This window comes from Erythrobacter sp. NAP1 (genome assembly GCF_000152865.1).
GTDB lineage: Bacteria > Pseudomonadota > Alphaproteobacteria > Sphingomonadales > Sphingomonadaceae > Erythrobacter.
In genome coordinates this window covers 113,272-228,614 of sequence record NZ_CH672390.1, presented here as the reverse complement: position 1 = coordinate 228,614, position 115,343 = coordinate 113,272, and the positions used below count along the sequence as shown (strand labels likewise).

General features: G+C 61.6%; 101 protein-coding genes, 1 pseudogene and 1 riboswitch (2 of these 103 only partly in view). Of the genes and pseudogenes, 40 read left to right on the top strand and 62 right to left on the bottom strand.

What is annotated here, in order from left to right; genetic code table 11:
- From obgE to NAP1_RS00895, 27 genes are all read right to left on the bottom strand, one after another.
- A protein-coding gene (gene obgE / locus NAP1_RS01025) for a GTPase ObgE (protein WP_007163346.1) crosses the window boundary here: on the bottom strand, positions 1-358 show its beginning. Its footprint begins 713 nt before the window's first position; only the first 358 of its 1,071 coding nucleotides appear in the window; the start codon lies at positions 356-358; its stop codon lies off the left edge, out of view.
- A gap of 40 nt (positions 359-398) precedes the next feature.
- Positions 399-2,351: a TonB-dependent siderophore receptor gene (locus tag NAP1_RS01020; protein ID WP_007163345.1), complete on the bottom strand. Its 1,953-nt coding sequence runs from the start codon at positions 2,349-2,351 to the stop codon at positions 399-401.
- 118 nt (positions 2,352-2,469) lie between these two features.
- Positions 2,470-2,702, bottom strand: a riboswitch (cobalamin riboswitch).
- A gap of 6 nt (positions 2,703-2,708) precedes the next feature.
- Positions 2,709-3,650, bottom strand: a complete 942-nt coding sequence (locus NAP1_RS01015) for a hypothetical protein (protein ID WP_156777163.1) — start codon at positions 3,648-3,650, stop codon at positions 2,709-2,711.
- 197 nt (positions 3,651-3,847) lie between these two features.
- Positions 3,848-4,606 (bottom strand): Bax inhibitor-1/YccA family protein, encoded by a 759-nt coding sequence (locus NAP1_RS01010; RefSeq protein WP_007163343.1) that lies wholly within the window; start codon positions 4,604-4,606, stop codon positions 3,848-3,850.
- Positions 4,607-4,755: 149 nt separating this feature from the next.
- Positions 4,756-5,565, bottom strand: coding sequence for a pyrroline-5-carboxylate reductase (locus NAP1_RS01005; protein ID WP_007163342.1), 810 nt, complete (start codon positions 5,563-5,565; stop codon positions 4,756-4,758).
- Positions 5,566-5,594: 29 nt separating this feature from the next.
- A complete protein-coding gene (locus NAP1_RS01000; protein ID WP_007163341.1) occupies positions 5,595-6,101 on the bottom strand; it encodes a YbjN domain-containing protein in 507 nt (168 codons plus the stop codon).
- Positions 6,102-6,257: 156 nt separating this feature from the next.
- On the bottom strand, positions 6,258-7,595 hold the full coding sequence (locus NAP1_RS00995) for a tetratricopeptide repeat protein (RefSeq protein ID WP_156777162.1): 1,338 nt from the start codon (positions 7,593-7,595) through the stop codon (positions 6,258-6,260).
- A gap of 102 nt (positions 7,596-7,697) precedes the next feature.
- Positions 7,698-9,296: a cell division protein FtsZ gene (gene ftsZ, locus NAP1_RS00990; protein ID WP_007163339.1), complete on the bottom strand. Its 1,599-nt coding sequence runs from the start codon at positions 9,294-9,296 to the stop codon at positions 7,698-7,700.
- Between the two features lie 225 nt (positions 9,297-9,521).
- A complete protein-coding gene (gene ftsA, locus NAP1_RS00985) occupies positions 9,522-10,844 on the bottom strand; it encodes a cell division protein FtsA (RefSeq protein ID WP_007163338.1) in 1,323 nt (440 codons plus the stop codon).
- Positions 10,844-11,767 carry a cell division protein FtsQ/DivIB gene (locus tag NAP1_RS00980; RefSeq protein WP_007163337.1) on the bottom strand — a complete coding sequence of 308 codons (924 nt, stop codon included), beginning with the start codon at positions 11,765-11,767 and terminating at the stop codon, positions 10,844-10,846. The genes ftsA and NAP1_RS00980 overlap by 1 nt, the downstream gene beginning before the upstream one ends.
- Positions 11,760-12,758: a D-alanine--D-alanine ligase gene (locus NAP1_RS00975; RefSeq protein WP_007163336.1), complete on the bottom strand. Its 999-nt coding sequence runs from the start codon at positions 12,756-12,758 to the stop codon at positions 11,760-11,762. The genes NAP1_RS00980 and NAP1_RS00975 overlap by 8 nt, the downstream gene beginning before the upstream one ends.
- Positions 12,728-13,702, bottom strand: a complete 975-nt coding sequence (gene murB / locus NAP1_RS00970; protein WP_007163335.1) for a UDP-N-acetylmuramate dehydrogenase — start codon at positions 13,700-13,702, stop codon at positions 12,728-12,730. The genes NAP1_RS00975 and murB overlap by 31 nt, the downstream gene beginning before the upstream one ends.
- Positions 13,699-15,135, bottom strand: a complete 1,437-nt coding sequence (gene murC / locus NAP1_RS00965) for a UDP-N-acetylmuramate--L-alanine ligase (RefSeq protein ID WP_007163334.1) — start codon at positions 15,133-15,135, stop codon at positions 13,699-13,701. The genes murB and murC overlap by 4 nt, the downstream gene beginning before the upstream one ends.
- On the bottom strand, positions 15,132-16,343 hold the full coding sequence (gene murG, locus NAP1_RS00960) for an undecaprenyldiphospho-muramoylpentapeptide beta-N-acetylglucosaminyltransferase (protein ID WP_007163333.1): 1,212 nt from the start codon (positions 16,341-16,343) through the stop codon (positions 15,132-15,134). Before murG ends, murC begins: the two co-directional genes overlap by 4 nt.
- On the bottom strand, positions 16,340-17,548 hold the full coding sequence (locus NAP1_RS00955) for an FtsW/RodA/SpoVE family cell cycle protein (RefSeq protein ID WP_007163332.1): 1,209 nt from the start codon (positions 17,546-17,548) through the stop codon (positions 16,340-16,342). The genes murG and NAP1_RS00955 overlap by 4 nt, the downstream gene beginning before the upstream one ends.
- On the bottom strand, positions 17,545-18,927 hold the full coding sequence (gene murD, locus NAP1_RS00950) for a UDP-N-acetylmuramoyl-L-alanine--D-glutamate ligase (protein WP_007163331.1): 1,383 nt from the start codon (positions 18,925-18,927) through the stop codon (positions 17,545-17,547). The genes NAP1_RS00955 and murD overlap by 4 nt, the downstream gene beginning before the upstream one ends.
- 10 nt (positions 18,928-18,937) lie before the next feature.
- Positions 18,938-20,008, bottom strand: coding sequence for a phospho-N-acetylmuramoyl-pentapeptide-transferase (mraY, locus tag NAP1_RS00945; RefSeq protein WP_007163330.1), 1,071 nt, complete (start codon positions 20,006-20,008; stop codon positions 18,938-18,940).
- A gap of 20 nt (positions 20,009-20,028) precedes the next feature.
- Positions 20,029-21,489, bottom strand: a complete 1,461-nt coding sequence (murF, locus tag NAP1_RS00940; RefSeq protein WP_007163329.1) for a UDP-N-acetylmuramoyl-tripeptide--D-alanyl-D-alanine ligase — start codon at positions 21,487-21,489, stop codon at positions 20,029-20,031.
- Entirely contained in the window at positions 21,486-22,988 is a 1,503-nt protein-coding gene (locus tag NAP1_RS00935) for a UDP-N-acetylmuramoyl-L-alanyl-D-glutamate--2,6-diaminopimelate ligase (RefSeq protein WP_007163328.1), read from the bottom strand. Before NAP1_RS00935 ends, murF begins: the two co-directional genes overlap by 4 nt.
- Positions 22,985-24,817, bottom strand: a complete 1,833-nt coding sequence (locus tag NAP1_RS00930) for a penicillin-binding protein 2 (RefSeq protein WP_007163327.1) — start codon at positions 24,815-24,817, stop codon at positions 22,985-22,987. The genes NAP1_RS00935 and NAP1_RS00930 overlap by 4 nt, the downstream gene beginning before the upstream one ends.
- Positions 24,814-25,380 (bottom strand): hypothetical protein, encoded by a 567-nt coding sequence (locus NAP1_RS00925; protein ID WP_007163326.1) that lies wholly within the window; start codon positions 25,378-25,380, stop codon positions 24,814-24,816. The genes NAP1_RS00930 and NAP1_RS00925 overlap by 4 nt, the downstream gene beginning before the upstream one ends.
- Positions 25,377-26,318, bottom strand: coding sequence for a 16S rRNA (cytosine(1402)-N(4))-methyltransferase RsmH (rsmH, locus tag NAP1_RS00920; RefSeq protein ID WP_007163325.1), 942 nt, complete (start codon positions 26,316-26,318; stop codon positions 25,377-25,379). The genes NAP1_RS00925 and rsmH overlap by 4 nt, the downstream gene beginning before the upstream one ends.
- Positions 26,315-26,821 (bottom strand): division/cell wall cluster transcriptional repressor MraZ, encoded by a 507-nt coding sequence (locus NAP1_RS00915; RefSeq protein ID WP_007163324.1) that lies wholly within the window; start codon positions 26,819-26,821, stop codon positions 26,315-26,317. Before NAP1_RS00915 ends, rsmH begins: the two co-directional genes overlap by 4 nt.
- Positions 26,822-27,263: 442 nt before the next feature.
- On the bottom strand, positions 27,264-28,085 hold the full coding sequence (locus NAP1_RS00910) for a hypothetical protein (protein ID WP_007163323.1): 822 nt from the start codon (positions 28,083-28,085) through the stop codon (positions 27,264-27,266).
- Between the two features lie 7 nt (positions 28,086-28,092).
- Positions 28,093-28,479 (bottom strand): hypothetical protein, encoded by a 387-nt coding sequence (locus NAP1_RS16550; RefSeq protein WP_007163322.1) that lies wholly within the window; start codon positions 28,477-28,479, stop codon positions 28,093-28,095.
- Positions 28,480-28,515: 36 nt separating this feature from the next.
- On the bottom strand, positions 28,516-29,538 hold the full coding sequence (locus NAP1_RS00900; RefSeq protein ID WP_007163321.1) for a cysteine synthase A: 1,023 nt from the start codon (positions 29,536-29,538) through the stop codon (positions 28,516-28,518).
- Between the two features lie 42 nt (positions 29,539-29,580).
- Positions 29,581-29,895 (bottom strand): 2Fe-2S iron-sulfur cluster-binding protein, encoded by a 315-nt coding sequence (locus NAP1_RS00895; RefSeq protein ID WP_007163320.1) that lies wholly within the window; start codon positions 29,893-29,895, stop codon positions 29,581-29,583.
- Between the two features lie 107 nt (positions 29,896-30,002).
- Here NAP1_RS00895 and NAP1_RS00890 point away from each other — a divergent pair, with 107 nt between their 5' ends.
- Complete coding sequence (locus tag NAP1_RS00890; protein ID WP_007163319.1) at positions 30,003-30,620, top strand: DNA-3-methyladenine glycosylase; 618 nt, start codon at positions 30,003-30,005, stop codon at positions 30,618-30,620.
- Here the strand turns inward: NAP1_RS00890 and NAP1_RS00885 are convergent.
- From NAP1_RS00885 to NAP1_RS16750, 4 genes and pseudogenes are all read right to left on the bottom strand, one after another.
- The gene (locus NAP1_RS00885) at positions 30,617-31,540 is read right to left on the bottom strand and encodes a M23 family metallopeptidase (RefSeq protein ID WP_007163318.1); all 924 of its coding nucleotides are present in this window, start codon (positions 31,538-31,540) and stop codon (positions 30,617-30,619) included. The genes NAP1_RS00890 and NAP1_RS00885 overlap by 4 nt on opposite strands.
- A 122-nt stretch (positions 31,541-31,662) precedes the next feature.
- Positions 31,663-33,342 (bottom strand): alpha/beta fold hydrolase, encoded by a 1,680-nt coding sequence (locus NAP1_RS15745; protein WP_007163317.1) that lies wholly within the window; start codon positions 33,340-33,342, stop codon positions 31,663-31,665.
- Positions 33,343-33,476: 134 nt separating this feature from the next.
- Positions 33,477-33,788 carry a hypothetical protein gene (locus tag NAP1_RS00875; protein ID WP_007163316.1) on the bottom strand — a complete coding sequence of 104 codons (312 nt, stop codon included), beginning with the start codon at positions 33,786-33,788 and terminating at the stop codon, positions 33,477-33,479.
- 108 nt (positions 33,789-33,896) lie between these two features.
- A pseudogene (locus NAP1_RS16750) lies at positions 33,897-34,163 on the bottom strand (hypothetical protein); the annotation flags it as partial.
- An 875-nt stretch (positions 34,164-35,038) separates the two neighbouring features.
- Between NAP1_RS16750 and NAP1_RS00865 the strand changes: the two are divergent.
- Positions 35,039-36,985: a S9 family peptidase gene (locus tag NAP1_RS00865; protein ID WP_050750445.1), complete on the top strand. Its 1,947-nt coding sequence runs from the start codon at positions 35,039-35,041 to the stop codon at positions 36,983-36,985.
- 55 nt (positions 36,986-37,040) lie between these two features.
- On the top strand, positions 37,041-37,847 hold the full coding sequence (locus tag NAP1_RS00860; RefSeq protein ID WP_007163313.1) for an SDR family oxidoreductase: 807 nt from the start codon (positions 37,041-37,043) through the stop codon (positions 37,845-37,847).
- Here the strand turns inward: NAP1_RS00860 and NAP1_RS00855 are convergent.
- Positions 37,844-38,146 carry a 4a-hydroxytetrahydrobiopterin dehydratase gene (locus tag NAP1_RS00855; protein ID WP_007163312.1) on the bottom strand — a complete coding sequence of 101 codons (303 nt, stop codon included), beginning with the start codon at positions 38,144-38,146 and terminating at the stop codon, positions 37,844-37,846. The two genes, NAP1_RS00860 and NAP1_RS00855, sit on opposite strands and share 4 nt — an antisense overlap.
- A 61-nt stretch (positions 38,147-38,207) precedes the next feature.
- Here NAP1_RS00855 and ccmA point away from each other — a divergent pair, with 61 nt between their 5' ends.
- On the top strand, positions 38,208-38,804 hold the full coding sequence (gene ccmA, locus NAP1_RS00850; protein WP_007163311.1) for a heme ABC exporter ATP-binding protein CcmA: 597 nt from the start codon (positions 38,208-38,210) through the stop codon (positions 38,802-38,804).
- A complete protein-coding gene (locus NAP1_RS00845; RefSeq protein ID WP_007163310.1) occupies positions 38,801-39,451 on the top strand; it encodes a heme exporter protein CcmB in 651 nt (216 codons plus the stop codon). The genes ccmA and NAP1_RS00845 overlap by 4 nt, the downstream gene beginning before the upstream one ends.
- Here NAP1_RS00845 and NAP1_RS00840 read toward each other — a convergent pair.
- Complete coding sequence (locus NAP1_RS00840) at positions 39,448-39,720, bottom strand: hypothetical protein (protein WP_156777161.1); 273 nt, start codon at positions 39,718-39,720, stop codon at positions 39,448-39,450. The two genes, NAP1_RS00845 and NAP1_RS00840, sit on opposite strands and share 4 nt — an antisense overlap.
- A 148-nt stretch (positions 39,721-39,868) precedes the next feature.
- Between NAP1_RS00840 and NAP1_RS00835 the strand changes: the two genes are divergently transcribed.
- Positions 39,869-40,564: a hypothetical protein gene (locus tag NAP1_RS00835; RefSeq protein WP_007163308.1), complete on the top strand. Its 696-nt coding sequence runs from the start codon at positions 39,869-39,871 to the stop codon at positions 40,562-40,564.
- A gap of 120 nt (positions 40,565-40,684) precedes the next feature.
- On the opposite strand, the gene map is transcribed toward NAP1_RS00835, so the two are convergent.
- Both map and NAP1_RS00825 read right to left on the bottom strand, forming a co-directional pair.
- A complete protein-coding gene (map, locus tag NAP1_RS00830; protein ID WP_007163307.1) occupies positions 40,685-41,509 on the bottom strand; it encodes a type I methionyl aminopeptidase in 825 nt (274 codons plus the stop codon).
- 52 nt (positions 41,510-41,561) lie between these two features.
- The gene (locus NAP1_RS00825) at positions 41,562-42,377 is read right to left on the bottom strand and encodes a PdaC/SigV domain-containing protein (RefSeq protein ID WP_083776237.1); all 816 of its coding nucleotides are present in this window, start codon (positions 42,375-42,377) and stop codon (positions 41,562-41,564) included.
- 64 nt (positions 42,378-42,441) lie between these two features.
- Between NAP1_RS00825 and NAP1_RS00820 the strand changes: the two genes are divergently transcribed.
- The 5 genes from NAP1_RS00820 to glnA all read left to right on the top strand — a co-directional run bounded on the left by NAP1_RS00820 (position 42,442) and on the right by glnA (position 47,313).
- Positions 42,442-43,839, top strand: a complete 1,398-nt coding sequence (locus NAP1_RS00820; RefSeq protein ID WP_007163305.1) for a M17 family metallopeptidase — start codon at positions 42,442-42,444, stop codon at positions 43,837-43,839.
- A gap of 90 nt (positions 43,840-43,929) precedes the next feature.
- Positions 43,930-44,283, top strand: a complete 354-nt coding sequence (locus NAP1_RS00815; protein ID WP_007163304.1) for a hypothetical protein — start codon at positions 43,930-43,932, stop codon at positions 44,281-44,283.
- A 20-nt stretch (positions 44,284-44,303) separates the two neighbouring features.
- Positions 44,304-45,230 carry an N-acetyl-gamma-glutamyl-phosphate reductase gene (gene argC / locus NAP1_RS00810; RefSeq protein ID WP_007163303.1) on the top strand — a complete coding sequence of 309 codons (927 nt, stop codon included), beginning with the start codon at positions 44,304-44,306 and terminating at the stop codon, positions 45,228-45,230.
- Positions 45,231-45,452: 222 nt separating this feature from the next.
- Positions 45,453-45,791, top strand: coding sequence for a P-II family nitrogen regulator (locus NAP1_RS00805; RefSeq protein ID WP_007163302.1), 339 nt, complete (start codon positions 45,453-45,455; stop codon positions 45,789-45,791).
- Positions 45,792-45,894: 103 nt separating this feature from the next.
- Positions 45,895-47,313: a type I glutamate--ammonia ligase gene (glnA, locus tag NAP1_RS00800; RefSeq protein ID WP_007163301.1), complete on the top strand. Its 1,419-nt coding sequence runs from the start codon at positions 45,895-45,897 to the stop codon at positions 47,311-47,313.
- Positions 47,314-47,417: 104 nt separating this feature from the next.
- Here the strand turns inward: glnA and NAP1_RS00795 are convergent, their stop codons facing one another.
- Genes NAP1_RS00795 through NAP1_RS00785 form a run of 3 tightly spaced genes read right to left on the bottom strand, consistent with a single transcriptional unit; the run spans position 47,418 to position 48,987 of the window.
- Positions 47,418-48,077, bottom strand: a complete 660-nt coding sequence (locus NAP1_RS00795; RefSeq protein ID WP_040464130.1) for a hypothetical protein — start codon at positions 48,075-48,077, stop codon at positions 47,418-47,420.
- Positions 48,078-48,109: 32 nt separating this feature from the next.
- Positions 48,110-48,766, bottom strand: a complete 657-nt coding sequence (locus NAP1_RS00790; protein ID WP_156777160.1) for a hypothetical protein — start codon at positions 48,764-48,766, stop codon at positions 48,110-48,112.
- A gap of 14 nt (positions 48,767-48,780) precedes the next feature.
- Positions 48,781-48,987 (bottom strand): helix-turn-helix transcriptional regulator, encoded by a 207-nt coding sequence (locus tag NAP1_RS00785; protein ID WP_007163298.1) that lies wholly within the window; start codon positions 48,985-48,987, stop codon positions 48,781-48,783.
- Between the two features lie 126 nt (positions 48,988-49,113).
- On the opposite strand from NAP1_RS00785, the gene NAP1_RS00780 reads away from it, so the two are divergent.
- From NAP1_RS00780 to NAP1_RS16185, 3 genes are all read left to right on the top strand, one after another.
- On the top strand, positions 49,114-50,451 hold the full coding sequence (locus NAP1_RS00780; RefSeq protein ID WP_241761157.1) for a TrkH family potassium uptake protein: 1,338 nt from the start codon (positions 49,114-49,116) through the stop codon (positions 50,449-50,451).
- On the top strand, positions 50,441-51,109 hold the full coding sequence (locus NAP1_RS00775) for a TrkA family potassium uptake protein (RefSeq protein WP_007163296.1): 669 nt from the start codon (positions 50,441-50,443) through the stop codon (positions 51,107-51,109). Before NAP1_RS00780 ends, NAP1_RS00775 begins: the two co-directional genes overlap by 11 nt.
- A 109-nt stretch (positions 51,110-51,218) precedes the next feature.
- Positions 51,219-52,016 carry a lysozyme gene (locus tag NAP1_RS16185; protein WP_007163295.1) on the top strand — a complete coding sequence of 266 codons (798 nt, stop codon included), beginning with the start codon at positions 51,219-51,221 and terminating at the stop codon, positions 52,014-52,016.
- A 9-nt stretch (positions 52,017-52,025) separates the two neighbouring features.
- Here the strand turns inward: NAP1_RS16185 and NAP1_RS00765 are convergent, their stop codons facing one another.
- The 4 genes from NAP1_RS00765 to NAP1_RS00750 all read right to left on the bottom strand — a co-directional run bounded on the left by NAP1_RS00765 (position 52,026) and on the right by NAP1_RS00750 (position 60,888).
- Positions 52,026-56,249 (bottom strand): translocation/assembly module TamB domain-containing protein, encoded by a 4,224-nt coding sequence (locus NAP1_RS00765; RefSeq protein ID WP_007163294.1) that lies wholly within the window; start codon positions 56,247-56,249, stop codon positions 52,026-52,028.
- Positions 56,249-58,537, bottom strand: a complete 2,289-nt coding sequence (locus NAP1_RS00760; protein ID WP_007163293.1) for an autotransporter assembly complex family protein — start codon at positions 58,535-58,537, stop codon at positions 56,249-56,251. The genes NAP1_RS00765 and NAP1_RS00760 overlap by 1 nt, the downstream gene beginning before the upstream one ends.
- A gap of 4 nt (positions 58,538-58,541) precedes the next feature.
- Entirely contained in the window at positions 58,542-59,387 is an 846-nt protein-coding gene (locus NAP1_RS00755; protein ID WP_007163292.1) for an arginyltransferase, read from the bottom strand.
- Positions 59,388-59,634: 247 nt separating this feature from the next.
- Positions 59,635-60,888, bottom strand: coding sequence for a threonine ammonia-lyase (locus tag NAP1_RS00750; RefSeq protein WP_007163291.1), 1,254 nt, complete (start codon positions 60,886-60,888; stop codon positions 59,635-59,637).
- Positions 60,889-61,035: 147 nt separating this feature from the next.
- Between NAP1_RS00750 and NAP1_RS00745 the strand changes: the two genes are divergently transcribed.
- The 3 genes from NAP1_RS00745 to NAP1_RS00735 all read left to right on the top strand — a co-directional run bounded on the left by NAP1_RS00745 (position 61,036) and on the right by NAP1_RS00735 (position 64,060).
- The gene (locus tag NAP1_RS00745) at positions 61,036-61,941 is read left to right on the top strand and encodes an NAD(P)-dependent oxidoreductase (protein ID WP_007163290.1); all 906 of its coding nucleotides are present in this window, start codon (positions 61,036-61,038) and stop codon (positions 61,939-61,941) included.
- 8 nt (positions 61,942-61,949) lie between these two features.
- On the top strand, positions 61,950-63,593 hold the full coding sequence (locus NAP1_RS00740; RefSeq protein ID WP_007163289.1) for an amidohydrolase: 1,644 nt from the start codon (positions 61,950-61,952) through the stop codon (positions 63,591-63,593).
- Positions 63,594-63,838: 245 nt separating this feature from the next.
- Positions 63,839-64,060: a hypothetical protein gene (locus NAP1_RS00735; protein WP_040464584.1), complete on the top strand. Its 222-nt coding sequence runs from the start codon at positions 63,839-63,841 to the stop codon at positions 64,058-64,060.
- 104 nt (positions 64,061-64,164) lie between these two features.
- On the opposite strand, the gene tatC is transcribed toward NAP1_RS00735, so the two are convergent.
- The 9 genes from tatC to NAP1_RS00690 form a co-directional block, all read right to left on the bottom strand.
- On the bottom strand, positions 64,165-65,013 hold the full coding sequence (tatC, locus tag NAP1_RS00730; protein ID WP_007163287.1) for a twin-arginine translocase subunit TatC: 849 nt from the start codon (positions 65,011-65,013) through the stop codon (positions 64,165-64,167).
- Between the two features lie 9 nt (positions 65,014-65,022).
- Positions 65,023-65,424, bottom strand: coding sequence for a Sec-independent protein translocase protein TatB (tatB, locus tag NAP1_RS00725; RefSeq protein ID WP_007163286.1), 402 nt, complete (start codon positions 65,422-65,424; stop codon positions 65,023-65,025).
- Positions 65,425-65,467: 43 nt separating this feature from the next.
- Entirely contained in the window at positions 65,468-65,707 is a 240-nt protein-coding gene (locus NAP1_RS00720) for a twin-arginine translocase TatA/TatE family subunit (protein WP_007163285.1), read from the bottom strand.
- 89 nt (positions 65,708-65,796) lie between these two features.
- Positions 65,797-66,474: an SMC-Scp complex subunit ScpB gene (gene scpB, locus NAP1_RS00715; RefSeq protein ID WP_007163284.1), complete on the bottom strand. Its 678-nt coding sequence runs from the start codon at positions 66,472-66,474 to the stop codon at positions 65,797-65,799.
- Positions 66,471-67,256, bottom strand: a complete 786-nt coding sequence (locus tag NAP1_RS00710; RefSeq protein ID WP_040464582.1) for a ScpA family protein — start codon at positions 67,254-67,256, stop codon at positions 66,471-66,473. The genes scpB and NAP1_RS00710 overlap by 4 nt, the downstream gene beginning before the upstream one ends.
- 68 nt (positions 67,257-67,324) lie before the next feature.
- Positions 67,325-68,347 (bottom strand): beta-N-acetylhexosaminidase, encoded by a 1,023-nt coding sequence (gene nagZ, locus NAP1_RS00705; RefSeq protein ID WP_007163282.1) that lies wholly within the window; start codon positions 68,345-68,347, stop codon positions 67,325-67,327.
- Positions 68,348-68,476: 129 nt separating this feature from the next.
- Positions 68,477-69,136, bottom strand: coding sequence for an SPOR domain-containing protein (locus NAP1_RS00700; RefSeq protein ID WP_007163281.1), 660 nt, complete (start codon positions 69,134-69,136; stop codon positions 68,477-68,479).
- Between the two features lie 20 nt (positions 69,137-69,156).
- The gene (argS, locus tag NAP1_RS00695) at positions 69,157-70,908 is read right to left on the bottom strand and encodes an arginine--tRNA ligase (protein ID WP_007163280.1); all 1,752 of its coding nucleotides are present in this window, start codon (positions 70,906-70,908) and stop codon (positions 69,157-69,159) included.
- 165 nt (positions 70,909-71,073) lie between these two features.
- Positions 71,074-71,721 carry a hypothetical protein gene (locus NAP1_RS00690; RefSeq protein ID WP_007163279.1) on the bottom strand — a complete coding sequence of 216 codons (648 nt, stop codon included), beginning with the start codon at positions 71,719-71,721 and terminating at the stop codon, positions 71,074-71,076.
- Between the two features lie 128 nt (positions 71,722-71,849).
- On the opposite strand from NAP1_RS00690, the gene ispH reads away from it, so the two are divergent.
- From ispH to rnhA, 3 genes are read left to right on the top strand one after another with little or no spacing between them, the layout of a single operon-like run.
- The gene (ispH, locus tag NAP1_RS00685; protein WP_007163278.1) at positions 71,850-72,833 is read left to right on the top strand and encodes a 4-hydroxy-3-methylbut-2-enyl diphosphate reductase; all 984 of its coding nucleotides are present in this window, start codon (positions 71,850-71,852) and stop codon (positions 72,831-72,833) included.
- A gap of 24 nt (positions 72,834-72,857) precedes the next feature.
- Positions 72,858-73,841 carry a homoserine kinase gene (gene thrB / locus NAP1_RS00680; RefSeq protein WP_007163277.1) on the top strand — a complete coding sequence of 328 codons (984 nt, stop codon included), beginning with the start codon at positions 72,858-72,860 and terminating at the stop codon, positions 73,839-73,841.
- Between the two features lie 17 nt (positions 73,842-73,858).
- Positions 73,859-74,302 (top strand): ribonuclease HI, encoded by a 444-nt coding sequence (rnhA, locus tag NAP1_RS00675; protein WP_040464581.1) that lies wholly within the window; start codon positions 73,859-73,861, stop codon positions 74,300-74,302.
- A gap of 71 nt (positions 74,303-74,373) precedes the next feature.
- Here the strand turns inward: rnhA and NAP1_RS16180 are convergent, their stop codons facing one another.
- From NAP1_RS16180 to NAP1_RS00665, 3 genes are all read right to left on the bottom strand, one after another.
- Positions 74,374-74,550 carry a YegP family protein gene (locus tag NAP1_RS16180; RefSeq protein ID WP_007163275.1) on the bottom strand — a complete coding sequence of 59 codons (177 nt, stop codon included), beginning with the start codon at positions 74,548-74,550 and terminating at the stop codon, positions 74,374-74,376.
- A gap of 68 nt (positions 74,551-74,618) precedes the next feature.
- The gene (locus tag NAP1_RS00670; protein WP_007163274.1) at positions 74,619-75,743 is read right to left on the bottom strand and encodes an FAD-binding oxidoreductase; all 1,125 of its coding nucleotides are present in this window, start codon (positions 75,741-75,743) and stop codon (positions 74,619-74,621) included.
- Complete coding sequence (locus NAP1_RS00665) at positions 75,740-76,753, bottom strand: alpha/beta hydrolase (RefSeq protein ID WP_007163273.1); 1,014 nt, start codon at positions 76,751-76,753, stop codon at positions 75,740-75,742. The genes NAP1_RS00670 and NAP1_RS00665 overlap by 4 nt, the downstream gene beginning before the upstream one ends.
- Positions 76,754-76,904: 151 nt before the next feature.
- Here NAP1_RS00665 and NAP1_RS00660 point away from each other — a divergent pair, with 151 nt between their 5' ends.
- The 7 genes from NAP1_RS00660 to NAP1_RS00630 all read left to right on the top strand — a co-directional run bounded on the left by NAP1_RS00660 (position 76,905) and on the right by NAP1_RS00630 (position 84,425).
- The gene (locus NAP1_RS00660; RefSeq protein WP_241761156.1) at positions 76,905-77,396 is read left to right on the top strand and encodes a prepilin peptidase; all 492 of its coding nucleotides are present in this window, start codon (positions 76,905-76,907) and stop codon (positions 77,394-77,396) included.
- A gap of 98 nt (positions 77,397-77,494) precedes the next feature.
- Positions 77,495-78,592: a Flp pilus assembly protein CpaB gene (gene cpaB / locus NAP1_RS00655; RefSeq protein WP_007163270.1), complete on the top strand. Its 1,098-nt coding sequence runs from the start codon at positions 77,495-77,497 to the stop codon at positions 78,590-78,592.
- 92 nt (positions 78,593-78,684) lie between these two features.
- Positions 78,685-80,328, top strand: coding sequence for a type II and III secretion system protein family protein (locus NAP1_RS00650; RefSeq protein ID WP_040464579.1), 1,644 nt, complete (start codon positions 78,685-78,687; stop codon positions 80,326-80,328).
- Positions 80,329-80,351: 23 nt separating this feature from the next.
- Positions 80,352-80,996 (top strand): CpaD family pilus assembly protein, encoded by a 645-nt coding sequence (locus NAP1_RS00645; RefSeq protein ID WP_007163268.1) that lies wholly within the window; start codon positions 80,352-80,354, stop codon positions 80,994-80,996.
- Positions 80,997-80,998: 2 nt separating this feature from the next.
- Positions 80,999-82,282, top strand: a complete 1,284-nt coding sequence (locus NAP1_RS00640) for a pilus assembly protein CpaE (RefSeq protein ID WP_007163267.1) — start codon at positions 80,999-81,001, stop codon at positions 82,280-82,282.
- 150 nt (positions 82,283-82,432) lie between these two features.
- Positions 82,433-83,404 (top strand): type II secretion system F family protein, encoded by a 972-nt coding sequence (locus NAP1_RS00635; protein ID WP_007163266.1) that lies wholly within the window; start codon positions 82,433-82,435, stop codon positions 83,402-83,404.
- Between the two features lie 19 nt (positions 83,405-83,423).
- Complete coding sequence (locus tag NAP1_RS00630; RefSeq protein ID WP_007163265.1) at positions 83,424-84,425, top strand: type II secretion system F family protein; 1,002 nt, start codon at positions 83,424-83,426, stop codon at positions 84,423-84,425.
- Between the two features lie 128 nt (positions 84,426-84,553).
- Here the strand turns inward: NAP1_RS00630 and NAP1_RS00625 are convergent, their stop codons facing one another.
- Positions 84,554-85,054, bottom strand: a complete 501-nt coding sequence (locus tag NAP1_RS00625) for a MarR family winged helix-turn-helix transcriptional regulator (protein WP_007163264.1) — start codon at positions 85,052-85,054, stop codon at positions 84,554-84,556.
- A 70-nt stretch (positions 85,055-85,124) separates the two neighbouring features.
- Complete coding sequence (locus NAP1_RS00620) at positions 85,125-85,994, bottom strand: crotonase/enoyl-CoA hydratase family protein (RefSeq protein ID WP_007163263.1); 870 nt, start codon at positions 85,992-85,994, stop codon at positions 85,125-85,127.
- A 464-nt stretch (positions 85,995-86,458) separates the two neighbouring features.
- On the opposite strand from NAP1_RS00620, the gene NAP1_RS16175 reads away from it, so the two are divergent.
- The 4 genes from NAP1_RS16175 (at position 86,459) to NAP1_RS15740 (ending at position 87,818) form a co-directional block, all read left to right on the top strand.
- On the top strand, positions 86,459-86,572 hold the full coding sequence (locus tag NAP1_RS16175) for a hypothetical protein (RefSeq protein WP_007163262.1): 114 nt from the start codon (positions 86,459-86,461) through the stop codon (positions 86,570-86,572).
- Positions 86,573-86,601: 29 nt separating this feature from the next.
- A complete protein-coding gene (locus NAP1_RS16170) occupies positions 86,602-86,715 on the top strand; it encodes a hypothetical protein (RefSeq protein WP_007163261.1) in 114 nt (37 codons plus the stop codon).
- Between the two features lie 32 nt (positions 86,716-86,747).
- On the top strand, positions 86,748-86,861 hold the full coding sequence (locus NAP1_RS16165; RefSeq protein WP_007163260.1) for a hypothetical protein: 114 nt from the start codon (positions 86,748-86,750) through the stop codon (positions 86,859-86,861).
- Between the two features lie 138 nt (positions 86,862-86,999).
- Positions 87,000-87,818, top strand: coding sequence for a M23 family metallopeptidase (locus tag NAP1_RS15740; RefSeq protein WP_156777159.1), 819 nt, complete (start codon positions 87,000-87,002; stop codon positions 87,816-87,818).
- 107 nt (positions 87,819-87,925) lie between these two features.
- Here NAP1_RS15740 and NAP1_RS00610 read toward each other — a convergent pair whose 3' ends face one another.
- Positions 87,926-88,711: an SDR family NAD(P)-dependent oxidoreductase gene (locus NAP1_RS00610; RefSeq protein WP_007163258.1), complete on the bottom strand. Its 786-nt coding sequence runs from the start codon at positions 88,709-88,711 to the stop codon at positions 87,926-87,928.
- Between the two features lie 30 nt (positions 88,712-88,741).
- Positions 88,742-89,911, bottom strand: a complete 1,170-nt coding sequence (locus tag NAP1_RS00605; protein ID WP_007163257.1) for an acetyl-CoA C-acetyltransferase — start codon at positions 89,909-89,911, stop codon at positions 88,742-88,744.
- Positions 89,912-90,063: 152 nt separating this feature from the next.
- Here NAP1_RS00605 and NAP1_RS00600 point away from each other — a divergent pair, with 152 nt between their 5' ends.
- The 3 genes from NAP1_RS00600 to NAP1_RS15735 are packed head-to-tail and all read left to right on the top strand — an operon-like array spanning position 90,064 to position 93,397.
- Positions 90,064-90,795: a 2OG-Fe(II) oxygenase family protein gene (locus NAP1_RS00600; protein WP_007163256.1), complete on the top strand. Its 732-nt coding sequence runs from the start codon at positions 90,064-90,066 to the stop codon at positions 90,793-90,795.
- Positions 90,777-92,498, top strand: coding sequence for a putative 2OG-Fe(II) oxygenase (locus tag NAP1_RS00595; RefSeq protein WP_007163255.1), 1,722 nt, complete (start codon positions 90,777-90,779; stop codon positions 92,496-92,498). The genes NAP1_RS00600 and NAP1_RS00595 overlap by 19 nt, the downstream gene beginning before the upstream one ends.
- 2 nt (positions 92,499-92,500) lie before the next feature.
- Positions 92,501-93,397 (top strand): class I SAM-dependent methyltransferase, encoded by an 897-nt coding sequence (locus NAP1_RS15735; RefSeq protein WP_007163254.1) that lies wholly within the window; start codon positions 92,501-92,503, stop codon positions 93,395-93,397.
- Between the two features lie 149 nt (positions 93,398-93,546).
- On the opposite strand, the gene NAP1_RS00585 is transcribed toward NAP1_RS15735, so the two are convergent.
- Entirely contained in the window at positions 93,547-96,492 is a 2,946-nt protein-coding gene (locus tag NAP1_RS00585) for a TonB-dependent receptor domain-containing protein (protein WP_007163253.1), read from the bottom strand.
- Positions 96,493-96,764: 272 nt separating this feature from the next.
- On the opposite strand from NAP1_RS00585, the gene NAP1_RS00580 reads away from it, so the two are divergent.
- The gene (locus tag NAP1_RS00580; RefSeq protein WP_007163252.1) at positions 96,765-97,322 is read left to right on the top strand and encodes a hypothetical protein; all 558 of its coding nucleotides are present in this window, start codon (positions 96,765-96,767) and stop codon (positions 97,320-97,322) included.
- A gap of 145 nt (positions 97,323-97,467) precedes the next feature.
- Here NAP1_RS00580 and NAP1_RS00575 read toward each other — a convergent pair whose 3' ends face one another.
- The 3 genes from NAP1_RS00575 to clpB all read right to left on the bottom strand — a co-directional run bounded on the left by NAP1_RS00575 (position 97,468) and on the right by clpB (position 106,134).
- Positions 97,468-99,468, bottom strand: coding sequence for a S9 family peptidase (locus NAP1_RS00575; protein ID WP_007163251.1), 2,001 nt, complete (start codon positions 99,466-99,468; stop codon positions 97,468-97,470).
- Positions 99,469-99,630: 162 nt separating this feature from the next.
- Positions 99,631-103,113 carry a TonB-dependent receptor domain-containing protein gene (locus NAP1_RS00570; protein WP_007163250.1) on the bottom strand — a complete coding sequence of 1,161 codons (3,483 nt, stop codon included), beginning with the start codon at positions 103,111-103,113 and terminating at the stop codon, positions 99,631-99,633.
- 444 nt (positions 103,114-103,557) lie between these two features.
- The gene (gene clpB / locus NAP1_RS00565) at positions 103,558-106,134 is read right to left on the bottom strand and encodes an ATP-dependent chaperone ClpB (RefSeq protein ID WP_007163249.1); all 2,577 of its coding nucleotides are present in this window, start codon (positions 106,132-106,134) and stop codon (positions 103,558-103,560) included.
- Between the two features lie 221 nt (positions 106,135-106,355).
- Here clpB and NAP1_RS00560 point away from each other — a divergent pair, with 221 nt between their 5' ends.
- The 5 genes from NAP1_RS00560 to NAP1_RS00540 form a co-directional block, all read left to right on the top strand.
- Positions 106,356-108,578 carry an acylase gene (locus NAP1_RS00560; protein WP_007163248.1) on the top strand — a complete coding sequence of 741 codons (2,223 nt, stop codon included), beginning with the start codon at positions 106,356-106,358 and terminating at the stop codon, positions 108,576-108,578.
- A 153-nt stretch (positions 108,579-108,731) separates the two neighbouring features.
- Entirely contained in the window at positions 108,732-111,581 is a 2,850-nt protein-coding gene (locus NAP1_RS00555; RefSeq protein WP_007163247.1) for a pitrilysin family protein, read from the top strand.
- 177 nt (positions 111,582-111,758) lie between these two features.
- Positions 111,759-112,061 (top strand): hypothetical protein, encoded by a 303-nt coding sequence (locus NAP1_RS00550; protein ID WP_007163246.1) that lies wholly within the window; start codon positions 111,759-111,761, stop codon positions 112,059-112,061.
- A 167-nt stretch (positions 112,062-112,228) separates the two neighbouring features.
- Entirely contained in the window at positions 112,229-113,608 is a 1,380-nt protein-coding gene (locus NAP1_RS00545; protein ID WP_007163245.1) for an NAD-dependent succinate-semialdehyde dehydrogenase, read from the top strand.
- Positions 113,609-113,723: 115 nt separating this feature from the next.
- On the top strand, positions 113,724-115,343 hold the 5' portion of the coding sequence (locus NAP1_RS00540; protein ID WP_007163244.1) for a CocE/NonD family hydrolase. It continues 153 nt past the right edge of the window; 1,620 of the gene's 1,773 nt are visible here — the first part of the coding sequence; it begins with the start codon at positions 113,724-113,726; its stop codon lies beyond the right edge, outside the window.

Here is a 115,343-nt window from a genome sequence, read left to right as displayed (position 1 = left end):
CTTCGAGGAAAGTCACGCGCTGGCCAACCTCGGTGAAGTCAGCCAGAACCTCTTCCCTGTCTTCGGAAAGAACCTGCGTGCCTACCGGAACCTTGATGACGAGATCATCGGCGCCTGCTCCGGTCCTGTCCCTGCCTTGGCCGTGATTGCCGCGCTTTGCCTTGAAATGCTGGGAATAACGGAAATCGATGAGCGTGTTGAGGCCAGGGACGGCTTCGAAGATTATATCCCCGCCCTTGCCGCCATTGCCGCCGTCGGGTCCGCCATATTCGACATACTTCTCGCGCCGGAACGAAACCGCTCCGGGCCCGCCGGCGCCCGACTTGAGATAGATTTTTGCCTGATCGAGGAAATGCATGATCGCGCATCTATGCATTTCCTCATCAGATTGCGAGCGTTTAGAAAGCCGCGCTGAAACCTGCGATCACCGTTCGCCCCGGAGAGACGAAGGAGAACACCTGCTCATATTCCTCGTTCAACAGGTTCTCAGCCCTTGCAAAGATGTCGATGCCCTCAGCAATCTCGACCCGCGCATTGAGATTGACGAGCGTGTAATCGTCGAGCGTGGTCAGCGGCGCAGGGAATGTTCCGGCTGAGAAGTCGTTGTCGAAGGCGTCGCCATTGTGGCGCAACACTAGTGTTGCAGATGCCATGTCGCGTGGTGCGGTCCATGTCAGCGCAGCACTCGCGATGCTTTCAGGACGGCGAACCTCGATCACTCCGTCTTCGTCTGCATCCAGATAGGTGTAGGCCGCATTGAGGGTCCATTGGGGGCCAATTTGCGCAGCCAAGGCCACTTCAACGCCCTGTTGCTCACTTTCGGTGGCCCGGTTTCCCGGTGTCGCGACAAAGGTCGGCGGAGAGAAAGTGGTGAAGATCTCGCTTTCAAGCTCGGCATTGAAATAGGTCACCGAAAGGACAGCATCGCCATTCGCGAAGGTCTGGTCGAGGCCTATTTCCCAACTGGTCGATTCCTCGGGCTCAAGGTCGGGATTGCCGACAAAGGTGCCATCGAAAAAGCCGAACAGCTCGAAAAAGGTGGGGTTCTTGACCCCGGTGCCCACGGCAGCTCGCACGCGGGTCGTCTCGGTCAGTTCGTAGCCGGCACCGATGCGGAACGTCGTCGTGTCCTGAAACCGATCGTTGAAATCGTGACGAATGGCTGCCGAGAAATCGAACCGATCGCCTGAATGCCGATATTCGCCGACAAGGCCGACATTCTCGGTTTCCTTACGGTCATCAAATGTCGCGACGTTATTGAAGCCTTCCTGCTCGTAATCGACTGCAAATGTGATGCCGCCCTCATCGTTGATCTGGAAAGCCGAGACATAGGACGCCTTGAAGCGGTCGCTTTCGGTTTCGCTGGTCAGGCCAAAAGGTGCGAAGGTCTCGCGCGCAACATCGGCCAATTGCAAAGACACGTCATGCGTCCAATCGCCACCCAGGGTCTCCAAGCGCCCGCCGACAAGCGCGTAGATCGCCTTGTTTTCAAAGCCTACGCCCGGACTGTCGATCACAAGGCCGAATGTCGGGCTGCCGAATGCGAAATCCTGGTCATTGGTCTCGCCTTCGGTTTCGACATAGCGGGCGGTTGCGCGCAGTTCGAAGTTCTCGGACACGTCTGCTGAGAGCTTGCCAGAGAACGTATAGCTGTCGCGCCCGATATCGCGCAGGCCATTACCGGCGATTGCGCGCGCATTGGGTTCGCCATCGGTGCTGACCACAGTGGCTGAAAGCGAGGCTGCGAGAGTCCCATCATCGACGCCCCAGCGCGCCGCGCCGTTGATCGTGTTGTTCTCGCCGCCTTCAAGGCGCACGCCAAAGCCGTCGAAGCGGCCGCTATCGTAAGCGATCACACCGCCGATCGCGTCATTGCCGTAAAGCGCCGATTGCGGACCGCGGAGCACTTCGACGCGGCTGCCAAGCTCGGCCTGTAAGGTGCCGATATCGAACTCTCCGCTCCCCGGATCGGAAACCTCGATGCCATCGACAAGCAAGAGAACCTGGTTCGCCTCGGTCCCGCGCAAACGCACCTGCGTCTGACCGGCAACCGAACTTACCGCTACACCCGGCACATCGCGCAGCACATCGGCGATGTCGCGAGTCTGGCGCTGTTCCAGCTCCTCTTCGTCGATCACGGTGAATGAGCCGGTGTATTCGTTTTCCAGGAGGTCCGTGTCGCGGCTCGCGGAGACGAGAATCTCCCGGCGGCTCGCAGCGATCGACATGTTCGAGGCATTTGCGCTGACCGGCTCGTTTGCCCGATCTGTCGCCTTGTCCTCGGCCACCGCGGGCACGGACCAGAGCAGCGCGGCGCCCGACGCGCCGCACATCAATTTCAGCATTTTCATCGTTCGGTATCCCTTCCGAATAAGCAACAACGTACCGCGAAAGGCGAACCTTGCGCGGCACTCAAAGGTCGTCGCTCGAAACGAAGGTTATCCGCGCCTCTCCAATCCCTGAGAGGGGCAACAAGCGACACGCTCCGGTCGGTCTCCTGGCTTGCGGGTCGCTGCTTGTCGCACACCTTCCCAAGCGTTGTCCGCTCAGTGGTTGCTTCCAGAAGAGGAAGCGCGCGCGAAAAGCTCGCCGCTTACAGTTGCAGGGACAGCTGCGGAATTGCCCAATAAGGGGCGCACCGCATTCCCGTTACCGATGCGTGATGGTCGATTTAGCCGGGTGCCGAATGCTCGGCAAGCCGCTTAATCTCACACGGATGGACCGCCATCCTGAGAGGGCGGCTCTGTTGCGACCGGCTCGACCACCGGCTGCGATATGACGTTTTCTTCGACAGGCACCACAGGCACCGCGACGCCCGTTTCAGGGTCAGTGACCGATCCCGCTGCAGCCGTAGGATTGGCGACCACTTGCGTGGGATCGCTGGTCGGTCCGGGAACCGGCACGCCATTGGCCTTGGCAGCCTGTACCGCGACCCAGCCGGGCTGCGAAGGGCCGAACAGGTCGCCATACTTCACATCCCATTCGTAGGACGCTCGTTGGTACTGCTCATATTCGTCGAAGAACTGGTCGAAAGGCGCTTCGAGCAGGGTGAAATTGTCCATCGCAAAGGCCACTGGATCGCTTGGCGGGGCAGCGTTGTAGCGGTTCGAGATGTCGAGTGCCGCGCGGCAGAAGCGGGCGCGTGCTGGGGGCAGGGCGAAGAAGTTGTAGACCGCAGTCATTTGTTCTTCGCGGGCGAGAATGCCTGCTCGCCTTGCGCCCATTTCCTGGCGGTAGGTGCGATCAATCCGATCGTTCACCTGGCGCAAGGGCCGGGAATAATCATCGATAAAGGCGCTGTAAGCCGTCAGGATTGGCTCGTATTGCGCCGATGTACAATTGAGCGCCGCAACGTTCCACGCAGAGCGGAAGTGCCACACCTTCTCATCATCGGTGATCCCGCGATTGATGGTTTCGCGCAAGCCTAACGCATTCCTCACCGGAATTTCCATCACATAGGCTGCCCCGCCCGGCGGAAGAGGACGATACGGCGTGCGTTCTACGACCGGGGGAGGCGGCGGTGGCGGTGGTGGTGGCGGGGGAGGAGGCGGCGGTGTGGCACAGGCGGAGAGCAATGCGACCATCGTCGCCACCGCCGTGATCTTTAGCGGTGCGCGTGTCTTGCCGCGCGTCGCATTTCCAGTGCTCATACCAATGTCGCCTCTCATAATCTGCCCCCAACGCCTCGAGTAACATGCTGAAGTGCGCCTGACTGCGCGCTGAAGCATGCGTACCGAATACGGACACGCCGTGCGTTAGGTGCGCTGTATGACAAAGCAAATGCCCGAAGCCTACGTTTAGGCTCCGGGCATCCACTTGTATCAACAGTTTAGTGCGAGCTTGGCGCTTATTCGCGGCTGCCCAGGAACTGAAGCAAGAACATGAACATGTTGACGAAATCGAGGTAGAGGCTGGTCGCCCCCATGATAACCGCCTTGCCCATGAATTCGGTACCGCGCAGATACTGGTAGTCGTTCTTCAGGCGCTGCGTGTCGTAAGCCGTGAGGCCTGCGAAGATCAGCACGCCGAGGCCGCTGATGACGAAAGCCATCGCTTCCGACTGCAGGAACCAGTTGACGATCATCGCGACGATCAGGCCGATCACGCCCATGATCAAGAAGCTGCCGAAGCCCGACAGGTCTTTCTTCGTGGTGTAACCGAACAGCGACAGACCCGCGAAGGCCGCAGCCGTTGCGAAGAAGGTCGTTGCGATCGATTCACCCGTGTAGACGAGGAAGATCGTCGACATCGACATGCCCATCACGGTCGCGAAGGCCCAGAACACGATCTGGAGCGTGGTCTGGCTCATCTTGTGAAGGCCAAAACTCATCGCGAGGATGAAGCCGAGCGGTGCGAGCTTGATGATCCACAGCAGCGGGCCGCCATTCATGTACAGCCACGCGACAGCGGATTCGTTACCGCCCCACGAGAACAGGATCGCGACAATGCCGGTCAGCAGCACGCCCGATGCCATGTAGTTGTAGATCGAGAGCATGTACGAACGCAGGCCCTCGTCATAAGACGCGCGGCTGGCAACATCGCCGCCTGCGCGCGGCACCGAGCCGAAGCCCTGAGTGGTGCGCTGTGTGTCTTTCCAATCAGCCATTATGGATCCCTTGTGTCCAAAAGCCGGCGCGAAAATACGCGCCTCTGGCGAAGAATATCGGTGTTTTCGGGTGGCTTTTCAAGCGAAACCGGACCCAATTCGACGAAAGTCGTTCATTTTACCGCGTGGTATGATTAACGGAAACTTGCCTATCCGCCTGCCGAAAGCTCCGCGCCACGGTCTCGCGTTGCGATCAGGGTGTCAGTAAGCAGCTTGACCAACGCTTTGTCTGCATCGAGCACGTTCATGCCTTCGCGGGTCATTCCGCCGGGACTGGCGACGCGGTCGGCCAGCTCACCGGGCGAAATGTCCGAGCCCGCCGCAAGCGAGGAAGCCCCATCCACCATTGCGAGCGCGAGACTGGTGGCCTGCTCGTCCTCCAGTCCGAGATTGCGCGCCGCTTCTGCAAGCGCGTCGATGAACCGGTAGACAAAGCCCGGCCCTGAGCCTGCAAGCGCGGTAACGAGGTCGAACTTGCCTTCTTCCTCGAGCCACACTGCAGTCCCGAGCAGATCGAACAGCGCAAACGCAGCGTCGCGCTCGCTTCCATCAAGACCATCTTCGAGCAGAATGATCGGCGACTTGTTTATGCGCGAGGCGAGGTTTGGCATGACGCGCACATGGGCCGCAGCACCCGGAAACGCCTTCTTCAGCTGGGCCAGCGTCAGTCCGGCGAGCAGCGAATAGATCGTCACTCCTTCGCCGGTCAGCTTTTGCAGCCCTGGTGCAAGATTGCCGAGTTGCTGTGGCTTGAAGCCCAGCATCACCGCGTCATGCGCGCCCGCCGCCTCGGCCTCGGCGGGATCTCGGTAAAGCGTCACGCCTTCAGGCGCGGCTTCCATTCCCGGATCGAGGATCGCAAAGCGCGAGGGATCGACACCGGCAGCAAGCCAACCGGCGAGCATTGCTCCGCCCATATTGCCGCAGCCGATGATGAGTAGTTGGTTGATTTCTGACACTGGTAAGTCCCCTTTGGGGCCTCACATGGTTATGCCTCCCCCTCCGCGTCAACCATTGCGGCTTCAAGAGCGCCTTGCGGGGTCTTGTCGCCCCACAGGACGAACTGAAATGCGGGATAAAAGCGGTCGCATTCGTCGATTGCGTTTTCGACCAGCGCCTGTGCTTGAGCAATCGAGAGCATGCCATCGTCGCCCAACAACACGCCGTGGCGGTAGATGAGAACATCGCCCTGAGACCAGATATCGAAGTGGCCAAGCCAGACCTGCTCGTTGACAAGGCTCAAAAGCTCAAAGGCGCTGTGTTTCTTTTCCTTGCTTACGCGGATGTCGGGCAGGCAAAGGAATTGCAGGACATTATCTGCGCTGCGCCAGATGGCGCGCAATTGATACTTGGCCCAACTTCCCTGGACCTCTCCAACCATCTCGTCATCAGAGACGACTTCGCAGTCCCAGCCTCGCGCTTCGAAAAGCGCAGCCAGCATCTCGACCGGCGCAGCATCGTCCTCGGCGCTGTATTCTGGTTCGCGGGGTCTCATGGCTGAGCGCTCGTGAAGGGTGTGGTCATGTGCATCGATGGCACGAATGCACGTTAACCTTGGGATTTGGCAATTCAGGCCTGGCGCAGCGCTGGGGAGAACCAATCTGGCTTGTTCAAAGCTTGTGCAAAGAAAGCCGGGGATGGCTCCGTTTGATCAATCAAGCTCTTGAATTTCAGTGCCTTCGGGGCTGGTGTAAGCGAAAGTGTCGAGGCCCTTGGCCGAGAGCGCGTTAACCAATTCGCGAGCAGCCGCGCGATCCGCAACCGGTCCGGCGAGCAGCCGATTGGCCTGCCCCCAGGGCGTCGTATGCGGCTCGAAATCGCCAAGCAGTTCCGGTGCACGCCGGGCAAAACGGCGCCAGTCGAACTTCAACGCATTAAGATCGCGGCCCGTTGCCAGCTGCACCCAAATCCGGCGAGGATGCTCGGGTTCGACCGGCGCAGGCGGAGCTTCGCGAGGCACCGCGATAGCAGCGATATCGACCGCATTGCCTGAACCCACATCAACCGGAAGCTCACCCTCGCCGATATCCGCAAAAGCGTTCGCGACGTCCTCAGTCGCAGTGGACGGGTCAGCCTCGACAACATCAGCAACCGGCTGTGTGACCGGGTTGCTGGTCGTCTCGACCGGAGCGCCGAGCGGCTCGCCCGTCGGCTCCAACAGCGATCCGACTTCGCCTTCAGCGGCAAACCGAGCGATACGCGGATCCTCGCGGCCAATATCAGCCGCGCGAGGGAAGATGCCGAGGTTTGCCGCCGCAGCCTGCTGGGAAGCGGTGAGACGCGGCATGTAGGACAGATAGGGATTGATCCGTCCGGCAAGGTCGCGTGGCATTGTCGCGTTGACGATTCCCTCGGCGCGCTCCTGCTCACCCAGGATAGCGAGCCCGAAAGCGCGCGCTCTGAAAGATGCTGGATCACGTTCCTCAAGCAGTGGTGACAGCGTCGACTGGAAACTGTCCGCATCACCAGAAATGGCATAGCTCAGCGCAAGCCTGCGACGTGCCTCGTTGTTCTGCGGTGCAAGTTCGAGCGAACGCAGATATGCCGCCTGTGCAGCTTGTTGGTCGCCCACCATATCGAAAGCGAGCGCTTGGTCTGGGAGCAAGTCTCGAGCGTTCGCTCCAGCCGAATTGGCGGCGTTGAAAAGCTGGATCGCTTCCAGCGGGCGCCCCGAACGCAGATACACCCTTCCAAGGCCAAGCTTCACCCGCGCATCATTGGGCTCAAGATCGGCTGCGCGGCCATAGAAACCGGCAGCCGCGTCATAATCGCCAACTTCCAGCGAGGCCTCTCCCGCCTCGAGCAGGCTGAGAAGATTTCGCGGGCGGCGGGCGAGTTCCATCAGCGCACGGTTCAGTCGCTGCACTTCAGGCGAAGGTAGCGGCTGGACAACAGCACGCGAAGTCGCATCCTGTGCGCTCAAAGCCGACGGCAGGGCAATTGCAGCAGCGATCAGCGAAAGGCTGAGAGATTTGGTCAATGGTGTCACTTGGGGGTCGCTAGCGTATTCTCACAAGCACGCTAGCCATCCCTCGCTGAATGCGAGGCGAACGGCTCGCCTTGTTCGGCAAGCCGTTCAGCCGGGATAAGCTTACTGGTTGTTCTGACGCCCGAGGAAGCGAGGGATCGAAAGCGCAGGCGCATCGTCATCATCGCCTTCGCTGCCCTCGGAGGATTCGCCTTCCATGTCTTCGCCCTCTTCATCCTCGTCGTCGAGATCGTCGTCAGATCCGGACGAGCGCGAGAGGTTCGCCATACGCTCGAAAAGAGTGCTTCCACCTGCAGGGCCGCCGCCACCGCCTCCAGCGCCGCCGCCGAAACCGCCACCCTCGCCAGTGCGGCCAAAGCCGGGTTGGACGGGTTGGTTTTCCTCAGCGAGCCTGTCTGCGCTTTCGAGCAAATCATCCTGCTCGTCTTCTTCGGCACCGCGAAGCCCGGCAAGCGGATCGACGATCTCATCGACGTCGTCGCCTTCATCGCCCATGTCGTCTCCGGCCTGCATGCCGGTGAGGTCGAATGGTTCGCTCTCGTCAGCTTCCGCTTCGCAAGTCTCGTTCGTTTCGTCGGACATGCCTTCGGGGATAGCCAGCGCTTCGTCGTCTGCTTCTTCCTCGGCAATGTCATCCTCGACGTCGGTTTCTTCCGACAGTTCGAGCACGGGACGCTTGGGAGCGCGCGATTCCATCAGCGCTGCGGGGCGCGGCATCGGCGCCTCACCGCTAGCCCCGGCCTCGATCCCGGTTGCCACAACCGAGATACGGATCTTGTTCGACAGGTCCGGGTTGAATGCGCTGCCCCAGATGATGTTGGCATCTTCGTCGACGAGGTCACGAATGTAATTTGCTGCTTCGTCGAGTTCCATCAGCGTCATGTCTTCGCCGCCGATGATCGAGATGATGACGCCCTTCGCGCCCTGCATCGACACACCGTCGAGCAGAGGGTTAGCGATGGCCTGTTCGGCTGCGTTGAGAGCGCGGTTCTCGCCCTCGCCTTCGCCGGTTCCCATCATGGCCTTGCCCATTTCGCTCATCACTGCACGAATATCGGCAAAGTCGAGGTTGATAAGGCCAGGATTGACGATCAGGTCAGTGATCGAGCGAACGCCCTGCTGAAGCACTTCGTCGGCCAGCTGGAACGCTTCCTTGAAGGTGGTTTCAGGTTTCGCGACGAGGAACAGGTTCTGGTTCGGAATGACGATCAGCGTATCGACATGGGCCTGAAGCTCGTTGATGCCTGCTTCGGCAGCGCGCATGCGGCGGGTGCCTTCGAACAGGAACGGCTTGGTCACTACGCCAACGGTGAGTACGCCCTTGCGACGGGCGGCTTCGGCGATGACGGGGGCTGCACCCGTTCCGGTGCCGCCGCCCATGCCGGCCGCGATGAACACCATGTTCACGCCTTCGAGCGCCTCTTCGATCTCGGATACGGTCTCTTCGGCAGCGGCCTTACCCACTTCCGGGCGCGCACCTGCGCCTAGGCCACCGGTAATGTCCGGCCCAAGCTGGATGCGCTTTTCGGCGGGCGACTGGCTCAGCGCCTGCGCGTCGGTGTTCGCGACGATGAAGTCGACGCCGTCGATCTCGGTCGAGATCATGTTTGCGATCGCGTTGCCGCCTGCTCCGCCGATCCCCACGACCATGATGCGGGGACGCAGATCTTCAGTGGCTGCCGGTCCGATATTGATGCTCATCGCTTATATTCCTCCAGACGCCCCGTCGGATATCACGTTAGGGGGCCCGTTTTCGGTTCTATTCTGCCCAGTTTCCGCGGCGTCATACTGTCTGTGACATATTAGTCATGCGCTCGTTATACCGCACAATTCCTTATCCACAGGCGGTTAATAACGTTTCTATACCAACTCGCCCGAGTATTGAATCTCGCTTGGCCGCTATTCGAGGCCTACAAACCGCACAATTCAGAAATTCTCACGCAAAGCTCTCCACAAACGGGCGATACCCATGAACGGGTCGAGTGCCCCGCCAAAGTCGCGTGTCTTGGTGTAGCGCGCCCCGATCGCGCGGATATCGACCGGGTCTTCCGCTGCATATAGGCACAGTCCTGCGAGCCCAGCAAAGCCCGGTGTCGCATGCGCTTCCGGGAGGCCCGTCAATGTGGGAGCACGACCGATACGCACCGGCATGGCGAGTGCGCTCTGTGTAAACTCGGCAAGTCCTGCAAGCTCTGCGCCGCCGCCAGTTATAACAACCTGCCCGGCGCGTGGGCCTGAAAAGCCCATCTGTTTCAGCGCCTTTCCAATCTCGGTGGTCAACTGTGACTGGCTCTGGGTGATGACGGAGATAAGCTCAGCGCGCGCTATGCGGTTCTTGTCGTCGGCGCCGCGAGCCTGCGGCGCGCTCGCTTCGCCGGGCCCCTCGTTCGGGCCGTGAACCGGGATCATTTCGCGGTGGTCGGACGGCGAGGCGATCGCCGAACCCGATACGCATTTGAGCCGTTCAGCCTGAAAGCGGCGAATGCCGAATGCGCTCGCAACCGCATCCGTGATATCGCCCGAACCCATGGGAATAGCCCTGAGGCCAAGCAGCATTCCGGCAGCAAAAACCGAGACATTGGTGACGTCCGCGCCAATTTCGACGAGCGCGACGCCCAGTTCGCGCTCTTCCTCGGTCAGGCACGCATATCCGCAGGCAAGCGGGGTCGCGACGACGGCCTCGACTTCGAGATGCGCGTTCTGAACCGCTTCCATCAGGTTTCGAACCGGCGCGCCGTCGGCAAGCATCACGTGGATATCGACACCGAGACGTTCTGCATGGAGGCCCCTTGGGTTGGCAACGCCGTGCGCTCCATCCAGCGTGTAGTGGGCAGGGATCGCGTGAAGCACGCTGCGTCCGTCCGGCTCGATCATGCCCTGCGCTTCGATCAGCAGGTGCTCAATGTCCTCTTCCTCGATCCGGCGACCGCCGATTTCGATCTCGACCTTGCTGACCGAGCTCTTGAGACCTGCCCCGGCGCAGGCGATCCACACGCTCTGGATGCTGGTGCCCGCGTTCTTTTCAGCGCGCTCAACCGCGTCGCGGATTGCGTAGGTCGCCGCTTTCATGTCCGTGACATAGCCGCGCTTGACCCCTGCGCTGGCGCGGTGGCCTGATCCCAGCACGACAAGATCGCCGGTCTCGGTTTCGCCCATGATCATCGCTGAAATGCGGAACGAGCCCACATTGACCGCACCAAATATCTTGGCGAGACGACCGGAAGACTTGAGGGCGGGCTTGGACGCCATCACTTCGTCTCCGCTGCCGAGTTGGCAGCGAGTTCAATCGCATCGGCGCGGCCTGGCACACGCATGTAGATGCGCGGCGGTGAGCGCATGTCGAACGTCGCCACTTCGCCACCGATCAAGCGGTTCTGGCCATCCATACGGGCAAACTTGACGAGCGCCTTTGCGGAAGTCTCAGCGCCCTCGGGAAGTGCGAGCACCTGACCGCTCTTGAAAGTCAGGTTCCAGCGACGGTTGCCGACCCATTCGGCGGCCTCGACTTGCGGCTGAAGCGCGGGGGCTGCAGCCAAAAGCTGACCGAGAGGCGCGACCTGCTGCGAAGCGCCGGGGCCCGAGATTTGCAGCATTCCGCCGGCATCTTCGCGTGCGATCGGTTCAAGCTCCGCGCCCTCAAGGTCGATAAGCATCAGTCGATCGGGTTTTTGCAGCACCGCGTGAGGCGTGCGCTCGACAATATCGATAGCGAGCGTCGAAGGCAGCTGGAGCGACACCCGCGCATCCTTGACCCATGGAAGCTGCGTTTTGAGCTGCTCTCTCAGCGACTCCAGCTCAACCTCCGGCATGGGGCGATCACGCTGGGCTAAGGCGATTGCGTAGACCGCTTGCTCGTCCATATGGCTCGTACCGGTGACGCGCACGCGCTTTACCTCAAAGCCAGCATCGGATGCCATTGCCGAGACTTGCGCCTGGGCCATGGCGGGAACGCCTGCGAGGTTCGCAATTACGAAAGCAATGCCGACCGCGCCGCCGATGATGATCGTCAGCCAGATCGTGCTCCATTGCTCTTCGGTGAAAGGTAGAACGCCCATGGCGCTATCCACGAAACCGCTCGTCTTGGCCTTGGCGCGGCGTGCACCTGCGGCGCGGCTCTGCGACTTGGCGGCGCGGCGAACGCCCTTGCCGCTCGAACGTTTGATCTTAGCCATCTGCGCCTCCCTTCGCAGCGTGAACCCTGAGGGCTTCGCGAACGATCAGTTCGACGAGTTCGGGGTAGCTGATACCGGCATGCTTGGCCTGCTCGGGGACGAGGCTGAGCGGCGTCATGCCCGGCTGCGTGTTGGTTTCGAGGACGAAAAGGCCATCCTCGCCTGCCTCGTCGTCCCAGCGGAAATCCGTGCGGCTGGTACCGTGACAGCCGAGCACCTTGTGCGCGCGGATCGCGTAGTCTTCGCACAGGGCAGCGATCTCGGCCGGTATGTCGGCCGGGCAGACATGCTGGGTGCGCCCCTCGGTGTATTTGTGCTCGTAATCGTAGAAACCGTGCTCGATGATGAGCTCGGTCACGCCAAGCGCGCGGGGGCCATCCGCACCGTCGATGACGGCAGTCGTAAGCTCGCGCCCTTTGATGAACGGTTCGGCAAGAAGCTGGTCGAATTGCTGCCACGGACCCGGAGCGTCCCGGTTGATTGGATTGCCGACGTTGGAGTCCTCGGTGACAATGGCGACACCGACGCTCGACCCTTCATTGACGGGCTTGAGCACATAAGGACGCGGAAGCGGATCGCGTTCGAAGATGTCCTTGGTTGCGACGATCCGGCCTCCGGGAAAAGGGACGCCATGCGGGATCAGCGCCTGCTTGGTCAGTTGCTTGTCGATGGCAATGACCGAGGTCGCCATGCCCGAATGGGTGTAAGCCACGCCCATGAGGTCGAGCATGCCCTGCACGCTGCCATCTTCGCCCGGCACTCCGTGTAGCGCGTTGAAGACCACATCCGGCTTCGCCTCGGTAATCCGCTGCGCCACGTCGCGATCCATGTCGATCTGCGTGACGCGGTGGCCATTCATCTCGAGCGCATCGGACACGCCCGCACCTGACATGAGCGAAACTTCACGCTCATTCGCCCAGCCGCCCATCAGGACGGCGACGTGGAGAGGCGCGGCGTCGCTCACGGCCTGCCAACTCGCTTGATTTCCCATTCGAGCTGGATGCCCGAATTGGCGTAAACTTTCTCGCGCACGAGTTCGCCCAGCCCCTCGATATCGGAGCTGGTCGCATCGCCGGTGTTGATCAGGAAGTTGCAGTGCTTCTCTGACACCTGTGCGCCGCCATGCTTGAAGCCGCGAAGGCCGGCATCATCGATCAGCTTCCAGCTAGAATGGCCATCGGGGTTCTTGAAGGTCGAGCCGCCGGTGCGCGAGCCGATCGGCTGCGAATCCTTCCGCTGCGAGGAGATGCGGTCCATCTCCTCCTTGATTGTGTCGGGATCGCCGGGAAACCCTTCGAAGCGCACTTCGACCACGACCGCGCCATCGGGTAACGCGGAATGGCGATAGCTATATTGCAGGTCGGCATTGGAAAGCGTCACCAGCTCACCGTTTGGCATCAGCACGTCGCAATCGGTCAGCACCTGGCAGGTCTCGCGACCATAACAGCCGCCGTTCATCCGCGTAACGCCGCCGACCGATCCAGGGATGCCAACATAGAAGGAAAGGCCGTCGATACCGGCCTTGGCCGCGCGCCGTGCAACCATGCTCACCGGCACAGCTGCCCCCGCCTTGAGCGTGGTGTCGCCCGTGATCTCGATGTCCATGAAGGGCTTGCCAAGCTTGATCACTACGCCCGGAACACCGCCGTCCCGGATGATCATGTTGGAGCCGACACCAAGCGCCATCACTGGCATGCGGCCGTCGAGGCGGTCGAGGAATGTTCGCAGGTCTTCTAGGTCGGCTGGCTCGAACAGCCAGTCGGCATTGCCCCCGCTCTGAAACCAGACATGCTTAGCGAGCGGCGCATTCTGGGTCAGCTCTCCGCGAATGCCATCGGTCGGGATCAGCCCATCAGCCGATCCTTCGACCGAGCTCGTCGGAGCCGACCCATCGTCCATGTCGTACCAGTCGCCCGGTTGCACCATTTCGTTCATGCGCTCCGTTGTGATTCAATCGCTTCGGCAAGGGTAGCTGCCCAGCGGGTGATATCCCCCGCGCCGAGGCACACGACCATGTCGCCTTCGCGCAATTCTTCGGCGAGTGTTGCTGCAAGGTCATCATGGTCAGGGGTTGTTTGCGCCGAGCGATGCCCGCGCGACTTGAGGCCGGTGACCAGGCTTTCCGAATTGACGCCCTCGATCGGGTCTTCGCCTGCCTCGTAGACCGGGGTGATGAACACCATATCAGCCTCGTTGAAGCAGTTCTGGAAATCGTCCATCAGGTCGTTGAGGCGCGTGTATCGGTGTGGCTGCATGACCGCAATTACGCGCCCTTCGACGCCTGCGGCCTCGGTCGCTTCGCGCGCTGCGCCAAGTACGGCGCGGATTTCGACCGGGTGATGCGCGTAATCGTCAATGATGGTCGCGTGGCCGGTCGGAAACGGGACAGTGCCAACTTTGGTAAAACGCCGCCGGACCCCGCTAAAGCTGCCAAAGCCGTTACAGATCGTCTCGTCAGAACAGCCCATCTCGATCGCGACCGCGATGGCGGCGAGCGCGTTCTGCACGTTGTGGCGGCCTGGCATGGGCAGATGCACGCCTTCGATCCGGCGATCTTCTTCGCCGCGTTGGCGGACGATTACGTCGAACGTGTTGCCGCTTTCAGTCGGGCGCACATTGACGCCGCAAATGTCAGCCTGAAGCGAGAAGCCGTATGTCACGACCTTGCGGTCACGCACATCGCCGATAACCGCCTGAACTTCGGGGTGATCGACGCAAAGGATCGCAGCGCCATAGAACGGCACGTTGTGAATGAACTCGACGAAGGCTTTCTTCACTCCGTCAAAATCGCCGTAATGGTCGAGGTGTTCGGGATCGATATTGGTGACGACCGCGATGGTACCGTCGAGCCGCAGGAAGCTGCCGTCGCTCTCATCGGCTTCGACAACCATCCAGTCGCTATCGCCCATGCGCGCGTTGGAGCCGTATTGCTCGATGATGCCGCCATTGATGACCGTGGGATCGATCTCTCCGCAGTCGAGCAGGCTTGCGATCATGCTGGTCGTCGTGGTCTTTCCGTGCGTGCCAGCGACCGCGACCGTCGATTTGAGGCGCATGAGCTCTGCGAGCATCTCGGCGCGGCGAACCACCGGGGTGCGGTTTTCGAGGGCGTGCGCAACCTCGGGATTGGTCCGGCGCACCGCGCTTGAGGTGACAACGACGGCAGCGCCTTCGACGTTCTCCTTCTCGTGCCCGATGCGTACCGAGATGCCCTGTTCGCGCAGGCGCTCGACCACCGGGCCTTCTTTGATGTCAGAGCCCTGCACCGTGTAGCCGAGATTGTGCATGACTTCGGCAATGCCGGACATGCCGATCCCGCCGATGCCGACAAAGTGAATAACACCAATGTCGGTGCCGACGCCCTTCATGCTGCGCGGTCCTTGGTTGCGGGCTTTGCGACGGTGGCTTCCTGCGATGCGCCGCGCGTGTTGTGTTCGCCCACGCGGATCACGTCCATCAGGTCCACGCCGCCAAAGCTTTCAACGAGGTCGGCAAGATCCCTCGCAGCCTTGGGCCGACCGCAATTCCACGCGCCATGTGCAGCGTTCGAAAGGCTGTCGGGCTTCTGAGCCAGCGCCTGAATCTGTTTCGCCAGTTCCTTGGGCGTGAAGCTCGACTGGCGGATCATGCGCGCGCCGCCTGCCTTCACGATTTCGCGCGTGTTCGCGGCCTGGTGGTCATCAGTCGCAATAGGCAGCGGCACGAGGATTGCCGGGCGGCCCACTGCGGTCAGCTCGGCAATGGTCGACGCGCCTGCGCGGCCGATAAACAGGTGGGTTCCAGCAAGGCGTTCATGCATGTCTTCAAAATAAGTGCCGAGTTCAGCCGGGATGTCGTGGCTCGCATAGCGTTCGCGCACCGCATCGACGTCCTCCGGGCGACATTGCTGCGTTACCTGCAAGCGTTGGCAAAGCGCCGGGGGCAGCATCGCAAGACCATCGGGAACAACTTCGGAAAGTACGCTGGCCCCCTGGCTGCCGCCGGTGATGAGGACGCGCAGAAGACCCTCTTCGGTGAAAGCCGGGAAATCTTCGTCGCGCAGCGCCAGCACCTCTTCGCGCACCGGATTGCCGACAAGGTGCACCTTGCCCGAATGCTTTGGCTTCAGGCGAGCGACTTCGGGATACGAGGTCGCAATCGCCTCGACCCGACCAGCCAGCAGGCGATTGACGCGGCCCAACACCGCGTTCTGCTCGTGAACGACGCTCGGAATCTCGGCGGAAGTTGCAGCCAGCAGCGCGGGCAATGCGGGATAGCCGCCGAAGCCCACCACGGCGGACGGCTCGAAACTCTCGAACAGGCGCAGGGCCATGTTGCGCCCTTCGAGCACGGCGCGAATACCACCGATCCACTTGAGCGGGTTCTTGCCGAAACGGCCTGCAGGAAGGACATGAGCGGTCAGATATTCGGGCTTGCCCGGAATGTTGGCCCCGCGCTCATCGGTGATGAGAGCAACGTGGTGGCCGCGCTGGTGCAGTTCCTCGGCAAGCGCAAAGGCGGGGATCAGGTGGCCGCCCGTTCCCCCTGCGGCGAGGACGAAATGGCGTGACGCGCCTGTCGCTGTTTCGCTGTTCATGCGCGGCCCTCCTTTTTCTCAAACAGGTTCTTCAGTCCCGGCTTCTCACGTTCGAGGAACGGGTTGCGGCGGGTGATGGCGAGCAATAGCCCAAGAGTGAAACACACGGCGAGCGTAGATGATCCCCCGTAGCTTACGAGTGGGAGCGTCATGCCCTTGGATGGGAACAGCTGAAGGTTCACCGCCATGTTGATGAAAGCCTGCCCGCCGATGAGCGAAACCAGCCCGGCGCCTGCGAGCAGCGCAAACAGATTGTCTTCGTCCACCAGCCTTACCAGCACCCGGGCGACGATCGCGACATACAAAAGCAGGATGAGCGCGCACATGAGGAGCCCGAACTCCTCGCCGATGACCGAGAAGATGTAATCGGTGTGCGCTTCGGGAAGGCTCATCTTGCGCCTACCCAGCCAAAGGCCGGTGCCGGTCCAGCCGCCATTGAGGATCGTACGCTGGGCCAGATCAACTTGGTCGAATGCAACGCCGCCTCCGAAGAAGCTGTCTATGCGGTAGCGCGCGTTGTCATAGAGGAAGTATGCCGCGGTCAGCCCGCTCACTCCCACCGCGATCAGGGCGCCGAGACGTTGCAGCGAGACGCCCGATAGCAACACCAGAACGAACCAGACCCCGCCGAACAGGATCGTCGCGCCAAGGTTGGGTTGAAGCATCAGAAGCGCAGCGACGAGCGCCATGGTGAGCGTGGCATAGGCCACCACCGGCAAGCTTGGATCGCGCAGGCGCCATGACAGCATCCATGCGAGCAGCACGGCAAAGCCGGGCTTCAGGAACTCGCTCGGTTGCAGGCGCATGCCAAGGTTGATCCATCGCCTTGCGCCGTTCACCTCTACCCCGATCACGGGGACAAGCAGCATCAGCCCCAGCATGGCCACCGCCATCACGATGCCCATGCGCCGGGCATTGTCGCGGCTGGCGAGCGATACGAACAGCATGACGCCAATGCCCAGAAGCTGGAAGATCACGTGCTTCTGGAAAAAGACGAATTCGGAGACCTGATATTGACGCCCCGCTGCAGGCGAAGCCGCAGCGACCGCGACCGTGCCGAGCGCCATAAGCAAGAGCACCATGCCGAGCAGCCACTTGTCGATTTCGCGCCACCAGATGCGGACGCGATCGGCAAAGCCGCGGTTCTGCGGTACGGGTGCGTGGAACTTCGCATCGCTTCGGGTGGGGATGAAGGCGCCGTTCATGCTGCACTGTCCTTTGCAGACGAGGCGGCAGAGCAATCGATGTCGCAATCAGCGATCACGCCAACCAACTGCCGGAAATGCTCGCCGCGCTTTTCGTAGTCTCGGAACTGGTCGAAGCTCGCGCAGGCGGGTGAGAAGAGAACGACATCTCCGGCGACTGCGGCGTCTTTCGCGCGGCGAACAGCTTCGCTTACCAGTTCGCAACGTTCGACCTTGGGAACCTCGCCTTCGAGAAGCTCTGCGAACCGTGGCCCTGCTTCGCCCACGGTATAGGCGACGGCTATGTCTCCCAAGTGCTCGGCACACTTGCCAAGCCCATCTTCCTTGGCGAGGCCGCCCACGATCCAGTGGATACGCGGCCTGTCCGCTTCGCCGCGCGGGTAAGCGGCAAGCGCGGGCGCGCTGGCGTCGGTGTTGGTGGCCTTGCTGTCGTTGATGAAGAGCACGCCCTCTTCTTCGCACACGATTTCCATCCGGTGCGGCAGGCCTCGAAATCGCGGAATAGCGTGTGACCACTGCGCCTCGGTCACGCCAAGCTCTTCGACGATCGCGACGGCCACGGCTACGTTCTCAAGATTGTGCGGCCCCTGCAGGCTGGGCCAATTGGCCTGCCGATCGCGCAGGGCATCGAGGTCTGCTGCTTGAGCACGGCCCTCGCCTCGGAACTCGATCTGGCGGCGGTAGATTGCGCCGACCGGCTCCTCAAGCGAACCGAAGACGGCCAGATTGCGCGGCGACTGCATTTTGAACAGTCGCTCTTTCGCTGCGGCATAGGCGGCAAAGCCGTCGTAGCGGTCGAGGTGATCGGGCGTGATGTTGGTGAGCGCGGCCACCTCGCAATCGAGGCTGGTGGTGAGGTCGATCTGGTAGCTCGATAGCTCCAGCACATAAACGCCCTCGCCGCCCTCTCCGGGGGCAAGCGGCTCCTGCGCCATGATAGGTTCGCCGATATTCCCGCCCAGCAGCGACGGGATACCGGCCATCTGAAGAATGTGGTGGACGAGCGCGACCGTGGTCGATTTCCCGTTGGTCCCGGTGATCCCGACGACCTTGTGCGGAAGCAGGTCGGCGCGGGCGCGGGCAAATAGTTCGATATCGCCGATGACCGGCACGCTGAATTGCGCGGCGTGGCCCGCGATGGGGTGCGTGTTAAGTGGAACGCCGGGGGAAACGACGACCCCGTCGAAGCCCGTCAGCTCAGTCTCCAGCGGATCAGCGATGTCGCAGCGCCCCTCGAACGGAGCGCGCGCAACGTCCTGCCTGTCCCACACGGTCAGCTTCGCCCCGCTCGCCAGCAACGCCTCAGCCGCCGCCGCCCCGGAGCGCGCAAGGCCCAAGATCGCAAAGCGTTTGTCAGCAAAGGCGGAAGAGGTGATCACGGGTGCGCGCTTACCTCAGCTTGAGAGTGGAAAGACCGACCAGCGCCAGCACGATGGCGATGATCCAGAAGCGGATCACGACCTTGCTCTCAGACCAGCCAAGCTGCTCGAAATGGTGGTGGATCGGCGCCATGCGGAAGACCCGCTTGCCGGTGCGCTTGAACCAGAAGACCTGGATGATGACGCTGGCGGTCTCGACCACGAAGAGACCGCCCACGATGAGCAGCACGACCTCGTGGTGAGCCGCAACCGCAATCGCACCGAGAGCCCCGCCCAGTGCCAGGCTGCCGGTATCGCCCATAAAGACCGCAGCAGGCGGCGCGTTGAACCACAGGAAGGCAAGTCCTGCTCCCATGATGGCCGCGCAGAAGATCGCAAGCTCACCCGCCCCTTCGACATAGGGAATACCGAGATATTGCGTGAAATCGGTGCGCCCGACGAGATAGGCGATGATCGCAAAGGTACCCGCCGCGATGATGACCGGCATAATCGCGAGGCCATCGAGCCCATCGGTGAGGTTAACCGCATTGCCGAAGCCGACGATGAAGACGGCGGCAAATACGTAGTAGGCAGGCCCAAGCGGGATCTGCACATCAGAGAAAAACGGGATGTAAAGATCGGTGCTGATCTGGCTGACGATGATGTAGCTCGCGATGCCCGCGACGATGAACTCCATCAAAAGCCGCACCTTGCCTGAGAGGCCCGCGTGGCTCGCCTTGGTCACCTTGTCGTAGTCGTCGAGGAAACCAATGATCCCGAAGCCCATGGTCACAGCGAGACAGGCCCATACAAACGGGCTGCGCGGGTCCATCCACAATAGCAGCGACAGCGTCAGCGCCACCAGCACCATCAGCCCGCCCATTGTGGGCGTGCCGCGCTTGGCGAGGTGCGATTGCGGGCCGTCTTCGCGGATCGGCTGACCCTTGCCCTGACGAACGCGCAGCATGTTGATGAAACGCGGGCCGATGATCATCCCGATAATCAGCGCCGTCATCAATGTCGCCCCGAAACGGAAGGTCTGGTAGCGAACCAGGTTCAGCGGGCCTTCGAACCCCAGCCATTCGGCAAGCAGGTAGAGCATCTAGATCCCAATGAGGCGCTTCATCCACGCGCCTTCGTAAAGTGTTGTACCAATCTGCCGAGACCAACCGAATTGGAGCCCTTGACCAGCACAGCGTCCCCGTGTGTCAGCCCATATTCCTCGAGCGCCGCAATCGCTTCGGCAGGGCTATCGCATTGGGCGAAGCTGGGGGCAAAGCCAAGCGAATTGGCAGGCATTCTCCCCAATTCCCCGGCAAGAGCGCGCATCTCGTCGCCGACAAGTATCACGTGGTCGATTTTGGCTTCGGTCAGCGGCTCTGCGATCTGTGCGTGGAAGCGCGGAGCGAAGTCGCCCAGTTCCTTCATTGAGCCGAGCACAGCCACTCTGCGATGCGCCGGTGTCTGTCCAAGCGCGCGCAAGGTGGCGCGCATCGAAGCAGGATTGGCGTTGTAGCTTTCATCGACGAGCAGAGCCTTACCGCCTGCTGCAGGGATATCGAAGCGTGCCCCGCGCCCTTTGAGCCCGCCCATTTCGGCAAGCGCTAGGCCCGCGCTGGCAAGATCGCCGCCAGCGGCGCGAACTGCAGCGATTACGCCGAGTGAGTTTGCAATCCAGTGCTCGCCAGGCTCGGCAATCGTGTAGCAAAGCCGCGCATCGCCAAGGTCAGCCGTGACCATAGAGCCGCCGGTCGCACTCGGGATGGCATCAAGCAGACGGACATCAGCATGCTCGCTGCGCCCGAAGGTCACGACATTGACGCCGAGAGCCTTGGCGTGACCGATCATGCGACCCGCATATTCGCTGTCCGCCGGAATGATCGCCGTGCCGCCTGTGACGAGACCGGTGAAGATTTGCGCCTTTTCATCGGCGATTGCCTCCATGCTGCCCAAGTTCTCGATATGAGCGGGCGCGATGGTGGTGATCAGTGCGACATGCGGGCGCACATGGTCCGACAGCGGCGCAATCTCGCCAGCATGGTTCATGCCCATCTCGAACACGCCGAACTTGGCGCGCGCAGGCATGCGAGCAAGGCTAAGCGGCACACCGACATGGTTGTTATAGCTGCGTACACTGCGATGCGCTGCCCCTCGGCTGGCCCGGTCGAGCGAGGCGAAGATCGCTTCCTTCACGCCTGTCTTGCCGACCGATCCTGTGACCGCGATACGCTTGGCAAAGCCGCGCTCGCGCGCTGCATGAGCGAGGTCGTGCAGAGCCTTGGTCGTATCCTTGACCAGCACATGCGGAAAATCGACCGGGCGATCGGTGATGGCAGCAACAGCACCTTTGGCAAAAGCTGCAGCGATGAACTTGTGGCCGTCCATCGCCTCGCCCTTCAATGCGACGAAGACATCGCCGGGCCGGACATCACGACTGTCCATCTCAACGCCCGATGCCTGGAAAGCGTGGCTGGCGGTCCCACCCGTCGCGGAAGCGATGCTCTGCGCATCCCACAAGGCAAGCGGCAAGGCGTCGCGCGGGTTCGCGGGCCAGGCTTTGAGAAAGGCGTGTGCGGCGCTCATTGAGATGCTTCCTTGGCGACAAGCGCCGCGCATTCGCGCGCGACCTCGACATCGTCGAACGGCATAACTCGCATTGTCTCTCCCGACCCGATTATCTGTCCTTGCTCGTGGCCCTTCCCAGCCACGAGGATAATGTCATGTGCGCCGACCTGGCCGATGGCAGCCGCGATGGCTTCGCGGCGTCCGCCGATGGCCCGGACATGATCCGCTCCGCCTGCACCTTCAAGCACGGCTGCGCGGATTTCACCGGGATCCTCGCCGCGAGGATTGTCGTCGGTGATAATTACGAGATCCGCGCTATCGGCTGCGACTTTGCCCATCGGTGCGCGCTTGCCCGTGTCACGGTCTCCGCCTGCGCCGAATACAACGATGAGTTTGCCGCCCTTCTCGCCGTCAACATGCGGACGCAGCGCGGCAATCGCGGCTTCGAGTGCGTCGGGCGTGTGTGCGTAATCGATGTAAACGGGTGCACCGCTGGCGGTAAGGCAAGCGCGTTCAAGCCGACCGCGAACCGGCTGCAACCGTCCGATCGCGTCGAAGACCTGCGCGGGTGCAGCGCCCGTGGCAATCGCGAGACCTGCCGAAACGAGAGCATTCGCCGCCTGATAAGCGCCGATCAGCGGCAGCTTCACCTTGCGGCTCTCACCGTCATATTCAACGTCGAGCACTTGCCCCAACTGCGTCGCCTCGCGGGCGGCAAGGCGCAGGAAATCGCCTCGCTCGCCCACTGTGAGCACGTGCAACTTACGGGACAGCGCGTGCTCGATGGCGCGGCGGGTCCACTCGCATTCTTCCCCGCCGTCCCAAATGATTGCCTTGCCGTCTTCCTCAACCACCTCGTCGAACAGCCGCATCTTAGCTTCGAAATAGGCGTCCATGGTCTCGTGATAATCGAGGTGATCGCGGCTGAAGTTGGTGAAGGCGCCCGCTTTCACGCGCAGCCCTTCGTTGCGATATTGCGAAAGGCCGTGGCTCGATGCCTCGTAAGCGACATGAGTCACGCCTTCGCGGGCAAGTCCGCTCATGTTTGAAAGGAACGTAACGATGTCGGGCGTGGTCAGGCCAGTCGAAACGCTGCCGTCGGGCGTGGTGACCCCGAGCGTCCCGATGCTCGCCGCGCGCTCGCCGCACATGCGCCAGATCTGGCGGGTCATCTCGGCGGTCGAGGTCTTGCCGTTGGTGCCCGTCACCGCGACGATGGTTTCAGGCGCGGGAGTGAAGAACCCGGCGGCCAGCTGCGCAAAGTCGCGGCGCGGTTCCTCGCTCGCGATGTGAAGCGCACCTTCGACCTTCGCCTCGCTGCGGGCAACGATGGCAACCGCGCCCGCTTCGATGGCAGCGGGGATGAAGTCCTCGGCATTAAAGTTCGCGCCCCGAAACGCGCCGAACACTGTGCCGGGCGCGACCTTACGGTGGTCGATGGCAAAGCCGGTGACTGTCGCGTCACCTGCATCGGCCTCGGGCAAACCAGCGCGCTCGATCAGGGCGGCGAGCTTCATTCGCGGTTCTCGATCAGGTAGCGCAGGTCGGAGATATCGACGTCGCGATTGGTGTCGGGACGAACGCCCAGCATCGGGCCGATGCGCGGCACCAGCTCCATGACGATCGGCGCGGCGGTGAAGGCGGCGGTGCGCTGACCGCGCGCGGCTTTTGTGCCCTTGGGCTCGTCAAGCATGGTCACGACCACGTAGCGCGGACGATCCATTGGAAAAGCCGCGGCGAACGATGAAATCAGCGCGGTCTGCCGATAGCCGCCAGCACCCGGCTTTTCAGCCGAACCTGTCTTGCCGCCAACACGGTAACCTGGCGCATCTGCACTCTGGCCGGTGCCGTAGATCGAGATCATGCGCAGAAGCTGACGCATACGCGATGAGGTCGATGCCTTGAACACGCGGCGTCCGCGTGGCGCGGCACCGGGCTCGATCTTGCGAAGGGTCGCCGGACGCCAGATGCCGCCATTGACCAGCGCCGCATAAGCGCTTGCGAGATGAAGCGGGGTCACGGCGAGGCCATGGCCATAGCTCACCACCATGTTCGTCAGGCGCGACCATGTTCCGTTCGGGCGTTCTTCGGCCCATTGCGGTTTTCCGCGCGCCGGCAATTCGATGACCGGGCGTTCCTTCATACCAAGATCAATGACCGTTTGGCGAAGGCGTTCCTCGCCGAGCTCGTCAGCGATGCGCATGGTAACGGTGTTGGAGGAGTAAGCGAGCGCCTCTGGCACCGTCAGCGTATCGCCTTTCGGCTTAAGGTCGCGAAAGGTGTGGCCTGACATCTCGACCGGGCTCGCGTCCCACTGAGCCGACAGGTTGCGCACCACGCCAGCGTCGATGGCTGCAGCTACCGTGATCGGCTTGAAAGTCGAGCCGAGTTCATAGGTCGCGTTAGTCGCACGGTTGTAGATGTTGGGCGACTTATGGACGTCCGACAGGTTCGGATTGAACGCAGGCAGCGAGGCCATCGCCATTATCTCGCCCGTATCGACGTCGAGCACAATGCCCGCAGCGCCAATCGCATTGGTCGCGAGCATGCCTTTGCTGAGCTCGTCTTCGAGTGCACCCTGCACGCGCAAGTCAATCGAAAGCGCCACCGGCTCCGCGCGCAAGGCCTTGTCGGCGAGTTGCTCGTCAAGGACCCGCTCCATCCCAAGCTGGCCTTCGAGGCGGCGTTCGTCGTTTTCCTGAACGTAGCCCAGGATATGCGCTGCGAGCGCGCCTTGCGGATAGTGGCGATCGGACTCGCGCGGGATCTCGAGCGCGATCTCGCCGAGGCCAAACACGCGGTTGGCGTCTTCGGGCAAGATGCGGCGCTGAATATAACCGCCGCGCGCCGAGCGAAGGATCGCGAGGGTGCGATCTTCATCGAGATCGGGGAAAATCTCCATCAGGCTTGCCGTCACGTCCGCTGGATCAGCGACCAGCGGTGCACCCTCATCCTCCATCGCGCGCGGGTTGAACCACAGCGCATAGGCCGGGAAGGTGCGGGCAAGCGGCGTGCCGTGGCGGTCTGTGATTTCACCGCGACTTGGTAGAAGCGCTTCGGCAAGGCTCGTCTGGCTCGGCGCTGCACCAACAAATCCGACATAGCCGATGCGCAGCAGCGAGATGACCGCGACAACGCCAAGAAGCGCGACCATGATGAAGAGCCGCAGGCGGGCTGTCACCAGAAGCGACTGGCGCATGTGAACCGAATGGATCCGGCCAGCCGGGATAGCCGGTCCGCAATCGCGCTCAATGCCCGGCTTCTGCCGAGGCTCCACGCCCTTCACCTCGCGCGGCGCGGACGTGCGTGATGGCCGCAGCCCTCGGTCGAGGGCCAGCGCCGTCATTGCGAGATTTCCGCAGACATGAGCGCGACGTTACCCGGAGGCGGAGCGCTCGTGCCCTGCGCCCTGGCCGGACGGATGGGCGAGGCCTCGATCAAAAAATCGCCAAAAGCCTCGGTGAATACAGCGCCCGCATCTTCCTCGGCATCAAGCGAGGCGAGCGTCACCGGCGCACCGGTAATGGGCGAGACCATTTCGCGCGGCTCCGCATCCGGGCCAGCAAGATTGGCGCGAGCCACGCGGATCGGTGACGGTGCGTTCGGGCCGACAGGCACGCCAAGGCTTGCAAGCTGACGCTCGTTGTCGAGATACTGGTCCGCACGCGGCGCCTGATAGCCAAGCTCTACCGCGTTCCACTCGGCCAGCTGGCGCTGGCTGGCGCGGGTCTGGAACTCGGTTTCCAGCATCTGCACTTCGCGTTCGAGCCCGATGATTTCGCGCTCGGCCAGAAGCACTTCGCTGCGCACGGTCTGCACCTGGAAGCTGAGCAGTGCGAAAAGAGCCACGCACGCCGCCAAGACTGCGACCCAACCCATCTGGCGAATGCGCGAACCGGGGGTGATCATGGCTGGACTCCTTCTCTTGCGGGGGCGGAAGTGCGGATGGCGTGACGCAGGATCGAAGAGCGCGAGCGGGGGTTGCGCTCAATCTCTGCGCCGCTGGGGCGAATGGCCTTGGAAACTCTCGTGAATGTCGGCGGCGGACCGGGGACTTCGCCGGGAAGGTGGCGCGACACGGCGCGGCCTGCGCCAGAGGCTTCCTTGAGGAAACGCTTCACGATGCGATCTTCAAGGCTGTGGAAGCTGACCACGGCCAGCACGCCGCCTTCGCGCAGCAGCGTCTCTGCCGCGTTGAGACCTGCACGAAGTTCGCCAAGCTCATCGTTCACATGGATACGCACCGCCTGAAAGCTGCGCGTTGCAGGGTCCTTCTTGTCGTGCGGCTTGTGGCCAAGTGCCTTGCGCACCACTCGGGCCAGATCGCCGGTCGTTTCCAGCGGACGTGCGGCGACGATCGCGCGGGCAACACGGCGCGACTGGCGCTCTTCGCCATACTGGTAGAGCACGTCGGCAATTGCGGCTTCGTCGGCGGTGTTGAGGAAGTCGGCAGCGCTTTCTCCGGCCTGGCTCATACGCATGTCGAGCGGGCCGTCAGCGCTGAAGGCAAAGCCGCGCTCGCCCTGGTCGAGTTGCATCGAGGAAACGCCGATATCCATCACGACTGCATCGACTTGGGGCACGCCGATGCGGGTCATTTCCTCACGCATGGAGGAGAAGCGCTCGGCATGGAGCGATAAACGGCCATCAAACTCGGCGACCATGCCCTGCCCGTCGCGGATCGCGTTGGGATCGCGGTCGAAGGCATAGACGCGCGCACCTTTCTCAAGCAGCGCGCGCGAGTAGCCGCCTGCACCAAAGGTCGCATCGATGATCGCCATGTCGGGCGAAGGCTGGATCGCGGCGACGACTTCGTCGAGCAAAACAGGGGTGTGGGGAGCGGTCATTTCTTCGCTCCCTTCGCTTTGGCTTCGGCCTTCGCCATCTGCGCGCGGCAGCTGGCCTGCGCGCCGCGAAAGGCGGGGCCCATGCGCGAAAGCTCTTCGGGGTTCCACACGAAGAAGAACTTGCCTGCACCGTGGAAGTAGAGCCCGTCCTCGACCATGCCGAGTTCCTTGAGATGCTCGGGCATCACGAAGCGGCCGCTGTCGTCGAAAGGCACCTGCTCGAACCCGAACAGCTGCTGAGCGCGCTCGTCCGGGTCGAAATCGCTGTCACCCAGGCGGATGGCGCGCTCTTCCTCTTTCTCAAGCTGGGCGTGAAGTTCGTCGATGCGCGATAGGCCGAAACCGACCAGGCAATCGTACTTGTCGTGGACCGCAAGGCACAGCGTCTTCGAGCCGTCCGAGCTTTCCTTGACCGCCTTGCGGAATGCAGGGGGCAGGACATAGCGACCCTTATCGCCAACCGGCGAATAGGCCTGTCCATTATATGCTCCCGGCGCTGGCACGCGTCGATCCCCTAACCCTTGGCGGACCCTCCTCGCGGGACCGCTGGCCTCAATCCTCCTCGAACACGCCGCAACCGTGACTGCCCCTGCGCAGGCACAACTTCCCCGTCACCGCCTCCGCGCGAGCGAGGGCAGTGCGCCGACCTCTTCTGGTCAGCGCAGGGCAAATCGGCATGTTCGATGGAGCCCGGTAATATCCGGGAAGCAGCCGGGTGGCTAGGGTTTTTCTAGGAATATCTAGGGATTATACGGTAAACATCTGATTTACTGTATTTTTCTATGACTACCTATGTGCCCGTCAAATCCCTGTTCAACCCATCATTCCCGTGTTTTCCCGTGTCAGTGAGGGTGTTTGGCAGCGAATCCGCGAACAATTCCCACCCGAGTCTCACCAGATTGGCCTGCTGGCGGGGTGCTTCCCGCAATATTCCCAAACCATTCGTCACTCCCACGCATAGCGTGCAAGCCCATGGATACTAGCAGATTGGCCGTCTTGTGTCCGCTCTCCTTCGAAAGCGGCGGCATCTGCAAGCAAGGTCACACGCCCCTCGCCGACTTTGCAGCGGACCATCGCAGCGCCTGCTGTGACCTCACAGTCTGCGGCGGCGTCATAGACACGGATGGCCCCTGCCATGGCGAGTTCGAGCCTGCTGCCTTCGTCAAAGGTTTCGCTGCGAAGCGGGGCCTGTTCTTCATCGAACTCCACCGACAGTCCCCATCGCGCCACAACTGGCGGGATGAGCGCGACATCGGCGGGACGGCGCGGATCGCCGAGCGGGACGTGATAGTGCCCGGTGAGTAGCGGATCGAGCACCAGCAGCAACTTTCCACCCTGCTTCACCCATTCGTCGAGCGCGACATTGTCGGCAGGCGACAGCCCCTTGGGCTGGATCACGGCAAGATTCTTCAACCCTTCCAGCGGATCGATTGGCGGCGCATCAGGGTCGAGCGCGGGGATCGGTGAAAGCGTATCGAGCGGCACGATTTCGAAGCGCACCTCGATCACCTCGCGCTGCCACGGCACCTCGACATTGCCCGAGGCCAAGTCGGCAAACTCCGCTTCAAGCGGCCAGTAGATCGGCAAGCTGGTCATGAGCCCAACCTTCGGGCGCTCAATTACGGTGTCCTTGATCGCGGTAGCGTTCTGTACGACCGAACGAACACGCTCCACTTCTTTCCCGCTCTCATAGAGATAGCTGAAAGCAACGCCTGCGCAGACAACGATCGCCAATACGAAGGTCAACTGCCACGGCAGCAAGCGCATAGAAAACCTATTGTTCAGGCGTTGAGGTCTGGCCCGCGCCCTGCGCTGGTGCATTCGGCAGATCCTGCGTTGCACCGGTCGGCGCAGCCGTAGGCGTTGGGCTTGGCTCTGCGGGCATGTCAGGGACAATCCCTGCATCGGCGAGCGGGTCGCGCTGCGGAGGCGCTTCGGTGGGCTCGGTGGTTGGAGCCGCTTCGGGAACCGCGCCCTCCTCGGTCCGGTCGGCCTGCGTACCGATGATGCTCGCAAGGCCCACCAGCAGGATCATCGAGACGATCCCGAACAGCCCCACCTGGAGCCGCTGCGCCGCTTCTGCACGTGTCCCGCCAAGCGGCGCACCTTCAGGTGGCCCCTCGCTCTCGTTCGCGCTTGATCCAAAACGTCCGCCGGTCATGTGCAACGACCTAGCGCGGCTTGGCTGGCCTGTCGATTAATCGCTTTGGTTTTGGGTGAGCCAGTCGAACACCGGCAGGTTCTTCGAAGCGAGCCACTCGGCGTTGTAGAGCGTCGAGAGATAGCGGAAGCCAGTGTCGCACAGGATCGTCGCGACCTGCGGGTTCTCGACACCGTCCGCGACCAGTTGCTTGCCCAGTTCAATCGCGCCTGCGACGTTAATCCCGCTCGAAAGACCAAGGCACAGCCCTTCCTTGCGCAGCAGATGCTCGACCCAGACTAGGCCTTCTTCGTCCGAAATGCGAAATTGCGTGTCGATTGGCGCGCCTTCGAGGTTCGCGGTGATGCGTCCCTGCCCGATCCCTTCGGCGACCGAAGAGCCTTCGCCCTTCAATTCGCCATGCGCGTAATAATTGTAGAGCGCCGCGCCATGCGGATCGGTCAGCGCAATGCGGATGTCGGGGTTTTTTTCCTTCAGCCCCATACCCACACCCGCAATCGTACCGCCGGTGCCAGCCGCGCAGGTGAAGCCGGAAATCTTGCCGCCGGTTTGCTCCCACAGCTCGATCGCAGTGCCTTCGATATGAGCGCGACGGTTGGCGGTGTTGTCGAACTGGCCTGCCCAGATCGCGCCTTCGGTCTCTTCGGCCATGCGGCGCGAGACGTGCTGGAAGTGGCAGGGATCAGCGTATTTGGTCGGAGGAACAAGGACCAGCTCGGCGCCCAATGCGCGCAATGTGTCCATCTTCTCCTTCGACTGGTTGTCGGGCATGACGATGATCGTCTTATAGCCCAGCGCATTGGCAACAAGCGCAATGCCGATCCCGGTGTTGCCAGCCGTGCCTTCGATAACCGTTCCGCCGGGCTTCAGCTCGCCGCGGCCTTCCGCATCGCGGATCATATAGAGCGCCGCGCGATCCTTCACGCTTGAGCCGGGGTTGGCGAATTCGCACTTGCCCCAGATGTCACAGCCCGCCGCCTCGCTGGGTCCAGCAAGGCGAACGAGCGGCGTATTTCCAATCAGGGCGAGCGTGTCGCCGAATGGTTGAGTGATGTTCATGGAGAGCGATTTAGGCGCTGGCCCGCTTCGCCGCAAACAACATCAATCTTCAGGGGCGATAGTTACCTTAAGCCCGCTGAGTTCCGGGGTCAGCGGAATCTGGCACGACAGGCGCGACTTTTCGTTGCGGTGGTCGCTGCTTTCGAGAAGGTCGTCTTCGTCTTCGCTCATTTCGGGAAGTGCGGTCGGCGCTTCGTCGACATAGACGTGGCAGGTCGCGCACGAGCAGCAGCCGCCGCAAAGCGCCAGCAATTCGTCAAAACCGTTATCGCGCACGGCTTCCATGACGTTGAGGCCGTTCTCGACCTCGATTTCGCTCGTCTCGCCTTCGCGATTGGTGACGACCAGCTTGGGCATAAAGGTATGTCCTTCTCGAATAGATTGAGCGCAAGGATGCACGCTTGGAAAATACGGCCTGTCAGCTAGGGAGTTCCATTGCCAAGTGCAACCTAGAGGTTTGGACCATGGGGCTGACTGCCGAAATCATCATGCGCGAAATGGACGCTCTGGCCGCGAAAGATGAGCGGGTGGGCGAGGAGCTTGCGCGCATCGGCTATCCCGCACCGCGCCTGCGCGACCGGGGCTACAAGACGCTGCTTCGCACCATCGTGGGCCAGCAGGTCTCCGTCGCGGCGGCGACGTCGATGTGGAACAAACTGGAGGCGGAACTGGGCGAGGATTTCACGCCCTCCTGCCTGTTGAAGCGCGACTTCGACACGCTGCGCGCCTGCGGCTTGTCGCGCCAGAAACAGGGCTATGCGCGGTCCTTGTGCGAGCTGGTCGATGCGGGCGAACTCGACTTTCACAAACTGCCAGCCGATGACGAAGAAGCGATCGAGGAGCTCACCCAGATCAAGGGGGTCGGGCGATGGTCGGCGGAAATCTACCTGTTGTTTGCCGAGGGCCGCACTGACATTTGGCCCGCCGGGGACCTCGCCGTGCAGGAAGGCGTCAAACGCCTGCTCGACATGGAAGAGCGGCCCAAGGAGAAAGAGACGCGCGATCTGGGCGAACGCTGGTCACCGCATCGCGGGGCGATGGCGATCTTCACCTGGCACTATTACGCGAACCCTGCGCTTTAGCGGCCAGCTTCGTAGATATCGCCGCGCGACAGAAAGCGGCCATTGAAGGTAATCGGGACAGGCGTGTTGTCGGAATAGTCTTCCTTGAGCGGTCCTCGCTCTGCGTGGATATGCAGATGGGGCCCGCTGGCACTCCCCGAGTTGCCAATTCTGCCGAGCAGGTCGCCGGCCACAACACGCTGGCCGACCTCAACCGCGATGCTGTCTTGGCGGAAATGGGGTATCTGAACCGAGACTCCTTGGCATTTGATCGACACTACATTGCCTGCCGGCTTGCGCTCATCTGGATCGTAATCCAACCCGTCTGGCATTCCATCCCGGGCCCACTCGATCTCGCCGTCGCAAGGTGCATAAACGGGTGCATCCCAGATTTGAGACTCTGCGAAATCATAATCCAGAAAATCACGATAGGCGTGAAGCGCCGGACCCATTTTTACAAGGTCGACCGCATAGGCCCTGGCGCCTGTTGAAGCGTGTGCTCTCTGCAGCGGAGGCGCAGCCCCGCCCTGCACGACGTAATAGCGCCCGTCTTCAAGCGGCCATTGCAGGGCAACCGGTTCCGAAGGCAGGTTTCGCGCCTGGACACTGCGAACATTGAGATACGCAAGATAGGCACCACCAAGAACGACAAACACGGATGCCGCAAGCGCAAGCCATCCGGGTCTTTGCCAGCTACTTTTGACGAGCCGATACAGTCCGATCGCTATCGCCACCGCGCCGATCAGGGAAAGGCCTCGCAAAAGCCATAGCCCCCAAATTTCCCATGGGGCGAGATAAGCAACGGCGTAAAGTGCGTTTGCGAGGAAGAAGATCAGCGCGAGTATCGTCCATCGGCTCGCGAAATTCTTCAGCAACAAGAGCCCGATCGGGATCACAAACAGGGCGAGTACGGCCAAGAGCCAAGCTATGCGTTCTATCATGCTCCCCCCACGGTGTCTGCCAATGCCCTCTAAGGCATTCTTACAATAGCCGTGTTTCCAAGTATCCCCAAAAAGGGTGGCATTACCACCACGTGACGCAACTCGATGCGCAGTGAAACAAGTCAGCAAAACGCCCCGCGCACAACTTTGAATACAGCATCAGGCTGGTCTTCGATCAAGAAGCTGCCCGCGTCCTCGATCACCACCGGATCGCTAAGGCCAAACCGCCTTGCCGAAAGCTGAGCGAACTCGGTCGGGGTGTTGGCGTCCTCTTCTCCCAGCAGCAGGGTGAGCCGGTCGCCAAGCCCTTCGAGCAAGCCGCCCCACTGCGCCGACCAGTTCAGCATCGTGTCGCCCGGCCCCATCTTGCCGCGCGGGAGCACGTAATTGGCCGCCTTACGGAAATTGCGCACGACTTCGGGCCGTTGGACCGTCGCGCTCTCGCGTGAGCAGCTGTCGTAATAATCCTCGACAAACTTGTAGAACTCACCCGTCCCCATGCTCGCCAGCATCGCGCGCATGTAAACGCGGGCAAAGGCAGGCGCGACGCGCGAGATCTTGAAATGGGTTCGCTGACGGGTCGTGAGGAAGCGGTAGTCGTCGCTCTGGACAATCGGGAGGAATGGCCCTGCTGCCACCGCCTGATGCAGTCTTTCGGGATGTTTCTGCGCAAAGGCGGCGAGGAAAGGCGTTCCCGCCTGCGTACCCAGTGCAACGCATTTGTCGATGCCGAGATGGTCGAGGAAGGCGGTGAGGCGGTCGGCAAACAGAAGAGGCGATTGTGGCCCCTGCTTTTCGCCCGTTGTCTCGCCGTAGAACGGACGCCACGGAGCTATGATCCTGAGCCCAGCCGCGCGCGCAGCCTCGCTCACCTGCGGCGTGAACAACGGCCCTTCGAGCGCGTGGAAATACAGCACTGGCTTACCCTGCGGATCACCGTGTTCTTCCCACGCAATCATGCGCCCTTGCGGGTCGGCATAGAGGAAGTTGCATTCATGCTCGAACTCCAAGTCGCCTTCGTGCGGCGGGTCGAGCGAGTGGATGAAACCCGCATAAAGGAGCAACAATTGTTCCTTTGAATTGATCGCTAGCTTGCGCTGAAGCGCCTTCAATTGGTTGCGCGCCGTGCCAACACTGCGTCCGCGAAGCTCGGCAAATTCGCGCGTGGAACCTCCGCGAACCAGATGCTTGGTCAGCGCCACCTCGGTTTCGGTCAGCGCAAAGGCGCGCTGAAAAGCTTCGGCGCTCTTTTCGTCCCAACGCAGGCGCACGGCCTGCAGCGCGATGATATGCACGCCGCTATAGGGGACGCGGTAGGCCGAAAACCAGCGCCCGGCGTCGTCTTCGGGGTCGGTGAAGAGACGCAGGAAAATGCGGTCATCACCAACAGCCGCCTTGCGCAGGCGTGCCTGTTCAACCTTCACGCGAGCGGGGTCGAACAGCCATTCAGGCGCGAAGCTTTCAGCCTCGACCCCGGTTTCAAAGACCCGGTCGTTGACCGTGATCACCCGGAATTGGCTGTCGATCGCAAGGTCGCATTCGAGGCTGGTTTCGAGGTGCGTCAGCATCGAGGAATAGTCCGCCTCGTCGAGCGGATAGACCTTGTCGAAGATCGCCTCGGCATTGGCGAAATGCATGTCTGCAGCCTCGCCGATGCCGCCCATCTGCGCGTCGGCTTCGATCAGGTCGTTGAGAAGCGGCACGAAGCTTTGAGGCTCTGCCACAGCGGCATAGGCCTTGGCCACGACGGCCTGCAAGGCCTCGCTCACGTCCTGATTTGGTTCGCCCTGATGGTCGCTCATCAATTTCGATCCCTATACCAAACGCCTGAATAATCAGTCGATTCGCGATATTGCACATGACAGGTAAAGGCCGAGCCCGAAAGCCCGGCCTTCCCCGCCATTGCGCCGCAGAAAATCGCAGATGGGGCGTGCGATCACTTCACGCAGTAGCGGCCCGAGGCCTTGAGGCCCGACGGGCACGAGCCATCGCGCACCTCGGCATAATCGTCGCCATCGCCCACGCAGTAATTGCCCGAAGCGCGAAATCCTGTGGGGCAAGAGCCGATCTTGGGCAGTGCCACCTTGCTGCTCGAAGTGCAGTTCGAACCCGACTGCTTGAAGCCGGTTGGGCACGATCCGTCCTTGGGAACCGAGCTTGAGCTCGACTGCGCCATGGCGGGCGCGGCAGTCATCGGCGCGAGCGCGACAATGGCTGCGCTGGACAGAGCGATGAGTGGTTTGAACATGGTTTCGTCTCTCACTGATCTTGAAAGAAAGAAGGGTTGCGGCGGCCGGCTAGCCTCTGGGTCGCATTGTGGAGAAAACCGACCGCCGCACACCAGGAAGGGGGCACGCTAATCCTTGCCCGGTGCTTTCGAGTATCGCAGCCTCTGGCTCAGCCCTGCGGTCCGCGACGATAGGTGAAGGCCACCGCGCTCTTGTTCGTGTCGCGGTCGTACCACTGGCAGAAGAAGTCGGTGCCCGACTTGTCGGTGTGCAGCGGGCCGAAGTTGAAGGTCAGCATCGTGCGGCCTCGCCCGTCGAGATAGTCGCGATAGGCGTTCGAGCGGTCCGAATTGCTGCCGCTTGCCGTCGGGGTGTAGCCGAGCGAGTGGCCGGTGTGCAGCATCACATCCTTGCCGGTGTAGTTGCCCTGACGCGGCCCTTGGACGTTATCGAGCTGCTCCGAACCGTCATAGCTGACGCACTGGATGCGGTAAGCGCCTCTGGCATAGGCGGCCTTGTCGACCTCGACATAAAGCACATCGCCAACGCCCAGACCGGGGAAGTAACAACCATTGGTAGGGCTGACGTTTGCGCGATTGATCAGCCCGCCGCGGGTCTCGGTCGAGATGCCCTGGCTGAATGTGTAGTCGCCTGCCTCTGCGACGAATGCGTTGCCGACATTCAGGTTCGCGCAGGAGATCTGATCGACATATTTGGCAGGAGCCGGACCGGCGCGGCCGACATGGTCGGGTGCGCGGGCGGTTTGCGGATAGTTGCTGCGCTGGCGCATCGCCTGATTGACGGCAGCGCCGCGACCGCCGGTGACAGCGCCGACGACCGAGCGGCCATCCGAATTGGCAACGCCTTCGACGGTGCGCGCCGCCGCTTCGACATCTTCAGCGGCATCGCGCACGTCATTGGCGGTGTCTTCGACCTTTTTGACTGCGTTGCGCAGGCTGCGGAACTGCGCGTCGGCAGGAGCGGCGTGAGCCAGAAGTCCGGCCGAAAGGGAAACGCCAGCGAGGGCAATCATCATGGTTTTCATCAGTTTACGATCCTTGTCATGTCGGCCCCGCCCGTCGGGGCCTTCGTCGTGACTGATCGTCCAACTATTCGTGCTGGTGACGGCGCAGAATGTCCCAGATGGTACAAAATCGCATTTTTCTGACGCCGCTCGTCCGAAATGTGCCGCTCGTGGAGTTTCCCGTTGCATCGCGCGGTGCGGTTCCTAGGTGTGACCGCAATCACGAAAAACACTCAGGGAGACACCATGCCAGCACTCGACACCATCCCGCTGATCCCGCGCGAACACCTGTTCGGCAACCCTACCCGCGCACAGGGGCAGATCAGCCCGGATGGCAAGTGGCTGAGCTGGCTTGCTCCCCATAACGACGTTCTCAACATCTGGTTGGCGCCGCGTGACAATCCGGATGACGCGAGGGCGATGACAAGCGCAACCGACCGCCCGATCCGCCAGCATATGTGGTCGCCAGACGGCACCAGCCTCCTCTACATTCAGGACAAGGCGGGCGATGAGAACTTCCTTCTCTACCGTGTCGATGTGGTGAGCGGCGAAGAGACTACGCTGACCCCGTTCGAAGACACTCGCGTGCAGATCGTCGGTTCATCCGAGACGATCAAGAACGCGATCCTTGTCGGCCTCAACAACCGCGATCCGCAGTGGCACGACGTGCACCGCCTCAACCTCACCACCGGCGAGCTTGAACTGATTTACGAGAACAACGCCTTTGCCGGCTTCATGGCCGACGACACGCTGACCTTGCGCATGGCGATGGCTCAGAACGATGCGGGCGGGACCGACTACTTCCGTTTCGATGGCAACAGCGTCGAGGAAGAACCGTTCGAGACGACCGCGATGGAAGATTCCATGACGACCTCGCCAGCGGGCTACACGGTCGATGGCAGCGTGCTTTACTGGCTCGACGGGCGCGGACGGAATACGGCTGCGCTCTATGCTCAGGACACGGCGACCGGTGAGCGCACTTTGATCGCAGAGGACGACAAGGCCGACATCAGCGGCACGCTTCGCGATCAGAAAACCGGCGAGGTACTCGGCTACACCGTTACCTATCTGCGCCGCGAATTTACCGCGCTAGATGCGGGTATCGGTGCCTCGTTCGATTTCCTTGATGGCAAGCTCGAAGGTGACTTCGGCATTTCCAGCCGCACCGAGGCGGACGATACCTGGATCATCTGGAACGACCCGCTCACCGCGCCCGCAAAGACGTATATCTACGACCGCAAGGCAGGCACGCTCGATCCGTTCTACGTCGCGCGGCCAGAACTTGAAGGCGCCCCTCTGCAGCCGATGCACGGGATCGAAATCAAGAGCCGCGATGGCCTGACCCTGCCCTCCTTCCTTACACTTGCCGCGGGCAGCGACCCTGACGGAAATGGCAAGCCCGACGCGCCGGGACCCATGGTTCTGCTCGTCCACGGCGGTCCTTGGGCGCGCGACGAATATGGCTTCAACTCGCAGCACCAGATGCTCGCCAATCGCGGCTACCATGTGCTGTCGGTCAACTTTCGCGGCTCGACCGGCTTCGGCAAGGACTTCATCAACGCAGGCAATAAACAGTGGGGCCTGGCGATGCATGACGACCTTATCGACGCGGTCGAATGGGCCATCGAAGAGGGCATCGCTGCGCGTGACAAGGTCGCGATCATGGGCGGTTCCTATGGCGGCTACGCGACGCTTGCGGGCCTCACCTTCACCCCCGAAGTCTTCGCCTGCGGCGTCGACGTGGTCGGCCCGTCCAACCTAGAAACGCTGCTCAGCACGATCCCGCCTTACTGGGCGCCGATGGTGAAGATCTTCCACGAGCGCATGGGCAATCCCGAAACCGAGGAGGGCCTCGCGCTGCTGAAGGCTGCAAGCCCGCTCTACAAGGCAGACCAGATCATTAAGCCGCTCCTGATCGCGCAAGGCGCAAACGACCCGCGCGTCAAGCAGGCCGAAAGCGACCAGATCGTCGGCGCGATGAAGGATGCGGGGATCCCGGTCACCTACGTCCTCTACCCCGATGAAGGACACGGCTTTGCCAAGCCCGACAACAGCCTTGCCTTCTTCGCGATCACCGAGAATTTCCTCGCTGAAACGCTGCACGGACGGGCAGAGCCGCTGGGCGATGTGCTGGAGCCTTCGACTGCCGAAATCGTGGAAGGCAAAAGCCATGTGAAAGGGCTTGGCGGCTAGCCTCGCTCCCCCTAGACCCGTTTCAAATTGAAATCGGGGAAGAGGGATCACCATCATGGCTGAACAACGCCGCCACATCTTCATCACGGGCGGAGCATCGGGCATTGGCCGCGAAGTTGCGCGCTATTTTGGCGAGCGCGGCTGGTTCGTCACCGTGGCCGACGTCGATGTTCAGGGCATGGCCGACACGCTCGGCCTGATCCCCGGCGGCTTCAAATATTCGCATCCGCTCGACGTGCGCGATCGGGCTGCATGGGATGTCGCGCTGGAATCGGCTTCCACCGCCGCGGGTGGCCGGATCGATGTCATGTTCAACAATGCCGGTATCGGGCACGGCGGCCCGATCGGCGAACAGACCTCCGATGAGATCGAGGCCACGCTCGACATCAATCTGAAGGGCGTGATCTACGGCGCGCAGGCTGCGCATCCTCATCTCAAGAAAGCGGCGCCGGGATCGGTGTTGATCAATACGGCCAGCCTTGCCGGAATCATCGGTGCGCCAAACCTTGCCGTCTATTGCGCAACCAAGTGGGGCGTACGCGGGATGACGCGCAGCCTCGATGCGGAATGGGCCGAAGATGGCATCAAGGTCTGCGCTCTCTGCCCCGGCTTCATCGACACCCCCATCATCGACAACGTGACGCCCGATTCGAACCAAACGGGCAAGGAACGGCTCGAGGAAGCCGGGATCGAGGTTTCACCTGTCAGCACTGTTCCCCCGGTGGTCTGGGACGCGGTGCATGGCGACAAGCTCGATTACACGGTCGGGAAGACAGCCAAGCGCCTCCAGTTCCTGACGCGCTGGCTGCCTGGCATGGTTCGAAAGCAAGTCCGCACGCAGGGCGTGGGAACGGACCTCTAGACCAGCCGGTCGATCGCGCGCGCCAGCTTCGCATCGCGCAGCGACAGCCCGCCGCTCGCGCCAGCATCGTGCGTGGTGAGGGTAATCTCGACCTTGGCGTAAACGTTGAACCACTCGGGATGGTGATCCTGCGTGTCAGCGGCGAGCGCCACGCGGCTCATAAAGCCCCACGCTTCGGAGAAATCGCCAAACTGGAATGTGCGGGTGATTGCCTTGCCTTCGCGCGCCAGTTCCCAATCAGGATGATCGGCAAGCAGCTGATTGCGTTCGGCTTCGTCGAATTCGGGGACATTGGCCATCGGGGAGGAACCTCTCGCGTGATGTTGTAGGGAGCACCGCTTTTGCCTAACGCACTGTGCGATGCAAGCTCAACTGTCCGCCTCGAACCTTGCCTGCCGACGCGGTGACCGATTGCTATTCAAAGGCTTGTCGTTCGAACTCGGCTCTGGTGAGGCGCTGCACCTGACCGGCGCGAACGGAACCGGAAAGACGACACTGATCCGCACGCTTGCCAGGCTGACCTCGCCATTTGCGGGGGAGGTGATGGTCGAGGGCGAGATCGGCTTGCTCGATGAGAGAACGGCGCTCGATCCGGAACTGCCGCTCGGCAAGGCGCTGAGCTTCTGGCAGCGCGTCGATGGATGCACCGATCCTTCCAAAGCCTTGAGCGTGCTGGGACTTGAGCCGCTGCTCGATGTGCCGGTGCGCTATCTCTCGACTGGCCAGAGGAAGCGCGCAGGGCTTGCCGCACTGCTCAATCGCGGGGTTCCAATCTGGTTGCTCGATGAACCGCTGAGCGGGCTGGACGTTGCGGCAATCAAGCAAGTGACCGCACTGATTGCTCTGCATGTCGGCGGCGGCGGCACCGCGCTGATCGCCTCGCACCAGCCGCTCGCGATCGAGGGTCTGCGCGCTCTGGCAATCGAGGATTTCGCCGCGCGGGAGGACGCGCTGTGATCGGTTCGATGCTTCGCCGCGACCTGTCGAAGTTCTTTCCCTTTGCTGGTGGAGGTGCGGCGCTGCCGGTGGTGTTCTTTGTAGCAGTGGCGATGCTCTACCCTTTCGCTGTCGGGCCGGACGTCAATCTGCTCGCGCGAACGGGTGGAGGTGTCGTGTGGATCGCCGCTCTGCTCGCCGCGATCCTTCCGCTGGAAAAGCTGGTCGCGCAGGACATCGAGCTTGGCACATTCGACCAGCTGAAGCTGCGCGGCGCGACCGAGGAATTGATGATGGCGGTGCGGCTTATCGCTCACTGGCTAAGCTTCGGGCCGCCGCTGATCCTCGCGACTTTCCCGGCTGCGGCTTTGCTCGCGCTCGACGGGCCAACGGTGCAATTGCTGGTCCTGGGCTTGCTCGCAGGCACTCCCGGGCTTGCGGCCATCGGCCTGATGATCGCCGCCCTCACCGCCAGCCTTCGCGCAGGGGCCGCCTTGTCCGGTCTGCTGCTCATCCCGCTCGCGCTGCCGATCCTGATTTTCGGGTCAGGCGCGCTAGCCCGCTCGGACGCCGCGAGCATCGGCTTCGTGGCGGCAATCAGTCTACTGCTGGTCGCTCTCGCCCCGTTTGCCGCGGGTGCTGCAATCAGAGCCGCGCGCGAAGTCTAGAGGCTGACCATCGCTGGTCGGCGCACGGGTGCGTCCATTCCGGTTGGCACGGGCGGGCCTTCTTCCTCGTCCTCATCATGGATAATCTGATCCTCGCTCAGCACGTAGGTGATCACTGCCGCCTCGCGCTTCGCCACGAAGAATGCATAGACGAGCCCCGCGACGAGCAGCACGCCCGAACCATTGCTGAAATTGGCGATGTCGAAATAGGTTGCAGCGATTGTTAGCCCGATCGCTACGAACAAGAGAATGATGGATAGCTTTGACAAGGTATGCCTCCGCGCCGTGTCTGGCCTCGTATCAGTTGTACGATCATGGCAGGCACGCGTATCGGCTTGGTTCGCTTAACAGGTTAATACGCGGTTTCGCGTAGGCCCCGCGCTGGCGACCCGGCCAAAGGAAAGACGACCGCTCACAATGCATTCCGAAATTGGTAAAAGCGGCGCGAACTTCCTGCTTGGCCGGATAGCGCTCGCGCTGCTTGCATTTACCATCGCGGCGTTCGGCGTGAAGGCCATCGCTCATCCCGAAGTTCAGGTGCGCTACACCCCGCTCGTCATCATCCACGCGGCGTCGATGCTGGCATGGCTGGCGCTGCTGGCCGGTCAGGCGTTTCTGGCGGCTGGCGGCAGGTTCGCGTTTCACCGGGCGCTGGGACGATCCTCGATCGCACTGGTGGCGGTGATGACCGTCTCGGGCCTGATCCTGTCGGTGAATATCGGCGAGGAGTTGGGGCGGGTCGAGGTGACCATCGTCAACATCGCCGCATTCGCGACCTTCATTCCGCTCTACTTCGCTGCCCTGTGGTTCGCGCGCCACAAACGCATCGCCGAACACCGCATGGCGATGCTGATCGGGACGCTTGCCTTCATGACGCCAGCTTATGCGCGCGTAACACAAGTGCTCGAACTGCCCGATCCCGTCGCCATCGCGATACAGCCGCCGATCACGATTGCGGTCGCGCTTGGCTATGAGTGGGTGACGCAAAGGCGCGTAACCAAGCCGACGCTCGCGATGCTCGCGTTTTCGGTTGGATTAATCGTGGTGATGGCCGGCGCGTTGCTGGCGTTCGTACCGCTGGAAGGTTCGCTCCCGGTATCGAGCCGGGAGTAAAGCGAATCTGTCGGTGCAAAGCAACGCAAGTGCGCCAAAATAGGTAGAGCGCCCGCCCGCAGCGGGCGCAGCTTTGCTGCAGGTCTAGCGAGGACGTAGCCCCGGATGGGGCTACCCAAATCAGTAAGGCGGCTGGTCCTTGCCGGTCGGGCTCTTCGTGAAGATCTCGTTCCCGTCTTCGGTGATCGCGATCGAGTGTTCGAACTGGGCCGAAAGCGACTTATCGCGCGTCACGGCGGTCCAGCCGTCGCCCAGCACCTTTGCCCAGGGCTTACCGAGATTGATCATCGGTTCGATCGTGAAGAACATGCCGGGCTTCAGCTCCGGACCCGTGCCAGCCTTTGCCGCGTGTACGACTTCGGGTGCATCGTGGAACAGGCGGCCAAGGCCGTGGCCACAGAACTCGCGCACGACGCCGTAACGGAACTGCTTGGCGTGCGCTTCGATAGCTGCGCCGATGTCGCCGAGACGAGCGCCGGGCTGTGCTGCCTCGATCCCGAGCATCAGGCACTCATAGGTCACATCGACCAGCCGCTTCGCTTTGATCGAAGGCTCGCCTGCGAAGAACATGCGGCTCGTATCGCCGTGCCAGCCGTCGAGCAGCGGGGTAACGTCAACGTTTAGGATGTCGCCATCTTTCAACACCTTGGGACCCGGAATGCCGTGGCAGATGACGTGGTTGATCGAGATACAGCTTGAGTGAGTGTAGCCGCGATAGCCGAGCGTTGCGGGCACGGCGCCTGCATCCAGCATCATCTCGCGGATTTGCGTGTCGATGCTCTCGGTCGTGACGCCGGGCTTCACCATGTCGGCAACCTCATCGAGGATGCGCGCGGCGAGCTGGCCTGCGGCGCGCATGCCGTCAAAGCCTTCTTGCGTGTGAAGTTTGATCGTGCCGTCGCGATAGACGGTCTGTTCGTTCTCGACGAGTTGGTATTCTGTCATGCGCGGTCATATAGCGAATGGCTTGCAGGAATGCGAGGGGCCACGCGTGCCTCTAATCCGCGAGCGCAAAGCCCGACTGGTATTGCGGCTTCACCAACGCCAGCATGTCGTCATTCATCGGCACTTCGATGGAGTAGGAGCCCTCGGCGTAAGCGCCGACGACATAGGGCGCGGAGATCAGCACCAAACGGTCGATCATCCGACCGTTCGAAGTGCCGAAGGAGACGGTGAGTTCGCTGAGTTCGGGGCAGATATCGTTGATTGCCTCGCCAAGCCCTGCCTCTCCGATCCGTTCGATCCGCGCTTCGCCAAGGGCGATGCAGTAAGGCTGGCTTGCCGCTTCGAAGAGCGCGGGCACATCGGTGAAGACGCTGAGCGGTTCGAGCGGGCCTTTTGCCTCATGGCCCTCGCGGTCCCACAGGATCGCATCGAAAGTCGAATTGCCATGCGCGCCGCCGGTGTAGACATACTGGCTGCCCGTCAGCGCGAGGAAACGCGGTGTGTCGGCAGCGACCTCCCATGTCCATTCGGAAGCGTAGCGGCGATAGTCGTAGTCGTATCGTTTCGCATCGGCCTCGGCCTCGGCGGCGCTCGCTTCGAATTCGGTGCGCGCGCGCTCTGCCATGGCGCTGAGCGCGGCATCGAGCGCAGGGATCGCAGCGGCTTGCCGGGGCCAGCGATAGGCGAATTCGTAAGTGTCGTTCTTGATAGCGATCTCGCCGGGGTCGGCATCGGCTGCCACACGCCGTTCGAGCGTTTCGAGTGTGTTCTCGCCGACCTGCTGCGTGATCGTTTCGTCCATGTCTTCAGGAGAGGAACACGCTGCAATTGCCGCGATCAGTGCGACAGAACCCAAGAGCCGACTCATGCGTTACTTCCCCTCTCACCCAATTCCTGCGTGACAAGCATGCCAGCGCGATTATGGACAGGCCATGACCGACATCCAAGACCTTATCCAGCCCGACCGCGGACAGGACGCGATCGACATTCACCTCGTCAATGAAAGCGGATTTGAGGAGTTTGCCAAGTCGCTTTCCGCCAGCCAGCGAGCGAGCCTTTCGGGCCAGAAGTTCGAGGGCAAAGGATACCAGGTCGGCATCGTGCCCGATGGCGACGGTTTCTTCGCAGTCGGCGGGGTCGCCAATCCGAAGGAGCTTTCGAGCTGGTGCCTCGCCAAGCTTTCCGAGGCGCTTCCCGAAGGCACCTATCGGCTTGCTGGCGAAGCGGCTGAGACGGGCGCGGGTCCGGCGATGTTCGGCTGGCTTACCGCACAGTACCGCTTCACCCGCTACAAGGACGATGAGAACGCCGCCGGCCCGCGCGTTCTGCTGACCGGTGAGGCCGGCAAGATCGAAGCCGCAACGGCCGAAGCGCGCGCCGAACTGCTGGTACGCGACCTCGTCAACACGCCTGCCGAGGACATGGGACCAGCCGCGCTCGAGGCCGAGTTCGAGCGGCTTGCCAAGGCTTTCAAGGCCGACCTCGAAGTGACGCGCGGCGATGCGCTCGAGCAGGGCTACCCGATGGTTCACGCGGTGGGCCGCGCGGCGGAGCGCAAGCATGCGCCGCGCATCATGCACCTCACATGGGGTTCGGACAAAGACCCGGTGATCGCGATCGTCGGCAAGGGTGTCTGTTTCGATTCAGGCGGGCTCGATATCAAGCCTGGATCGGGCATGCGCCTGATGAAAAAGGACATGGGCGGCGCGGCGCACGCGATTGCGCTGGGCGAACTTATCATGGCAGCCGGAATGAAGGTGCGGCTGCACCTGCTGGTTCCTGCGGTCGAGAACGCGATTGCTGGCAACGCCTTCCGCCCCGGCGACGTGCTCTCCAGCCGCAAGGGCCTCACGGTCGAGATACACAACACCGATGCCGAAGGTCGCCTGATCCTTGGCGACGCTCTGACTCGGGCGAGCGAGGAGGAGCCGGAACTCATCATCGACTTCGCGACCCTCACTGGCGCAGCGCGCGTGGCGCTTGGCCCCGACTACGCCGCGATGATGGCAAGGAAGGACGAAACGGCAGCGGAAATGACCGAGGCGGGCAAGGCCAACGATGACGAGCCGTGGCGTCTGCCTCTGCCCGACAGCTACCGCGAATATCTCAACTCCGATATCGCCGACATCTCGAATGCGCACACCAACCCCTATGCAGGGGCGAGCGTCGCTGGCCTGTTCCTAGACCGCTTCGTGGGCGAAGGGATTGACTGGGTGCACTTCGACACCTTTGCATGGCGCCCCTTCCCCAAGCCCGGCCGCAGCAAGGGCGGTGCCGCCTACGGGCTGCGCGCAGCATGGCACATGCTGCGGAACCGCTTCGAAGGGTGAACGTTTCCAAGCAAGCGATGCGGCTAACTTGCCGATCAGAGCAAGTGCCGCTAAGCGCCGCGAGAAGGGGCGAATAGGAAAATAATCTGAATGAGCGGCGCTAGCAGCGACAATCACGAATACACGGTTCCTGAAGGTGCACTGGGCTTGAAAGGCCCGGTCGAAAAGCCTGCGCCCGGAACGCTCGCGCTGCGCGGCGACTTGGCTCACATCGCGCTCGCCGGGAAGCATCTCGCTGCGCATTACGTCATCCCGCATGTCCGCACGATCGGAGAAGGCGGCGCAGACGTGATGGAAAATACGCGCGACGATTCGCCAATCATCACCCGCTTCGAAGCCGGGACCGAGATCGAGGTTCTCGACGTTGCAGGTGAATGGATCTGGGGCTGCCTCGGTCCGCAAGGCCCGAGCGGCTACATGAAGGCCCATTGCCTCGCTGACTGATCCGGCTATGGCTTGGCGCCATGGCTACCCGCATTTTCATCGATGGTGCTGCCGGGACGACCGGCCTCGAAATCCGTGACCGGCTTGAGGCGCGCGACGAATTCGAGTTACTCGTGCTGGACGATGCGCAGCGCAAGGACGTTACCGCGCGCAAGGACGCCCTGCACGAGGCGGACGTCGCGATCCTGTGCCTTCCCGACGACGCGGCACGCGAAGCGGTGCAGCTGGCGGAAGGGTCGGACACACGGATCATCGACGCATCGAGCGCACACCGCGTGGCTGATGGCTGGACATACGGCTTCCCTGAGCTGATCGGGCATGACGAGGTCGCGAATGCGCGCTTCGTGAGTAATCCAGGGTGCTATCCGACCGGCTTCCTCGCGCTGGTTGCGCCTCTGGTCCGCGCCGGGTTGCTGCCAGCCGACTGGCCCTTCACCGTCAACGCGGTCAGTGGATATTCGGGCGGCGGCAATGCGCTGATTGATCGCTTCGCAGCCGAGCCGGACATCGCTTTCCGCACCTATGGCCTCAACCTCGCGCACAAGCACCGGCCAGAGATGAAGCTTCACGCGGGGCTCAAGCACGAAGTCCTGTTTGCCCCTTCGGTGGTACCGGCTTTGCGCGGAATGATAGTCGAGGTGCCCCTGCACCTTGGGGCGATGTCTACCGATCCGCACTCCGACAGCCTGCGCGCCGCGCTGCTCGATTTCTATTCGGGATCGCGGGTCGTAAAGGTCGCCGAAGGCGAGGCACCGAACGAGTTGCTGCTGCTCGATGGAGCGCCAGCCAATGATGGCCTCGAGCTGTTCGTGTGCGGCAATGAGGGCGGTTGGAATGTGCGCCTCATCGCCCGGCTCGACAACCTCGGCAAGGGCGCGTCCGGAGCCGCAATCCAGAATCTCAACATCATGTGCGGACTGCCTGAAGCAACCGGGCTGCGGCTCTAAATTGCCGCGCGCACTGCCCAAAATTTAGGCAGCGATCGCCCTCCCCTTAAGCACGGTTGCGCTGCGATGCACAATCATGCACTGAAACTGAGCACTCCGAATGATCCTTGCGCCCGCGCGGGGATCGGCTACCGAAGTGTAACTGCCGTTGGCACGATTCTTGATCGATAAATGCCAAGAACATGCACCGGCTCAGGTGCAGATACGGGGAAAGCGTTCCAAGTGAAGAAGATCGAAGCGATCATCAAACCCTTCAAGCTCGACGAAGTGAAGGAGGCGCTCCACGAAATCGGCGTTTCCGGAATCACCGTTACCGAAGCACGCGGCTTCGGCCGTCAAAAGGGCCACACCGAACTGTATCGCGGCGCGGAATATGTCGTCGACTTCCTCCCCAAGGTAAAACTCGAAGTGGTCGTCCCCGATGACCAGGCCGACCGAGTGGTCGAAGCGGTCGCCGCTGCGGCCCAGACCGGACGGATCGGCGATGGCAAGATCTTCGTCTCCCCGATTGAGCGCGCCCTGCGCATCCGCACGGGCGAGACCGATGACGATGCAATTTGACGGGGCGATCTAACCAATAAGAGCTTTCCCGAATTTCCGCGCCCGGAGGGGGTACCTTGGGCGCACCTCTCGAACGAAAAATACCAACGCTGGAGATAACTACATGGCTAGTGCGAAAGACGTCGTAAAACAGATCAAGGATGGCGACATCGAGTGGGTGGACCTTCGCTTCACCGACCCGAAGGGCAAGTGGCAGCACCTGACCATGGCAGCGAGCGTCATGGACGAAGACGCGCTTGACGACGGCCTGATGTTTGACGGCTCCTCGATCGAAGGCTGGAAAGCGATCAACGAAAGCGACATGATCCTCAAGCCGGACATGGATGCGGTCTATCCCGATCCCTTCTCCGAAACCCCGATGCTCAGCATCTTCTGTGACATTGTCGAGCCTTCCGACGGTCAGCTTTACGCTCGCGACCCGCGTTCGACCGCAAAACGCGCCGAAGCCTATCTCGCATCGACCGGCATCGGCGACACGGTCTACGTCGGGCCAGAGCCTGAGTTCTTCATGTTCGACGATGTCCGCTTCGAAGACGGCTATGCTGGCTCAGGCTACCGCATCGACGATATTGAGCTGCCGACCAACACCGGCACCGATTACACTGAATTGGGTGGTGGCAATATGGGCCACCGTCCGCGCGCCAAGGGCGGCTATTTCCCCGTCGCTCCGGTCGACAGCGCAATGGACATCCGCGGCGAGATGGTTTCCACGATGATGGAAATGGGTCTCAACATGGACAAGCACCACCACGAGGTGGCCGCTGCCCAGCACGAGCTTGGCATCACCTTCTCGACGCTCACCAAGACCGCCGACCAGGTGCAGGTCTACAAATATGTCGTGCAGCAGGTCGCCCACGCTTACGGCAAGACCGCGACCTTCATGCCCAAGCCTATCAAGGACGATAACGGTTCGGGCATGCACACGCACATGTCGATCTGGAATGACGGCAAGCCGACCTTTGCCGGCAACGAATATGCAGGCCTTTCGGAAACTTGCCTCCACTATATCGGCGGCGTCATCAAGCACGCCAAGGCGATCAATGCCTTCACCAACGCGACGACCAACTCGTACAAGCGTCTGGTTCCGGGCTTCGAAGCGCCAGTGCTGCTCGCTTACTCAGCGCGCAACCGTTCGGCATCGTGCCGTATCCCGTATGGCGCAGGCGAAAAGGCCAAGCGCGTCGAGTTCCGCTTCCCCGATGCGATCTGCAATCCGTATCTCGCCTTCTCGGCGCTGCTGATGGCGGGCCTCGACGGGATCGAGAACAAGATTCACCCGGGCGATGCCATGGACAAGAACCTTTACGACCTGCCGCCGGCAGAGCTCGCCGAAGTTCCGACCGTGTGCGGCAGCTTGCGCGAAGCACTCGAAGCGCTCGAGGAAGATCACGAGTTCCTGCTCAAGGGCGATGTGTTCTCGATGGACCAGATCGAAGCTTACGCAGAACTCAAGTGGGAAGAGCAGCTGCGTCTCGAAACGACACCGAGCCCGGTTGAATTCGACATGTACTACTCCAGCTGATACAACAGCCGGGAGTTATCAAGACACCCAAGATCCATACCCTTGGATGCAAGGAAGGCCGTTCGGGAAACCGAGCGGCCTTTCCTTTTGGTGCTTAAGACTTTTCAGTCCTCCAGCATGCCCCGCTTGCGGGTCGCGAGGATCGCTCCGACGAGGCAGGTTGCGGTCAGCAGCGAGATCCAGTCGAGCGGTGCGAGCGCACTGATAAAACCGAGATGCGCGACCACCGACCACGTCCCGCCGATCAGCAGCGTCAGATACATGCCGTAGGTGCAGGTCTCAGCGTTCACGCCCTGCCACAGCTCGTCATATTCGCGCAGCAGGCGCCACGAGCTGTAGACGAAACCAATGAGCAGCACGCCCATCACGGCGAGCAGCACCGGGCTGCCAAAGAGGCCAAGCGGCTCGGCGAGCGCGAGGACGATCAACGCGCCGCCCCACGCACCGCCGCCAAGGGCGCTGAGGCCCATCATGGGGCGCTCGTCTTCCCATTCCTCGATGTCCTCGAACATCCTCATGGCCATTCCCGCCTTGGGAAAGGTGAAGCCGATGCCGACGATCACAGTGCACATGACCAGGATGAAGCCGATCAGGATGGCGACAATCTGCGAGACATTGATGTCGATCACCTCGCCATTCGCTCCCCCAGTGATCAGGTCCGCGCCAATGTAGCCAGCCACCGCTCCCGATAGCGCGCACGCGGCGATGGAGTACCAGTAGGAGCGCTTCTTCTTGGTTTCGTCGGTCTTGGTCATGGCTGTCATTTTCCGTTTCCTGCGCCTAGCGGTGAGTGAGATCAGCCGCCGACAATGCCGCGGCGGGTCGAGGTCCAGAGGGTTGCGAGGATGATCATGCCCCACAGGATGTTGACGATGTCGAGGAAGCTTGGCCCGGCCGCGATACCGAGGTGGCCCAGAACTGCCCAGCCGCCCCCAACGATCAGGATCATGTAATAGCCGATCACCGTCGCCTCACTCGCGGCGGCGAGCATCAGCTCGTCCATCATCACCCAGCTTTTGCGATAGGACGCGATGCCAAGGAGGACGAACATCGCAAAGATGCCGAATGCGGTCCCCGGCGCGAGCAATCCGAACGGTTCAGCAAGTATCAGCGTGCCGATTGCGAAGCCGAACTGCATCGCGCTTGCACCCTGCCAGCGGAACAGCTCGGGCTGATCGGCGATATCGTCGGCCTCCATTTCCAAGAGCTTGTGGAGTTGCTTGGGGAAGGACACGGCAGCAAAGGCCGCGATCCCGCCGAAGATGTATGCAACCGCCAGAAGCGCTGCGATGTAGACCGCAGGTTCGCGCGGCGCGGTGTCGGTCAAGGCCCACAGGTCGACGTCGCTGAAGCCCACATAGAACCCGGCCACAAGGCCAACAACTACGCCGATCCCGACCGACGGTCCCAGCATCTTCGCGATTTTCTGCATCGTCCCGCGTTCTTCAGACATTGTGTTGCTCCCCATCATGCGTCCGGCTCCCAGTGATCGATAAACAAGTCAGGCACGCTCACCCCGAACAGCTTCGCCATGCGCAGCGCCAGCGGAAGCGAGGGATCGTATTTATCGGTTTCGACCGCGTTGATCGTCTGCCGCGAGACGCCAAGCCGCCGGGCCAGTTCGCCCTGGCTCCAGCCTTCGGCCTCACGGTGATATTTCAGGCGGTTTTCCAATTCAGATCCCTTGAGCCCGCTGGTGATTCGGGCCTGTAAAGAGCTCTTTACTGACAAGAGGTCTTTACAGTCAAGAGCTCTTTACAAGCATCTTCGCAATTGGCTTGACTGGACGAGCAAATGGGAGTGAGTGCGTCAGCGATGCTGCGCGATCCGATCCGATTGATACCGCTGCTTTTTCTGGCGCTGATCCTGGTCGGAACGGCGCTTCTCGCCCTACCGGTCGCGACCAGCGATGGAAACGCCGCGCCGCTGCTCACAGCCTTCTTCACCGCCACCTCTGCCGTATCGGTCACAGGGCTGATCGTGGTCGACACGCCGGTCTACTGGTCAATGTTCGGCCAGATCACGATCCTCGTCCTGTTCCAGATCGGCGGCTTCGGGATCATGACCGCGGCGACCTTGTTCGGGCTGATGCTCGGGCGCGGGCTTGGGCTTCGAGAGCGCATGGCAACACAGGTCGAGCGCAACCGGATCGAGCGCGGCGATGCGGTCTCCGTGATTAAGCTGGTGCTCGCCATCACGCTGGTGATCGAGGTAGTGGTCGCAGCGATCCTGACTGCACGCTTCCATCTCACGCACGACTTCGCGCTCGGCTCGGCGCTGTGGCACGGCATTTTCCATTCGGTGAGCGCGTTCAACAATGCCGGGTTCTCAAGCTTTTCCGACAGCGTGATGAGTTTTCAGGGCGACCCCGTCATCCTCTCGCCAATCATGCTCGCGGTCATCATCACCGCGCTCGGCTTTCCGGTCATGCAGGACTTGCGCGCCGAAAAGCTCAAATGGTCGAGATACACGCTCCACACCAAGATTACCCTGCTCGCGACCGGGGTTCTGCTCGTCACCGGGTTTATTGCCATGCTCGGCATGGAATGGGGCAATCCCGACACGCTCGGCCCGATGGCGCTCGGCGAGAAAGCGCTCAACGCCGCGTTCCATTCGGTCATGCCGCGCACCGCGGGCTTCAACAGCCTCGATGTCGGCAGTTTCCGCGATGAGACGATCACGGTGAATTACCTGCTCATGTTCATCGGCGGCGGCAGCGCGGGCACCGCCGGCGGCATCAAGATCACCACATTCGTCGTGCTTATCGCGGTGGTCGTTTCCGAGATCCGCGGTCAGCGCGACTCGGGCATTTTCGACCGCCGCTTCGGCTCGCATATCGAACGCCAGGCGCTTGCCGTTACCGTGCTGGCCGGATCGCTGATCTTCCTCGCAACGCTCTACATCGCCTCGATCACCGACCTCGCGTTCGAGCGGGTCCTGTTCGAAACTATCTCAGCCTTTTCGACCGTTGGCCTGTCGATGGGCATCACCGGCGACCTGCCGCCGAGTGCGCAATTCGTGATCACCGTCCTGATGTTTGTGGGCCGCGTGGGAACCATTACGGTGGCTACAGCGCTTGCATTGGGAAGCGGTTCGCGAACTTTCCGCTATCCAGAGGAGAACCCGATTGTCGGCTAAAGGAAAGCGCCCCGTCCTCGTCATTGGCCTTGGCCGCTTTGGCGGCGCCGTTGCCGAAACGCTCGAACGTATGGGCCATGACGTGATGGGCGCAGACACCGATCCGGCGCGCGTGCAGGATTTCGCCTCGGCCCTGACCAAGGTGGTCGAAGCCGATTGCTCGCACTCGCGCACGCTCACGGACCTCGGCGCTGCCGAATTCGAAGCGGCGATCGTCGGGATCGGCAACGATATCGAGGCAAGCGTGCTCACCGTGCTTGCGCTTTCCGAACTGGGCGTTGCCAATATCTGGGCCAAGGCGACCAACCAGAAACATGCGCGCATCCTCGAACGGATCGGAGCAACCCATGTGGTCTTCCCCGAGCAACGTATGGGTGAGCGCGTCGCGCATCTCGTCAACGAACGCCTGCTCGATTTTATCGCTTTCGACGACCATTTCGCCATCGCCCGGCTCAAAGCGCCGCAGGCGATCATCGGCCTGCCGCTCGTCACCAGCGAATGCCGCAAGAAGCACGATGTGACGGTTGTAGGCGTGAAGCGCGAGGGCGAGGATTTCATCCACGCAACGCCAGACACGCTGATCATGCCCGATGACGAGTTGGTAGTATCGGGCCGGATCGACCGGATCGAGGCATTTTCGGCGCTCGTTTCCGAGTAGTACCCTCGCCTGCTTGCCGACGCGGCGGAGCCCAAACCATTTTCCTACTCGGCCCTCTTGTGCCTAATAGGTCGACCTCGCTTTCCAACAGCACACGAGGTCCGACCCTATGCCCGCCAAGAAACCCTATTCGCGCTATCGTCTGAACCGCACGCTGATCTTCGATGCCGTGCGTCGCTTGCGTGGGCGCGGTTTTCGCCAGTCCGAGGTCGATGCGCTCGACGATGCGATTGATGCAGCACAGCGCCAGAAGAGTGACACTTCGGGCGCGCAGGCTGACGCTCTCAGTGAACAGGGTGACACAATTGGTAGCGAAAGTGACACTTTGGGCCGCAACGTTGACGCTTCGGCGCTTTCTCCCCTGGACCGTGTAACATGCGGTCCATCGGTTCCTCACATACGACGAAGCGATCGCAAGTCGCCGCGCCGAATTGGCGAGGCTGGCATCGCTCTCATCAAGCAGTTCGAAGGCTGCGCGCAGCTGCGCCGGGACGGGCTCGTGGGCGCCTATCCCGATCCCGGCACGGGCGGTGATCCGTGGACCATTGGCTGGGGTGCGACAGGTATCGACGACCAGACCGGCCTTGGAGAACGGATCGGCCCTGCGACCGTGTGGACGCAAGATCAATGCGATGCGCGGCTCGCCCGCGATCTCGAACGCTACGCAGCCGAGGTTGCGCACGCGATTGGAAGCGCTCCGACGACGCAGGGCCAGTTCGATGCGCTGGTGAGCTTCCACTACAACACCGGCGCGATCCACAAGGCGACGCTGACAAAGAAGCACAAAGCAGGCGACTACGCTGGCGCGGTCGCGGAGTTCGCGCGCTGGAAGCATGCGGGCGGGCGGGTGCTCAAGGGACTGGTGCGCCGACGCGCCGAGGAGGCGAAGCTCTACGCGAGCGGCTGAACCGGGCGGCTAGTAATCCCGGCTGATCTCGGCGAGCACGCTGTCGCGCCCGATAGTCGTCACCGTGCCCAGAAGTGCGAGCCAGCTGGTGATCCGGTACTCAAGCTGGGTCGCGCTGTAGCCCTGACCGTCGGTGACAAGCTCGACATAGACCCTGCGGCCCAGGTTCTTGCCAAGCGCGACGCCCGTGCCCCGGCCAAGCGCCGGGTCTGCAGAGACGATGCGCAACTGGTCGAGACCGATGGAATTGCGTAGCTGGCCGATCGGGTCGATGCCCCCGCCCCCGCCCTGCAAAGCGGCAAGCGCAGCGCCGAGCTGGATAGCATCGGTGGCCGATAGCGAAGTGACCGATCCGCCAAACAGCAGCCGGGCGAGGATCTCCTCCTCCGGCAGCGCTGGGACGGAGGAGAAAGCGACTTCGGGCGTCTGGGCATTGCCGGTGATGTCGATGGTGACGTCGGTGCCATTGGCGCTCGCCTGCGCTTCGATATTGAGCCGCGGGTCGATGGGGACGTTGGCGTCGAACTCGATCCGGCCCTCGGTCAGCTCGAAGCGGGTTCCGGCAAAGGTATAGGCGCCCCGAACCAGCCGCGCTTCGCCGCCCATGCGCGGGTCGTCGACCGTGCCGCGCAGCGCGATGTCGATGCCCCATTCGCTGTCGAGTCCAAGGCCATCGACCGCAACCCGGCTCGGCGTGCTGGCATCGATCAGGTAGCGCCATTGGCTGGTGGGCCCGGTGCTGCGAGCGGCGACTTGGTCGGGGCGGTTGATCTCGGTCGTGGCGATGGACGGGAGCCGCATGTCCTCGGCCGCGATGCCGAGCGCCCAGCTCGCTCGGTCGACGCTGACGCGGCCCGCAATGGCGCCGCCCGTGCCGTCCGAGACGATGCGTAAGGGGCCAGTGATCGTTGCGTCGAGGCCATTGCCATTGAGCAGACGGGCAGAAGAGGCGGCAGCGCGGATGTCGATCTGCGGGCCTCGGGTGGCGGACATGCCGGCAAGGTCGACAAAGCCGCTGCCCGAAACAGAGCCGCCGCCGCTAGTCGATCCGGAGAAGCGGGTGAGTTCCAGTCGCGACCCGGCGAAGCGTCCCCGCGCGCTCACATCGGTGATATCGGTGCCCGAGATCGCGCTCTGCAAGCGCAGGTCGTCACTGGCGAGGTCGCCGGTTATGCTCGGATTGGAGAGCGTGCCCTTCGCGCGCGCATCGATGGTGACGGGTCCGGTGAGGTCGAAAGTCTCGATCCCGGCAAGCCGCCACAACGACTGCGCGGGCCCTTCATAGCCGAGCGCCGCGTCGAGCCGTCCGCGCATGATGCGATCCGCGAGGTCACCCCCGGAACGAAGCCCGGTCACTCGGCCCTCAAGGCTTCCCAATCGCCGCTCGCCTTCGAGCAACCGAGCGCCCACGGCAAGCTCACGCGGGGAAAGGTTGGCGACCGCGAAGACGTCGATTGGGCGAGACGACAGGACAAGGCCCGAGCGGGTGAAGTCGTCGATCCGCACCCGCGCATTGCCGGTCGGCGGGCCGCTGCCGACCTGGTCGTAAGTGAGCACACCCGAAAGCCTGCCGCCAAGGCCAAGCTCGCTGCCAGCAAGGTCGACGAGCCGCAGCGGCATGCTTGCCATGCTCGCTTCAAGCGAAATCCGCTCTCCGCCAAGCGTGCCTTCGAGGATGGTGTAGCCCCGCGCAAAGCCGATCTGGGTCGGCGCGAGGCGATAGCCGCCATCCTCCAGCGGGGTCAGCACGGCCCTGCGCGGCATGGTGATCGGGCGCCCGCCATACTCGCCCTGCGCGATCACCGCGATGCGCTCGGGCGCAAACTGGCCATCGAACTTGAGAGCGAAACGGTCGGCGCGGCGACCTGCGATGGAGGCCTGCATGGTGCCGCTGCCGTCCACGATCTCGCCGGTCGCATTGAAGGCGGCGATGTTGAGCGCGCCGTACTCGAACCCGGTCCCTTCGACATCGGCCTCAATCCGGCTGGACGATGCATCGAACGCCCCGCTCGCATTGATGTCAGCATAGGCAAGCGCAATCGGGGTATCGCCGGTGAAGCGCGCTTGCCGCGCTACGAGGTCAAGCTCAAAGCCTTGCACACCGGTGTTGCTCGGCGTCAGCAGGATGGTGCCATCAAGCCCGCCGCCGCTGACATCGAGATTGCCCGCGACACCATTATCGGCGAGCGCGAGCGCGAGCGCACCCGTTACGTTGGTGCGCGACACCTCGAGGCTGCGGATCGCGATGCGGGTTGGCGCGTCGGCGGGAAGCTCGATGCCAAGCGCACCGTCGAACGGTCCGAGAAGCGAACCGCCGGCGACGTCGATGGCAAAACCATCACCCTCTGGCGCGATGTCGAGCCGCACATCGGTAAGCCCAGCCGCTGGGAGCGGGTCGGCGAGCACGAGCTGCGCACGCGGCCCGTCGCCCGCAATCTCGGCATCGAAGGTAAAGCTGCCGTACTCGACATGCTCACCCGATCCTTCGAGCAACGTGCGCTCGCCCACAATCCGGCTGTCGAGCGCGAGGTCGAGTCGCTCGCTGTCGAGCACCACGTCTTGCAGAACGATCGGGTTGCCGGAGCCCATGTCGAGCGCGCCTTCGAAGCGCACTTCCTCGCCAGCGAGATTGGCGATCGAGGCATTTCTCACATCGCCCAGACGCCCGGAAAGATCAGCCCGCACGCTCCAGGGAATACTGCTCCCGAACCTCGCAACAAGCCTGGCCTGCGCGGTCACCTGCCCGACATCATCAATGGCAAGGCCACGCGCAGTCACCGGTCCAGCGAGCGCGTAGACGCCCCGCGCGGTGTCGCCGCGCAGTGTGAGCTGCGCCAAGAGGTCGGGGAATGTCAGGCGGGCATTGTCAGCCTCAAGCCGCCCTTCGCGAAGGCTCAGAAGCCCGGTCAGGTTGCCATTGACGAGACGCGGATCGACCAGTTCGAGACCGGTCTCGACCCGCTGTGCATCCACATTGAGAGGCACGAGAAATGCCTCTCCGTTGTATGTGGCCGCCCCTGACTGAACGAGGTCGATCACCGTTGCCGTGCCTGCAACGTCCAAGGTCTCGACGCTCAGCTCATGCTCAATCACAAGGTCGCGAAATGGGCCGTCGAGGACCGCAGAGAGACGCGCTCGTTCGAACCGGGCCGTCTCGCCGAGCAAGTCGGGATCGCGCAGGCGGGCATTGGCGGCGAACTCATCTGCCCGGTTCCCGGCAAGGTCGAGCGCGCCGTCGCCGCGCAGGTCGAGCGCGCTTGTGACGGCTGCGATCTCGCCGTCAAAAACGCTCTCTTCCAGCGTGCCCGAAAGTGCAAGCGAGGTCGCATCGCCGAGGGCGCGGGCAATAATGGTGCCCCCTTGCAGGCGCGGCGAAACCTGGCCGAGCGCGGCATAGGTTCCCGCGTTGTTGGTAAGCTGGAACCCGGCTACGCGGCTGCGCTCATCGCCATCTTCGCGCATCACCAACGCATGGCCGAGCCACTGGGTCCATGTGCCCTCGCCTGCAACCCTTGCATCGTAGGCCGCGTCCAATCCAGCAAGCGCGGCGAGCGGACCATCGGCAGCGGCGCGGTAATCAAGCGCGAGGTCGAACCGGTCGCCATCCGGCTCGGCATCGAGCAGCAGCTCAATCCGGTCCTCTGGCCCGAAGCGCCCCTCGGCATCGACCAGCGCGCGGCCTGAACGAATGTCGATCTCCGCCTCGAAATCGACACGCTGCGCGCGCTCGCCCGCCAGACCCGGAGCAAGGATTAGATTGTCGATCTCGAACTGATCGACACGGATATCGAAATCGGGAAGCAGAGGTGCATCCGGATCGCCGGGAAGCAATTCGGGCAGACGCTCAAGCCGTCCTCGCCGCGCAGTCAGCTCGCGAATGTCGATGCCGCTCCAAAGCCAGCTCAGCGGTCGCCAGCTCAGTTCAACTTCAGGGATCGTGAGGAAAGCGCCCTGCGGGTCGAGCAGCGTGACATCGTGCAGGGTGGATTCGCCGTAGATGTCGCCTTCGATCCTGCCGACTTGAAACCTGAGCCCGGACGCGGGAGCAACCTGTGCAATCTGGTCTGCAACGAAGCGCTTGCCGATTGGCGTTGCAAGAAACAGCGCGATGAGGACAAGCGGCAAGAGCAGGATCGCAAGCACCCAGCCGGCGCGCTTGGCCCAGCGCCGCTTGCGCTTGCGTTGCGGTGCCTCGTTCTCCGCTTCGGTCACAAGATCGTCCTCGTCAGCCATCAAAAGGCCTGACCAAGACTGACATAGACCACCACCGGCGCGTCAAACTCGGTTGGGTTCAAAGGCACGCCGACATCGACGCGGATGGGGCCAAAGCTGGTCTTGTAGCGCACCCCAATCCCTGCGCCCGCGCGTACCACGTCAAAGCTCGGGCGTGCATCGCGCGAAATCGAGCCGATATCAAAGAAGGGAACGACCTCGACCGCGCCATCGAGAAAACCTGTCTGGATGCGTGCTTCGACCGCGCCTTCGAGCAGCGAGCCGCCGCCTAGTGGTTCGCCAAACTCGTTACGAAGGCCGATCGCCTGAAAGCCATAACCGCGAACCGATCCGCCGCCGCCCGAATAGAGCCTGCGCGATGGAGCGAGTTCAAATGCATCTGCTCCGATGATCGAAGCGGCCGCAAAACGTGCCGCGACGACGTGTTCACCGACAGATTGGTAGTAGCTCGCGTCGACGCGGGCGCGCACATAGTAGCTCTGTTCACCGAGCGTGCGCGAGACTTCGGGAGCGGCAAATCCAGTGACACGGAAACCCTCTGTCGGGTCAAGCAGGTCGTCGGTTGCATCAAGCGTGGCGCTGCCGAACAGGCTCCCGATCAGGTATTCCTGACGCGGGCGCTGGATGCCGTTGGTGATCCGGTTGCGTTCGTCCGTGTAGAGCACCTCCGCACCGATCTGCCAGCTGAGCGGCTTCTGGAACAGCAGGTTCGAAACCCGCTCGAACGCCCCGCGAAGCGCGACGGTTCGCGCATCGACCGCTTCGGTCTCGATGTCGCTTGCATAGGCGTCGATGGTGAGCACCTGATCGCGATCGCGGAAGTTGTTGCGGCGATAGGTGACGCTCGCCAACTGCTCGCGCGTTCCGAGAATACCGCGCAGTCTGAGCGCACCTTCAGGCGGGAACAGATTGCGGTGCTCCCAACCAGCCTCAACCTTAATGCCGTCCTCGGTTCCGTAGCCGATCGCGCCCGAGACCGTGCGCAAGGGGGCGCGCTCCATCGCGATGTCGAGGGCGACTTCACCCGGGTCACTGCTTTCCGGCTCGGTGGTCTCGCGCGGGGTGATGGCAACGCTTGAGACCAGGCCAGTTGCGAGGATCGCTCGGCGCAGGTCGGACTGCATGCTGGTCTGATAGACGTCGCCCGGATCGAAGCGCGCAATGCGCTGAAGATGGCGCGAGGAGAGAAAAGCGGGGTCCTCGCTGACAATTTCGCCGAAGACATACTTGCCACCCGGCTCGACTGGTAACGCCAGATCCCCCTGATCGCGGGCGTGATCGATCGTCAGGCGAGGCTCGTCGATCTCGGCAAAAGGATAACCGTTCTCGCCAAATGCGACGCGCAGCGCATTCTCGCGCTCAACAATGCGGTCGGCATAAAGCGGGTCGCCCGACTGGATCGCAAAAACGTCGCGCAGTTTTGTCTGGTCGGGGTCGGCCAACTGGTCGAACGCGCCAAGATCAATCTCGCCAAACGAGTAACGCGGGCCCGGCAGGATATCGAAGCGCACGCTGGGGTCGAGGTCGACAGGGCGCTGCGCATCGTCGCGTTCCTGATCGGCGAAACCGCGGCGGCCACCCGAAAGCTGGCGAATGATCTCGCCATCATAATAGCCGTAAGTGCGCAGGACCTGGTCTAGCAATTCCTGGTCAGAGCGCGCCCGCGCGGCGAGTTGCGGGACGGTGTCCTCATCGGATTCGAGCGCCTCGACCGCTGAAAGCGCGACAAAGCGATCGATGAATGCGCGGCGCTCCGGAAAATCGACCTCGTCAGTGGGAAATGCGAGCGTCAGTTCGTCGCTGATCTCGTATTCGGTGAGCGGAGGCAATTCGACGAGATTGGGCGCTTCGATTTCGGCGAAGGAAGGACGGTCCGGGTCCGGCTCAAGCCTCCCGGGCTCCGGGATCGCGAGCGCATCGAGAGCTGCGTCAAGGTTGAACGGATCGGAAGGGCTGGAGGAAAGGTCGGCTTCGATCTGACCGCTCGGTGTTTCCTCGTCCTCCAGCGGTTCATCAACCGGCGGCGGACCTTGCTGCGCCCCTGACCCTTGCGCCGCCCAGCTTTCTGCGTCGGTGGTTGCGTTTTGCGGGATGAGGTCGTCGAGCGTTCGCGGAGTCTGCGGTGGTGCGGGCGGACGCGGCTCAGCTTGCGGCTGCGAGGGTTGTTCGTCCTGCGCGGTCTGCGCGCCGGTTGCCTGCGTCGAAGCCGCAATTTCCTGCCCGGTGGCCGAAGCACCGGATGCAGTCAGTCCAGCCGCGAGGGCCAGATCGAGCAGGAATAAGCGCAATAAATTAGCTCGCCGGGAATTTCACGGGTTGTCCGTCTTTACCCCTAGCACCGTCGATTGTTCCCGCCTTTTTGTCGCGCGGTGCCGTGGCTGCGGCGATCAGACGACTTTGCTCATCGCGGTTCATGCGCTGCCACCCTTCGCGGGTCAGGCGCTCAAGCGGGCGATAGCGCACCTTGTACTGCATACGCGGGCTGCCATCGACCCAGTAGCCGAGATAGACATAAGGCAGGCCGCTGCGGGCAGCGCGCTGGATGTGGTCGAGAATGATGTAATTGCCGAGCCCTGCGCGCCCCTCATGATCGGGATCGTAAAACGAATAGATCATCGACAGGCCATCGCCCTGGCGATCGGTCAGGCAGGCACCGACAAGGCGGCCAGGTTCGCCGCTCTCTGTGGGTTCGCGATATTCGGTCAGAGTGCTGGTCACAGGCGTGTGCTCGACCATATCGGCATAATCGAGTTCGTCCATCGTCGACATGCCGCCATCGGGATGGCGCACCGATAGATACTTGGTCAGAAGCTCGAACTGTTCATCCGTTGCCCAGGGGCGGCACTCGGTCACGATGAGGTCGCGGTTGCGCTTGATATCGCGTTTCTGCGTGCTCGACGCCTTGAACTCGCTTGCGACCACACGGACCGAAACGCATGCCTGACAATCAAGACAGCTGGGACGGTAAGCGACGGTCTGGCTGCGGCGAAAGCCAATCCGGCCAAGCGCCTCATTCAGCTGATCCGCATGCGCACCCTTGAGTTCAGTGAAGACCTTTCGCTCCTGTCGTCCCGGAAGATAGGGACACGGCGCTGGGCTCGTCACGAAGAAACGGGGGAAGCGGATCGGGGCCGTCACGGGTCTGGCGGGTCCTCTTGCGGTGGTTCACTCGTGGAGATCACCCGCACGAATGGAGAATCAGCGATGTCTTTATTAAGACATTCTTATGCCTTTTCGGTTCCCGCGGTAAAAGACCCTTAACCACAAATCAGAGTGAAAATTGGGTTACTTTGCACAAGACTGAGTATCGAATTGCGCAAGATCGGAGCAATGATTCACAAGTGCGCGAGTGCGCGCCTCGAATTGGGTCAGTTCTATCCGGCGACTAATTTAGCTCGACCACCTGCACCTGGTACTTAGCGCCGCGCAGCGCCTCAACCAGACGTTCGACCTGCCCCGCATCGCGCGCTTCGCATTCGATATCGGTGATCAGACCCTTCGCCGGAAGGGTGGTGAAGATGCGCTGGTGGTAGATCTCAATGATATTGACGTTGTGCTCGTCGAACAGGCGCATGACCTTGAAAAGCGCGCCCGGACGATCCTGCAAGGTAACGCGAAGACGCGCGAGACGGCCCTGACGCGCAAGGTCGCGCAGCAGTACGTTGGCGAGCAGGCGCGTATCGATATTGCCGCCGCACAGAACGAGGCCGACCGTCTTTCCTGCAAAACGCTCCGGGTTTTCCAGCACGGCAGCCAAGCCTGCTGCGCCTGCACCTTCGACCACCGTCTTCTCGATCTGGAGCAGGAGCGAGACTGCCTTTTCAAGGCTTGGCTCATCGACCAGCAGGATGTCGTCGACCCGTTCCTTGATGACCTGCGAGGTGAACTCGCCGGGGTTCTTTACCGCGATACCTTCGGCCAAGGTGTCGCCGCCGCAATCGTGGCTCTCGCCCTTGAAGCGGTCGAACATGCTTGGGAAGAGGCCCGCCTGCACACCGACCATCTCAATGTCGGGATTAAGCGTCTTGGCGACCGTCGCCATGCCTGAGATCAGACCGCCGCCTCCGATTGGCGTGACGAGGCAATCGAAGTCGTCCTTCAATTCGAGCATCTCGAGCGCGACCGTGCCCTGCCCAGCAGCAATATGCGGATCGTCGAACGGGTGCACGAATGTCAGCCCTCGTTCGATCTCCAGCTCGCGGGCATGGGCGTTCGCTTCATCGAAAGTCTCACCGTGAAGCACGACGTTGCCGCCCACGCTCTCGGTCTGCATCACCTTCACCGTCGGCGTCGTCTTGGGCATCACAATCGTGACCGGTACACCCAGACGGGTGCCGTGATAGGAAAGCCCTTGCGAATGGTTGCCCGCCGAGGCTGCGATCACGCCGCGCTCACGCTGTTCATCGGTCAGCTGCAGCAACGCATTGAGAGCGCCGCGCTCTTTATAGGCAGCCGTAAACTGGAGGTTTTCAAACTTCAGCCAGATATCCGCGCCGGTAATTTCCGAGAGCGTAATCGAATGCATCATCGGCGTTTTCACCACCGAACCTTCGATACGTGCGGCAGCGGCTTTCACGTCTTCGAGCGTGAGATCGGCCGGTGTGGCCGTGGCTTTGATGCTTTTGTCTGGCGCGTTCATGATGGGCGCAAGGGGTAGGCCTACATTGCCGTAAGGGCAATTCGAATTGGCAGGTTTGCCGACAAGAATTGCTTGCCTCCCACAGCAATTGCGCTTTGCCGCGCTGACGGATTGGCAATGCGCGGAATTGCGATTAGGCACGCGCACATGACTGCTTCCAAGAGGATCGCTTTTCTCGGGCTTGGTGTGATGGGAGGCCCGATGTGGGGCCATCTGGTTCGCGCCGGGCACGAGGCAACCGGCTACAATCGAAACTTCGCAAAGGCCGAAGAATGGAGCGATCGTCTGGGTGACGAGGGCCTCGTTGCCCCGATCGAAAGCGACGCGGCGACAGCTGTGAGAGGCAAGGATGTGGTGCTCGCCTGCCTCGGCAATGACGATGATGTGGCATCGGTCCTGTTCGGCGAAAACGGTGTGCTCGCGGCGATGAAGCGCGGGGCCACCTTCATCGATCACACGTCCGTTTCGCCGGGTCTGGCTCGCCGCATCGCGGATGAGTGTGAACGACTGGGTCTTCATGCCGTCGATGCGCCCGTCTCGGGCGGACAGGCAGGGGCCGAAAACGGAAAGCTCTCGATCATGTGCGGCGGTTCTGAAGAGGCGATGGCCTCGGCGCAGCCTGTCATGCAGGCCTACGCCGCGCGCATCGTGCATATTGGCGAAGCGGGTGCGGGCCAGACTGCCAAGGCGATCAACCAGGTATGTATCGCCGGCGTTCTCGCAGGCCTTTCCGAAGGCGTTCGGCTGGCGCAGGCGACCGGTGTCGATACCTACAAAGTGGTCGAAGCCATCAGCGGCGGCGCGGCCCAAAGCTGGCAGATGGAGAACCGCTGGCCCACCATGGTCAGCGGCGAGTTCGACTTCGGCTTTGCGATCGACTGGATGCGCAAAGATCTGGCCATCGCGCTTGAAGAGGCAGGCAAGCATGGCCTCGACATGTCGGTGACAAAACTCGTCGATCAATTCTATTCCGAAGTGCAGGCGGCCGGTGGAAACCGGCTCGACACCAGCGCTCTCGTCACGCGTTATCCCAAGGCATCCGATACGAAATGAGAATACCCATGATCCGCACGCTCCTCGCCGCCGGCGCTGTCCTTGTCGCAACGCCCGCGCTGGCCGACACGCTCATCTACAATGTCGACGGCGTGACCATCGACGAGGAAGGGGAGGTCAAGCGCTTCACCAGCCTCGTCTTCGATGATGACGGTATCATCACCCATGTGCTCGAACGCGGTGAAGATCGGCCCGATGGCATCGAGTTCGCAATGGACGGCGAAGGGCAGGTGATGCTGCCGGGCCTGATCGATGCGCATGTCCACGTCATGGATATCGGCTTTGCCGCGCTGACGCTCGACCTGTCTGACACGAACAGCCTCGAAGAAGCGCTCGCCAAAGTGGCCGAGTTTGCCGAAGCCAATCCGGGCCGTCCGTGGATTCTTGGGCGCGGCTGGAATCAGGAAAAGTGGGGCCTTGGCCGCTTCCCCACCGCAGCGGAACTCGACGCGATCGTTTCCGACCGCCCCGTCTGGCTGGAGCGCGCGGACAATCACGCGAACTGGGCCAACAGCGTTGCGATGGAGCAGGCGGGAATCACCGCCGAGACGCAAGATCCGGAAGGTGGGCGCATCATCCGCGATACAGACGGCAATCCGACCGGCGTTTTCATCGACAATGCAAGTTCGCTTGTCGGAAGCTTTGTCCCTGCCCCGCGCCCCGAGGACCGCGATGCAGCCTTCGCGATGGCACAGCAGCGCCTGCTCCAAAACGGTATCACCGCCGTTGCCGACATGGGTACGCCGGTCGTCGACTGGATGACCTTCCGCCGCTCGGCTGACCGTGGTGACCTGCGCATTCGCATCATGGCCTATGCCAATTCGCCCGAGGCTATGGAGCTGATTGGCGGGCCCGGCCCGACCCCGTGGCTTTACGAGGACAGGCTGCGCCTCAACGGTATCAAGCTCTATGTCGACGGTGCGCTGGGCTCACGCGGTGCGACGCTGAAAGAGCCATACTCCGACGAACCGAACACACGCGGAATTCCCATCACCTCGCCCGCGCAACTTCGCAACCGCATGAGCCGCGCTGCATTGGACAACTTCCAGACCGCCGTTCACGCCATTGGCGATGCCGCAAACGAGGACGTGCTGCTTGCGATCGAGGAGCTTTCGACAAGCTATAAGGGCGATCGACGCTGGCGGATCGAGCACGCTCAGATCGTCGATGTCGACGACCTTAAGCGTTTCGGTCAGCACGGAACAATCGCCTCGATGCAGCCGCTTCACCAAACGAGCGACATGTTCATGGCCGAGGCGCGCCTGGGAGAGGATCGTCTTGGCGGAGCCTATGCTTGGCGCAGCATTCTTGAGGTTGGCGGCCGGCTTGCTTTCGGGTCCGACGCGCCAGTTGAACCAGCCGACGTCTTCGCTGGCATCGCGGTCGCCATCAGCCGCACCGACGAAAATGGCCGCCCCTTTGGTGGCTGGCGCGCTCAGGAAGCGGTCAGCCGTGAACAGGCTCTTGCCGGGTTTACTTCCAATGCCGCCTATGCCGGTTTCGCAGATGGCCGGTTCGGGCGACTCGTGGTCGGCGAGCGGGCCGACTTCATCTTCGTCGATCGCGACCCGATGCTCGCTTCGCCAAGCGACATTCGCGAGACCGAAGTGCGCGAGGTGTATCTGGCGGGCGAACGGGTCTTTGCACGTTAGTCACTAGGCGAAACTCCCGAGAGGAGCAGACCGCACGCCTACGTAGTGACACGTAGAGCATTGATTTCGCGCACTTATTTCATATTCTGGTCATTACTTTCCTGAATGGAAGTGGTGCGGGTTTCGTCTCCGCAACAAGGCTGGAATACCCCGCCACGTTGCAATCGGATCGTGACCCGCTCCGGCACGGGAGATTGCTCACACTGTGCAATAGCTTGGTGCCAATGCGCGAAGGAGACCGCCTTATGAAGTTTCGTACCCTGGCCCTTGCCACCGCTGCCGCATCACTCGCGGCATCCCCAGCCATTGCTCAGGTCGCGTTCGAACGCGCCAGCGCGCCTGTAGAAGGCGAAAGCGAAGTTGCCGCTGGTGCGCCGACCCTGCTGCTTGGTCTGCTGGGTGCAGCAGCCGTGGTCGGCATCGTCGTCGCAGCGAGCGACGATGACGACGATCCCGTCAGCCCCTAGTCGGGCTTTACCGCCTCGTTCCTCACTTGGTTGGTCAAATGCGCGCGCTGCCCTCGCAAGAGGGCGGCGCGTTCATATTTGGGGATTTTCGGCCTGCGACCGTCCTAGTCAGCGGTGACGCTCGGATCATCGCCGCTTGCAACTTCATCGGGTTTTTCCTTCGCTGCTTCGCCAGCATCGGACTTGCCGCCAGCCCGCTTCATCGCCCTCTCCTGCACACGCATGAGCAAAAGCGAACCCTCGAACAGCAAAAGCAAAGGCACCGCAAGAATCACCTGGCTACCTGGATCAGGCGGAGTAACAATCGCGGCAAGCGCGACCACGCCCACGATCACATAACGGCGAGCACCAGCGAGCTGAGACCGCGTTACAATGCCGGCGCGGTGAAGCAGCATCAGCAGCACTGGCAGCAGGAAGGTGATCCCGAAGGCGAGGATGAACTGCATGACGAGACTAAGATAATCGCCTGCTGTGGGCAGCGCCTGGACCGACAGACCGCCCGCCTCGCCTCCAAATCCAAGAAAAAACCGGAAGGCAGTGGGCATCACCACATAGTAGGCGAGCGCCGCTCCACCGATAAACAACACAGGCGTTGCAATGAGAAAGGGCAGGAAAGCCTTCTTCTCATTTGCGTAAAGACCAGGGGCGATAAAGGCCCAAAGCTGGTTCGCAATGATCGGGAAGCTGACCATAAAGCCTGCAAACAGCCCGACCTTGAGCTCAACGAAGAAAATCTCCGGCAATCGCGTGAAGATCAGCTGTCCCTCGCCATCAGGGAACGCCTCTTTCAATGGCTGCACCAGAAATCCGAGGATCGGATCGGCGAAATAAAAACAGATACCGAAACCGACGAGAAGCGCGAAAACCGAGCGGACGAGCCGCGTGCGAAGCTCGATCAGGTGATCGAGCAGCGGTGCGCGTGTTTCGTCGATATCCTTGATTTCGAATGCCATCGCGCTGCTCTAGTCCTTTGACTCGGTAGCGCCGGGCGCAGGTTCAGGCTGGACGTCCTCGACAGCATCGCTCGCAGCTTTTGGCGCAGCGCTTTCAGCGGAGACAGATTTGGGAGCTTCAGGCTTTGGCGGCGGCCCGGTCATCACTGGCTCGCCACTGGCAGCTTCAGCGCTGGCGGCGGAGCGCTTCATGATCGCCTCGTTCTGCTCCTTCCACTTCTTCTCCATGTCCTCAAGCTCGGCTTCGCGGACCATCGCATCGATGCCTGTGCGGAAGTGTGAAGAAACCTTGCGCACCTTGCCGATCCAGCGACCGGCCGTGCGCATGGCATGCGGCATGTCCTTCGGCCCGATCACGAGGACCGCGACGATAATGATCACCAGTAGTTCAGCGGCGCCGATGTCGAACATGGATAGCCTTTACCGCTCCGTGCGGCGTGGGAGCGTTGGGAACTCAGCTTGCCGAGTCAGTCTTTTCGCTCGTCTTGGTGTCGGCGGGGGTCGCATCTTTAGCTGGCGCTTCAATCTGGGCGTTTGGCGCGGAGCTTGTGCTTTCCTCCTCGCTCATGCCTTTCTTGAAGCTCGAGATGCCTTTGCCAAAGTCACCCATCATTTCAGAGATTCTGCCACGTCCGAACAGGACAAGGACGACGAGCGCCACGATGAGGATTTGCCAGATTCCGATACCGCCCATGCGAATTCTCTCTTGATTGCCTCGTTAGAGGGGATGTTGCTGTCCCAATATAGGGATGATGCCCGCGCTGCGCCAGTCAGCAAACTTGATCAACCGGCAGCGGAGCATTCCTCGCCGTTTTCGTCGGCCTCCGGTGCGGCGTTGCAATCCTCTTGCGAGGTCGCCTCACTATCGGCTTCCTCACCGGTCTGCCCCATCGCTTCTTCGAAAGCCTCGTCCACCGGATCAAGGAGGCCAGCAGCCTTGAGTTCGTCGATCCCTGGCAAATCGCGCCGAGACGCGAGCCCGAAATGGTCAAGGAACTCGGGAGTTGTCGCGTAAATCACCGGGCGACCCGGCACTTCGCGGCGACCGGCGAGCTTGATCCAGCCTGCTTCCATCAGCACGTCGAGTGTTCCGCCGCTCGTCTGAACGCCGCGGATCGATTCGATCTCGGCCCGGCTTACAGGTTCATGGTAGGCTATGATGGCTAGCACTTCAGTCGCGGCGCGGCTGAGGCGGCGAACCTGCTCTTTCTCGCGGCGCAAAAGATGCGCCATGTCGGCTGCGGTTTCGAAATGCCAGCGCTTGCCACGCTCGACCAGTCGCACGCCTCGCATTTCGTAATGCGCTTGGAGCGCCTTGAGCCGATCGCGGATCAAAGGCTTTTCGCAATCACCCAGATGCGCTGCGAGCTGTTCGACTGTCAGCGGCTCTTCGGAAGCGAACAGGGTCGCCTCTAGCCCGCGTTCGATCTCGTCAGGCGCGCTGTCGACCTCGTCGCTCATGCGCTTGCCGCTTCCTTGAGCCTGCGGATCCGCAGCGGCGAGAACGCCTCTTCTTGCGCAATCTCTGCGCGCCCCAGTCGCGCCAGTTCCAGCGCCGCAACGAAGCTGGATGCCAAAGCCGATCTGCGCAGCGCAGGCTCGGCATGTTTGGGCAGGAAGTCGCGAATATCCATCCAGTCGAGCGTGACGCCAAGCATGGACGAGACCCGGTCGAGCGCGCTGTCGAGCGTCATGACCGGACGGTCTGAGACGTGATAGATGCGCGGCGCCGTGCGCGCCTTGACCTGTCCGTACGCCTGGATCAGCGAATAGGCATCAGAGCGCCACAGCGTCTTGCGATCGGTGCGCAGCCCCTCAGGCGCGCCGCGAACAAATATGTCGCGTCCGATCCTGTCGCGCCCCATGAGCCTTGCCGCCGCCTCGCGCATCGCGCCAAGCCGCTGGAGCCGCAATTGCAGGCGCAGTGCGAGTTCTTCAGGACTTGGGTCTTCCTGCTCATCCTTGGGCAGAAGAAGCGCCGATTTCAGGTAAGCCAGCCAAGCAGCCATCACGAGATAGTCCGCCGCGAGCTCAAGCCGCAGGTCCTGCGCACGCTCGATATAGGTCAGGTACTGGTCGACCAGCGCGAGGATGGATATCTGGCGAAGGTCCACCTTTTGGCGCCGCGCAAGATCGAGCAGCAGATCGAGCGGCCCTTCCCATCCATCGAGCTCGAGATAGAGCGCTTCGTCGCCCTGTTTCGCGCCTTGCTTGCCGGTTTCATCGACCCAGCCTTCGGGCATGTCGGCTGTCGGTTCGCCCGTACCTACCGCATCGCCGGAGAGCATGAAGCCATCATCGGTTTCAATGGTCATGCCGCCTCCTCGGTCAGGGCAAGAAGCGCATCGCGCTTGGCCAGAAGATCGCCTGCTTCATCAGCGAGATCATCGGCGACATGCGTGCCTTCAAGCGCGCGATCAAGGCGAGCCGTTGTCTCTTCGGACATCGCAGGCAGAGCTTCGCAAATGCCCGTCATGTCGTCCATCTTTGCCCAGCAATTCAGAACGATATCGCAGCCTGCAGCATGCGCTCTGGCCGAGCGTTCAGGGATGGTCCCTTCGAGCGCCTCCATGTCGATGTCATCTGTGAGCAGAAGCCCATCAAAGCCAATCTCATCGCGAATGATGTCGCGGATAATCACCTCGGAAAGGGTGGCGGGATTTTCGGCATCCCACACGGGAAACTTGAGGTGCGCCGTCATGCCGATCAGCGCCTTATTGAGGCTCTTGAAGGGCGCGAGGTCCGCTGCGAGCGCGTCTGCTCCCGCGTCGACCAGAGGCATCTCCTTGTGCGAATCGACCATTGCGCGCCCATGGCCGGGCATGTGCTTGATACAGCCCGTGACGCCGCCGGCGGTGAGGCCATCGAGGATCGCCCTTCCAATTGCGGCAACCTGCATCGGATCAGCACCGAGCGATCGGTCCCCGATGACGTCATGCGCGCCGGATTGTCTAAGATCGAGCGGCGGGTGGTAGTCTACCGTGATCCCCATCGCCGACAGTTCCAGGGCCATTGCCTTGGCGCCTGCCCTGGCCGCTTCGATCGCGCTGGCAGGGGCAAGCCTGTACAGCTTGTCAAAAGCCTCACCCGATGGATAGGCAGCCCATTGCGGAGGCCGCAACCGAGCCACTCGCCCACCTTCCTGGTCGATCGAAATGAGCAATCGATCACGGCCGTGAATATCGCGCAGATCGTCAGTCAGCCGGCGGAGTTGCTCCGGGTCGACGCAATTGCGCCCAAACAGGATGTAGCCCGCAGGATCAGCCTCGCGGAAGAACGCGCGTTCCTCTTCGGTTAGCTCAGGGCCAGAACATCCGAAAATCGCCGGAATCATTGCGCAAACCTTGCAGCGAGCGTGCGATCAGGCAAGCGCACTAACCATCCGCAACGGTGAATTGACGGGGAAATCTCGTGAGAAAGTGCCCGAATCGGGCCGGACTGAAGCGGATACCCGGAATTGGGATCAGGGTTTGACCTGGCAATCGATCCCATCGGCCTTGAGCGCCGCGCAAAGCGCATCGCCCGCCGCGCGGTCGGAGGCGACAGCCTGCAGCCGGTAAACAGTGCCGATATCGACCACGCCCTCCTCGATCCGGTAGCGGAAACCGGACAGCGCATCGGTGCGCCGGGTGATGTCGTTCCAGCCCTGCTCGGCCCGTGCACGCGACGAATAGGCGGCAAGTTGCACACCAACGCCGCTCGCAGTCGCAGGTGCGGGTTCGTCGCCTTCTTCAGGAGAGCCGCTCTCGACCGGATCGTCGGTCGCCATCACGCCTTCGCGTGTACCGCCTTCGCCAACCACAGGCGCAACATTGCCGGTGCCGTCAAATTCCTTGCCACCGGGATCTTCGGGACGTTCCTTGATAGGCGTATCGGGAGCCTCGATCGTGCTGCCATCGGCGACCTGTTCGCTGCCGCTTTGACGTCCTCCGAGATACCAGAAGCTGCCGACTATGACGACGAGGAGGAAAAGCATGAACAAGGCAAAGCCGACCACCTGACGTGTGTCGACTCCGCCGGCTGCATCGTCCTCTTCCTCCGCTTCCAGCCAAGGCAGACTGTCGTCGTCGGAAAGGTCGAGCTGGTCGCCTTCCTCTATCTCTTCATATTCGGCTTCGATCATCACTGATCACACGCGTCCTTCTACATTCGGTCGACGGCTTCCACGCCAAGAACGCGCAAACCGTTACGCAGCACTTGCCCGATTGCCGAGGCAAGGAAAAGGCGCGCTGCGGTCAAACCCTTATCATGTTTCAGGATGAACCGCTTTTCCGGCTCAGTGTTACCGAGGCTGTAGAACGAATTGAGGTCGGTAGCGAGGTCGTAGAGGTAGAACGCGATCCGGTGCGGTTCGCGCGCCTTGGCTGCCGATTCCACCTCGCGCGGGAACTGTGCCGCACGCCGGATCAGGGCGATTTCGTCGCTGCCAAGCTGGTTCAAGGCATCAGTAGAGGGTGTGACGCCTTCCTCGTCCGCCGCCTTGCGGATCGTCGATTGAATCCGGGCGTGAGCATACTGGACGTACCAGACAGGATTGTCCTTTGAGGCTTCGACAACCTTAGCGAAGTCAAACTCCATCTGCGCTTCGGGCTTGCGCGTGAGCATGGTGAAACGCACCACGTCCTTACCCACTTCCTCGACCATATCGGCGATGGTGATGAAGTTGCCCGAACGCTTGGACATCTTCACCGGCTCGCCGCCGCGCATCAGCTGAACCATCTGGACGAGCTTCACGTCGAACGGCGTTGGCTTGCCTTTCCCCTCGGAAAGTGCGGCAACGGCGGCCTTGATCCGCTTGACCGTTCCGGCGTGATCCGCGCCCCAGATGTCAATTAGCTCGTCGGCATCGGCCGCTTTCTGCATATGGTAGGCAAGGTCAGCGCCGAAATAGGTCCACTTGCCGTCCGACTTTTTTATCGGGCGGTCCTGGTCATCTCCGAACTTGGTAGAGCGGAACAGCGGGAGTTCAACCGGCTCCCAATCCTCCGGCGGTGCCTTACCCTTGGGCGCTTCGAGAACGCCATCGTAAACAAGGTCGTGTTCGCGCAGCCATTTCTCAGCTTCGTCCGGCTTGCCTGCTGCATGAAGCGCGGCTTCCGAGGCGAATACATCGTGATGGATGCCCAGCAACGCGAGATCGGATTTGATGAGATCCATCATCTTCTCGACCGCTTCGGCGCGGAAATATGGCAGCCATTCCTCTTCAGGCGCGTCCCTGTATTTCTCGCCGACTTCTTGCGCGAGATACTCGCCGATCGGGATCAGGTAGGCGCCTGGATAATAGCCTTCCGGGATCTCGCCGATATTCTCGCCGAGCGCCTCACGATACCGAAGGTGTGCCGAGCGCGCGAGCGTGTCGACCTGTCCGCCGGCGTCGTTGATGTAATACTCGCGGGTCACCTCGTGCCCAGCCAGTTCGAGCAGGCTCGCCAGCGCATCGCCCACCACCGCGCCGCGGCAGTGGCCCATATGCATCGGACCTGTGGGGTTCGCGCTCACATACTCGACATTGACGGTCGTGCCCGCGCCCATGGAGGAGCGGCCATATTCATCGCCAAGCTTGGTGATGGTCTCAAGCTCGCCCAACCACGCCGACGGGTCGAGCCGCAGATTGAGGAAGCCAGGCCCTGCGATCTCAGCGCTCACGATGGTCGGATCGGATTTGAGCTTTGTCGCAATCGCTTCGGCCAATGCTCGCGGATTGGTCTTGGCAGGCTTTGCCAGCACCATCGCGGCATTTGTCGCAAGGTCACCATGCGAAGGATCGCGCGGCGGTTCGAGCGTCACGTTGGCAAAGGACGTGCCCTCGGGCAGCGTCCCGTCAGCCACGAGCGCCTGAAGCGCGGTTTGGATCGTGCCGGCGTAAGCGGCGTAAAGAGTTGTCATGTCGGTCATCTCGCATGCGCCGTTAGCGCAAAGGGAAGGAGGGACAAAGGACCAATGCAAGGGATTCGACGCGAGAGGCGTCGCAAGCCCGACTGGGCGTCCGCAGCGGCTGCGTAGCGAAGCGAAGCGAAGCAGGTCTAGCGAGGAGTTCGCCCGTATGGGCGAACGCAAAGATCAGCGCGTGGCGTTATACGCGAGCTGGTCTTCGGTCAGCTGGAAGCCGATCAGCATCTCGAAACGCGTGCGGGCGATAGCCGCGCGCACCTCGGGGGCTGCCAGCGGGTCAAGCGCCGCTTCCGGGTCACCGGCCCGTCGTCGCCGCGTGATGCGTTCGCGGATGTCCTCGGGAAGCGAAGCCGCCGCGCGGTCCACGAAAGAGCCAGCGCGCGCGCTCGTCTGGGCGCGTTCCTGACCGTCTGCAAAGCTCAACGTCACTTCACCCACGCGTTTTGTCACAACTGCGCTGCCACCCTGAAGGACGGTTACGAAGTAAGGGAGCGTAACGGTTCGCGCGCCGCGCACATCGCTGCGGCGGGCGCGGACGTCGAAGGTGGCTTCGGTGTAAACGCGCTCGCTCGAATCGTCGCAGGTCGAACGAAGGTTGGTAATCGACGCCGACACATCAAGATTTGCGAGCGTCGGGTCGGCCGCACGGAATGTTGTCACATCGCCGGTGTAGTCGGGAATGCCAACAGCAGGGCAACGGGTCAGCACCGAGGTAATGCCTACGCCCTGGTCGACCACCAGCTCGCCCTCGCTCGAGCAGCCTGCAAGTGCGGCGCCGAGTGCGATGGCAGGCAGGATACGGGTGCGAAACGTCATACTCAGGTGATCCCTCGAAATTTATCACTCTCGCGCGGCCGTCCGGACCACGCCTCTTATGTTGCCCCAAAGGCAGCAAACTCACGTTGCCCTAGCGAGCCGCGCCGCAAAGCGCTAGTGGCAGTCTTATGAACGCTCCATTGCCCGATACAAAGCCTGCGACAGGCGCAGGCGACGCCAAGCCGCTCAACCTCCTGATCGCCGCCCCGCGCGGCTTTTGCGCGGGCGTGGACCGCGCGATAGAGATCGTAGAGAAGGCGCTCGAGAGGTATGGAGCGCCGGTTTATGTGCGCCATGAAATCGTCCACAACAAATACGTGGTCGAAGGGCTCAAGGCCAAGGGTGCGATCTTCGTCAAGGAACTGGACGAAGTGCCAACCGATGCACCGGTCGTGTTCAGCGCGCATGGCGTACCCAAGTCCGTCCCTGCCGAGGCAGAGCGTCGCAACATGGTCTATGTCGATGCAACGTGCCCGCTGGTCTCGAAGGTCCACCGGCAGGCTGAGCGTCAGCTGGAAAAAGGTCGCCACATCATCTTCATCGGCCACGAGGGCCATCCGGAGGTTATAGGGACAATGGGCCAGGTTGAGCCTGGTCAGATGACACTCGTCGAGAACATCGAAGACGTCGACAAGCTCCCATTCGAGTCGGATGAAGAGCTCGCCTACCTCACGCAGACCACGCTTTCGGTCGACGATACGCGCGAAGTGATCGACGCACTCGAGTGGCGCTATCCCAACATTCGCGGGCCGAAGGCCGAAGACATCTGCTACGCAACCTCGAACCGTCAGGCGGCGGTCAAGGAACTGGCGCATGACTGTGATCTGGTCCTGGTTGTCGGCGCTCCCAACTCGTCGAACTCACTGCGGCTGGTCGAAGTGGCCGAGCGGCTAGGCACGCCGGGCAAGTTGATCCAGCGAGCCGAGGAGATCGACCCGGCATGGCTTGAAGGTATTGATACTATCGGCCTCACCGCCGGGGCTTCTGCTCCCGAAGTGCTCGTTCGCGAAGTTGTCGATGCGCTCGCCAAGCTGCGCCCGCTTCACGAAAAAACAATCACGCACACCGAAGAGAAGATGGTGTTCAAGCTGCCTCGTCAGCTGACCGAATAGGATATTCGGGAGCGCTCGCTAGCCATGGCGGTCTACACCCATCTTGGCGCAGAGGATCTTGCAGATCTCATCGCGCATTATGACGTCGGTGAACTGGTTTCATCAAAAGGCATCGCCGAGGGTGTTTCGAACTCCAACTGGCTGATCGAGACGACAGGCAACTCAGGCGCGAATACACGCTTTATCCTCACCATGTATGAGCGGCGGATCGAGCTTTCCGACCTGCCCTTCTTCCTCGACCTGATGGATCACCTCGCCGCCAAGGGGTGCCCGGTTCCGCGAACCATCCACGATACCGACGGCGCAAACTTCCGCTTGCTCGATGGCAAGGCTGTCGCCCTGATCGAATATCTGCCCGGCGTCTCGGTCGATCATCCCACGGCAGGTCAGGCGAGGTCAGTCGGCAGGGCGCTTGCGCAGAACCACCTCGCCGTCGCTGATTTCAAGCCAACCCGCGCAAACGACATGGGGTTGGCGGCATGGAACGAGATCACGGCACGGTGCGGCGACAAGGCGCTGGCCGGCATTGACCCGGCGCTTCCCTCGATCCTTGCCGAGCACCTGTCCTCGCTCGAAACCCTGTGGCCCGTCGATTTGCCGGGCGGCGTCGTCCATTGTGACTTGTTTCCGGACAATGTCCTGATGCTGGGCGAGCGCGTGAGTGGGCTGATCGACTTCTATTTTTCTGCAAGCGATGCATTCGCATACGACCTTGCCGTTACGCATGCGGCATGGAGCTTCGACAATGGCGGGCATACCTTTCGCAGCGAGATCGCGGATGCCTTAATTGAGGGCTATGAAAGCGTGCGCAGCCTCAGCAACTACGAGCGCGAATGCCTGCCAGTGCTTGCACGCGGTGCGGCCATTCGGTTCGTGACCAGCCGCGCAGAGGACTGGATTTCGACGCCTGCCGATGCTTTGGTCACACGCAAGGACCCGATGGATTTCGTCCGAAGGCTCGAATTTTACGACAGAAACGGGCCTACGCTGTTTGAAGGTGCAACATGATCGGGCAAAGCCGCCCCATGAAACATGTCGAGATTTTCACCGACGGCGCCTGCAAAGGGAATCCGGGGCCGGGTGGCTGGGGTGCTTTGTTGCGGCTGGGCAAGCATGAAAAGGAGTTGTCCGGTGGTGAGGCGGACACAACCAACAACCGCATGGAACTCACCGCAGCGATCGAGGGGCTGAGGGCGCTCATCGAACCTTGCAAGGTCGACCTCTACTCCGACAGCAAATATGTGATCGACGGCATCACCAAGTGGGTTCACGGCTGGAAGAAGCGCGGCTGGGTCAATGCGAGCAAGAAGCCGGTCCGCAACTCCGATCTTTGGCACGATCTGATCGACGTCACATCACGCCACGAAGTTTCGTGGCATTGGGTCAAGGGCCATTCGGGGCACACAGAGAACGAACGGGTCGATCAGCTTGCCAGCGACGAGGCCGACCGCGTCGCGCGCGGCGAATAGCCAACCGAATGCAAAACGGGCGCGCCATGTGGAGATGGCACGCCCGCTTGAAGCTCGTGAGAGCCGAAAACTTAGCTGTTGTCTTCGACCGGCGCGTCAGGGCCGTTCTTCTTGATCGAATCGATCGCGTTCTGGGCTGACGATTTGCTCGAATAACCCTGCGTCGAGAACATCACTTCGCTGTTGTAGCTGAAGCGCACGCGATACTCATCTGCCTTGTCTTTGTAGATTTCAAACTTGTGAGCCATGTTTGGTTTCCCCTCTCGTAGGTCGTGTTGAAACTCATTTACCTTCTTACAGATAGCTTGCGCGCTGACTAGCCCGTGAGACGTGCTTTCATGTCGGAAAAGCGCTGCGGGGAGTAGCGTGCGCGGTCAATTCCCCTGGTGAGCTCATCGGGTTCGAGGCCAAGCAAGAGCTGCGCGCCGAGGCGCGCTGCTGCGGGCGACGTCTGAATGCCGAAGCCGCCCTGCCCTGCAAACCAGGCAAAGCCGGCGCATTCAGGATCGCGGCCGTAGACCGGGAGCCTGTCCGGCGCGAAGCTGCGAAGGCCTGCCCAGCGGCGTTCAACCGCCTCGATCGTCCAGTTTGTTGCCCGTTCAAAGCGATCGATCGCACATGCAACGTCGAGTTCTTCGGGCGCTGCGTCGCACGGCTCGGATGGGATCTCATCATGTGGGCTAAGCCAAAGGCGCCCATTGTCAGGCTTGAAGTAAAAGCCGCCCGAGATATCGAGGACCAGCGGTTGGTCGTCAGGAGCCACCGGCGCGACGCGCAGCTGCGCGACGGTGCGGCGCTTGGGTTCTATACCAATTGGCCGCGCACCGGCGCGCTCTGCGATGACATCGGCCCACGCGCCCGCCGCATTGACGATCTCTGCGGCACGCCAGCTTTCCCCACTCTCGCTCAAGATGCGCCAACCGCCTGCTTCCTTTTCAAACCGGCTGATGCGAGCGCGACACTCTAACGTCGCGCCAGCGGTCTTGAGCGCCTTGAGATAGTGCTGATGCAGACCGGCAACGTCGATATCGGCGCACGGTTCTTCGTAGATGGCGTCGCACCATTCCTCGCGCAGCTGGGGTACGCGCGCTCGGACGGCTTCACCTCTGAGCCGCTCAATCGAAACGCCGGTGCCATCGAACTGGCGAACGAAGCTGTCCATTTCGTCGCGATCTTCGGCGCGCCCTATATAGAGTGCACCGCGCTGTGAGAGGAAACCGTGCTCGCGCAGGTAGCTGCCCGAGGCCAGCGTCAGCGGAACCACGCCGGGTCCGCCATAGCACTCTTCCCAGAAAGCAGCGGATCGGCCGGTCGAATGGTATCCGGGCGCATCTTCGGCTTCGAGCACGAGCACGCGCGCATGCGGCGCCAGTTCGGCAGCGATGCTGGCGCCTGCCATGCCAGCGCCTATCACTGCAAAATCGTAAAGCGTCTCACTCATTGAGCAGCGTGCCTTCCGGCAGGCGCGACCTCGTTGAGGAATTCCGCAATCTCACTCATCATCCGATCCCGCACCGGATCAACTTCGCGAAGGATCTCGTGATGCGCTTCCGTGCCGAAACTCACGAGCTTTGCATTGGGGAGCCGCGAGGCGGCTCGAACATTCGCATCGTGGCTGACGAGCCTGTCGTTCGATGTCGATAGAATCAGCACCGGCGTTTTCACCGATTCCATCGCGCCCGGTTCTTCGAGCCTGCGCCATGAAGCATAAGCGCGCTCGACCCAACCCCAGCTGGCCGGACCCATGACCAGTTCAGGCCTCGCTGTTCGCCAGAACGATTCGTCCTCATACCGATCAGAATCGTGAGTAAGCAGGTTTACCCGGTCCTTGGGCAATTCGCCCGGCTTTTCGCTCCATTTCCAGGCTGGCCTCAGCGGATCGCCGACCTTCGTCATCACTTTTGCGACATTGTGGAGCAACGGGAGCGGAAGCTTGGGTCCGGCCATGCCCAGCATGGGAGCCGAAAGCACTGCGGCATCGGGTGCGATATCGCCATCGACCAGCGCTCGCATGATAAGGTGTCCGCCCATCGAATGGCCGGCAAGCACATGCGGACCAGACGCCTCGCCCTTCCAGCCGTCCCAGAGATGCTTGAGATCGCGTGTCCATGTGGTGAAGTCGTCAATGTGGCCGGTAACCGCGTCGCCGCCCAGCCGGCCGGAGCCAGCTTGCCCGCGCCAGTCAGCGGCGGTTACGCGCCACCCGGCACGGTGCCATTCTTCGAGACTTTCCAGATATTTCTCATACGTGTCACCGCGCCCGGGCATGAACAGGAGCGAGCCGCGCGGGTTCGACGCGCCATCGGCCAGTGCGCCGGGCCAGTCGATACGCCGCAAAGTGTGCCCATCGGTCGCCTGCCATTTGCTCTCGCTGGCAGCCGGCGGGATAGAGCGTCTGTCGATAGCACCTTCCGCGCTCATGTTTTCATCGCTGATTGCTGCATCGCTCATCTTGCTAATCGCTCTGTTCCCTAACCGGGTCGCCGAAGATCATGGTTACTATTTGGTAAGCACTCGCCTGTAGCACCCACCCTCGAAGAGGAACCGCGAGCGGGAAAGTCCCGACACTCGCGAACTGCCTTTCTTCGGGGGCCATATGCTGATGACGACTATTCACTACGGACTGCTGATTGCCTTGGCAATTGGACTGCTTATCGCCGCTTTCACCGATATCCGGTCGAGAACCATATCAAACTGGCTCAACATCGCGATTGCGGCGGGTGCGCCTGTTTTCTGGTGGGCCAGCGGATCGTCGCTGTGGCCAGATGTGGTCTGGCAAATTGGATTTGCGCTGGTCGTCTGCGCGATTCTCGTTGGTGTCGCGTATATTGGATACCGGCTCAACATCGTCATTCTTGGCGGCGGCGACATCAAGCTGCTGGGCGCACTCGCGCTTTGGTTCACTCCGATGAGCTATCTCGGCATGCTTTGGTACATGGCGCTGTGCGGCGGCGTTATGGCCATCCTGTTTGTCCTGCGCCTGATGTTTCTGCGTCCAAAAACCCGCGGAGTGCTTCCTTATGGGGTCGCGATCGCCGGAGGCGCGCTGCTGGTTCTCTACCCGAAACTGATCTCGGTTCCCGCTTTTGCCTGAGATCTGCCGTGAACCCGATCTTAACCAATTAGGACTTATCGGTTGCAACCATACCTGCCCGCAATTTCTCAGGGCCGACACGAGGGGGCTTATTAGCCATGGATAGGAAGAAACTGGTTCTGCTGCTTGGTGCACTGGTCGTTGCGATCGGTAGCGCATTTCTTGCTCGGAGCATGTTCGCAGGCGATCCTGCGCCGACCGCTCAAGCTGCACCGGAACCGACAGGTCCCAAGGTGCTGGTTGCCAACCGTGCGCTTCCCGCCGGTACGATTATCACGGCAGATGCCATGGGCTACCAGATGTGGCCCGAAGAGCTGGTCCAGGACGCCTACTTCATTGAAGGCGAATCTGACATGAGCCAGCTGCTCGGCACGGTTGTCCGCTTCCCGGTTACGGCCGGTGAACCGGTGACCCAGGGTTCGCTCGTCAGCCCAGGCGACCGCGGCTTCCTCGCTGCGGCGCTCGGCCCGGGCATGCGTGCTGTCACTGTTCCGGTTTCGGCCAAGACCGGTGTTGCAGGCTTTGTTTTCCCGGGCGACCGTGTTGACGTTGTTCTCACGCAGACTGTGAGCGGCGAAGGCCGCCCTCTCAACGCGGCTGAAACCGTGCTGCGCAACCTGCGTGTCCTCGCAACCGACCAAACGACCGAGCAGGTCACCAACGATGAAGGCAAGACCGTTGTTCGCGCCTTCCGTACGGTGACTCTCGAAGTGACCCCGCAGATCGCTGAAAAGGTCGCGGTTGCACAGACCATCGGACAGCTCACTCTCGTGCTGCGTTCGATTGCCGACAACCAGGCCGAACTCGAGCGTGCGATTGCTTCGGGTGATCTCGAAATCCCCGACGACGCAACGCCTGAAGAAGAAGAGCGCATCCTCCGTACTGCCATGGGTCAGCCCGTGGACAAGGGTTCGACCTATGCAACCGGCGGCGACGTCTCGCGCTTCCAACGCAGCAGCATCCCTGCGCAGAACGATGGTGGCCGCGACCGCGTCACCCCGCCTGCTCCGGGTGTCGCATCCACGGTTAACGGCGCACCGGTTTACACCGGCCCGTCAGTCCGCGTTACCCGCGGCAAAGCAACCAGCGAAGTGCCAGTTGGATCAGCCAGCCGCGCTGTCGGTTCGTCCAGCGCACGCGGTGTCGGTGACGCCGGCGAGGTGGTCTCGACCGCATCGTCGTCGATCATCCGCTGAGGGGAATGACCATGCGCATCGCAATAAAGAACGTGAGCGCTTCGGCTGAAAAGGCCGAAAGCCAATCAGGGAAATCCACGGGGGCCCAGACAATGAAAGCCAAGTCCTTTGCAAAAGCGCTGCTTGCAAGCATCGCCGCGCTGCCACTGGCAGCTGCGCCGACCGGCACAGCCACCGCTCAGCAGGTCGTCAGCCCAAGCGATGAGATCGTGATTTCGATCGGTCGCGGTGAGCTGGTCCAGGTGCCCGGCACCATGACTGATGTCTTCGTTGCCAACGAGAACGTTGCCGACGTCCAGATCAAGTCGCAGCGCCAGCTTTACGTCTTCGGTCGTTCCGGCGGCGAGACCACGATCTACGCGAGCGATGCTCGCGGCGAAGTGATCTTCTCGGCGAATGTCCGCGTAGGCTCGAACATCGGCAGCATCGACCAGATGCTCGCACTCGCCATGCCCGAAGCGCAGGTGAACGTCGCCACGATGGGCACCAACACTGTGCTCCTTACCGGCACCGTAGCCGCGCCCGAGGATGCAGCCGAGGCAGAGCGCCTCGTCACCGCATTCCTTGGTGAACAGGCCAACGTGATCACGCGCCTCAAGACGGCAACGCCGCTTCAGGTGAACCTGCAGGTCAAGTTTGCCGAAGTCAGCCGCAGCCTTGTGCGTGCCGTCAGCGGCAACCTCACCACGTTCGATGCATCGACTGGCGGCTTCCGCGGCGCGGTTGGTACCGGTCGCACGCTCGGTGCGGGTGAGTTCGACTTCCGCAACGGCCCACTGGGCGTTGGTTCAGGGGTTCAAAACCCAGTTGTCGGGCCTTTCATCGATCCGACCACCGGTCTTCCGATCCTTGATGCTAACGGCAACCCGCTTACTTTCACCGGCCCCGGTATCGATTCGGGAACCGCCGGCACGACCATCGCGGGTCTCGGCCGCCTGTTCGGCCTCGATGCTCTTGGCGCACTCGACCTGTCGGAACGCCTCGGCCTCATCACCACGATTTCGCAGCCAAACCTGACTGCGCTTTCTGGTGAGACCGCGACTTTCCTCGCAGGCGGTGAGTTTCCGATCCCGATTTCACAGGGCCTCGGCAACGTCGCTATCGAGTATCGCAACTTCGGTGTGAGCCTCGCTTATACTCCTACCGTTCTTTCCAATGGCCGGATCTCGATCCGCGTCCGTCCGGAAGTCTCCGAGCTGTCTTCGCAGGGCGCAGTCACTCTTAACGGCTTCCAGGTACCCGCGCTTACCATTCGCCGCACCGAAACGACGGTCGAGCTTGGTTCGGGTCAGAGCTTCATGATTGCAGGTCTTCTGAGCAACAACGCTCAGAACGCTCTCGACAAGGCTCCTGGCCTTGGCGATGTGCCGATCCTGGGCAATCTGTTCCGCAGCCGCGACTTCCGCCGCGGTGAGACTGAGCTTGTCATCGTGGTAACGCCGTATCTGGTGAAGCCGGTCAACGCGAGCGACATTGCTCTGCCGACGGATGGCTATCACTCGGCCAACGAGCTTGAGCAGTTCATCGGCTTCAGGGACAATGACGGCGTCAGCGGCGAGCGCCGCCCCGGCCCGACAGCGGCCGAGCCCGATGCTCCCAACCCAGACATCAGCCAGGCCGATCCGGCCGCGATCGTCCCGTCAGCCCCGCAGCCGCAACAGCGCCGCGCGGATGACCGTTCGAACCGGGGTCGCGAACGCCAGGCAGACGCCGTCACACCCGGCTTCGATCTTTAAGCCCAATGCGAAAGGTTCAATCAATGAAACTTGCAAAGAACAGCAAACTGATGGGCGCTGTTGCCCTCTCGCTCGGGCTCGCAGTGGCGGGTTGCGGCGGAATGGCCACCAACACCTCGCTCTACAGTCTCAAGCAGCCGGTCGTGGAACGCACCAACTTCGCGATGGATGTGAACACCAACCGCTCGGGCCTGTCGATCTCCGAACAACAGCGTCTCAATGGCTGGTTCGAGACGATGGATCTCCGCTACGGTGACCGTGTCGCGATTGAGGACCCGTCGAGCAACCCGGCTGTCGCCGAAGCGGTGAACGAGCTGGCCGGTCGATATGGCCTGATCGTCACCGAAGTCGCTCCAACCACGTCGGGTACGCTTGCCCCCGGACAGGCTCGCGTGGTCATCACCCGCAGCGATGCGTCCGTGCCGGGCTGCCCGGATTGGTCGACCAAGTCGGACATGAATTACAACAATGCATCCAGCCCGGGTTACGGCTGTGCGATCAATTCGAACATGGCAGCCATGATCGCCAATCCCGAAGACCTTCTCGAAGGTCAAAAGGGTTCCGGCGAGACGGTCATCGCGACCAGCAACCGCGCCATTCGGACTTATCGTGAGGCCGCGCCAACCGGCGCAGGGGGTCTTCAAAACGCTCAAGGCGGAGGTAACTGATAATGAACGCTCCTTGGAAATCGGGCCTTCCCGGCAACCGCGATCCATTCGCCGCCTATATCTGCGACGACGCTGCGCTTGACGTCCTGCGTCCGGTCGTGATCGAGATGGGCTGGCCGCCTGAGAAGTGCAACAAGGGCGGTCTTCGCAACGCGATTCAGTCGCTGTCTGTCAGCGCCTCGCCTGCGATCCTGATTGTCGATCTGTCCGAAAGCGGAGACCCGCTCAACGACATCAACGCTCTTGCTGAGGTTTGCGAACCGGGCACGGTCGTGATCGCGATCGGCCAGGTCAACGACGTGCGTCTGTACCGCGACCTGCTTGCAAGCGGCATCCACGATTACCTGCTGAAGCCGCTCAGCGCTCAGGCCGTCCACGATGCCCTCAACGCAGCTCTTGCCGTGTTCACCTCGCCCAAGGGCGGCGACGGTGAAGCCGTCAAGCGTCACATCTCGACCGCAGTGGTCGGAACGCGCGGCGGTGTCGGTGCATCGACCATCGCAACCTCGCTTTCGTGGCTGTTCAGCGAAGAGCACGGCGCTCCTACCGCGCTGCTCGACCTCGACGTCCACTTCGGGACCGGCGCACTTGCGCTTGATCTGGAGCCGGGCCGCGGCCTCACTGACGCGATCGACAATCCAAGCCGTATCGACGGCCTGTTCATCGAACGCGCCATGATCCGCGCAAGCGACAACCTGTCGATCCTCTCGGCAGAGGCTCCGATCAGCCAGCCGCTGATGACTGATGGCTCGGCATTCGTGCAACTGGAGGAAGAGTTCCGCCAGGCGTTCGAAATGACGGTCATCGATCTGCCGCGCAACATGCTGATCAACTTCCCGCACCTGCTGGCCGATGTGAACCTGGTCCTTCTGACCTGCGAACTCACTCTGGCTTCGGCGCGCGATACGATCCGCATCCTGTCATGGCTCAAGACCAACGCAGCGCACGCTCACCCGATGATCGTCGCGAACAAGGTCCAGCCCGGCGTTGCCGAAATCAGCAAGGCCGATTTCGAAGCCTCGATCGAGCGCAAGATCGACTTCGTAATCCCTTACGACGTGAAGGCCGCATCGAACGCAGCCAAGCTGGGTCAGGTGTTCGTCGAGGCGAACAAGAACTCGAAGGCAACCGGCGCGGTCAAGCGCATCGCCGAACGCGTGATGGGTGCAAGCGAGGAAGATCTTTCCTCTGTGACCGAAGAGAAGAAGTCGCTGCTTGGCGGTTTCGACTTCAAGTCGCTCCTCGCGAAGAAGGACAAGCCGGAAGAAACCGAGCAGGCCGAATAGGTCTGTTCAAAGCTGGCGAGGCTCGCACTTCCCCGCGGGCCTCGGCCAGCCACGGTTTGACCGTCAAATGACTGACCGTTCGATTGAGCGGTGTGACGACTAGAGATGCATACGTGACGCGACGTCACGAGAAGGCAGGACACGAGAGACATGGAAATCATTCAGACCCTGCTGATCACTGTGGTGATCTTTTCGGCCCTGGTGGCCGGCTACATCCTCCTGACCGGACCAGCGGCCGGCAAGGCGCAAAAGCGCCGCCTCGAAGCGCTTCGCTATCGTCACTCCGAAAGCACCGATGCCAAGGTTGAATCGCAGTTCAAGAAGGCGATCGCGGCCCGCAAGCCCAAGGCGCACAAGGTCGCCGGCTCGGGATCACGCACGGAAGCCCTCGAAGTGCGGCTCGACCGCACCGGCAAGGGCTGGACCGTATCGCAATATCTCTATGTAACGCTTGGCATCATTCTGGTGGTGGGCGTGCTGCTCTACATTCAGACGGGCGCACCGTTCCTGTCGCTTGCCGCCGGCGCATTCGTGGGCCTCGGCCTGCCGCACCTCGTAGTCAGCTTCTTCATCAAGAAGCGCACGAACGACTTCAACGCCAAGTTCGCAGACGGCATCGAATTGCTCGTACGCGGCCTTCGCTCCGGCCTTCCGGTGACCGAGACGCTCGCTGTCGTCGCACAGGAAGTTCCCGGCCCCGTTGGCCTCGAATTCAAGGGCATCGTCGAGCGTATTAAGATCGGTAAGACGATGGAGGATTCGCTTCAGGAAACCGCCGACCGCCTGGGCATTCCTGAGTTCAACTTCTTCACCATCACCCTCGCCATTCAACGCGAGACCGGTGGTAATCTTGCAGAGACGCTGTCCAACCTTGCCGACGTGCTGCGCAAGCGCACGCAGATGAAGCTCAAGATCAAGGCGATGAGCTCGGAGTCCAAAGCTTCGGCCTATATCGTCGGCTCGCTGCCCTTCATCGTGTTCGGTCTCATCTACTCGGTGAACCCGTCCTACATCGGCGGCTTCTTCGTCGAAGAACGCCTGATGGTCACAGGTCTCGGCGGACTTGTCTGGATGAGCATCGGCATCTTCATCATGGCCAAGATGGTCAGTTTCGAGATCTGATCCGGAGACGAGAAGTATCATGCTGAATCAAGAATCCGGACCCACGCTGCTTGGCTTTGACGTTGTCCTTGTCGGCACGCTCTTGGCAGGTCTCGCAGCCTTTGCCGTGATCATGGCGATCTATGCCGCGATCACGATCAAGGACCCGATGGCAAAGCGCGTTAAGTCGCTCAACGAGCGCCGCGACGAGCTCAAGGCGGGCATCGTCACCTCGGGCACCAAGAAGCGCGCCAGTCTCGTGCGCAAGTCCGATACGACCGATAAGGTCAAGGACAGCCTTGGCAAAATGAACGTCCTTGAGCAAAGCCAGCTCCAGGCGGTGCAGCAAAAGCTCGCCCATGCCGGCTATCGCAACAAGGAACTCGCGGTCATCGTGATCGGCCTGCGCGCCGTCCTGCCAGTCGTGTTCGGCATCGTCGGCTTCTTCGCGATCTATTACTTCAACGTTTTCGACATCAAGAGCGACTTCTACAAGTTCCTCGCGATGGCCGGGTGTCTGTTCCTGGGCTACAAGGGTCCTGAACTCTTCCTCAAGAACAAGGCCGATAAGCGTACGAAGGAGATCCAGAAGGGACTTCCAGACGCGCTCGACCTCCTGGTCATCTGCGCCGAGGCAGGCCTGACCGTCGACGCCGCTTTCAACCGCGTCGCCAAGGAACTGGGTCGCGCTTATCCCGAGCTGGGCGACGAGTTTGCGCTGACCGCGATTGAACTCTCGTTCCTCAACGAGCGCAAGATGGCCTTCAACAACCTTGCCTACCGCGTCGATCTAGAAGCGGTCAAAGGCGTGGTGACCACAATGATCCAGACCGAACGCTACGGTACGCCGCTTGCTTCCGCGCTGCGCGTCCTGTCAGCCGAATTCCGCAACGAACGCATGATGCGCGCCGAAGAGAAGGCTGCACGTCTTCCGGCCATCATGACCGTTCCGCTGATCCTGTTCATCCTTCCGGTGCTGTTCATCGTGATCCTTGGCCCGGCGGCCTGTGCGATCACCGATACGCTGGTGACCAAGGAATAGGGGTAACCAGCAATCAGGCGAGAGCCGAGAATAACGCAGCACACCCTTTGTAGGAAAGCTGCAAACACGAACGGGGTCGATCCATCAGGCGCGGATCGGCCCCGTTTTCGTTCGTATGTGAGCGCGGTCTAGGCGTCCTTCGCGATGTCGGCAGCGCGCTTGCGGACACGTTCGAGCATCGAGCGCAGCGCGCTTTCTTCCTCCGGTGACAAGCCTTCGAGCAATTCCAGTTCGGTCGCCTTGGCGAGCGGCATCACCTCGCGGTGGATCCCCTGCCCCTCCTCGGTCAGCTCAAGCAGGTGCGAGCGACCGTCGCTCTTGTTGGTAGCCCTGGCAATCAGGCCGCGTTCTTCGAGCACCTTGCACGCCCGGTTGACCGCGACCTTGTCCATCAGCGTCGCCTCGGTGAGGTCACGCTGGGTCAGGAACTCCCCGCGAAGCCCCGCATCGCCGAGCACCGCCATGACCCGCCACTCGGTCACCTTGAGCCCGAAACGCTTGCGGTACCGCTCGGAAATGAGCGCGCTCACCGCGTTCGAGGCGATCGACAGCTGATACGGCAGGAAGGCCGAGAGCTGATACTCCGAGGCGGGCTTGTCTTTCGGGGCGGCTGAAGTGATGTCGTCCATGGCAAAGTGGTTTCCCATGAAACCACTCTACAGGCAAGTCACCCGCTCGGCCCAGGCCAATTTGCCAGCTCTATTCGTAGGCGCGCTTTTCCCACCATGGATAGAAGTCGGGCATGTCCTCGCTCACCTTGCCCGGATACATCGGCTTGCGCTTCTCGAGGAAGCTCGCGATCCCCTCTTTCGCGTCCTTGCCCCTGCTCAGCTTGTAGATCGCGCGGCTGTCGATCTTGTGCGCTTCCATCGGGTGATCCGCACCCAGCATCCGCCACATCATCGCCCGCGTCATCGCGACCGAAACCGCGCTGGTGTTGTCGGCGATCTCGCGCGCAAGGCCTTGTGCGGCGTGCATCAGGTCCTTCGGATCGTGGATCGAGCGAACTAGGCCGCCTTTGTGGGCTTCCTCGGCATCGAATACCCTGCCCGAATAGCACCACTCAAGCGCCTGCGCGACGCCAACCAGGCGCGGCAGGAACCAGCTTGAGGCAGCCTCCGGCACAATTCCGCGCCGTGCGAAGACGAAGCCGTAGCGCGCGGTCGAACTGGCAAGCCGCATGTCCATCGCCAGCTGCATCGTCGCACCGACACCCACCGCGACGCCATTACAGGCGCTGATCAGCGGTTTCGTGCTTTCGAACAGGCGCAGCGTCAGCAGACCCCCGCCGTCGCGCACCCGCTCATCCGAAAGGCTCTCGACCTCGTCCCCGCTTGAGAACACCTGACCCCCGCCTTCGGGCGTGAGGTCGGCGCCGGCGCAAAAGGCGCGCTCACCGCTGCCGGTGAAGATCACGGCGCGCACGCTGTCATCGGCATCGATATCGTCCATCGCCGCCATGATCTCTGCACCCATCGTGCGGGTGTAGGCGTTCATCTTCTCCGGACGGTTGAGCGTGATGGTCGCGATGCCATCAGCCTTGTCGACGATGATCTGGGTGTAGCTCATTCAGGTTCCTCTCTGATCCCACATGGACCGCGCAAAGGGGTGTTCTGAAAAAACGCGCGCCCCTTTCGCATTGGCCCGGTTTTTCCCGGCTTTGTGCCGCTTTTGGCGCAGCATAGGTGCGGTGAAACGAGTGGCAAGGTGTGACTTTCCGCAAACGTGCGTGTGAACGCAAAATTGTTGCGCTGACGGGCGAGCAGGCGACCTTAAGTCAGCGCACCGCCTGTAGGAAAGTCGCGTCGCCGGCCGTCCGCCACCAACCATTCTGAGCAATCCGAAAACACGCATCCCAATGGTTGGGAAAAATTCCCAACCCTGCGCATGTCACTCAATCGGGTGACAAGGCCACGTCTCAAAAACCCGCAGAATTCCGCCATTTTTCAAGTTTGGCACGGCTCCTGCAGTCTTCTGGGCATCAAGCGGAAACACACCGCACAACGCCAAAGAGACAACCAAGGAGACTTCAAATGTTCGCTTCAACCACCGCTCAGAACCTTTTCGCAGCAGCCATCTCGGTCACGACTTCGCTGGTCCTGTTCGCCTACGCCGTCATCCCCGCAAGCCCCAACCTCATCGTCTGATCGACCCCAATTTCTCAAGGAGACCACCCATGTACGCCGCCAACAACGCCAACAACCTTTTCGCCGCTGTCATCTCGCTCGGCGTCTCGGCCATCCTCTTCGCGTACGCCATCGTTCCGGCCAGCCCCAACCTGATCGCCTGATCCACCAACGACCCCCTGAAGGAGCCAAACTCATGTTCGCCGCCAACGCTTCGAAAAACCTCTTCGCCGCCGCAATTTCGGTCAGCGCCACGGCGATCCTGTTTGCTTACGCCATCATCCCCGCAAGCCCGACCCTGATCGCCTGACCCCCTGACCAGGCTTCCTAAAGGAGACTCCCGCTGGTTCTCACTGCACTGATTGTCCAGACCGCGTTGCTCGCATGCATCGCGGTCTGGCTTGCGTTTGGGCCTCGCAGCAGCGTTCTTGTGAGCGTGCTCACGATAGTGGCGAGCTTGGTTCTAAGCGTTGGCCTCGTCGCCGCAGGTTTGTGGATCTGGCCGCCGCGCTGGGCGCTAATCCCCCTCGGGCTCCTTGTGGCATTCGCAGCGATCCGCAAGTGGCAGCGACGCGAACGCGGATCGACTTCAGACCGTGCCATTGGCAGCGTGCTCGCAGCAGGCGCAATGGCGGCGCTGGGCACCTTCCTGCTGTGGTCCGGAATAACGGGCAGGATGGCGCCGGAAGGTCAGGGCATTGCCCTCGCCTCGCCACTGCCACGCGGGCGAGGATATTGCGCACTTTCAGCAGGCAGCAATCTGGTCATGAACCTGCACTATGTCGAAGGCGAGAAGACTGCAGCATCTTTCGAAAAGCACTCGGTCGATTTCGTGAAGGTCGCGTCAGACGGCACGCGCACCACCCCGGCGCGCCGCTGGCATCCCAAGCCCCTGCACCCATCCGACTATGCCATCTTCGACGCACCAGTCAGCGCACCGTGCTCAGGCGAGGTGGTTGAGACGGTGAACGACCGACCCGACAATCTCGCCGGCCACCGGTTTCGCCGGCTCGACGGAGCCAACCGCGTAACCATCCGGTGCGAAGGAGTGCTGGTTATGCTCGCTCACCTGAAACGCGGGAGCGTGAGCGTCGAGATCGGCGACACGCTTGCAGTCGGCGAGCCGATCGGTGTGGTCGGCAATTCGGGCAACACCGAGGAACCGCACCTGCACATTCACGCGCAGACCGATGAAGGGGATCGCGCGTCGCGGCCTGTCGTCATGCTATTCGACCAGCGTTACATCGCGCGCGGCGATTGCCTGTAGGCAGGAGGCCTGCTGCCGGTACTCTCAAAACGAAAGGCCCCCGCATATGCGAGGGCCTTTCTGGTTGCGACTGCGCTCCCATCAGGAAACGCGAAGGCGCGTAGCTATCAACGCGGCGCCATTCGAATTGCGCCGTCGAGGCGCACGTCTTCGCCGTTGAAGTAGCCGGTTTCGATCATGCACATAGCAAGCTTTGCATACTCGGTCGGTTCGCCAAGACGCTTGGGGAACGGCACGCTTGCTGCGAGCGCTTCTTTCACCTGCGGCGGAGCGGCGTTCATCAACGGAGTTTCGAAGATACCCGGCAGGATCGTGTTCACGCGGATGCCTTCGCGCATCAGGTCGCGTGCGATGGGGAGCGTCATACCAACAACGCCGCCCTTCGATGCCGAGTAAGCCGCCTGGCCCATCTGGCCGTCTTCGGCAGCAACCGAAGCGGTGTTGACGATCGCGCCGCGATCACCGTCTGTGCTGAGCGGGTCGAGCGTCATCATGCCGGCGGCCGACTTTGCGATGCAGCGGAAGGTGCCGATGAGATTCACCTGGATGACGAAGTCGAACGCGCTGATCGGGAAATGCTTGATCTCGCCCGACTGCTTGTCGCGGCTGGCGGTCTTGATCGCGTTGCCGATCCCTGCGCAGTTGACGAGGATGCGCTCCTGACCGTGCGCTTCGCGGGCCTTGGCAAAGCCTGCATCGACGTCTTCGTCGCTGGTCACGTTGACCTTGCAGAAGATGCCGCCGATTTCCGCAGCCATCGCCTCGCCCTTTTCTTCGTTCATGTCGAAGATCGCGACCTTGGCGCCCTTGGCTGCCAGAGCGCGCGCAGTCGCCGCGCCGAGGCCCGATGCACCGCCGGTGACGACGGCGGGAGTGTTTGCACTTACTTCCATGTTCAAAAATCCTCTCGAGATTGGGGTGTCTTAAACGCTTTCAACGATGGTGACATTGGCAACGCCGCCGCCTTCGCACATCGTCTGCAGGCCGTATTTCTTATCGTGGCGCTTGAGCGCGTGAACGAGCGTCGCCATCAGCTTGGTGCCCGATGCGCCAAGCGGGTGGCCAAGCGCAATAGCGCCGCCGTGGACGTTGAGCTTTTCCGGGTCCGCGCCGGTGTGCTTGAGCCATGCGAGCGGAACGGGCGCAAACGCTTCGTTCACTTCGTAAAGGTCGATATCGTCGATCTTGAGCCCAGCGCGATCGAGCGCCTTGTCGGTCGCAAACAGCGGCTCTTCGAGCATGATCACAGGGTCGCCCGCCGTAACGGTGAGGTTGTGAATGCGAGCCATCGGGGTGAGGCCGTAGCGCTTCAGGGCTTCTTCTGAAACCACCAGCACCGCGCTCGACCCGTCGCAGATCTGGCTCGCGCTTGCGGCGGTCACCATGCCATCGGGTGAGATCAGCTTGACCCCAGAAATCCCTTCGAGCGTCGCATCGAAGCGGATGCCTTCATCGACGGTGTGCATCTCGGTGCCTTCGGGCGTCTCAATCTCGACCGGGACAATCTCGTTCTCGAATGCGCCGGTTTCGGTCGCCATCTTCGCCTTGGTGTGGCTGGAGAGAGCAAAGCTGTCGAGCTGCTCCTTGGTGAAGCCGTGCTTCTTGGCGATCATTTCAGCGCCCATGAACTGGCTGAACTGGATGCCGGGAAACTTCTCTTCGAGGCCCGGCGACTTGTAGTGGCCCAGCCCCTCTTTCATGTGCAGCGTTGCGTTGGTGCCCATCGGCACGCGGGTCATGCTTTCAACGCCGCTCGCGATCACGACGTCCTGCGTCCCGCTCATCACGGCCTGCGCTGCGAACTGAATCGCCTGCTGCGAGGAGCCGCATTGGCGGTCGATCGTGACCGCCGGAACGCTGTCGGGAAGCTTCGAGGACAAGACGCCCATGCGCCCGACCTGCATTGCCTGCTCGCCCGCCTGGCTGACGCAGCCGGTGATGACATCATCGACGGCAGCAGGGTCGATGCCAGAGCGATCAACGATGGCGTCGAGTGACTTTGCGAGCATGTCGACCGGGTGAACCCCGGCAAGGCGGCCGCCGCGGCGTCCACCTGCGGTGCGGACGGCGTCGACGATATAGGCAGTGGTCATGATAGGGGCTCTCTCTTCCCGTTTACGTAAACGTTGCTCTTAGCAACTCACCTATGGGAGGGCTTGCTGCAAATCAACCGCTCATATCGGTGTTTGATTTGCGTCAGTGCGCTTGCACCGGGCGTGCGCCACTCGCTAGGGCGATAAGCGAGATGAAAACACTTTTCGAACTCAATCCAGCGCTCGACCGCGCCTCTCTGGCAAAGCGTTTTGCCGAAACGGGCCGCGTGCAGGTGCGCGATGTGCTCACCCCCGAAACCGCGCGCGAAGTGCTCACCGTCCTGACCAAGGGCACGCCCTGGGGGATGGCGACCGGCGCAGGCGATGAGAACCGCCAGAGCTTCCGCATGGAGGAGGTGCAGACACCGCAGGGCCAGCAGCGCGTCAACGCCGCCGCGATGGAAGCGCAGCAGAACACGGCGCGCGGCGAATACGGATTTCGCTTTGCGCACTACCCGATCCTCACCGCAATCCAGGAAAATTGGGATCCGGGCAGCGCACACGAGATCCTGCTCGAACACATCAACGCGCCCGACTTCATCCAGCTCGCCCGCGACATCACCGGGATCGACGGCCTTATCAAGGCCGATGGGCAGGCGACGCTGTTCGCGCCCAACCACTATCTTGGCCGCCACATCGACAGCCATGTCGCCGAAGGATGGGAGGTCGCCTACGTCCTCAACTTTGCCCCGCCAGACTGGCACCCCGACTGGGGCGGCTATCTCATGTTCCTCGATGACGATGGCGACGTGATCGAAGGCTTCCGTCCGCGCTTCAACGCATTGAACCTGTTCAAGGTGCCGCAATCGCATCTCGTCAGCTACGTCCCGCCCTTTGCTCCCATCGGACGGATCGCAGTCACGGGATGGCTGCGCACGCAATGACGAATGCGGCGGGCGGCCTGACCCCGGCGGAGGCGATGGTGCGCATCCGCATGGCGATGCAAAGCCGCGACGTGGCTGGCGCGCGCGCCATTGCGGAGGCTGCTCGGCGCGATCATCCCGAGGACGCAGCCCTTGCTGACGCGGCCGGCGATCTGGCGATGAAAGCGGACGATCCGCAGGCGGCAGAGAAGCATTTTGCGGCGGCGAGTTCGCTGGCGCCAGCGATGCTGGACTACGCCATCAACCACGCCATATCGCTTCAGCGGCTGGGCCGGCATCGCGATGTGATCGAATTGCTTACACGCCATGAGAAGAGCGGCCGAAGTGTCGCGCGTTACGGAAGTGTCCGTGCGCTTTCGCATCGCACTTTGTCCGAACCTGCCGAAGCTGCGCGGTGGTATGATGCCGCCCTCGCTGCCGACCCGCGCCATCCGCGCGCGCTTCATGGCCGTGCCCGGGTTGCGCTAGAGCGTGGCGAGGCCGACGCACTGGCGCGTTTCGACGCGGCGCTGGCTGTGAATTCGGGCGATGCGGACCTCTGGCTCGGCAAGGCGCAGGCGCTCGACGTCGATGGCGATATCGCCGGCTCACGCGTGGTGGCGGAGCAGATTTGCGCGCAGGCCCCCGGCTTCATCGCGGCCTTGTCATTTCTTTCCGGCCTTAAATTGGCGGCGGGTGAAAGCGACTTCACATCCCCGTTCCGCGCCGCAGCCGCACGCGCGCCGCAGGACCCGAATATCCCGGCCACACACGCCGAAACCCTGGCAGGTCTCGACCACGCGAGCGAAGCCGCCGATGTTGCGGCAGAGGCGCGCCAACGGTTCCCAAACGAGCCGCATTTCGCTCTGCTCGAAGCGGTTCATGCCGGCTCGGCAGGCGAATGGGAGCGCGCGGAACGCCTCTTTGCCGATCTCGCGCTCGACACTCCGATCCGTTCGCTTCACGAGGCGCGCCACCGCATCCGTGCTGGCGATGTCGAGCGTGCCGAGGCGCTTCTCGACCGGACGCTTGCGGCGGAACCGTGGAGCATCTCGGCTTGGGCCTTGCGCGGAATTGTCTGGCGCATGGCCGGTGATGAACGCGGCGCCTGGCTGCACGAGCAGGAAGGCCTTGTGCAGCTTCGCCCATTGGTGGGACGCGATGGTCTGGTAGAGGATGCCGTTGCAGAGCTTCGCACACTTCACGCAGGTTCCGCCATGCCGCTTGGTCAGAGCCTTCGCGGCGGGACGCAGACGCGCGGTATCCTGTTCCACCGGACCGAACCTCTGCTCGCGGAGCTGCATGAGGCGATCCGGGCAACGCTTGAGGAATACCGGGCTGGCCTTGCGCCGCTCGATGAGACACACCCGCTTCTCCGCCATCGCGAGACACCGTGGGCGCTTGCGGGATCGTGGTCGGTGAGGCTTACCGGAGGCGGTGATTACCACACCTCTCACATTCACCCGCAAGGCATCGTCTCTTCCGCGCTGTATCTCGTCGTTCCCGAAGAGGCGCATCAAGACAGGCAGCAGGGCTGGCTCGAAGTGGGACGCCCTCCCCCCGATCTCGGCCTGGATCTTCCGCCGATCCGTTCGATTGAGCCAAGGCAAGGCCATCTCGCGCTGTTCCCATCCACGCTCTATCACGGCACCACCAGCTTCGGATCAGCGGAAAGGATGACTGTGGCGTTCGACGTGGTCACCTCTTCTGGCTACAGGTTCTAGCGATGAGCGAAGATGCAAAAGCGTGGGGTGATTTCTGGGCCCACAATGCAGGCGGCGACGCCTCAGGATGCCTGCCAGAGCGATGGGCAACAATCGAACAGGCACAAAGCGCCGCGTGGAGCGAATTCGTCAAACCCTTGCCTGAGGGCGCGCGGGTGCTCGACCTTGCAACCGGTGACGGGCGGGTGCTGCGATGGATGCGCGCCGATCGGCCCGACCTGGTCCTGACCGGTATTGACCTAGCGCCTGTTCTTCCACCGGCTCCTGAAGGGACTGAAACACGCGGCGGCGTGGCTATGGAAGAGTTGCCCTTCGAGAATGACAGTTTCGACGCTGTAGTCAGCCAGTTTGGCTTCGAATACGGCGATACAGCCAAGGTCGCTGCCGAAATTGCACGAGTGCTCGCACCCGCGGGCAGGGTGGGCCTGATGGTACACCGCGGCGATGGGCCAATCCTTGAGCACAATCGCAAGAGGCAGTCAGAGATCGAGTGGGCGCTCGAAGATAAGAAAGCCGCAGACGCTGTCACGCAGGCGCTCAATACGCCGGGAGCTGGTCCAGCGGTAGGCGCCCAAGTGGCAAACGTGCTTGCAAGGCTCGGAGAGGCGCAGTTCGGGGAAAGCAGTCCTGCATGGGAGATTCCCGAAGCGATCCGGCGCGCGTGTCTGATCGGTCAACGGCAAGGCATTGATGCGGCGGTAGAGACAATCGCCCAGATCCGCGAGCAGGCCAATAACGAGATTGGACGCATTGCTTCGCTCGCTAATGCATGTGCGCGAGCCGACGATCGAGCCAACATCGAACGCGCGTTCGAGGCGAACGGTCTGGCGTTGAAAAGCAGGGGGCAAGTGACCGAGCCGACCGGGCGCGCCCTGGCCGACTTCCTGACAATCAGCTGACGCTTCAAAACGTCAGCTCATTTCCGATGACGGGTGAGTTGTGCCCGCATTGTGGGGCGGCTCTCAACGCTTTTGCGACATAGAAAAAGGGCGGCGAACCGAAGTTCGCCGCCCCTTTTCTTAGGCTCTTATCTGGAGCTTGTTCAGTCTTAGAACTGGAACGAAGCCGAGATGAAGAAGTCACGGCCAAGCACGTCGTAGGTGCTCGGGTAGGTGTTAGCCTGCTCCTGGTTGTCACCAAGCAGGAGGCCGTTCGGACGGTTCGTAACGAAACCGTTCGCATCGAACTCCGGAGCGCCCGGCAGCTTGTCGAACAGGTTGCGGATACCACCGGTGATCGAGAGGTTTTCCGAAGCTTCGACCGAGATCGTGAGATCGAACAGGTCGTAGCTAGGAATGTTCTCGATGCCGTTGAACTGGGTGAAGTCCGTACCCGGATCCTGGTCTTCCACGCTGCTCAGGTGACGCCAGCGAAGCGACGTGGTCACCGGACCATCGTTCCAGCTCAGGCGCGAAACCCAGCGGAAGGACGGGGCCGGATCGCCCGTGTTGAAGCAGGCACCGCCGAAGCCGCCGGCACATTCGTTCACCGTCGGAAGGTCTGCGACCGGACGGATGAAGAAGGTGTCGGTCCAGGTTCCGAGGAACGAGAAGTCGAGACCCGATTCATTGTCGCTCGAGAAGATCGAGAACGGAACCGAAGTCCGGTAGTTGACTTCAAGGTCGACACCCGAGGTACCGATTTCAGCAACGTTGAGGCTTGCAACCAGCGGCGGGTTGTCAACGGTCAGAGCACCGTCGCCGTTACGACGACCGATGAACGGAGCGCAGACTGCCGAGTTCGGATCCTGAACTTCGCCGTAGCAGAGGTTCAGAAGACCCTGGAGCGAACCGCCAGCGACGTTGATGGCGTCTTCGATGGTGATGTCGAAGTAGTCAGCCGTGATCGTCAGGCCCGGTACGAAGTCCGGACGAAGAACGATACCGAAGCTGTAGCTCTCGGAAGTTTCTTCCTCGAGGTTCGGGTTACCACCGAACAGCGCCGGGATCTGTGCGTTCAGCTGGATAGCGCCAGCGTTACCCACGTTTGCAGCCGGAACACCGGTCGCGATGCAGACCTGATCAGCACCAGCGTTGGAGCTGAGGAATGCAGGGTCACCGCACGGGTCGGTTGCGCCCGGGAAGCCGATGGCCTGACCACCGAACAGCTCGCCCACGTTCGGGGCGCGAACTGCACGCTGATACTGACCGCGCAGCTTGACGCTCGGAACAACGTCGAATTCTGCGCCACCAGCGTAGGTCCATACGCCGCCTACTGCGTCAAGCGAGTAGTCGGAGTAACGGGCTGCACCGGTCAGCTCGAGACGCTGAGTGCCGTTGTCGAAGATCGGGACGTAAAGCTCAGCGAAGAGCTCGTGCACGTCGTAGCCACCTTCGGTCGGGCTACCGGCGTTAAAGCCGATGACGTCGCCCGATGCGAGTGCAGTGTCAGGAATAAACTGCGAACCAACGCGGCGGTACTCGTAACCACCAGCGACACCGACATCGCCAGCACCTGCGGTGAGTTCACCGAGGAAGCCGGAGACAGAAGCCGCAGCGACTTCCATGGTCGAAACGTCGCCGTTCTGTGCACGGATCGAAACCGCCTGCACCATCGCCGGGGTCAGGGTACCTGCACCGAAGATGTTGATGGTGGTGCCGGTGCCGTCGAGGCCAGCCTGGAACAGCGAACGTGAGATGTTACCCTCTTGAACGTTCGAGTTACGCGTACGGGCGTAGCTGTAGTACGCATCGTAGGTCCAGTTTTCAGCGATATCACCGGTGACGCCGCCGAGAACACGGAATGCGTTACGCTCGTCGAGCGAGTTACGCGGACCGGTTTCGAGCATACGACGCTGGAGGAAGGTGCTGACAACGCCGAGCTGCGGAGCTGCGAGCGGCGAAAGGCCGTTTGCAACACGCTGAGCATTGGCGTCTGCTTCACGCTGGTCGAGGATGTTGAGTTCGTCGATCGTTGCCTGATCGAGGAACGGCGACACGGTTGCGATGTCGACGTTGAACGTACCGGTAACCGGCGTGGCGGCCAGTTCCTGTGCGACGCGGTTATTCACAAACGCGACTTCCGTGTAGAAACGGTGGCCCGGAGTGAATTCGTAGTCAGCGTAACCGCCCATCAGGTAACGCTCTTGCGGGACCTGCAGGTAGTTGACCGGTGCGTAGTTGTAGGTGTCGCCTGCGCGCGGACGCGGGCTGCCCGGGGTGTCGAAGATACCATCGTCGATGACGAGGCCGGCACCCAGCGGTGCGGTGTCGCCAGCTGCGTTGATGATCGTGGTGCCGGGCGTGTTGATACGGCCCTGCGGAACGGTCGACGAACCGAACTGAAGAAGGTTCACACCGAAGGTTTCACCACCAAGAGCGAAGAACGAGAAGTCGCGGTCGCCCTGGAAGATGTCACCACGGTTGGTGTACTCAGCGTAGACGGTTGCGTTACCGCGACCATCGTCGAAGCTCGTGCCGATTGCACCGTAGAGCTGGTAGCGACGACCGTCGCCTTCTTCGGTGATGGCGTACTGGCCGCCCATCTCGACGCCTTCAACCTTCTTGAGGTTGAAGTTCACAACGCCGGTCATAGCGTCCGAGCCGTAAACGGCCGAAGCACCACCGGTCACAACTTCGACCGACTCGATCAGGAAGTTGGGGATGGTGTTAAGGTCGACGACCTGTGCGGTGTCGAACGACACCCAGCGGCGGCCGTTGACGAGAACCAGGGTACGGGTTTCGCCAAGACCACGAAGGTCGAGCGATGCGGTACCGTTACCCGGGTTGTTTGAGTTACCGGTGGTTCCCGGAATAACCTGCGGAAGAGCGTTGATGACGTTTTCAACGTTCACATCACCGGTGAGCTGGAATTCTTCGGCGTCAACGACGGCCACCGGAGCGGCGGTTTCGACGTTGCGCTGCTGAATGCGCGAGCCGGTGACAACGATGAAGTTGTCGTCGCTGTCATTGTCTTGGGCATAGACGGGCGTCGCGGTCACGGCAGTTGCCAAGACCGTACCAGCCAGAAGGGTGCCCTTGCTAAAGCGGTTCATTGTATTCCCCTTGGATTAACCTGCCCAAATGGCAGGTAACTCTCTTCTACGGACATTTGCCCGCATGGTTGGAAGGGGTAGGCCAATCGATGCGCAAATCGCAATTGTGGTTCTTCCACATGCGTCCGGTTCGCCGGGACCTGTGGCATTCGCGCTACAGTTGGATGTGTTAGGCCTTTCTTACAGGGCGTTTCGTCGATAAATCAGCCACATTGACATCATGCGGCATATGTCGACCTTCGTTGCCAAGCCGTCTTTCGGGAGAAAAATCGATGGCTTTTTCCACCATATCGGCGCCTTTGCGCATGCGGTCTCGGGCGCTTGGGCTGGCCTGCGTTGCTGCCTTGTTTGCCGGCGTTCCGGCCAGCGCACAGGGCACGAATGATGAGGCGGGCGGGGATTATGTCGAGCGCCTCAAGGCCTGCCAGGCGATCACCGAGGACGCGGCCCGCCTGGCCTGCTTCGACAGCGCGGTCGGCGGGATTGTCACTGCAACCGAAGCAGGAGATTTGCAGGTGGTGGACAGCGAGGACGTGCGTGAGACGCGCCGCTCGCTGTTCGGTTTCTCGCTTCCCAACCTCGGCATTTTCGGCGGCGATGAGGAAGAAGAGGAACTGTTCGAAACCACGATCGAAAGTGTTCGCTATTTCGGGCGAGGCAAGGTTCGCTTCACGACCGCTGAAGGTGCGGTGTGGGAGATGAACAACGTTCCGCGCCGCCAGCGCGAAATCCGTGCAGGCGACACTGTGATCTTCAAAGATGCGGCGCTTGGCACCTATTTCGTCAGGATCAATGGCCAACGAGGCGTCAAGGGACGGCGCGTTCAGTAAGCGAAACTCGCACGTACGTCGTCGGCTGACTTGGCAGGCAACTCGTTCGCAAATTCAGCGTGTTACAGAAATGCAAAGGGGCCCGGTCGCGATGCGATCGGGCCCCTTCATTTGTTGGACTGCCGCCTTGCGGCAGCTTGTCAGATTACAGACCGCCCGGTCCGCAATCGTTGGCCAGATAGTCCAGCATCTTGGTGTAGAACTGCTGTTGGTGGGTATACATCAGCGTCGTATAGAAGTGGTCGGCATCTTCGAGCGTGATGAACTCGCCCGTGTGACCGGCTTCTTCGAACGCCTTCTTGTAGTCCTCGAAGTGGTAATACAGCACGCGGCTGTCATCTTCAGGGTGGACCATCAGCAGCGGAATGTTGACCTTGTCGACTTCGGCATATGGGTTGGTGCCGTATTTGACACCGCGGCCCTGGAACCACTCATCAATCGCCTTAGGCGTGTTCGAGTTGATGATGTCGTTGTACCAAACCTCGGGACGCGACACGGCAGCACCGGCGATGGCGCACTGATAGATGTTGTCCTCGCGTGCAGCAGCGACCAGCGCCGCGTAACCGCCATAAGACCAACCGAACATCGCAATACGATCCGGATCGACGAGGCCCTGCTCCACAAGGTAGAGCGCGCCATCATCCTTGTCGTCCTGCATGGTTCCGCCATGCTCATGGAAAGCGAGGTCGAAGAGCTCCTTGCCCCAGCCAACCGTCTGGCGATAGCCGGGCTGGAGGACCATGTAGCCTGCCGATGCGAGCAGCTGGCCCCATTCGTCGTAGGTCACGACTTCGGGAACCGCCGGACCGCCATGCGGAAGCACGATCAGCGGGAACGGGCCTTCGCCGTTGGGCACGGTCACGTAGCCGGGGATCATCAGCTTGCCGTCGCGCGACGGGTAGCGGATGAACTTCACGTCAGCCAGCGCATCCTGGTTGAGAAGCGGGTTGCGGCTGCCAAGCTTGGCCAGCTGACCTTCCTTGACCAGCCAGAACGAGCCAGGATCCTTCGGACCCTGATTGTACACGACCATCGTGCGGCCATCGTAGGAACGGCTGCGGATGCTGAGTTGGTGCGAATACGGGATCTGCTCTTCCAGAGCCTTGTAAAGCGCCTCTTCCTCTTCATCGAACCAGTGACGCTCCATCTTCGCGCCCGGATAGGATGCGAAGGCAAGCTTGTCGTTGCCCGGGATCGAGTGACGGCCAACGCCCATCACATCGGCGTTTTCAGCTTGGAAAAGCTTCTCTTCGAACTGGCCCGTTTCAAGGTTGAACGTCCACAGAGCAGCCTTGTCTTCGCCGTTCAGCGCTTCGACGAAATAGGCTATGTTCGGGTCTTCATGGTGGAAACCCACAATGCCATAAACGCCGCCGATGAAGCGGTAGAGGTTTTCGCGGTCATTCTGGTCGTAGACCTCACCGAACTGGGTCCATCCGCTTTCACCAGGCTTGCGATAATAGGACTTCACCGTCCCGTCGGAATCGGCACCCTGTGCAAACCGTGCATTGCCTTGCGAATCGAACGTGTAATTGGCGTATTTGCGCGTTCCGCGCATGACCAATTCGCGGCTGCCCGTTTCAAGGTTCAAACGATAATAGGACTGCGGACGGAATGCGGCCGACGGATCGTTTCCGAGGCCACCATCGACTGCGACGCCGGTGCCGATAAGGATCTTGTCGGGCTCGTCGGGAAGCAGGCTTGCGATCGAGAAGCGGCCACGAACCTGCTGAAACTTGTTGGCTTTCAGATCGTAGAAGTAAGTCGCGTAATTGCGCGTATCGTCTTCCTGACGGCGCACGCTCTCACGCTTGATCTGCCACGCAGTGCCATAAATGACGTTGTCGCTGACCCAGCGCGCCGAGTTGATTTCCATCGGATCGGCGTTGAGCGTGCGATAGGGCGTGCTCAGATCATCGGTCTTGTAGATCTGAAGCAGGTAGTCGCCCTCGCGGCTCGGGTTGATGTGAACCAGAAGGTGCTTGCCGTCCGGAGACAGATCGACGGCATTCACAACGTCGCGCAATGCCCAGACGTCAATCGGGACAGCCGAAGTGGCTTGCGTTTCGCTGGGAGCAGCGACGCTTAGCCCAAGCGTCGAAACGCCGAGCAAGGCCGCCGTAAGCGGTGCTTTAACAAATTTCATGGTGCGAACTCTCTCATTCGATTTCCAAGGGACCCCTTGCGCGCGCCCGCGTCACCTCCAAATCGGCAGACTCGCACAGGGGAAATTAAACAGAAAAACGGCCCCTCGGCAAGTGCCGAGAGGCCGCTCTTCTTGACTAAATTACGTCGTTTTTTCTGACGCTTAGAAGCGAGCCAGAACCTGGGCGAAGAACTCGCGACCGTTGAGGTCGTAGCCGTTACCCAGCGGCGTGTTCGAAATCTCGAGAACACCCGAACGCGACGACACCTGCGGCGGAGCCGTGTCGAACAGGTTACGAACACCCAGGATCACGCGGAAGTCGTTGTTGTCCCAGCGGATCGAGGCGGTGTGCTCGAAGTACTCGTCAGCGGTACCGATCGGGCGGCAGAAGTTACCGTCGCCAGCAACGTTGCCGTTCGGACCACCTGCACCAAGGCAGGTCGGCGAGAATGCACCCGGGATCGACGGATCGGTGCCTGGTGCGTTCTGGCTGAACGCGTCACCGAACGGACGTTCGAAAGTGGTGCCGCCGACGGTGATTTCACGGAAATCTTCGTTGACCGAGTCGATGTAACGAACCTGATAGGTGAAGCGCCAGTCATTCCAGTCGATGGCACCGGTCAGACGGCCGGTCCAGTCGGGGAAGCCGAATTCACCCTTGAAGTCCTGCTCAAGAATGTCACCGGTTTCGGTGGTCTGGAGGTTACGACGCTCGATCAGGTGGTTCGCCACGAGGTTCAGCGTGAGGTCGAAGACTTCGTCGCCGATCGTGAGCGGGTAGCCCATCGTTGCATTGATATCGAGACCGCGGACCGTTTCCTCGTCACGGTTGAGGAAGCCAGCCTGAACGCCGCTGATCAGCGCACGGTCAGTCGGATCGATTTCAATACGGTCACAGAACTCGCTGCGCTCATTGACTTCTTCGCGGAAGTAGCAGTCACCGACGATGAAGGCTGCGCTCGGTTCAATGATCGCGTCCTTAATCTTGATGTCGTAGTAGTTGACGTTGAGCGCGAAGTCGAAACCACTTGCCCAGTTCTCTTCGAACGCGAAGCCAGTGGTGATCGAACGCGAGGTTTCCGGATTGATGTCGAGCGAGCCGCCCTGCGTGACTTCACCGCTGACCACCTGGATGGTGTTCAGGCCTTCAGCATCGATACCGACGCTGGTCGGGTCACGACCTTCGCGCAGGCAGTTCTGAAGGACGAAGTCCTGACGCTGGTCGAGCGATGCATCGTACGCACCGTTGACGAATGCGTCGTCAGGAACGGCGCATGGGTCGAAGATGCCGACGAAGCCCGACTGGCCGCGCAGGAAGTTCTCACGAAGGTTCGGTGCACGGAACGAGGTGCCGTAGCTCATCTTGAAGAGGAGCGACGGAACCGGGCGCCAGCCGCCCTTGATGGCGTAGGTGCCGTTGGTGCCGTAGAATTCTTCGTCGGTCAGGCGGCCCGAGACGTTGAGCGTGAGCTCTTCGACCAGGGTTTCACCAGCCATCAGAGGAATGTCGACCTCACCGAAGAGTTCGCGGATCCACTTGGAACCCGATGCACCGCCGTCAGCGAAGAAGCCGAAGAGCAGACCGTTCGAAGCAACGAGATCCGGGTTCGATTCGATCGAGTCTTCGCGCCACTCGGCACCAAGCACGACGCCGACCGGACCAGCGGGCAGGTCGAAGAGGTCGCCGGTGACGTAACCGGAGACGAGAACCTGCTCGTAGGTGGTGTCGAAGTCACGGCTATCGAAGAGATAGTCGCGCTCGGCCTGGGTTGCGAAGTCGCCGATGGCGCCGGTCAGAACGCTCGGAGCGAACAGGTTGACCGGCACACAGCCAGCAGCGTTCAGGTCCGGCGCTGCAAGGTCAGGGTTGGCAAGGCCACCTGCATTACATTCACCGATGAACAGCGGATCACCGAAGATGCCGAACACGTCGACACCCTGATCGTAGTCGTCGGCAATGCCATCGCCGTCATTGTCGACGACGCCGTCGCCGTCATAGTCGGCCGTCGGGTCAAGACCAAGGGCCAGAGCCATGCGGTCTTCACGAATACCGAGACGCGAGGAGACACCTTCCGAACGCGAGTAAACACCTGCGAGTTCGAAGGTCCAGCTCGAGCCGATGAAGGGCAGGTCGCCGCGAACGCCAAGCACGCCGCGATACTGCTCCTGCGTGACGTCGAAGTTGTTACGGTCGCCGCGGATTGCCGCGATCGGAACCGTCGGCAGGGTGAAGCCGGTCGACAGAGCAGCACCGGTGCCATTGATGCCGAGCAGTTCGTTGTCGACTGCGCGGCAGTCGACGCCGTCCGGATTGCTGATGAAGTTACACGGGTTGAAGCCGTTGAGGTCAGGCACAGACGGGAAAATCTGTGGGTTGCCTGCGCCGGTGTTGGTGATCTCTGCGCGGGTGTACTGCGCTTCGAAGAACGGCGTGATGTTGGCTTCGCCCGGGAAAGTGTACTCACCATAGGTGAAGACGTTCACCAGTTCCTGCTGCGAGATGAAGGTACGGAAGAGTTCCGCCTCACTCGCATTGACGTTCACGTTTTGGAAGTCGACGTCACGGATACCGTCGCCGTTGACGTCGAGGTCGGTACCGAATGCGTCGGTCGATTCACCGAAGTTGAACGGACGGCCCGTGCGCGGGTCGAGCGGGAAGTTGGCGATGTTGCCGTTGGCCGGGAAGTAGACCGAACCGAAACGTGCGAACGGCTGGAAGATACGGCCCGAGATGCCCGAAACGATACATTCGCTTTCGGAAACCGAGACGCCAGGGGTACGATCCTGGACAACGGCATTGTCTGCAACGCCGAGCGTGAAGATGTTGCCGTTGGCGTCTTCTTCGAGGTTGTTGGTACAACCGCGAAGGAAGTCACGGTCGATGGCCTGCACTTCGTCGCGGAACTGATACTCAGCGCCGATGCCGAAAACGGCGCGGTCGGTGCTGAAGCCCCAAGCTGCGCTGACCGAGTAGTCTTCACCAGCGCCCTGCGGGTTGATGTCGCCGTTGGCCTGGATTTCAAGACCGTCAAAGTCCTTGCGGAGAATGACGTTCACAACGCCGGCAACAGCGTCCGAACCGTAAACCGACGATGCACCGTCGGTCAGCAGGTCGTAGCGGTCAACGAGCGTTGCCGGAATGAGGTTGATCGACGGGACGGTCGGAGCGCCTTCCACACCGGCAGGTGCGAGGCGGCGGCCATTGACGAGAACGAGCGTACGGCCTGCGCCGATACCGCGAAGGTTGATCGTCTGCGAACCCGGGCCGTTGTCGAGAACGAAGCCCTGGAAGGTCGCGTCGATCTGCGTACCGGCGGCTGCTTCCGAGCGCTGGAGGATCTGTGCGGGGTCGAATGCACCAACCGACTGCTGGTTCTCGGTCGAGAGAACCTGAAGCGGCGAAATCGAGCTGTAGGTGTCACGGACAATACGCGAACCGGTAACGGTAATGCGGTTATCGTTCGTCTGACCCTGCGAGCCGGTCGAGACTTCAACGTCCTGACCCTGACCGGTCGTTACGCCATCGGGCTCTTCCTGCTCGTCTTCGTTGGTGTCCTGCGCATAAACAGGACCGGCAACCGCAAACGCGATAGCCGATGCGGAGAAGGCAAGCGCCTTCAGCGAATTGTTGTGAAACTTCTTCATGATCACTCCAGTTGCGACAACCGAAGCTCAGACAGCGCCATCATGATCTGTACCTACGCGCATCTTACCCCATGCACGTTGGTCGATTCCCCGATTTTTGGCGCAGCTCAGCCCCTGCGGTGACGGTTGTGTGCAATAGCGAAGGGGGCATGTAAATGAGACGTTCAGATTACAGCGCGGTTTTTGGCCAGAATCTTGCCCAGTGTTGCGGGAATCACACAGGGCAGAATTCGCATCGGTTAAAAATGCTGCGTCGCAGCATAATAATGAAATCGAGTGGAGCCGCCTGACGCAATTTTCCACCCCACGCTAAGAATTTGTCACAAAGTCGTCATATCGTTGCGCGCCCAAGCAAGGCTGATTCAAACCGAAATGACGGTTTTGTTTCATTGGCAGCGCGGGAGCGATGCGAGCCCCCGCGCATGCCGATTGATAAGCCTTCGCTCAGACCACGGTCATTTCGAGCGCGCCATCGCCTTCGTCGACCTTGAGCGTAACGCCATCGCTCACATTGCCCTGAATGAGCATCTCGGCGAGCGGGTCTTGAAGGTAACGCTGCACCGCGCGCTTCAGAGGTCGTGCGCCATAGACCGGATCGTAGCCAACCCGGCCAAGCCAGCGCAGCGCCGCATCGGTGAGCTCGAGCGTGATCTTGCGATCGTCGAGCAGCTTCTGAACGCGCTTGACCTGAATCTCCACGATCGGCGCCATGTGCTCCATCGCGAGACGGTGGAACAGGATGATCTCGTCGAGGCGGTTCAGGAACTCGGGACGGAAATGCCCGCGAACCACGTCCATAACCTGGTCCTCGACATCGGCGACCTTTTGGTCGTCACCCAGGTTCGAGAGGTGCTGGCTGCCGAGGTTCGATGTCAGGATAATGAGCGTGTTCGAGAAGTCGACCTTGCGCCCCTGCCCGTCGGTCAGATGCCCGTCGTCGAGCACCTGCAGCAGCACGTTGAAGACATCGGTGTGCGCTTTCTCGACCTCGTCGAACAACACGACCTGGTACGGACGACGCCGCACCGCTTCGGTCAGCACCCCGCCCTCATCATAGCCGACATAGCCCGGAGGCGCGCCGATAAGGCGTGCGACAGAGTGCTTCTCCATGAATTCGCTCATGTCGATGCGCACGAGCGCCTGGTCATCGTCGAACAGGAATTCGGCGAGCGCCTTGGTAAGCTCGGTCTTGCCGACGCCGGTGGGACCGAGGAACAGGAAGCTGCCGAGCGGTCGGTTGGGGTCTTGAAGCCCCGCACGCGCTCGGCGGACAGCCTTCGATACCGCCTCGATTGCCTGCGACTGCCCGATCACGCGCTTGCCGATGATGCTTTCCATCTCCAGCAGCTTTTCGCGTTCTCCTTCCATCATCTTGTCGATGGGAATGCCGGTCCAGCGCGAGACGACGCTTGCGATGTCCTCTTCGGTCACTTCCTCGCGCAGCAGCGCGTTCTCGGTGAGGTCTTCAGCAGCGGCTAGCTTTTTCTCAAGATCGGGGATCGTTCCGTAGGAAAGCTCGCCCGCTTTCGCGAGGTCGCCCGAACGCTGCGCCTGTTCGAGTTCGAGCTTGGCTGCGTCGAGCTCTTCCTTGATCTTGCCTTCGGCTTCGATCTTGTCGCGCTCGTTCTGCCAGCGGGTCGTCAGCTCGGACGATTCCTGTTCAAGCTCGGCCAACTCCTTCAGCAGATTTGCCAGCCGGTCCTTCGAGGCCGTGTCGTCTTCCTTCTCGAGCGCCGATTCCTCGATCTTGAGCTGGATGATCCGGCGGTCGAGCGCTTCGATCTCTTCAGGCTTCGATTCGACTTCCATGCGGATGCGGCTCGCGGCCTCATCCATAAGGTCGATGGCCTTGTCGGGGAGGAAGCGGTTCTGGATGTAGCGGTCGGACAGCTTTGCCGCGGCGACAATCGCGGTGTCGGTAATTCGCACGCCGTGGTGAAGCTCGTACTTGTCCTTGATGCCGCGAAGGATGCTAACGGTGTCCTCGACCGTCGGCTCCTCGATATAGACCGGCTGAAAACGCCGCTGGAGCGCGGGGTCCTTCTCGACATACTTCTGGTATTCGTCGAGCGTGGTCGCCCCGATGCAGTGAAGCTCGCCGCGAGACAGTGCGGGCTTTAACAGGTTTGAGGCATCCATTGAGCCTTCGCTCGCGCCCGCACCGATCAGCGTGTGCATCTCGTCGATGAACAGGATGATATTGCCATCGGCATGGCGCACCTCGTCCAGGATCGATTTGAGGCGTTCTTCGAACTCGCCGCGATACTTCGCGCCAGCGATCAGAGCGCCCATGTCGAGGCTCATCAACGTGCGGCCCTTCAAGCTGTCGGGCACATCGCCATTCGCGATGCGCAGCGCGAGGCCTTCGGCAATCGCGGTCTTACCCGTGCCGGGCTCACCGATGATCGCGGGGTTGTTCTTGGTGCGGCGCGCAAGGATCTGGATCGTGCGGCGGATTTCCTCGTCGCGGCCGATGACCGGATCGAGCTTGCCGTCGCGCGCGGCCTGCGTGAGGTCGCGGGCGAATTTTTCCATCGCGTCGTAATTGCTTTCGGCGTTCGCGCTGTCGGCCTTGCGACCGCCGCGCAGGTCCTCGATCGCAGCGTTCAGGCTTTGCGGAGTAACGCTCGCCGCCTTCATCGCCTCGCCGGTTGAACCAGAGGCGAGCGCAAGCGCGGTCAGCAGCCGTTCGACCGTGACGTACGCATCACCCGCCTTGTCCGCGAGTTGTTCGGCGCTGTCGAGCACGCGAACGGCGTCGTTATCCAGCCCAGGCGTCGATTGTGCGCCGCTGCCCGTTACCTGCGGGATCTTGGAAAGACCGATATCGACCGCACTCACCGCAAGGCCAGCCTCACCACCGGCGCGCTGGATCAGGCCGGCAGCCATGCCTTCCTCATCCTCAAGCAATGCCTTGAGCAAGTGGAGCGGCGTGATGCGCTGATGGTTCATGCGGATCGCGACGGTCTGCGCGCTCTGCAGAAAACCTTTTGCGCGATCGGTGAATTTTTCGAGATTCATGGACGTTCCCTCATTCGGATTACCCCTGAAATGTAGTGTTGCATTTTGGCAACACAAGTGGTTTCAGCGATAATTCTCCCGCCTAGGTGTATTAGTTGGGTAGGTAGGTCCTGCAAGCCCCTTTGCAAGACGCCTCTTTTTCGCCTCGGCCCCGCTACTGCTTGACGAAGGGATCAGCCCCCGCAATTGTCGCGTCAAGAGAGAGTGGAGTGATCTGAGCGATGAAATGGCTTAAAGGCGGCGCGCTTGCGCTGGTCGTCCTGCTGCTTGCGGCATTTGTCTATCTGGCGACGTGGGAGCCGTTCTCCGCGCTCACCGCAGAGGCGCCCGAATACCGCGAATATTCCGCCGAGATCGTGCGCGACGAATATGGCGTGCCGATGATTTATGGCGAGACCGATGCCGATGTCGCATATGGGGTCGCCATCGCTCACTCCGAAGATGATTTCTTCACACTGCAGGACGTGATCGCGATGAGCCGCGGGCGCTATGGCGCAATTGCGGGCCAGGACGGGGCGCAATTCGATTTCGCTTACCACCTCGTTGATGCGCGCGGCACGGCAGAGCGCGAATATCCCGGCCTTCCCGCCGACACACGCGCGCTGCTTGAAGCTTATGCAGTCGGCCTCAACCAATATGCCGAAGAGAACCCCGGCGAGGTGAAGCTGGGCAATCTGTTCCCGGTCAACGGCGTCGACATCGCCGCGGGCTTCGCGCTGCGCCAACCGTTCTTCTACGGTCTTGGCAATGTCATCGGCCCACTGGTTTCGGGCGATGAACTGCGCCGCGAATTCGGTCCGGACATTCCCGGTTTCCCGCGCGAAGGCCATTCGCCTGAAAGCAGCGCTCCGGTCGATGAGGCAGAGCCGGGCGGACAGGGCCGGCACGGGCTGGTTCTGCCGTGGGGCGAGGAAGCTGACCACCTTGGCTCCAACGCATGGGCGGTGACGCCGGAGCGTTCGGGCGGGCCCACCACGCTCATTTCCAACTCGCACCAACCGCTGCGCGGCGGGGTCGCCTGGTACGAGCTTGGCGTGCAATCGGGCGAAGGCTGGCACTTTACCGGCGCAAACTTCCCCGGATCGCCCTACCCCTTCCTCGGCCACAACGAGAACCTTGGCTGGACCAACACGGTCAACCGCCCGGACATGGCCGACATCTACAAGCTGGAGGTGAGCGAGGACGGCTCGCAATACATGCTCGACGGCGAATGGCGCGAGCTCGAGGAGATCAGCTTCACCCTGCCGGTCAAGATGGGTCCGATCACCCTGCCCGTCAGCCGCACGATCTATCGCAGCGCACATGGGCCGGTCATCAGGAACGACAACGGCTACTTCGCGATCCGATATGGCGGCATGGGCAGCATCGATCAGCTCGACGCCTATTACCGCATCAACAAGGCATCCAATCTCGAGGAATGGGAGACGCAGATCGCGCGCATGGCGATCCCGTCGACCAACTTCATCTACGCCGACCGCGAGGGTAACATCGCCTATGTTTACAACGCCGCTATCCCGAACCGGCCAGAGGACGTGAAGGCGAACTGGCGCGGTATCCTTGACGGGACGCGCTCGGACCTCATCTGGAACGGTCCGGTCGAATATGAGCGCATTCCCAAGCTCATCAATCCGCCCAGCGGCTGGATCTACAACGCCAATAACGAGCCCTACACTGCCGCTGGCGAAGGCAGCGATCTGAGCCCGGACGATTTCTCTCCGGTGCTTGGGATCGAGCTCAAGCAAACCAACCGTTCGCGCCGCGCCTATCAGCTGCTTTCGGAGACCGAAGGCCCGCTGACCCGCGCCGAGCTGGAGCGGATCAAGTACGACACCGCCTATGTGCGCGAAAGCTATGTCGACAAAATGTTCGACGAGCTTGAAGCGCTGGAAGCGGAAGGCGATCTGGAGGAGGCTCGCCAGTTGCTGCTCACATGGGATTTCACCGCCGATAATGTGGGCGCAGCCGATGCGCTCGCTCTGTTGATGATCCGCGATTACATGAGCGCGGAATACAATAACGGCAATTCGCCCAGCATCGAAGAGCACCTGCGCAACGAAGTCGACCACCTGATGGAGCATTTCGGCCGGATCGACCCGCCGATGAGCGATCTGTTGCGGCTGCGTCAGGGCGATGTCGACCTGCCGCTCGATGGCGGTTCGGACACACTGCGCGCGTCGACAACCTGGCGGATCGACGATGACGGGCGGCTCAGCCTCGTTCACGGCGACAGCTTCATCCAGTGGGTCGAGTGGCCTGCCGATGGTGGCCGCGTGAAATCAGAGAGCATCCAGCCCTTCGGCTCTGCAACGACCCGGCCCGAAAGCCCGCACTACACCGACCAGATGCAACTTTACGTCGACCACAAGTTGAAGCCGGTGCGATTCTGGGAAGAGGATGTGCGCGCTCACGCCACCAGCACGCGGCGGGTTTCGAACGCTCGCTAAGGCCAGCTCGCGCTCACCCTCATCGGCGCTCATCTGCGCTTCATCGAAGCGCGACCATTCAAACGCGTGTTAAAGGCTTGATCGAAAAGCCTCCACGGCGCACAACCGCGCGCGTGTCACAACTGGAAGAGACCTGATTAGGGGAGCACATCAATGAAAATCCGTTTTGCCGCAGCAAGTCTTGCGGCGCTTAGTGTCGCGATCGCGGCACCTGTCACACCGGCCTTGGCCGAAGCGCACATGGACGCCAGCGAAGCCAGCGCAGGCGACCTCGAAGAACTCGTTGCGCAAGTTCAAATTCCTTACGAGGAATTCCAGCTCGAAAACGGGCTGACCGTCATCGTCCACGAAGACCGCAAGGCGCCGATCGTTGGCGTTGCCGTGTGGTACAACGTGGGGTCGAAGGACGAGCCGACCGGCAAGACCGGCTTTGCCCACCTGTTCGAACACCTGATGTTCAACGGATCGGAAAACGCACCAAACGACTATTTCCAGTACCTGCAGGAAATGGGCGCGACCGATTACAACGGCACCACCAATTTCGACCGCACCAACTATTTCCAGACGGTGCCCCGCCCCGCGCTCGAACGCGCGCTGTGGCTAGAAAGCGACCGCATGGGCTACCTGCTCGGCGCGGTGACGCAGGGCAAGCTCGATAACCAGCGCGGCGTCGTCCAGAACGAAAAGCGCCAGGGCGACAACCAGCCCGGAGGCCTCGTCTTCTACGAGATCCTCGAAACGATCTTCCCGGACGGCCACCCGTACCAGCACTCGGTCATCGGCTCGATGGCTGACCTTGATGCTGCATCGATGGACGATGTGCGCAACTGGTTCCGCGACAAGTACGGCCCGAACAACGCGACCCTCGTGCTCGCTGGCGACATCAACGCCGAAGAAGCGCGTCCGCTGGTAGAGAAGTGGTTCGGCCCGATCGCTCGCGGCCCGGTGAACACGCCTGCAGCCGCAGACATTCCGACCCTGTCGGAGCCGGTGCGCACGGTGATGCGTGACCAGGTCGCTGCGACCTCGATCACGATGTACTGGCCCGCGCCGGGCATCATGAGCGAAGATCTCGTCGCACTGAACGTCGGGACGCAGGTACTCGGCGGCCTCCTGTCGAGCCGCCTCGACGAAGTGCTGGTTCGCGATGAGCAGCTTGCCGTCGGCGTATCGGCCGGCAACTTCGACTTCCAGCGCGTTGGCCTTATCAGCGTCGGCGCAACGCTTAAGGACGGCGTTGAACTCTCCGCGCTCGAAGCTCGCCTGAAGCAGCTCGTCGCCGAATTCATCGTCGAAGGCCCGAGCGAAGACGAAGTGCGCCGTGCCGCCACCAGCGGTCTTGCTGGTACCATCCGCGGCCTTGAACAGGTTGGCGGCTTTGGCGGCAAGGCAGTTGCTCTTGCCCGCGGCGAAGTGCTTGCCGACAATCCCGGCTTCGCTGTCGAACAGCTTGGCCTCCTTGCCTCGATCACGCCCGCCGATGTGCAGGCCGCGATGCAGAAGTGGATGACCAAGCCGGCCTTCACTCTCGTCCTCGAACCGGGTGAGCGCGATGCCGAATACGAAGAAGCGGCCAGCGTCGCAGCCGAAGCCAACGCATCGGAGCGTGACCGCGCTTCTGAAGAGCTGACCATTTCGGTCGAGCGTCCGGCCCCGGCGATCGACAGCGTGCCTTCGCTCGACTTCCCGGACCTGATGCGCACCACGCTCGCCAACGGCATGCAGCTGACCTACGCACAGCGCGACGCGGTTCCGGCGACTTACGTCACCTTGTCGTTCAACGCTGGCAGCGCGGCTGATCCGGCAACCATGCGGGGGCTTGAAAACCTGACGCTTGGCCTGTTCGACGAAGGCACTGCGAGCATGACCAGCCAGCAGATCGCCGAAGAGCGTGAGCGTCTGGGCGTCAACATCTCGACCGGTGGCGGCGATGACCGTTCGACCTTCACGCTCTCGGCGCTGTCGGCGAACCTTGCCCCGTCGCTTGACCTGTTCAGCTCCATCATCCGTGAGCCTGCTTTCAACGAAAGCGATCTGGGCCGTGTGAAGGCGCAGACAGTGACCGGCATTCGTGCACAGATGCGCTCGCCAGCTGGCATCGCTCGCCGCGCGCTCGGTGTCGAGCTTTACGGCAGCGACACGCCTTATGGCGGCGTCACCACGATCGAGAGCGTTTCCTCGATCACGCGTGATGATCTGGTCATGTTCAAGGACACCTGGATCCGTCCTGACAATGGTGAAGTGTTCGTGATTTCGAGCCTGCCGATGGACGAAGTCGTCGAACAGCTGAACGCTGCTTTCGGCGACTGGACTGCGCCTGACATAGCGAAGGGTGAGAAGGACTTCTCTTCCCTTCCCGATGCAAGCGAAGGCGGGCGGATCGTGCTGATCAATCGTCCGAACTCGCCGCAGAGCTTCATTCTGGGTGCGCAGATCACGCCGCTTGATGGAAGCGATCCCGCTTACATCGACTTCACCAACGCCAACAACTCGCTGGGCGGCAACTTCCTCGCGCGTCTCAACATGAACCTGCGCGAAACCAAGGGCTGGTCCTACGGTGTTCGCGGCGGTCCGCAGACGCGTGAGAACGCAGTGGTCTATGCGATTTCGGGCGGCGTTCAGGCCGACCGCACGGGCGATTCGGTGGCGGAGATGATCCGCGAAACCGAAGAGTTCTTGACCACCAACGGCGTCACCGATGAAGAGCTTGCTCGCAACGTCGCAAGCGAGATCGGCGAACTGCCGGGCCGCTTCGAAACTTCGGGTTCGGTGCTGGGCGCGATGCAGAGCCTCGCGCTCTACAACCGTCCGGACGACTACTACGAAGGGCTGGTCGAGAAATACACCGCTCAGACCACCGACAGCCTCAACGCGGCTGCACGCGCTGCGCTCAATGCCGGCAACTTCGTGTGGATCGTGGTTGGCGATGCCGAAGTGGTTGCACCGCAGCTCGAACAGCTTGGCCTGCCGGTCGAAACGCGCGAGCTGGAAGGCAGCGAATAAGCGCCGACGCTACGGCTTTGAAGGATTGAGGGCGCGGGGCTTCCCAAGCGGAGCTCCGCGCCCTTATTTTATGCGCCTGATAGTGGTTGAACGCGATAATCTGACGTGTAAAACGGCCACCGACGCCGTGCTGCCGCAAGGGCTCATGGCCACGAATTTCAATTGGGAGACAAATCAATGTCTGAAGTTTCCGGTACCTACAACACCACCGTCAAGAGCCCGATGGGCGACCAGTCGGGCACCTTCACCGTTGTCGATAATGGCGACGGCACTTTCTCGGGCAACATGGCCGGCGGCATGGGTTCGATGGACGTCGAAGAAGGCAAGGTCGACGGCAACAAGCTGTCGTGGAAGATGAACATGACCGTTCCGATGCCGATGACGCTCGATTGCGAAGCCACCGTCGAAGGCGGCACCATCGCTGGCAACGTCAACGCAGGCGCATTTGGCGCGATGCCGCTGACCGGCGAAAAGCAGTAAGCCCAATCGCTTACTGACTGATGCACAGTCTTACAAAAGGCCGTCGGGGTTTGCGCCCCGGCGGCCTTTTTTGTCGCGGCTTCAAGCCATTCCAACAGCATTTGGGAACGAAGCCTGCCTTCCGCTCATTACCCTTTCGAACCCCTAACTCCCCCGAAAGGCCCCCGATGAGCAGTATCAAGACGACCAACCCCGCCACTGGCGAAACCCTCGAAGAATACCAGCAAATGTCGCGCGAAGAGGCCTGTGCGAAAGTCGATGCGTGCCATGAGGCGTTCGAAAGCTGGAAACTGAAAAGCCTCGAAGAGCGCGCCGAAGTGCTGCGCGGCCTGGGTCAGGCGCTGCGCGACAACAAGGAAGAACTCGCGCAGTTGATGACCGACGAAGTCGGCAAGCTGATCGGCGACAGCCGCGATGAAGTCGAACTGTGCGCCTCGATCTGCGACTACACCGCAGAGAACGGCCCGAGCGAACTCGCCGACGAACAGCGCGACCCGAGCAATGCAGGCCGCGGGATCGTCACCTATTCGCCCATCGGCGTCGTCTACGGCATCCAGCCGTGGAACTTCCCGGCCTATCAGGTCATCCGCTACGCGATCGCCAACCTGATGACCGGCAACGGCGTGCTGCTGAAGCACGCATCGAACTGCACCGGCAGTGGGCTCAAGATCGCAGAGATTTTCGAGAAGGGCGGCCTTCCGGCAGACCTCTTCACCGTGCTTGTCATCGACCACGACACTTCGGACGCGATCATCGCACACGACAAGGTGCGCGGCGTCACGCTCACCGGATCGGACGGCGGCGGAAAGCACGTCGCAGAGGAAGCGGGCAAGGTCCTGAAGCCGCTCGTGTTGGAGCTGGGTTCGAACGATGCCTATCTCGTCCTTGAAGACGCCGACATCGACAAGGCAGCCGAAGTGTGCGCCCGCGCGCGTCTTTACAACAACGGCCAGACCTGCATCAACGGCAAGCGCTTCATCGTCACCGACGCCGTATATGACGAGTTCGTCGACAAATTCGTCGCGAAGTTCGAAGCTATCAAGATCGGCGACCCCAATTCCGACGACAGCGACATGGGACCGATGGCTCGCACCGACCTTCGCGAAGACGTGCAGGGACAGGTCGACAAGTCGGTCGAAAACGGCGCGACAATCGCCTGTGGCGGCAAGATCCCCGATGGCCCCGGTGCGTATTACCCCGCAACCGTCCTCACCGATGTCGCCCCCGGCCAGCCTGCCTATGATGACGAGATCTTCGGACCCGTCGCAAGCGTGATCCGCGCCAAGGATGATGAAGACGCGATGCGCCTTGCCAATGACAGCCGCTACGGCCTTGGCGGAGGCATCTTGTCAGGCGACACCGACCGCGCAATCGAGATGGCGAAGAAGCATTTCGACACCGGCATGATCTTCATCAACACCTATGGCGTCGCAGACCCATCAATGCCCTTCGGCGGGGTGAAGAACTCAGGCTATGGCCGCGAACATGGCGGCTTCGGCGTCAAGGAGTTTGCCAACGCCAAGTCGATCTTCGTCGGCGCAGAATAAGCGTAAACAGATATGGGATCAGGGCCGCCGGGAGCACGCGCTTCCGGCGGCCTTATTATTGGAGTTGAAGGCGAGCCAATTTGACCGACTGCCACGGATATGATGAGAAGACACGATGGGGAGGAAAGCGAAGATAGCGATTGCCTTGTTGGTCGGGCTGACGGCAGTCGGCCTTGCCGGTGGAATGTTCCTCGCGAGCAAGGATCAGGCTCAAACCTTTCTTGAAGACGACCCGCAAATGCGAACGCACCCCGACTACCCGGTCGAGGTAACCGACATTAGTGGGCTTGCCGAGGAGATCGAGGTCGAAAGGGACGTTTGGATCACGACCCGCGATGGTACGCGCCTTTCGGCAAACATCTTCAGACCCCGTGCCGAGGGTCGATACCCGGTAGTCATGGCATTTACCGCATATGACAAGAACAAGGGGCCGGACCTTTACCCCAAACTCCTTCGGCACTCGCTCAAGCCCGATTTCGATCTGGGGCGTATCGCCGTCAGCGAGTGGACTTCGTGGGAAGGTCCCGACCCCGCCTTTTGGGTCCCGCAAGGATACGTGGTGATTTACGTCGATTCCGCTGGCTTCGCCTCGTCAGAAGGAGAGCCGAGCACCCTGTCCCGTCGCGACCGCGACTACTTCTACGACGCTATCGAATGGGCCGGGGAGCAGGGGTGGAGCAACGGCAATATCGGGCTGAACGGGGTGTCCTATCTCGCCATCTCGCAGTGGGTCGCAGCCAGCGGCAATCCCCCGAGCCTCAAGGCTATCATCCCATGGGAAGGCCAGTCCGATCCCTATCGCGAAGTGCTCTACCATGGTGGTATTCCCGAAATCGCCTTTACCAGTTTTTGGATCCGCAAAATGCGTTCGGGAGCCAATGGTGCGCCGCTGCCGCATCCGATCATCTTCAAATTCGCGCATCAGCGACCTTCGCTGATGCGCAGGGTCCAGACGAGACCTGCAACGACATCTGGGATCGACCTGCAAAGCATCACGGTGCCAGCTTTGATCGCTGGAACATGGTCGGACCAGGGCCTGCACACTCGCGGCTCTTTCGAAGGGTTCAAGACCATCTCATCAGAGAAGAAATGGCTTTATACGCATGGCCGCTCGAAGTGGGACGTTTATTACAGCGAGGAAGCACTTGAGACACAGAAAGCCTTCTTCGACCACTTCCTGAAAGGCGTCCCGAATGGGTTCGACCAAACGGCTCCGGTGCGCGTCGAAGTGCGCGAGGACCTTCGAAATTTTCAGGTTTATGAGGCTCAGGACTGGCCCATTCCTGGCACTGATTACCAATCACTCTATCTCAATGCGCAGTTGGGCGAGCTGTCGAGCAGCCTGCCCGCTCAGCCACGAGAGGCAAGTTACGATGCACTTACAGGCAGCCGTACATTTGACCTCATCTTCGATGAGGACACAGAACTAACCGGCAACATGAAACTTAAGCTGTGGGTCTCGGTGGACGAAGGAGATGACATGGACCTTTTCATTGGCGTCCGCAAACTCGACAGGCAGGGTCGCGAAGTCCACTTCTTCGCCAAAACTGGTTACATCAAAGGACCGGTCGCGATGGGCTGGCTTAGAGCCTCGCAACGCGAGTTGGATGAAACACGTTCGACCCCGTGGCAACCCGTACTGCTTCATCAGGATGCAGCACCGCTAACGCCGGGCGAGATCGTACCGGTCGAGATTGAAATTCTGCCAAGCAGCACGCTGTTCCGCGCCGGCGAG

Excerpts from the sequence above, each read along its gene's own strand:
- scpB (WP_007163284.1), bottom strand. The coding sequence starts at position 66,474 with ATGAGCGACGAGGTCGACAGCGCGCCTGACGAGATCGAACGCGGGCTA.
- NAP1_RS16185 (WP_007163295.1), top strand. The coding sequence starts at position 51,219 with ATGCCCGCCAAGAAACCCTATTCGCGCTATCGTCTGAACCGCACGCTG.
- NAP1_RS00645 (WP_007163268.1), top strand. The coding sequence starts at position 80,352 with ATGAAACTTGCAAAGAACAGCAAACTGATGGGCGCTGTTGCCCTCTCG.
- rnhA (WP_040464581.1), top strand. The coding sequence starts at position 73,859 with ATGAAACATGTCGAGATTTTCACCGACGGCGCCTGCAAAGGGAATCCG.
- NAP1_RS00665 (WP_007163273.1), bottom strand. The coding sequence starts at position 76,753 with ATGAGCGATGCAGCAATCAGCGATGAAAACATGAGCGCGGAAGGTGCT.
- NAP1_RS00555 (WP_007163247.1), top strand. The coding sequence starts at position 108,732 with ATGAAAATCCGTTTTGCCGCAGCAAGTCTTGCGGCGCTTAGTGTCGCG.
- ftsA (WP_007163338.1), bottom strand. The coding sequence starts at position 10,844 with ATGGCGTCCAAGCCCGCCCTCAAGTCTTCCGGTCGTCTCGCCAAGATA.
- NAP1_RS01020 (WP_007163345.1), bottom strand. The coding sequence starts at position 2,351 with ATGAAAATGCTGAAATTGATGTGCGGCGCGTCGGGCGCCGCGCTGCTC.
- NAP1_RS00930 (WP_007163327.1), bottom strand. The coding sequence starts at position 24,817 with ATGACGGCGCTGGCCCTCGACCGAGGGCTGCGGCCATCACGCACGTCC.
- NAP1_RS00875 (WP_007163316.1), bottom strand. The coding sequence starts at position 33,788 with ATGTTCAAACCACTCATCGCTCTGTCCAGCGCAGCCATTGTCGCGCTC.
- ispH (WP_007163278.1), top strand. The coding sequence starts at position 71,850 with ATGAACGCTCCATTGCCCGATACAAAGCCTGCGACAGGCGCAGGCGAC.
- NAP1_RS15735 (WP_007163254.1), top strand. The coding sequence starts at position 92,501 with ATGAGCGAAGATGCAAAAGCGTGGGGTGATTTCTGGGCCCACAATGCA.
- map (WP_007163307.1), bottom strand. The coding sequence starts at position 41,509 with ATGACAGAATACCAACTCGTCGAGAACGAACAGACCGTCTATCGCGAC.
- NAP1_RS00740 (WP_007163289.1), top strand. The coding sequence starts at position 61,950 with ATGATCCGCACGCTCCTCGCCGCCGGCGCTGTCCTTGTCGCAACGCCC.
- cpaB (WP_007163270.1), top strand. The coding sequence starts at position 77,495 with ATGGATAGGAAGAAACTGGTTCTGCTGCTTGGTGCACTGGTCGTTGCG.
- NAP1_RS00820 (WP_007163305.1), top strand. The coding sequence starts at position 42,442 with ATGACCGACATCCAAGACCTTATCCAGCCCGACCGCGGACAGGACGCG.
- argC (WP_007163303.1), top strand. The coding sequence starts at position 44,304 with ATGGCTACCCGCATTTTCATCGATGGTGCTGCCGGGACGACCGGCCTC.
- nagZ (WP_007163282.1), bottom strand. The coding sequence starts at position 68,347 with ATGATTCCGGCGATTTTCGGATGTTCTGGCCCTGAGCTAACCGAAGAG.
- clpB (WP_007163249.1), bottom strand. The coding sequence starts at position 106,134 with ATGAATCTCGAAAAATTCACCGATCGCGCAAAAGGTTTTCTGCAGAGC.
- mraY (WP_007163330.1), bottom strand. The coding sequence starts at position 20,008 with ATGCTCTACCTGCTTGCCGAATGGCTGGGGTTCGAAGGCCCGCTGAAC.
- NAP1_RS00595 (WP_007163255.1), top strand. The coding sequence starts at position 90,777 with ATGGCTGCGCACGCAATGACGAATGCGGCGGGCGGCCTGACCCCGGCG.
- argS (WP_007163280.1), bottom strand. The coding sequence starts at position 70,908 with ATGACCGACATGACAACTCTTTACGCCGCTTACGCCGGCACGATCCAA.
- NAP1_RS01000 (WP_007163341.1), bottom strand. The coding sequence starts at position 6,101 with ATGAGACCCCGCGAACCAGAATACAGCGCCGAGGACGATGCTGCGCCG.
- thrB (WP_007163277.1), top strand. The coding sequence starts at position 72,858 with ATGGCGGTCTACACCCATCTTGGCGCAGAGGATCTTGCAGATCTCATC.
- NAP1_RS00580 (WP_007163252.1), top strand. The coding sequence starts at position 96,765 with ATGGCTTTTTCCACCATATCGGCGCCTTTGCGCATGCGGTCTCGGGCG.
- NAP1_RS16180 (WP_007163275.1), bottom strand. The coding sequence starts at position 74,550 with ATGGCTCACAAGTTTGAAATCTACAAAGACAAGGCAGATGAGTATCGC.
- NAP1_RS00895 (WP_007163320.1), bottom strand. The coding sequence starts at position 29,895 with ATGCCCAAGCTGGTCGTCACCAATCGCGAAGGCGAGACGAGCGAAATC.
- NAP1_RS16165 (WP_007163260.1), top strand. The coding sequence starts at position 86,748 with ATGTTCGCCGCCAACGCTTCGAAAAACCTCTTCGCCGCCGCAATTTCG.
- NAP1_RS00860 (WP_007163313.1), top strand. The coding sequence starts at position 37,041 with ATGGCTGAACAACGCCGCCACATCTTCATCACGGGCGGAGCATCGGGC.
- NAP1_RS00750 (WP_007163291.1), bottom strand. The coding sequence starts at position 60,888 with ATGAACGCGCCAGACAAAAGCATCAAAGCCACGGCCACACCGGCCGAT.
- NAP1_RS01015 (WP_156777163.1), bottom strand. The coding sequence starts at position 3,650 with ATGAGCACTGGAAATGCGACGCGCGGCAAGACACGCGCACCGCTAAAG.
- NAP1_RS00690 (WP_007163279.1), bottom strand. The coding sequence starts at position 71,721 with ATGACGTTTCGCACCCGTATCCTGCCTGCCATCGCACTCGGCGCCGCA.
- NAP1_RS00670 (WP_007163274.1), bottom strand. The coding sequence starts at position 75,743 with ATGAGTGAGACGCTTTACGATTTTGCAGTGATAGGCGCTGGCATGGCA.
- ccmA (WP_007163311.1), top strand. The coding sequence starts at position 38,208 with ATGCAAGCTCAACTGTCCGCCTCGAACCTTGCCTGCCGACGCGGTGAC.
- NAP1_RS00550 (WP_007163246.1), top strand. The coding sequence starts at position 111,759 with ATGTCTGAAGTTTCCGGTACCTACAACACCACCGTCAAGAGCCCGATG.
- NAP1_RS00890 (WP_007163319.1), top strand. The coding sequence starts at position 30,003 with ATGGGGCTGACTGCCGAAATCATCATGCGCGAAATGGACGCTCTGGCC.
- NAP1_RS00900 (WP_007163321.1), bottom strand. The coding sequence starts at position 29,538 with ATGAACATCACTCAACCATTCGGCGACACGCTCGCCCTGATTGGAAAT.
- NAP1_RS00795 (WP_040464130.1), bottom strand. The coding sequence starts at position 48,077 with ATGACAGCCATGACCAAGACCGACGAAACCAAGAAGAAGCGCTCCTAC.
- murB (WP_007163335.1), bottom strand. The coding sequence starts at position 13,702 with ATGAACGAAATGGTGCAACCGGGCGACTGGTACGACATGGACGATGGG.
- NAP1_RS00710 (WP_040464582.1), bottom strand. The coding sequence starts at position 67,256 with ATGCCCGAAGGCTGGGTCGATGAAACCGGCAAGCAAGGCGCGAAACAG.
- NAP1_RS00600 (WP_007163256.1), top strand. The coding sequence starts at position 90,064 with ATGAAAACACTTTTCGAACTCAATCCAGCGCTCGACCGCGCCTCTCTG.
- NAP1_RS00855 (WP_007163312.1), bottom strand. The coding sequence starts at position 38,146 with ATGGCCAATGTCCCCGAATTCGACGAAGCCGAACGCAATCAGCTGCTT.
- murF (WP_007163329.1), bottom strand. The coding sequence starts at position 21,489 with ATGAGCGCCGCACACGCCTTTCTCAAAGCCTGGCCCGCGAACCCGCGC.
- NAP1_RS00605 (WP_007163257.1), bottom strand. The coding sequence starts at position 89,911 with ATGACCACTGCCTATATCGTCGACGCCGTCCGCACCGCAGGTGGACGC.
- NAP1_RS00620 (WP_007163263.1), bottom strand. The coding sequence starts at position 85,994 with ATGAGCTACACCCAGATCATCGTCGACAAGGCTGATGGCATCGCGACC.
- NAP1_RS00835 (WP_007163308.1), top strand. The coding sequence starts at position 39,869 with ATGCATTCCGAAATTGGTAAAAGCGGCGCGAACTTCCTGCTTGGCCGG.
- NAP1_RS00865 (WP_050750445.1), top strand. The coding sequence starts at position 35,039 with ATGCCAGCACTCGACACCATCCCGCTGATCCCGCGCGAACACCTGTTC.
- NAP1_RS00700 (WP_007163281.1), bottom strand. The coding sequence starts at position 69,136 with ATGATCGAAGCCGAATATGAAGAGATAGAGGAAGGCGACCAGCTCGAC.
- NAP1_RS00650 (WP_040464579.1), top strand. The coding sequence starts at position 78,685 with ATGAAAGCCAAGTCCTTTGCAAAAGCGCTGCTTGCAAGCATCGCCGCG.
- NAP1_RS15745 (WP_007163317.1), bottom strand. The coding sequence starts at position 33,342 with ATGAGCGACCATCAGGGCGAACCAAATCAGGACGTGAGCGAGGCCTTG.
- NAP1_RS00625 (WP_007163264.1), bottom strand. The coding sequence starts at position 85,054 with ATGGACGACATCACTTCAGCCGCCCCGAAAGACAAGCCCGCCTCGGAG.
- NAP1_RS00630 (WP_007163265.1), top strand. The coding sequence starts at position 83,424 with ATGCTGAATCAAGAATCCGGACCCACGCTGCTTGGCTTTGACGTTGTC.
- NAP1_RS00640 (WP_007163267.1), top strand. The coding sequence starts at position 80,999 with ATGAACGCTCCTTGGAAATCGGGCCTTCCCGGCAACCGCGATCCATTC.
- NAP1_RS00560 (WP_007163248.1), top strand. The coding sequence starts at position 106,356 with ATGAAATGGCTTAAAGGCGGCGCGCTTGCGCTGGTCGTCCTGCTGCTT.
- NAP1_RS00720 (WP_007163285.1), bottom strand. The coding sequence starts at position 65,707 with ATGGGCGGTATCGGAATCTGGCAAATCCTCATCGTGGCGCTCGTCGTC.
- murG (WP_007163333.1), bottom strand. The coding sequence starts at position 16,343 with ATGAACAGCGAAACAGCGACAGGCGCGTCACGCCATTTCGTCCTCGCC.
- NAP1_RS00825 (WP_083776237.1), bottom strand. The coding sequence starts at position 42,377 with ATGAGTCGGCTCTTGGGTTCTGTCGCACTGATCGCGGCAATTGCAGCG.
- NAP1_RS00575 (WP_007163251.1), bottom strand. The coding sequence starts at position 99,468 with ATGAAATTTGTTAAAGCACCGCTTACGGCGGCCTTGCTCGGCGTTTCG.
- NAP1_RS16175 (WP_007163262.1), top strand. The coding sequence starts at position 86,459 with ATGTTCGCTTCAACCACCGCTCAGAACCTTTTCGCAGCAGCCATCTCG.
- tatB (WP_007163286.1), bottom strand. The coding sequence starts at position 65,424 with ATGTTCGACATCGGCGCCGCTGAACTACTGGTGATCATTATCGTCGCG.
- NAP1_RS00635 (WP_007163266.1), top strand. The coding sequence starts at position 82,433 with ATGGAAATCATTCAGACCCTGCTGATCACTGTGGTGATCTTTTCGGCC.
- NAP1_RS16170 (WP_007163261.1), top strand. The coding sequence starts at position 86,602 with ATGTACGCCGCCAACAACGCCAACAACCTTTTCGCCGCTGTCATCTCG.
- NAP1_RS00885 (WP_007163318.1), bottom strand. The coding sequence starts at position 31,540 with ATGATAGAACGCATAGCTTGGCTCTTGGCCGTACTCGCCCTGTTTGTG.
- NAP1_RS00815 (WP_007163304.1), top strand. The coding sequence starts at position 43,930 with ATGAGCGGCGCTAGCAGCGACAATCACGAATACACGGTTCCTGAAGGT.
- NAP1_RS00935 (WP_007163328.1), bottom strand. The coding sequence starts at position 22,988 with ATGAAGCTCGCCGCCCTGATCGAGCGCGCTGGTTTGCCCGAGGCCGAT.
- NAP1_RS00975 (WP_007163336.1), bottom strand. The coding sequence starts at position 12,758 with ATGGGAAATCAAGCGAGTTGGCAGGCCGTGAGCGACGCCGCGCCTCTC.
- NAP1_RS00585 (WP_007163253.1), bottom strand. The coding sequence starts at position 96,492 with ATGAACCGCTTTAGCAAGGGCACCCTTCTGGCTGGTACGGTCTTGGCA.
- murC (WP_007163334.1), bottom strand. The coding sequence starts at position 15,135 with ATGAAGGGCGTCGGCACCGACATTGGTGTTATTCACTTTGTCGGCATC.
- NAP1_RS00735 (WP_040464584.1), top strand. The coding sequence starts at position 63,839 with ATGAAGTTTCGTACCCTGGCCCTTGCCACCGCTGCCGCATCACTCGCG.
- NAP1_RS00570 (WP_007163250.1), bottom strand. The coding sequence starts at position 103,113 with ATGAAGAAGTTTCACAACAATTCGCTGAAGGCGCTTGCCTTCTCCGCA.
- NAP1_RS00765 (WP_007163294.1), bottom strand. The coding sequence starts at position 56,249 with ATGGCTGACGAGGACGATCTTGTGACCGAAGCGGAGAACGAGGCACCG.
- NAP1_RS00980 (WP_007163337.1), bottom strand. The coding sequence starts at position 11,767 with ATGGCTAAGATCAAACGTTCGAGCGGCAAGGGCGTTCGCCGCGCCGCC.
- glnA (WP_007163301.1), top strand. The coding sequence starts at position 45,895 with ATGGCTAGTGCGAAAGACGTCGTAAAACAGATCAAGGATGGCGACATC.
- NAP1_RS00790 (WP_156777160.1), bottom strand. The coding sequence starts at position 48,766 with ATGTCTGAAGAACGCGGGACGATGCAGAAAATCGCGAAGATGCTGGGA.
- ftsZ (WP_007163339.1), bottom strand. The coding sequence starts at position 9,296 with ATGAGCATCAATATCGGACCGGCAGCCACTGAAGATCTGCGTCCCCGC.
- tatC (WP_007163287.1), bottom strand. The coding sequence starts at position 65,013 with ATGGCATTCGAAATCAAGGATATCGACGAAACACGCGCACCGCTGCTC.
- NAP1_RS00910 (WP_007163323.1), bottom strand. The coding sequence starts at position 28,085 with ATGCGCTTGCTGCCGTGGCAGTTGACCTTCGTATTGGCGATCGTTGTC.
- NAP1_RS00955 (WP_007163332.1), bottom strand. The coding sequence starts at position 17,548 with ATGAACGGCGCCTTCATCCCCACCCGAAGCGATGCGAAGTTCCACGCA.
- NAP1_RS00660 (WP_241761156.1), top strand. The coding sequence starts at position 76,905 with ATGACGACTATTCACTACGGACTGCTGATTGCCTTGGCAATTGGACTG.
- NAP1_RS16550 (WP_007163322.1), bottom strand. The coding sequence starts at position 28,479 with ATGACCGGCGGACGTTTTGGATCAAGCGCGAACGAGAGCGAGGGGCCA.
- NAP1_RS00545 (WP_007163245.1), top strand. The coding sequence starts at position 112,229 with ATGAGCAGTATCAAGACGACCAACCCCGCCACTGGCGAAACCCTCGAA.
- NAP1_RS01010 (WP_007163343.1), bottom strand. The coding sequence starts at position 4,606 with ATGGCTGATTGGAAAGACACACAGCGCACCACTCAGGGCTTCGGCTCG.
- NAP1_RS00745 (WP_007163290.1), top strand. The coding sequence starts at position 61,036 with ATGACTGCTTCCAAGAGGATCGCTTTTCTCGGGCTTGGTGTGATGGGA.
- rsmH (WP_007163325.1), bottom strand. The coding sequence starts at position 26,318 with ATGACCGCTCCCCACACCCCTGTTTTGCTCGACGAAGTCGTCGCCGCG.
- NAP1_RS00610 (WP_007163258.1), bottom strand. The coding sequence starts at position 88,711 with ATGGAAGTAAGTGCAAACACTCCCGCCGTCGTCACCGGCGGTGCATCG.
- NAP1_RS00925 (WP_007163326.1), bottom strand. The coding sequence starts at position 25,380 with ATGATCACCCCCGGTTCGCGCATTCGCCAGATGGGTTGGGTCGCAGTC.